The following is a 115,343-nucleotide window of genomic DNA, read 5'->3' on the forward strand; positions in this document are numbered from 1 at the left end:
ACGCTTCGTTGATCCTAATGATGTGCGCCACGATATGCATGTGACCATTGTAACGTTCCAGCCGGGCGGCGTTATTCCCTTCGATGAAACCCACGTGATGGAACATGGCCTTTACGTGCTGGAAGGTAAGGCGGTTTATCACCTTAATCAGCAGTGGGTTGAAGTAGAGGCCGGCGACTTTATGTGGCTGCGCGCATTCTGCCCCCAAGCCTGTTACGCCGGTGGGCCAGGACCGTTCCGCTATCTGCTATATAAAGACGTTAATCGTCATCCCGCCCTTCGTCTGAAATAACGTGTAAGGACAACGCAATGCTTAAACTCACTGCTACACCGCTAACGGCAGAGGCGTTTGCCCCTTTTGGCGATGTGATTGATGCGCGCAACGCCGCGTCGTTCCCTATCAACGCTGGTCGTACCCAGCGCCATCATGACCTCGCTAAGGTGGAAACGCTGGGTGAAAACGGCCACACGCTGATCAACATTTTTATCAGTCAGCCGATCACACTGCCGCTTGAACTGACGTTTTTAGAGCGCCACCCTCAAGGCAGCCAGGCGTTTATGCCGCTGCATGAAGAGCGCTTTATCGTGGTGGTGGCCACTCCCGGCGAGCATATTAACTCAGGTGACGTGCGTGCCTTTGTGACCGACGGCCATCAAGGCGTCAACTACCGTGCAGGCACCTGGCATGCCGTTCAATCGGTGCTGGAACGAGAAGGCGAGTTTTTGGTGGTAGATCGAGGCGGTGACGGCAATAACTGCGAAGAGTTTCCCATGGCGATAACCGTGACCTTGGAATAATCCGTGCCTGTGAGTGGTACCGCTGTCATATAGAGCGCGTTAAACTGATAAGCTAGTGTTATTCAATAGAGTCTCGTTATCCAATAGCGTCACTACAGGCTAATTCGCATGGTGGGAATATTATGAGCGCACTGCACTTTTCTTCGATCCGTCGTACCAAAATTGTCGCCACTCTTGGCCCTGCCAGTGATCGTGAGGGCGTATTGGAGGCCATGCTTGCTGCGGGCGTGGATGTGGTGCGTTTAAATTTCTCTCATGGTACCGCCGATGATCACCGTCGACGCTTAATGCAGGTACGTGAAATCGCCGCGAAGCTAGGCCGTAGCGTTGCCGCTTTGGGCGACCTTCAAGGTCCCAAAATCCGTATTGCCCGTTTTCGTGATGGTGCGGTGGTGCTCAAAGAAGGCCAGCCGTTTATTCTCGATATGGCGCTAGACGGCGATGCAGGTGATATTCACCAGGTGGGCTGCGACTACACAACGCTGTCGCAAGATGTCTCAGCAGGTGATCGCCTGTTGCTGGATGATGGTCGCGTCGTTCTAGACGTTGTTCGCGTCAGCGGCCAGCAGGTGTATACCGTTGTGGTCGTGGGCGGCAAGCTTTCCAACCATAAAGGCATCAACAAGCAGGGCGGTGGGCTTTCTGCCCCAGCGTTGACTGAAAAAGATAAAGAAGATCTGAAAACTGCCGTCGAGATTGGCGTGGACTACTTGGCCATTTCTTTCCCCCGCCACGCCGAAGATATGCTGGAGGCGCGCCGCTTGCTGGGCGAGGCGGGCAAAGATATTGGCTTAGTCGCGAAGGTTGAGCGTGCTGAGGCCGTGGCGGATGACGCCACCCTCGACGGTATTATTGAAGCATCGGAAGCGGTGATGGTGGCGCGGGGTGATCTCGGCGTTGAAATTGGCGATGCGAAGCTAGTCGGCGTTCAAAAACGCATGATCAAGCGTGCTCGCTCACTTAATCGCGCGGTGATCACTGCTACACAGATGATGGAAAGCATGATTTCGGCGCCGCTGCCCACACGGGCAGAAGTGTTCGATGTGGCTAACGCCGTGCTGGATGGCAGCGATGCAGTGATGCTCTCAGCGGAGACCGCCGCAGGCGACTACCCGCTTGAAACCGTAGAAGCCATGGCGCGGGTTTGTTTAGGCGCTGAGCGTGAAAAATCAGCCCAAGAATCCGGCCACCGTATTCATGAAGGTTTTGCTCGCCCTGATGAAACCATTGCGCTTTCAGCGATGTATGCCGCGAATCATATGACTGGCGTTAGCGCGATTGCCTGCATGACGTCTTCTGGCTACACGCCGCTGATTGCATCGCGTATTCGTTCTGGTTTGCCGATCGTGGGTCTGGCACACAACCCTATCGCACAGCGCCGCATGGCACTGTATCGCGGGGTGGTGTCGCTACCTTTTGATACATCTGAAATGTCACCCACCGAGCTAAATGAACGTGCGCTTGAACTGCTGGTGAAAACCGGTATCTCAAAAGCCGGAGATCACGTGATTCTGACCCGCGGCGATCACATGAACGCTCATGGGGGCACTAATACGATGAAAGTGATGGAGATTACCGACCAGCACGCTGAGCATAACGGCTAATAGACGACGTGGCTGGATGCTGGCCTGCTGCTGATAGGTTCCCCATATGTTGGGGAGTTACGCGCATCATAAAAGGAAGTACGCATGAACTCTACGCGTCGCACGCTGCTTAAGGCGTCGTTACTGTTACCGCTGGCGGCACTGTTGCCGATGTCGTTACTTAGTGCTGTGGCGTGGGGGCAGGCGAAGCCAGCCGGCCTGCAAACGCTGGCGCTTGCTATTCATAGCGAGGATGGCCCGCATCGTGTAGACGTTGAAGTGGCGGAAACGATTGCTCAGCGTCAGCGTGGTTTGATGGAGCGTGAGAGCATGCCAGCAAGCAGTGGCATGCTGTTTCGGTTTGAGAGAGAACAGTCGGCTAACAATGCCTTTTGGATGTATCACACGCTAATCCCCCTCGATATTGCCTTTATCGATGGCAATGGGCAGATTGTCGCCATCAATACCATGCCGCCTTGCGAGTCCTCTGAGCCCAGTCGTTGCCCTTCCTATCCGGCCGGTGCCGCGTATTACTCGGCGCTAGAGGTTAACGGCGGATACTTTGCCGAGCGCGGTATTAAAGTGGGCGACTGTGTATCGGTCCCTGATGATGCAGGTTTCTGCCAGCCCGCACCCTAAGCTAGACGGGGTGCGCGGCGGAATTTAATCACAATCAGCGCGATACCTGAGACCACCAATCCTCCACCTATCAGCTTGTGAATGCCTAGGCTGTCGCCCATCAGCAGCGCGCCTAGGCCCACCGCAAATACGGGCGTTAGAAGCGTCATGGGAATGACGCGATTGATCGGATGGCGCCGCAACAGTGTGTACCAAATCCCGTAAGCGACAATCGATGACATGACGGCGGTGTAAATGATTGCTCCCCAGCCCACCCAGCTTGCCTGCTTAATTGCCTGCCATTGACCACTTTCAAATAGCCACGACCCTAGCGCTACCTGAGGTACTGCAAACAGCGCCACCCAGCCTGCGAGTGCCAGTGGGGCAATCGGTGGGCCGCGCTTAATTAACAGCTGCGAGATTGCCCAGCCTAATGCGCTCAGCAGCAAGATAGTTAATGGCAAAGGCGACGGCAGCGTTGGCCCTCCCGCAATGACGGCTATACCGGCAAAGGAGAGCAGCAGCCCGACGATACGCTTAGGCCCCAGCCGTTCCTTAAAAAACACCACGGCCAATAACGTGGCAAACGGTGTACCCATTTGCACGAGCAGCGCGCCGGTACCCGCTTCCGCGTGCTCTAAACCAATGAATAGCAGTGCAAAGTGAAGACTGCCGAACGTCACTGATAGCAGCAGTAAAAACGGCAGCTGCGCGCGTGCGACGGGATAGAAGGGTACTAGCAACGCTGCGACCAGCATAAAGCGAATGGTGGTTATCAATAGCGGCGGTAGTTCTTCCACGCCTACCTTGATAACAATGATGTTTAACGCCCATATAGCGATAACGAAGAGGCCGAGCAGCAGGTCGCGTAGGGGCACGTTGATGTCCATGGCAGGAAGGAAACAGATAGCCATTGTAACAGCTTGAGAGAGCGCCAAAATAATACAGCGATAGAGACTATCTTTGCCATGCCGACCTTAGGCGTCTTTCTTTCGCGCGCTAAGTGAATACAATAAGTGTGGCTTCAACGAAAAGCCTCGCCACGGCTATCCGCACGCATCCTAAATGTACATCATAAAAATAGATAAAAAAGGAATCACCATGACGCTGACACGCTCAATGGCTCGTTTGACTGCCGGCCTGGCCGGTGCGGCACTACTTTCTGCCTCCCTTTCTGCTCAAGCCCGCGAACTTTCGGTTTCTACCGTGTTGTCTGACGCGTTTCCCTGGGGGCAGGCCGCCGAGAAGTGGGCTGAGTTAGTAGAAGAGCGCAGCGACGGTGAGCTGACGCTGCGTGTGTATCCCAACTCCCAGCTGGTTTCTGGCGATCAGACGCGCGAGTTTTCCGCCATGCGCTCGGGTTTAATCGACGCCGCGGTGGGCTCGACGATTAACTGGTCGCCTCAGGTGCCAGAACTTAACCTCTTTTCTTTGCCGTTTTTCATTCCAGATGAAGCCGCGGTCGATGCGGTGACCGGTGGTGAAGCGGGCGACTTGGTGTTTGCAGCGATCGAATCGCGTGGTGTTATTCCATTAGCGTGGGGCGAGAATGGCTTCCGCCAAGTCTCGAACTCACGCGAGGCGATTACTCAGCCCGATGATTTAGACGGCTTGAAGATTCGCGTGGTGGGTTCGCCGCTGTTCCAGGATACGTTCTCGGCACTCGGTGCGGACCCCACGCAAATGAGCTGGACCGACGCGCAGCCGGCGTTAACTACCGGGGCTGTCGACGGTCAAGAAAATCCGCTGTCTGTATTTGACGTGGCGCGTATAGACCAAGTTGGCCAGGCGCATTTAACGCTTTGGAACTATATGAATGATCCGCTGATTTTTGCGGTGAATCAGCAGGTATGGGGGTCGCTGAGCGAAGAGCAGCAAACCATGCTGCGCGAAACTGCGTTAGAAGCCGGTGAGTGGGAAATCGCGATGACCCGTGAAGAAGAGAGCGAACGCTTGGCCGCCATCGAGGAGCGCGGCGTGACGGTAACCGAGCTTACCGATGAGCAGTATCAGGCGTTTGTTGAGGCCACGCAGTCGGTCTATGAGAAATGGGTGCCACGGATTGGTGAAGACGTCGTCAACGCTGCTCAAGCGGCCATTGATGCCCGCTAAGCGATCTCTATGACCGTTTACTACCGGCCCCAACGGCCGGTAGCTTTGTTGCTGTGAGGCTGCCATGAAAGGCTTTCCTGATGCCCGCCTTGAACGCTGGTTGGGCGCGCTGGCATTAAGTATTATCTCTTTGATTAGTCTTGGAAATGTTGTTACTCGCTACTTAACCGGCGGCTCTTTTTCGTTCACCGAAGAGTTTTCCGTTTTTTTGTTAGTGATTCTGACCTTTGCCGGCGCCTCGGTGGCGCTGCGGCGTAATCGGCACATCCGCATTAGCTTTTTAGAGCGCGCATTGCCGCCGAAGTACCGCCGCGGACTGATCGTATTGCAAGCGCTGTGCGTTGCCATTGTGCTGGGTTTGATCTCTTGGTATGGCGGTAAATTAGCCTGGCAAGAGTATCAGTGGGAGTCACTTTCGCCAGGGCTTGGGTTGCCCCAGTGGTGGTATTTAGTATGGCTACCGGTCCTGACAGCCGCCATGCTCTGGCGGTTGGTACAGCAGACGCATGACCGTTTGACGGGGAGACTCTCCGATGAGCCCTGATGTATGGATGATTCTGGCCTTTGCAGGGTTATTGATTGCTGGCGTGCCGGTGGCATTTTCATTGGCGCTTTCCGGCGCGGTGGGCATCGTAATTGGACTGTCGCCGGATATGCTTGCCACGTTAGGCACTAATACCTACAACAGCATCGCTAAATATCCCCTGATTGCGATTCCGCTGTTCATTTTAACCGGGCTTATTTTTGAACGCTCAGGCGTGGCACTGCGGCTTGTGCGCTTTGCTCAGGCGTTGATTGGCCCCCGCCATGGTGGCTTGGCGTTAGTGGCGGTACTGGTATGCATGATTATGGGGGGCATGAGCGGTTCAGGGCCCGCCGATGCGGCGGCTGTCGCGATGGTGATGCTACCCAGTATGACCAAAGCCGGTTATCCCAAACCTTTCTCAGCCACGCTGATCGCAGCATCGGCTTCTACCGCGATTCTTATTCCACCCTCAGTGGCGCTGATTCTTTACTCGATTGTCGTGCCCGGCGTTGATCTACGTGCTCTTTTTGCGGCGGGTTTGTTTCCAGGGATTTTGGCGGGCATCGCGCTGTTAGTCCCTGCGATGATTGTTTCCAAACGCTATGGCTGGGAAGGCGGAACACCGGTGGAAGGCGCTGAGCAGCTCAGCGTGCGCACCACGTTTAAGCAGGCGATACCGGCGCTATTTGCACCGGTGCTGATTCTAGGCGGCCTGCGCTCGGGCCTATTTACACCGACAGAAGCCGCCGTTGTCGCGGTTGCATATGGGGCACTAGTTGGGCTGTTTTTCACCCGCGAGCTATCGCTTCGCGATTTGTGGGAGCTGCTCGGCGAAGCGGCGATTATTTCCGGTGTGGTGATGTTAATTATCGCCCTGGCGGGTATTTTTGCCTGGGCGGGGACAATGCTGGGCACCTTCCGTCATTTAGCGGAATGGGTGATTGGCCTGACCGACAACGGCGTATTACTGCTTGTTTTGGTGATGCTGGCGGTGTTGGTGGCGGGCATGTTGCTGGATGCCATCTCGATTTACTTAATCATGATGCCCATTCTGATTCCCGTGATGCAGCACTTTGAGTGGAATCCGGTATGGTTTGGCATTCTCTTAGCGATGAATATTGCGATCGGGCAGTTTACGCCGCCGGTTGCGGTCAATTTAATGGTGACCACCGAAGTGGCAAAAATTCGCTTGGAACAAACGATTGGGTGGGCGCTGCTGTTTGTGGTCGCGATGGGCTGTGCGCTGGCGCTGGTCGCACTGTTCCCCGCAATCGCGCTGTGGCTACCCACTGTGCTGGGCTATAACGTTTAATAAGCGCTTAGTCCCTGGCACATAAGAACCCTGGAGGTCGAGCAAACTGCGAAAATCATTATTCCCTATGCGAAAACGGTATGGGGTTTAACGCTTACTAAACGTTACCGGCCGTTAAACTACTATCTTCCGCGGTCATATGCGCTTTAAATGGACGATGAGGCGACGACTCATTGCCAAGCGTGCTTTTTCGTTAAGCATTTTGTTTTTCGCCAAACGTTTTGTTTTTCGCTAAAGTAGTAATAACAGGTAGCCATGCCGGTGCCTGTCACAGATTGTCTAAGCAATAGATTATCTGCAGATATAGCACGCCTTTAGAACAGGAGGCCTGCAGAGCAGAATGTCTTGAAATCGTTTTGGGGCACGAACACCTTAGGGAACGGTTCACAGGGTGAAACCAAAACGCGCGATGTTCACAACATAAACTACGCTAATAACATCAAGATAAAGAGGTATGTTCATGAAACGCCATGCATTTTCCACTGCCGCCTTCTCGGGTGCGCTCATTGCTGCAGCGACCTTCGCGTCACCTGCGGTGGCACAAGAACGCTACATCACCATCGGTACAGGCGGCCAAACCGGTGTTTATTACGTCGTCGGCCAGTCGGTTTGCCGTATGGTTAACCGTGGCAGCGATGAGCACAACATTCGCTGTAACGCACCGTCTACCGGTGGTTCGGTTGCTAACGTGAACGGCATGAAGAGCGGCGAGTTGGACATGGGCGTTGTTCAGTCTGATGTTCAATACCGCGCTTACAATGGCGAAGCCAACTTCGAAGAAGAAGGACCTTGGGAAGAGATGCGCTCGGTATTCACCATGCATGGTGAGCCGCTAACCGTGGTTGCTCGTGCTGATTCCGGTATTGAGACCATCAGCGATTTCCCTGGCAAGCGTGTCAACATCGGTAACCCGGGTTCTGGTCAGCGTAATACCATGGATGTGGTCATGGAGGCGTTTGGCTGGGACGAAGACACCTTTGCGCTGGCGTCTCAGCTAGATGCCGCCGAGCAGTCTGCAGCCCTGTCAGATAACAACATCGATGCGATGGTCTATGTTGTTGGTCACCCGAACGGTTCTATCCAAGAAGCCACGACTACCATCGATGCGCGCTTAGTGCCGGTGACCGGTGATGAAATCGACGCGCTGATTGAAGAGTACCCGTACTACACCCGCTCTGTGATTCCGGGTGGCCTGTACCGTGGTAACGACGAAGACGTTGAAACCTTTGGCGTTGCCGCTACCTTCGTTTCTTCAGCCGATGTTGATGAAGACATTGTCTATGAAACAGTGAAAGCAGTATTTGAAAACTTTGATCGCTTCAAGCGTCTGCACCCAGCGTTTGAAAATCTTAACGAAGAAGACATGATCTCTGACGGCTTAACCGCCCCGTTGCATGACGGCGCAGCGCGTTATTACCGTGAGCGTGGCTGGATCGAGTAAGTTTAAGCACCAGCGTAAAGATAGGTCGGTGAGTAGTATTCACCTCGAGTAGTAAAGCGCGGGCACCCTGGGTGTCCGCGCTTCTTGTTGAAAGCGCTGATTGTCAGCGCTGACCATAGGCAGGGCAAGCGTATGCGTGATGACAAACAACCTTCGGCGGTCGCTGAAAGTGACCTAGAGGATATGGTTGCTTCCAGCGACTCGGGGGCAAGAAAGCCCGCAGGCGTGCCGGGGAAACTGTTGGTAAGCATTGCAGCGATATGGTCGCTGTTTCAACTTTGGATAGCTTCACCGCTGCCGTATATGGTGGGGGTCGGTGTATTTAATGCCACTGAATCACGCTCGATTCATTTGGCGTTCGCGCTGTTTCTTGCCTTTATGGCTTACCCCGCATTTAAGCGCTCACCGCGTGACCGCATTCCGCTTCAAGACTGGGCGTTGGCAGCGGTAGCTGCTTTTTGCGGTTTGTACTTATTTATTTTTTATGCCGATTTAGCACAGCGCCCTGGGCGTCCTATCACTCAAGATATCGTGATTGGCGTGCTTGGCATCATTATGTTGTTAGAAGCCACCCGGCGTGCGCTGGGGCCGCCGTTAATGATCGTGGCGGGATTGTTTATTGCCTACTCGCTGTTTGGCCCTTACATGCCGGGCATTTTGGCCCACCGCGGTGTGAGTTTGGGCGGTTTGATTAATCACCAGTGGCTGGGCACCCAGGGGGTGTTTGGTATTGCGCTGGGCGTTTCTACCAGTTTTGTTTTCCTATTTGTTCTGTTTGGCGCACTGCTTGAGAAAGCCGGTGCGGGTAACTATTTCATTAAAGTCGCTTTTTCCATGCTGGGCCATTTGAAAGGCGGGCCAGCCAAAGCCGCCGTCGTGGCGTCAGGGTTGACTGGCTTGATCTCAGGATCGTCGATTGCCAATACGGTAACCACGGGTACGTTTACGATCCCGATGATGAAGCGCGTTGGCTTCAGTGCAGAAAAAGCGGGCGCTGTTGAAGTTGCCTCCTCAGTGAATGGCCAAATCATGCCGCCGGTCATGGGCGCCGCTGCGTTCTTGATGGTGGAGTACGTGGGCATTTCTTACGTCGAAGTTATTAAGCATGCCTTTTTGCCTGCGATCATTTCCTATATTGCCCTTATCTATATTGTTCACCTTGAAGCCTTAAAGGCGGATATGAAGGGGCTGCCTTCAAGCAATCCTAAACGCCCTTTGTTGAACAAGATTCTTGGCTTTATGACCGGCCTGATTTTGTTGATGGCGCTATCGTTTGTCGTTTATTACGGCCTTGGCTGGCTCAAGCCGGTATTAGGTGATGCGGCCCCCTGGGTCGTGTCTGTGGGTTTGGCGGTCATTTATGTCGGGCTATTGAAAGTTAGTTCGAACTACCCAGAACTCGAGATGGATGACCCGAATACTGCGGTGTTAACGCTGCCACAAACGCGGCCGACGGTCATGGTGGGGCTGCATTACATCCTGCCGGTTGTCGTACTGGTGTGGTGTTTGATGGTTGAGCGCATGTCTCCAGGGCTGTCAGCATTTTGGGCAACCATGTTTATGATCTTTATTATGCTCACTCAGCGCCCCGTGATCGCTTTTTTTCGTGGCCACAGCAAGTTCGCGGCGGATGTCAAAGAGGGCTTTAAAGACCTTTGGGACGGTCTTGTGGCCGGTGCGCGCAACATGATTGGTATTGGTATTGCCACCGCTACCGCCGGTATTGTGGTAGGCGCCGTGTCTCAGACCGGCGTGGGCTTAGTGCTAGCAGACGTCGTGGAGATTCTTTCCGGCGGCAACCTGATGATGATTTTGCTGCTTACCGCGCTGTTAAGCCTGATTTTGGGCATGGGCTTACCGACCACGGCCAACTACATTGTAGTTTCCGCGCTCATGGCGCCGGTGATTGTATTGTTGGGTCAGCAGAATGGACTGATTGTACCGCTGATTGCCGTGCATCTATTCGTGTTCTACTTCGGCATCATGGCGGACGTAACGCCCCCGGTGGGGTTAGCCTCATTCGCTGCGGCCGCGGTGTCAGGAGGCGACCCCTTGCGCACCGGTTTCCAGGCGTTTTACTACAGCCTACGCACGGCGGCACTGCCGTTCCTGTTCATCTTCAATACCGATTTGCTGCTGATCGATGTCACGGTGATGCAAGGCATTTTGGTGTTTATTGTCGCGACCAGCGCCATGCTGATATTTGCGGCGGGTACGCAAGGCTACATGCTTGTTCGTAGCCGCTGGTATGAATCGCTGTTACTGTTGCTAGTGGCCTTTACGCTGTTCCGCCCAGGTTTCTGGATGGACAGAATTCACAATCCTTACGAGTCAATTCCGCCAACTCAGTTTGCCGAAGCGCTAGGCAACGTCGAGGATGGCAGTAACCTGCGCGTGCAAATCGCCGGCGTCAATGATTACGGTGATCCAATGACGACCTACGTTCTGGTTCCTGTTCCTAGCGGTGATTCGGGTGAAGAACGTATGGAGGCACTGGGCATGGAGCTCGTCGCGGATGGCGATAAAGCCATGGTCGACTTCATTGAGTTTGGCAGCCAGGCGGCTGAGTTAGGCTTTGATTTTGATCAAGAGATCATTGAAGTGCTGGCGCCCGTGAATCGTTGGACCAAAGAGTGGCTGTGGATTCCGGCGCTCATTATCTTTGGCCTGGTGGTATTGCTTCAGCGCCGTCGGCGAGTAAAACAAACCGACGAGCCTGACAGTAAACCAGCAGCAACGGTCTAAAGGAGGTCATCATGTATCAGAAAATCCTACTGCCTGTGGATCTCAACGAAGAGGCTTCATGGAAGAAAGCATTGCCGACAGCGATTACGTTGTGTGAAACCTTTGGGGCATCGCTACATGTAATAACGGTGCTGCCGGAATTTAAGCTGCCTATGGTTGGTGCTTATTTCCCCAAAGACTTTTCGAAAAAAGCGCATGAAGCCATGACAGAAACCCAGCATGCTTTCATTCAGGCCAATGTTCCTGAGGGTATTAAAACGCAGAGCATCATCGTAGATGGATCTCCCTGGGAGGCCATCATCAAGGTGGGTAAAAAACTCAACGTTGATCTGATTGTGATGGCATCTCACACCAAGCGAAAGTTTGTCGACTATGTGCTAGGTCCTAACGCCGAACATGTTGTCCATCACGCCAAAGTGTCGGTCATGATTGTGCGCTAGAAAGGTGCGGATGAACTGCGCGCCTTGAAGGCACAGATCTGAAGACATTGACCTTGAAGACATAGATAAAGTGGTACATCTTATAAACTCCGGGCGAATAGCTCGGAGTTTTTTTGTCACAAGATAACGCGATGTTACAACGGTATTGAATTCATGTCTCATTGCGCGCTGACGGCTTATTTACACAGTAATCAGATTGAGGTGACGGCGGTGAAAGCATCTTTAATAGGTTGGGCAATACTGATGCTTGGCGTACCTCTTGTGGGGTGGGCTAGCGCGTCAGAGCCGCTGAATTTGTCGAATGCCCCCGTGCTTCTGACGGTGAGTGGCAATATTGCGCTTGAGAACGCGGGGCATGAAGTGCAGCTTGATCTCGCTACGTTAGAGGCACTACCGCAGTATGAGTTTGCAACGAATACGCCATGGACTGCCGAGGTTAATCATTATCGTGGACCGTTAATGCGTGATCTTCTATCACATTTAAACGCCGATACCGATACGGTGCACGTCGCAGCGCTGGATGGCTATGAAGCCGATATACCAGTCAGTGATTTTGAGAAATACGAGGTTATTTTGGCATTAACAAAAGACGGCGCCGCTATTCCGGTTCGCGAGCTCGGCCCGCTGTGGATACTTTATCCTTTTGACCAGGATGATGCGCTGCTAAGCGAAAAAATGCGCTTTAGATCGGTATGGCAGGTTATGCACATCAATGTCCGTTAGCGGTTTAACCACGCAGGTATCAAGCCTACTGCGCTACCCGCGGCGCCTTAAGTTCGCAGCAATCATTGCCGTACTATTATTCGCCGGTGCGTTAGTAGTGGCAACGCTGGCAGCCTGGCGACAGGATAATCTTACCCAAAGTTTGCGCGAAGATACTGCTTGGGTTGTTTATAAGCTGGACCGTGATGCGGTTCAACTGGTCAATCATGTACTGACATTGGATCATCAACCGCTAACGCCAGCGGAGCGCTATGCGCTTACCCTTCGCTTTGAACTGCTGTATAGCCGAATTACGTTACTCAACGAGGGAGACGTCAGCGCGTTATTACAAAATATCACGACTGCACGCGAGCTGTTTAGTCAGATCCAAACGCAGGTAGATGGGCTGGATATGATGTTCAGGGCTTTTGGGGTGCCTGACCACCGAGGCGTGTCACAGCCACTCCCGCTGGCGGCATTGGGAGATAAACTTCAGACACTGACGCGAAGTACTGAGCGTCTTGTTATTGCTATTAACGGCTACTTAGCGGAGTCGGCGACGGCAGAGCGAGAACAGCTCAGCCTGCTCTACAGACTTCTTATGACGTTGATCGTCGCAATGAGTTTAGCGGCCTTTTTGGTGGTCGCTTTTTTAGTGCGTGAAACACGCGAAAGTGCAGCGATAAGGCGCGAGCAGGCACAGCTTGCTCTACAGTTGGAAGTGACCGCTAAACAGGCGCAGGCGGCGAACCAAGCAAAATCGGATTTTTTAGCGATCGTTAGCCATGAAATTCGCACGCCTTTGAACGGTGTCATTGGTATGAGCGAGCTATTGCGTGAATCTGTAAGTCCTGCACAGGTAGAAGACTACGCCTATACGATCCACGATAGCGCTAATCAGCTGCTATCAATGATCAATGAAATTCTCGATTTCTCGAAAATTGAGGCCGGGCACTTAGCCCTTCAAACATCGCCCACGGCTATTCGTTTACTGGTCGACAGCGTGGTGGAACTATTTACGCCGCGGATAAAAATGAAGGAATTAACCTTTAGCGTTGACGTGGACACACGGGTACCCGCTTGGGTGATGGTCGATGCAGGGCGGCTCAGGCAAATATTACTTAATCTTATCGCCAATGCGATTAAATTCACCGACTACGGTGGGATCAGCGTTCAAGTCTCCACTAAGTTCGATCAGCTAGTATTTGAAATTAGCGACACGGGATGTGGGCTGAGTGAACATCAGCAGGCCCGCCTTTTTGAGCCTTTTCAGCAGGCCGATGAGTCCGTGACTCGGCGTTTTGGTGGAACCGGATTGGGCCTGGCGATTTGCAAACGCCTAAGCGAGGCGATGCAAGGACGAATAGTCGTGTCGAGCCATCTTGGCCAAGGCAGTATCTTTCGGTGTGAGCTGCCCTTGGTGGAGGCTGATCCGGTGTCAGTGTCATTGCCCAGCGCACCTCAACAGGACTTTACTGGCATAACGTTGCTGCTAGTCGAAGATAACGCGGTGAATCGCAAAGTGGCGATTGGTTTATTATCCCGTTTAGGTTGCGATGTCGTGTGGGCTGAAAATGGCCAGGATGCCCTTGCCATGGCTCAGTCTCAACAGGTGCATCTTATCTTTATGGATATCCAGCTGCCCGATATGGATGGCCTTACGGTCGCACAGCTTATGCGCGAGCAGGGTGGCTGGCTTGACAGTGTGCCTATCGTCGCTATGACGGCGGGTGGCGCGGAGGATGACCGCCAACGCTGTCTTGCGGCGGGCATGAGCGATTACCTTACCAAACCGCTGTCGCTATCTGCGCTAAGTAGCCTGCTGGCATCGCAGCTTTTTGCCACGCCCGACGCGGCTTCTCTGCCAGCGCTGCCGGTCTTGCAAACGCAGCTCGGCGCGCAGTCATTACTCAATACCGACACGCTGAACATGCTAAAAGCGACCCTAGGCGATGTGAGCTTGACGCAGCTGATCACGCTTTATCACCAGCAAGTAAGTGATTACTGCGAGCAGCTAACGGCCTGCCTAGCGCAGGCCCCTCTCAGCGATGAGCAGCAACAGCAGGTCGTACGTTTGGCGCACCAGCTGCGCGGCGAATCTGTGAGTATGGGAGCCGACAAGCTGGCCGACCAGGCGCAGCAGCTGGAAACATTAATGACAACGGATCCGTTCACTCAAAGCAAACGAGATGAGATATTTAGCGCGTTACGCTTAACGGCGTCGCACACTCATGCAGCGATGGAGAAATGGTGCCGTGAGCACCTATCAGGCTGAGCCTGTAACAGTGAGGGCTAGTACTGCCATTGTTGTATATCGCTACGGGCCATACTGAATAACACTGTAAGCTTGTTTTGAATAATCATAATGCTCAGGAGCCTTTCAATGATCTACGCCAACCCTAGTGACACTGGTTCAGTGGTGTCATTTGAAAAACGCTACGGCAACTATATCGGCGGTGAGTTTGTCGCCCCGGTGAAAGGCCAGTACTTCGATAATATTAGCCCCGTCAACGGCAAGGTGTTTTGCGAAATTCCTCGCTCTACTGCAGAAGATATTGATAAAGCGCTTGATGCGGCCCATAAAGCGGCGCCTGCATGGGGGAAAACGTCCGCCCAAGAGCGCAGTAACATTTTGCTGAAAATCGCCGATCGCATTGAGCAAAATCTTGAAATGCTGGCGGTGGCCGAAACTTGGGATAATGGTAAGGCCGTCCGGGAAACGCTCAATGCCGATATTCCTCTGGCCGTTGATCATTTTCGCTACTTTGCAGGCTGTATTCGCGCCCAGGAAGGCTCGGCAGCAGACATTGATGCCAATACTGTTTCCTATCATTTCCACGAGCCACTAGGCGTTGTAGGGCAAATTATCCCCTGGAACTTCCCAATTCTAATGGCTGTTTGGAAACTGGCGCCCGCACTCGCCGCAGGTAACTGCGTGGTATTGAAGCCCGCGGAGCAAACGCCTGCGTCGATTTTGAAAGTGGCGGAGTTGATTGGCGACCTGCTGCCCGCCGGTGTGTTGAACATTGTTAACGGCTTTGGTGCAGAGGCAGGGCAGGCGCTGGCGAGCAGTAAGCGTATCGCTAAAATTGCCTTTACCGGCTCTACCCCCGTTGGCTCTCATATTCTTAAATGCGCGGCAGAAAATATTATTCCCTCTACCGTAGAGCTGGGCGGCAAGTCACCGAATATTTATTTTGCCGACATCATGAATGCCGAACCGACGTTTATTGATAAGGCGGTAGAAGGTCTAGTGCTGGCATTCTTCAACCAAGGCGAAGTGTGTACCTGTCCGTCACGTGCGCTTATCCAAGAGAGTATGTACGACGAGTTCATGGCCAAGGTGCTGGAACGCACCAAGCTTATTAAGCGCGGCAATCCGCTGGATACCGATGTACAGGTAGGTGCGCAGGCTTCTCAAGAGCAGTTCGACAAGATCATGTCGTACATGGATATTGCTCGCGATGAAGGCGCCGAGTTCCTCACCGGCGGTGAGAAAGAAGTTCTTGATGACAGCATCAACAGCGGTTACTACATTCAGCCCACGTTGTTGAAAGGCAATAACCAGATGCGCGTCTTCCAAGAAGAGATTTTTGGGCCGGTGGTGGCGGTCACCACGTTTAAAGATGAAGCAGAGGCGTTAGCGATTGCCAACGATACCGAGTTTGGTCTGGGCGCGGGCGTGTGGAGCCGCGATATTAACGTTGCCTTTCGTATGGGCCGTGGTATCCAAGCCGGTCGCGTATGGACCAACTGCTACCACCAGTATCCTGCTCACGCGGCTTTCGGTGGCTACAAGAAATCTGGCGTTGGCCGCGAAACGCATAAGGTGGCGCTTGAGCACTATCAGCAAACCAAAAACCTGCTGATTAGCTACGATATAAACCCGTTAGGCTTTTTCTAACGCTTAGATGCTAGCGACGCGCGTATGCGTGCAAAAAATCCCGACCATGTGTGGTCGGGATTTTTGTTTTGGCTGACTTACATCTGAGAGTCTTCAGGCGGCTCGCCTATCGTGCCGGGCATCGGTTGTACGTGGCCCATCTGCTTACCCGTCAGGGTAAGGAAATGCAGGTGACGCTCATACTCTGCTACCAAATCGCCAATCACTTGTCCACGGGTATAGCCGTTAAGGTCTTTATCCTGCCCCCCTTCCGCTAGGTACACGTCCAGGCGAACATAGAAGTCATCATCCGCTTGGATAAAGCTAGGGGTGCGCATGCGGTGAGGGCATACTTGGTAGACAAAGCTAGTGGCGTCGCCAAAGTCGACCTGCAACATCAGGTTGGGAAGCGTTTCCCCCTCAATCGCTTCTTCACTTACGTTGGCAGTTTGGCCACGGCGCTCAAGCTCCTGAGCAAACTGTGTCATCGCTGGGCGAATTGCATGTTCAATGGTGGCGGCTGCACCGGCGCGATTAGAGGTGTCAAGGGCGCGGTCTAAGCGTTCTTTCCAATCGCCGCCAGGCGCACTACCGGCAATCATGCGACGTGCATCTGCCTTGCTACCTTCTAATTTCAAGGCTTTGTACATGCCCACCATCACCGCAAAAATAACCAGTGAGAAGGGCAGTGCGGTGATGACCACGGCGCTTTGCAGTGCATTTAAGCCGCCGGCCATCAGCAGAGCAATGGTGATCAAACCGATCATGGCTGACCAGAAAATACGCAGCTTCACCGGCGCATCGTGGTTCACGTCGCTCAGAATAGACGTGAAGTTGGCCAGCACCAGCGCTCCAGAATCCGCTGAGGTAATAAAGAACACAATACCCAGAACGGTGACGACTGCCGCGGTAATGCCGACATAAGGGAAGTACTCAAGCAGCGTGTAGATCGTGGTTTGCGGGGTGTTGAGCGCCTGCTCACCTAGCTCGACAACGCCTTGATTAGCGACCAGTTCTATACCGCTATTCCCGAATATCGACATCCAAACCATCATAAAGGCGAGGGGGATAAACAGTGCACCGGCGACGAACTCACGAATAGTACGGCCACGGGAAATACGTGCCAGGAATAGGCCCACGAACGGGGTCCAGGCAATCCACCAGCCCCAGAAGAAAATCGTCCACCACATTTTCCACTCTTGAGCCCCCTCGTCGGCGAAGGCGTAAGTGTCAAAGCTGGCACCTACAAAGCCCGATAGATAATCGCCAGCGTTGTTGACCACTTTATCCAGCAACATCAGCGTGTCCCCTGAGAAGAGTACAAACAGCAACAGCGCCAATGCCAGTAACATATTAAACTCTGACAGCCGGCGAATGCCTTTCTCAACGCCTGTAACCACGGAAATCGTCGCTAATATGACCACCAAGACAATCAAGATCACCTGCACGGTGAGGTTTTCCGGCACCCCGAACATGTAGGTGAGGCCGTAGTTAAGCTGTATTACCCCAATCCCGAGGCTCGTAGCAATGCCGAAGACGGTGGAGATCACTGCGGTAATATCCACCGCGTTGCCAATCGGGCCGTGGATACGTTTGCCTAGGATCGGATAGAGCGCACTACGGATCGCCAGCGGCAAGCGATGGCGGTAGCTGAAGTAGGCCAGCGCCATACCCATCAACACGTACAGCCCCCAGCCGGAGAGCCCCCAGTGCAGATAGGTTTGAACGACGGCGTTACGCATCGCTGCTTGGCTTTCCGGGGTTAAATCCGGTGGTGCCAAATAGTGGGCGACAGGCTCGGCAACGCTGAAGAACAGCAGGTCAATGCCGATCCCTGCAGCAAACAGCATGGCCGACCAAGAGAGTAGTGAAAATTCTGGTCGTGAGTGGTCAGGCCCCAGGCGAATACTGCCAAAGCGCGACATACCAATAGCCACCACAAATACCAAATAGGCCACTATGGCCAGCATGTAATACCAGCCAAACGTTTTGCTTACCCAGGCGAGTCCGGCATCAAAGAAGGCGCCAGCTTGCTCGGTGAATAACATGGTAAGCACCAGAAAGATCAGGATGCCAGCCACACTGCCGTGAAAAACGACGGGATTGAGGCGGTCTCGGGAGGGATGAATAGGGTTGTCTTTCGCCATGCAGGCGTACTCCTGTGGTTGAAAGGTGGAGGTAATATTTTATTTTGAATGAACGTTCAAATAAAATACGTGAATAACTGCTACCCTTCAAGTTTACGAGTGCCTGAAACTGCTTGAGTTAGTGCGGATTGGGTAACTTGCAGACGTGAAAACGCCCGGAAAACCGGGCGTTTTCAAGAAAGTAGCTACGCGGCGAATGTTTATTCGCTATCGGCACGTTCGTCGCTATTATCGTGGTGGCCGCGTTTGCCCCGATGTTCTTCATGCGCTTCACGCATGGCGTTGTGAAGTGCTTCTTGCTCTTCTTCGGTGAGAATGCCAGCGACTCGCTCTTTATGCTCTTCACGCAGCGCATGTATTGCTTCGCGATGTTCAGCGTGTGCTTCATTGAGCTCAGCCTGCTTATCAGCTGAGATTTCGGCGCGCTGATACACCTCTTGGCGACGCTCTTCCATACGTTCTTCCATGCGCTGACGATCAGCACCGGAAGCCTCATGGTCACCGTGGCTGTCTGCTTGGGCCGTTAATGTGATCGATGCTAACGCAGCAGCGAGTAAGGCCGGGGCAAACAGTTGGCGAATTGACATTTTCTGAGTACCTGAAATGTTCATAGCATCTCTCCTGGTAAGTTGACGATGTCATTATCGCTAGGTGCAGTGCAAACTGCTTGCAGTTAGTGTGCAACAATCATGGTCTTATTGGCTTGCTGCAGATCGTAGCTAAGGGTAGTTCGTCAATAGTAGACAGGGACGCTATTCATTAAGGAGAAACATAATGTCGCGAATCGAGCTATCTCGCGTGTGGCAGCCGCGCTGCGCGTTCACCACTTTGCGCCGAGTAACCGGATTGGGTGCTCTTGCTTTGATGCTGAGTGGCTGTAGCGCCGCTCAGCATGTGGGCCAAAATGAGTCCGCGGTTAAGAGTGGTACGTTGCATGAACCCCAGCCCTTTACGCGCTTGGCGCCACGGATCTACACGCCTGATGATTGGCCGCAGGCGCTAAAGGCCGATGTCTATTTGCCTGATGGGTCGACTAGCGCCCTACGCCCTGCTGCCTTATTGGTTCACGGTGGAGGCTGGCGAAACCGTACGCCAGAAGACATGCAGAGCATTGCTGAACAGTTGGCAGGGCAAGGCTACGTGGCGGTTAACATTGAGCATCGGTTTGTGCCTGAGTATCGCTTTCCTACCCAGCTGCATGATTTGCAGCAGGCAATGGCGTGGATCCATGCCAATGCTGAAGAGTGGCAGGTAGATACTAATCGCATCGTAGGCGTTGGATATTCATCTGGGGCGCACTTGGTGAGCCTGCTGGCACTGGCTGGCGTCGAAGGGCCGCTGGCCGAGCCTTACGGCGGCGAGCAGAGCCGACTAGCGGCGGTGTTGGCGGGTGGGTTGCCAAGTGATCTGCTTAAATTCGATGACGGGCCCTTAGTGGTCGACTTTATCGGCGGTACGCGAGCCGAAGAAACCGAGGCATATCGCTTGGCGTCGCCCATTTACCATATTACCCCGCAGTCTCCGCCGTTTTTTATATTCCACGGCAAGTGGGATCGCCTCGTGCCGGTAGACCATGCCACAGACTTCTATCAAGCGCTGCAGGATAACAACGTCGAGAGCGAGCTTTATCTGCAAAGCTTTAAAGGCCATATAGCCAGCTTCTTACTGCGTGGTGGCGCTATTGATGCAGGCATTAAGTTTCTTAATCGTCAGGTATTCACTGCGGATTAGACTTTAGTTGCGTTCTTGCTGCATGCAAGGCTGGTGACAGTTTCGTGGGTTAGCGTCTTAGGCTTACAGGTCAATACCTGTTTATACGGTTAAATAATCTTATAAAAAAGAGAGAGCCCGCTATGCCTAACACTTATCGCGCTTCACTATCGCTTACGATGAAATCCTTGCTGGTTGGAGCAACAGCTACCATTGCTGCACTGGCCATTGCACTACCTGCCGCGGCTGAAGACTTTCCCTCTCGCCCGCTCAATATGGTGGTGGGATTCGGTACCGGGGGAAGTGCCGATCGCCTTGCCCGCATTATGTCTGGGCCTCTCTCAGAAGAGATAGGTGTGCCGATACAAGTCACCAATCGTCCTGGTGCGGGAACGCAAGTTGCTTCTAACTACGTTCTGAACGTTCCTGATGACGGTTACACGGTTTACGCCTCAACGTTCGCGCCTTACTTAACTAACTCTATTCTGATCGGAGGCGCTGAATTTAGTGTCGATGATTTCTCTTATATCAACTTTCAGTGGTTCGATTTAGACATTATTGCAGCGAATAAAGACAGTGGTTATGAAGACCTGCCTAGCTTGCTTGAGGCAATCCGAGAGGAAAAAGGACAGGTACGTGGCGCGGTCGTTCAGGGTTCTGCTGGCCACTTGATGGTGCGTTTGTTGCTTGACGAAGCGGGCATACCGCAAGAAAACCTGAACTTAGTGACCTATAACAGCGGTGGTGAAGCACGCTCAGCCGTTGCAGGAGGGCAAGTTGACTTTGTCTCTATTAGCGCTCAGGGCAGTGAGGGTATCCGAGAGTTTCTTACTCCGTTGGCAATTGTGAGTGATGAGCGCATTGATCAGTGGGATGCCCAGCCTATCAATGAAGCATTGGCGCCCATGGATATTGAAGTGCCTATTCTGCAGGGATCTATGCGTGGCTTTGCAGTGACTAGTGAAATGGAACGTCAACACCCTGAACGTTTTGAAAAACTGTCTTCAGCTATTCAAAGTGCTCTGGCTCGTAAAGATGTACAAGAACAGCTTGAGAGCAATGAAATGGGCGGTATTTGGGTTGGCCCAGAGCGTTCCAATGAATTGATGCGCGAAAACTATCAAGTGTTCGAACAATACGCCCACCTGCTTAACTGATTTTTCCAAGCTAATTTTTCTAACTGGCCCTTCCATGATTGCTGGCTCTTCAAGTTAATGAAGAGCCAGCATGGAGTTTTACCATGTCTGAATATAAACGCGACTATGGGGACTTTTTAGTTCTCATGGGCCTGGGTGCTTTTACATTGTGGTATTTATTAGACGCCATTAGTGTATCTGCTACTCCGCAGAATCTGCTGCTGATTCTACCGCTTGCCATTATTGTACTCGTTATAATTGCGCTTGAATTGATCCTCCGGATAAAGCATGGCTCGCTATTCCAGGGCTCTGAAGAAGAGCCACTGCACCGTACATTACCTGTTGTAGGGCTATTTGCCGCTTATGTCCTATCGCTTGAAACCCTAGGCTTTGATATTGCTACGGTGATCTTCCTGGCGCTCTTTTTGATACTTAAAGGTGAACGTAATTGGCTGCTATTAAGTGGTTATAGCGTTGCTTTTGGGCTTAGTGTCGCGTTCTTCTTCTCGCAGATGCTGCCGTATCCCATGACGCTACTACTACTACCGAGCTGAGGAAAAAATATGATTGATTTTGGCGCGATTGGGCAGGGTTTAGATCTGCTTTTTTCCAGCTTTGGCCCTTGGTTGGTGGTAGTGCCTGGGATCGTACTAGGACTGATTTTCGGGGCTACTCCAGGTCTGCAAATTTCTATGGCCATGGCTATTTTCTTGCCCATGACGATGTATATGGATTTTATCCAAGCCATGCTGTTTCTTACCGCTATTTTTACAGGCGGTTCTTTTGGTGCCGGTATCCCTGCGATTTTAATGAATATACCCGGTACATCTTCAGCCATTGCCACTGCTTTTGATGGTTATCCTATGGCGCGGAAGGGGCAGCATAATCAGGCGCTAGGTATCGCATTAGCCTCATCGGTGATTGGCGCCCTGATGGGCTACGTTGTGCTTTTCTTCATGATCCAGCCTCTTTCCTACATGGTGTTGAGACTAGGCCCTGCAGAGATGTTCGTGGTTATCCTTTGGGGCATGACACTCATTGCTAGCTTGAAAGGTGAACAGGTTTTAAAAGGCTTAATAGCCGGATTTATAGGCCTCCTGGTAGGCACTATAGGGTTTAGTGAAATAGGTTTAGCACGTGGCACGATGGGGCAAACTTATCTTTTAGATGGCGTACCGGTTATACCGGCGATGATGGGTATGTTTGCTGCTTCTGAGCTGTTCAAACTAGCCAACAAAGGTTTCATCGTAGAATCTGCTGATGCCCGCAAGGTGAAAATTAGTGAAATCTTCGAAGGTTGCAAGATGGCGATGCGGTATCCGGTGGTTATGATTCGCGGGGGCTTGATTGGTGTGTTAGTGGGTGCAGTGCCTGGCGTCGGTTCATCGGTTTCTAACTTGCTCTCTTACATAGAAACAAAGCGGCGAGATCGTGACCCTGATTCCTTTGGAAAAGGTAACCCAAAGGGCGTCGTAGCGTCAGAAGCGGCAAATAGCAGTTCCGAAGGTGGCTCAATGGCAACGCTGCTAGCGTTAGGCATTCCCGGTGGCGGTGCCACAGCGGTTATGTTGGCGGCATTTGCCATGCATAACATTACCGGTGGTCCGCAGTTTATTCGTCAACAGACGGACGTAGTTTACGCGATCATTTTCGCCAATTTTGCCCAAGTATTTTTATTGGTGATCATCGGGCTGCTGTTTATTCCCTTGCTGGCTAATATCGTCAAAGTTCCCATGCGATTTTTAATTCCATCGGTTTTAGTGCTGGCCGTTATGGGCTCGTTCGGACTAACCGGAAATATGACAGGTCCGGCCACTGTACTTATTTTTGCCGTTATTGGCTGGATCTTCCGTCACTACGGCTACTCGGTACCCGCGGCTGTGATTGGCATGCTACTCGGCTCTTTGGCCGAAAAGTCGCTACTCCACTCCTACCAAATCAGCGGGGGGGACATTATGTATGTGTTTGAGCGTCCGGTGACACTAGCTATCTTTGCATTGCTGCTAGTCTCTTTGTTTAGCCAGCCATTGATGAAAAAGCTTAAAGCTCGCCAAGAGGCTGCCCAACTATGATTCCTGAGTTCAGGATTTGAAATGTTGAAACGCACTGGTATTACCGTTGGCTTGGGATTTTTGGGTGGCTGGCTTGCCACCCTTTTATCGTTGCCTTTGGCATGGATGCTGGGCCCTCTTTTTATGGTGCTGTGCTTATCACTGATGGGCGTGAATACTGGCATCGATAAGCGCTTACACCGCACGGCCATTGCACTGCTAGGGCTTTTTATTGGTAGCCGTATTCAGGCTGACGAATTGTTAGGATTAGTACTTTGGTATCCCAGCGTACTGGCCATGTTGGTATACATGGCGCTGATGTTATTCGGCGGTTACTGGATTTTTAATCACGCCAACGTAGGGCGTATGAACGCCATGTTTTGCGCTTATCCGGGGAGCATGAATTCAGCGTTGGTGCTGGCCGAACGGGCTAACGGTGATTTGCGCTGGATCGCTATCTCGCACTCTCTGCGTCTAGTGACTGTGGTTTCGGGAGCTGCGATAGTGGCAAGTTTTTTTGTCGACGATGTTACGCTACGCAGTTCGACTTCTTCCTTCACCATCATGGATGGTTTGCCGCTGGTGTTGGCAACGCTATGTTGGTGGCTGGGGCGTTTATTGAAGATTCCCTTGCCTGAGTTTCTTGGGCCAATGGCGGCAGGTGCCATTGTTGCAAACCTTGGGTTCGATTACTCGCTACCTACTTGGATCGTGCTAACGGCATTTCTGGTATTAGGAGCGTCGGTGGGTGCGCGCTTTTCGGGAACTCAGTGGTCACAGGTGATCAGCATGGGCCGTTATGGCATTGCGTTTGCCCTATTTGCACTGTTGGTTGCTGCGCTAATGGCATGGCTAGTATCCAGTTTCACGCACCTCTCATTTTTGGCAGTACTGCTTGCGTTGATTCCCGGTGGGGTAGGCGAAATGGCGGTTATAGCAATGGTGTTAGATATAGATCCAGTATATGTAGTTTCTCATCATATACTGCGTCTACTGCTACTAATATTTATGACCCCTCTAATGATACGCATAGCCAATGGGTCGGCTAAGCAATAGGAAAGGCGACGGTTACTTCAAATCCTCCCTGTGGCCTATTGCCAAGATAAAGCCGTGCAGAGTGGGTGGTTGCGATCTGCTCCACAATGGCGAGACCTAGGCCGCTACCTGGGAAGTGCTTATTGTGGCGGAAAAAACGTTCGGTTAGTTTGGGGAGCTGTTCTTCATCGACACCAGTACCGTCATCACTGACCGTTAACGTCACCTTATCGCTGTCTGTGGCTAATGCGACAGTGATAACACCTTCGTAGACCACGCTGCCTCCAGCATGCAGGCTGGCATTTTCGATGAGATTTGTCACGAGCCATCTCAGCATAATGGGATCGCCAAGAATGCTGGGTATCGCTGTATATTGGTCAAAAGCAAGCTCCTGGTTTTTTTGATAAATATTAGGAGCGGTCTGTGCACAGGCATCGTGGCAAATAGCGATTAAATCAACATGTTCTAGGTGCGAGGTGTCTATTAATTCACTGCGTGTTTTGGCGTATTTGAGCAGTTGTTTGACGGTATGGCTGGCATGCTCAGCAATGCGCTGAATTTCCCGCAGGCTAGTATGCGCTGGTGTTTGGGAAGGAGTCTTAAGCGACATTTCAGTTAAAGCGCGAATTTCAGAGATAGGCGTTCTGAGCTGATGGGAGACATCGGCATTCAGTTGCTGTGTGCTTTCAATGCTACGTCGCATGCGCTGCATCAAGTTGTTAATGCTTTGAATAAGAGGCAGAATTTCCTTAGGGGCGTTGTCATCCAGAGCATGCAAATCATTCGGTGAACGTTGACGTAGAGCCTGACTGACTGCATTAAGTGGTGCCAGCCCCCAGTGTATCGCCATTAAGGCAATGGAGATTGCTAATAGCCCGGTAACAACCATTAACCCTGTGAGCGTTATCATAAAATCGTTGGTGAGTGTATAGCGAGCTTCTTTTGACTCGGCAACGATCACTTCAATGTCGGTCTGCGCACGGCCCCGGCTAAAGGGAAGTGTCAGCGCTACCGCTCGTAGCTCATTACCTGCATAGTCCACATCATAAAAAATCGGTTCATAGGAATAGCTTGGAGGGTCGGTTAGGCCGCTAAAGCCTGCGATCATGCGGCCTTGTGTGTATTTAAGCGATAAAAAATTTTGCCTTCACCTCGGCTACCCAGCGTACTAACGCTGAAGTAGTGCATGTTGATACGCAGATCATTATTGACAGTATAAAGGCGACGCTCTAGCCGTTGTGCGGCATTTAAGAGCATATTGTCAAAGGTTTCGTTGATTTGACGTGATAAAAGTAGATGGCTCGAGACCAAAGCAAGCACTGCTAGTGCTGTAAAGGGCACGCCAATCCAAATCAGCAGTCGACTGCGGATCGACTGGCTTTTATTCATGGGGTAAGCCTTTGGTATCTTTAGATTCTAAATAGTAGCCCAGCCCACGTACTGTTTTTAAGCCGAAATCGTAGCCGATTTTTTTGCGAATACGTGAAATGTAGGTTTCCACGGCAGCGTAGCTCACTGAGTCATCAGAGTTAGACAGCCGGTCGATGATTTGATCCTTATTGACCAGCCTGTTCTGATTGATCATGAGGTATTCCATGACCTCAAGCTCTCGTCTATGTAATAGCAGAGGCTTGCCATCTAGACGCAGCTCCATCGCATCGGGCAGAAATTCTAAGCGTCCACATTGGAGTGTTTCACCGCCGAAGTGTTTGGCGCGACGTACTAGCGCCCGCGCCCGCGCCGTGACTTCTTCCAGGGAAAAAGGTTTGCATAGATAATCATCGGCACCTATTTCAAGACCGAGGATGCGCTGATCCAAGCTATCTCTCGCTGAGATAATTAATACCGGAATGGTATTCTGAGCGTGACGCAGCTCTCGTAAAAGTGTGATTCCATCCACTTCAGGCAAGCCAAGATCCAGCACTAGTAGGTCATAATCACCTTGTTCGAGCATGTGCAGCGCTCTTCTGCCATCGTTGGCAACATCAATACTAAAGGCGGCTTCACTAAGTGTAGCTGCAATAGAGCGCGCTAAATTGAGGTTATCTTCTACTACTAGCGCTTTCATAGGTCATCTCGTTGTTAACCTTCTGGCTGATACTTATAGCCGACGCCATAGACTGAACGAATAATTTCTAGCTCTGGCAGCGCTTCGTGGATTTTCTTACGCAGCTTCTTGATGTGGCTGTCCACGGTGCGCTCTGAGACGATGCGGTTATCGCGGTACATGTGATCCATTAACTGCTCGCGGCTGAAAATACGTCCCGGTGCCTGCATCATCACGCGCAGTAATTGAAATTCCACCGCGGTGAGTCCTAGGTCTTTGCCGTAAGCGAGCGCTTGCCAGCCATCTTCATTTAATACGACCGGTGCATGCTGAACGTCGGCAGGGGCGTTTGCTGCTGCCTGGCTACGGCGAAGCACGGCTTTGACACGGGCGACCACTTCACGGGGGCTAAAAGGCTTGCAGATATAGTCGTCAGCGCCTAACTCTAAGCCTAGCAAGCGGTCGACCTCTTCTACCTTGGCGGTCACCATAATGATCGCAATGGTCGGCCAGTGCTGGCGAATCTCACGGCTAAGCGTCAGGCCGTCTTTGCCTGGCAGCATAATGTCGAGCAGCACGAGTGCCGGGGAGTGCTGTGCTAGCCACGGCATAACTTCATCGCCGTGGGCTAATGTCGTGACCGAAAAACCATGCGTGGTTAAGTAATCTGCCATCAGGCGAGCAATTTTTGGTTCATCCTCAACAATCAGCAAAGAGGCTGCGTGAGACGCATCGTGAGACATAAGGAACTCGCTTAGCAGTGAGGGTGAAAGCCTATAAATGAGATGTTAGCAAAGGAAAGCGCAGTGTCCAGCGCAGCCCGCCCAGCGTAGAAGCAGAGGGCGTTAGCGTTGCCCCATGCGCATTGATTAGCGCACTGGCAATTGACAGGCCTAAGCCGCTGCCGCCGCTTGACCGGTTACGTGAGCCCTCTACACGGTACAGCCGCTCGGTTAAGCGCGCCAGTTCTCCCTCGGGCACCCCGGGCGAGCTGTCTTCCCAGGTAACGACTGCAAAGCCCTGCTGCGCGGTAAGCGTAACGCGCAGCTCTCCCGGTGGTTGGGTGTAGGCGCAGCTATTATCCAACAAGTTGTTCCATAGCTGATGCAGGCGCTGGGCATCGCCACGTACCATTATGCCAGGAGCGATCTGCTCCGTCAGCGTTAAGCCGCTGTCCATTAACCAGCGGTCTGCGTCGGCGAGGCGGCTGACAAGACAGTCGCTAAGGTCCATCGGTGCAAGTTGGATATCCAGCGCACCTGCATCGCTTTGTGACAGCAGGCGTAAGTCAGTGACTAGGCGTTCCAACTGGCTAACTTCTTGAGCAAGCGAGCTGAGGTTCTCCTGGTTGAGAGGGCGGATGCCATCTTGCATCGCTTCAATTTCCCCACGTAGAACGGCCAACGGCGTGCGCAGCTCGTGCGCCGTGTCGGACACCCAGCGTGCTCGGGCATCGCGGCTAGCTTCGAGCGTTGCGGCAAGTACGTTGAAATCTCGCGCCAAACGCGACAGCTCGTCGCGGCCACGCTCAGGCAATCGAGTCGTATAGTCACCTTCTGTCAGTCGCAGCGTGGCGCCCGCGAGTGCCCGTGTACGCCGCCCTAACCACCAGGACAAGCCGCCCGCGAGCAGGAGAGAAGCTACACATAGCGATATTACGATCAGGGTAAGATTGCGCTGTTGGCGCTCAAGGAAGCGGCTTTCCATACGCTCCATCATCTCGCGAGGAGGTCGAAAGCCCAGCGAACCGATCGTTTCCTCGGCGCTGTGCAGGTTCAGCCAATGCCAGTTGCCTGAGCCTGCCTGGCTGCCATTGGCAGGCACTAAAAAACGGCCCTCAGCATCACGTAGCGCAAAATCCCGCGCTTCACCTAGTGGAGAGGGGCGGTCTTGATGCTCTTGGCCCAGTTCAAACCGCACAATAGATGCCCAGCGTTCCGGGGATTGCTCCAACCACTCCCAGCTCTCTTGGGTCTCCCAGCGTGTTATGAGGCCATCTGCCAGCAGTGTTGCCCGACGCTCTTGCGCTTGGTTGAGATAATCGTAAAAGCCGCGGTCAATGCTGTAGGAAACCGCCATAAACATGCTTACTGAGATGGCCACATTGACGCTCAGGATAATCGCAAATAGTTTGAGCCCCAGCCGGGAAGGGCGCCATTGACGTAGTGGCCCATGCAACGCCATCACTGTGTGCTTCCTGCTTGGCTAGGCTGACGCGGCGCGCTCAGCCGTTCTCGAACATTTTCCATGCCTAAGTAGAGGCAGGGCACCAGAATTAGCAAAATAGCGGTGGCAAACAGCATGCCAAAGCCTAGTGAAATCGCCATAGGAATCATGAAGCGCGCCTGTCGTGACGTCTCTAGAATCATCGGTGCCAGCCCTAGAAATGTCGTCAGCGTGGTCATCATAATGGGGCGGAGTCGACGCGTGGCTGCGGCCACAATGGCTTCTCTGGCTGCCATTCCCTCGCGGCGTTTGCGGTTGGCGTAGTCGATCAGCACCAGCGCATCGTTGATGACCACGCCGGAAAGCGCGAGCATTCCCAGCAGGCTGATAATGGAAAGCCCAAAACCCATGATCATATGACCGGCCACCGCGCCGACGATACCGAAGGGGATCGCTGCCAGTACCAGCAGCGGCTGCGAATAACTTCTAAACGGGATAGCCAGCAGCGCATAGAGCGCGGCAATCATTAACCACATGGAGGTTTTTAACGTGGCTAAGTTGTCGGCGGTGTCCTGCTGGCGACCGCCCATGCTGACCTCTAGCCCCGGCCAGGTCGCTTCCAGCGTGGGGAACACCTCGTCTTGTAACGTGGCGAGCACCTGGTTAATGGCAAGGTCGTTTTCAGAGTCCGCAGTGACGGTAATAATACGTCGCCCGTTAATGCGCTCAAGACTGCTGGAGGCTTGGCTAATGGTGATATCCGCAACGCGAGACAGGGGCACGCTCAGCCCGTCAGGGGTGCGTACCGGCATGCGGTAGAGGGCGTTCAAACTGTCGCGATTATTGTTAGGTAAGCGTACCTCAACGCTAATTTCGCTACGTCCTACGTATTGCTCTAGAGCGGTCGCGCCCTGTAAGGGGCCGCGCAGCGCCTGTGCTAAGTTGTTGCCGGTTAGGCCCAGCGAGCGTCCTTCTGATGAAAGGCGTATTTCTAACTGGGGCTTACCGTCGCCCAGGCCGCTATCGATATCGGTAAGCCCATAGCCGCTCAGCGTTTCGGCTAACCGTTCAGCGGCGGCTTCAAGCACCTGTGTATTGGGGTGTGAAAGTCGCAGACTCAGTGCCGCACCGCTGCCGGGGCCGCCTACATCGGCTTCAAAGCGCACTGATTGGGCGCCTAATAAATCGCCGGTTAGGTCGCGCCACTCGCGGGCAATTCGCGATGGCGGCCATGCTTCCAGGCTTTCGCTGGCAATGTCGAGGCGAACCTCTAGGCTTTCACCATCCAGGCGGCTGCGCGAGCTGCCAAAACTGAGCGTTTCTTCGCGTTCGCTAAGCTGCTCTGCGGCGTCAAGAAGCTGTTGGCTGAGTTCACGACTGATGCTGATATTGCTACCAATCGGCAGTGTGACCGTCGCCTGCACCTGGTCTGATTCGACGCGGGGCATGAGGGAAAACCCCAAGCGCCCGCTCATTGCCCAGGAAAGGGCGACCAACAGCACCGCAATGCCCAGCGCAATGCTGAGCAAACGCTGGTTAAGGGCACGCTGTAGGAATGGCTCAAACTGATGGTATGTGAAATGGTGTAAACCACCTTGAAGGCGTTGGCGAAGTGCTTCTAATGGGCGCTGCCACGCAGGCGTATTGCGCGGCTTGCGACTATGTGCGAGGTGGGCGGGAAGAATCACCAGTGCCTCCAGCCAGGAAATTAAAAATACCGTGACCACAACGACCGGTACCGTCGCAAAAATAAGCCCCAGAAAGCCGGGTAAAAACAGTAGTGGCAGGAACGCGACGATATTAGAAAGAATGGCGAACGTCAGCGGCGTGGCAATTTCGCTAGCCCCTTTAACCGCTGCATCGCGCAGTGAATAGCCTTCTTCACGGTAGCTATAGATATTCTCGCCGACGATGATGGCGTCATCCACCACAATGCCCAGGGCGATGATAAAGGCAAACATCGACATCATATTCAGCGACACGCCAATCCAGGGCAGAAACAGCATTGCGCCTAGGAACGCTGTTGGGATGCCCAGCGTGACCCAGAATGCCAGACGGGCTTCCAAAAACAGCGCCATGAGTACTAATACCAGCGCTAGCCCCATCCAGGCATTTTTCAACAACAGGCTAAGGCGGGCTTCATATACCTCTGAACTGTCTCGGGAGATATCAAGGCTAACGCCCTCTGGCAGGCCTGAGCGTAACCGCTCAAGCTCACCGTTGACCGCTTCAGAGATGCTGGTCGGGGTTTGGTCGCCAATTTGATAAACATCCACTGAGAGCCCGGGTTGACCGTTATAAAACTCTTCGCGGTCGGTCTCGGCGAAGCCGTCGCTGACTGTCGCGATGTCGCCCAGCATAATGGGCGATCCTTGTGCGCTGGTCAGAATGGGTAGCTCGGCGAAGGCCTCGGCACTGTTACGCCGGCCCTGATAGCGAATAAGCCATTCGCCTTCTGCCGTCGTCAGCTGACCACTGGCAAGGTCAAGCGCCTCTTCGCCAATGCGAGTAGCCAGCTGCTGATGATCCAAGCCATAGCGCTCGATAGCTTCTTCATCCAGATGAACTTGAATCTCTCGTTCGCGGTTACCCGATAGCTCTGCGCGAGATATGCCGTCGGTCGCCTGGAGCTCACCGCGTATTTCTTCAGCGGCGTCGTGTAGCGCCTCTAGGCCTACTTGGCCATATACCTGCAGGCTCAGTACGCTTCGCGAGCGCCCCGCAAGTGTAAAGCGGGGTGGATCGGCGGCACTGGGCAAAGTGGTGATAGCATTTACCGCCTGCTGGATATCCTGATAGGCGCGCATCACGTCAACGCCATCAATCAGCGAGGCGCTGACGTTGGCGCGCCCTTCACTGGCCGTCGCGGTCAGCTCATCAATGCCTTCTACATTGGCAATCGCGGCTTCCATCGGCAGCAGCAGGCTCTGTTCAACGTCTTCAGGCGTCGCCCCCGGGTAGCTGATAGACACTTGCACCACTTCAATATCAAACTCAGGAAAGACTTCTTTCTTAATCGCCAGCGAGGCCATTAAGCCGCCCACAATAAACAGCACCATGAGTAGGTTAGGTGCTACCCCGTGATCGACCATCCATGCCAGTGGGCCACGCGGTGTCTTCATGACCCGTCTCCCTCTTGAGCCGGTGTATCGCTGGGGCGTCGGATGCGCACGAGCTGGCCTTCGCGGGGCTGGGTTAAGCCTGCGGTAACGACCCGCTGACCTGCGGTCAGGCCGCTGCGGATCAAGGCATCATCTTCTCCGCGATAAGCCAGGGTCACCGGCGTACGGCGCAGGCGATTCTCCTCATCTACCTGCCAAACGATGTCGCCTGGGCGCAGCGCGGCAGAGGGTACTGAAATGAGCTGGTGCTGAATGGTTGGTTGGAATGAAACACGCAGAACATCACCCAGGCGCAGGGCAGGGCCATCGCTTTCTAGTGCGAGCGGGTCGCTAACGGCGATTAACAGCTGTGCCTGTAAACCGTTTTCTTCCAGGCTGGGTAACATCGATACCAGCGTGCCTTCACGCGTCGCGTCTTCAGACCAGCCGCGGCTGGTTAAGGTAATCTGGCTGCCCATTTCCAACCACTCGGTCCACTCGCTGGGCAGGGAGGCGCGTACCCAAAATTGCTCAACGCCCACTAAGTGCACTACTTCCGTTCCCTGGCTAAGCAGGCTGCCAGCACCCACTAAGCGCGCTTGTACCATGGCGCGCCATGGAGCCACCAGGGTGGCGCGTTCAACGTTAAGCGCTGCCTGATCTCGGGCCACTCGCGCCTGGGTCACTTGGGCCTGGGCTTGGCGCAACTGCGGTTCTCGCAGAACCAGCGCACGGCGCTCGGCAGAAAGCTGGCGGCCAAAAGACTCGTATTCGCTGCGTGCGCGCTGCTGCTCTGCCTGCTCTAGTGCCAGCAGGGCTTGGGCATTGGCTAGCTGCGCCTGCGCATCCTCAAGAGTAAGCGCGAGATCGGCCTGATCAATATAGGCGACCGGCGCCTGCTGCTCGACGACTTGTCCCGGCACAACGCCTGGTGCAAAGCGCTCAAGCTGGCCCGCCACACGGCTGGCCAGCATAGTTTCTTGCTCTGCCTCGACGCGGCCAAATCCATATAGATGGGGCGCCTGGGTGCTCGCAGAAATGCTCATCACGTCTACCATGCTGGGCAGTGGTTCTGGTGGTGCAGTACGCTCAATGCGGGGTGGCTGAGTCATAATCCACCAGGCGAGCATGCACGTGCCGATAAGAATCAATAACGCAACTACTGCACCCAGACGAATACGGCCTTGCTGATAAGAGGAGTGAGACGACGAGAAGGAGCGTATTGAGGTCATTACCGCGCGTTATCCATGTGCTAAGAGCGAAAATTCCAGAAAAATGAGCGTATGATGCTAGCATCACGCATTGTTACGCAGCGATTAGTCAAGCAATGTGCAAATACCATGCAATTGATATCTAATTCATATTCATTTGGTATCAATAGACTCACTGGTCTACTTTAAACGTATGAAAAATACCGCAACGCGCGACAAGCTGATTGATAGTGGTGCCCAACTGATCAGCCAGCAAGGCTACAACGCAACGGGCATTAATGCTGTTTTAAAAACGTGCGGCGTGCCTAAGGGCTCTTTTTACCATTACTTCTCTAGTAAAGAAGATTTTGGGCTGGCAGTGATTGAACGCTTTGCCACCACGTATGACGCCTCGCTAGTGACGCTGTTGGAAGATAGCAACACGCCGCCTTTAGAGCGCCTGAGGCGCTATTTTGCATCAGGTCGTGACTATATGCATGAGTGTGATCACGCCACTGGCTGTTTGATTGGTAATCTTGGACAAGAGCTTTCAGGCCAAAGCGATACCTTCCGTGATGCGCTAAACCTTGTATTTCAGCGCTGGGAACAGCGGCTGGTGAACTGCTTGCAGGACGCTCAAACGCGGGGTGATATTGCTACTCACACTGCTCCAGAAGCGCTTGCTAGCTTTATTTTAACCGGCTGGGAAGGTGCTATTTTACGCGCCAAAACGTTGAAATCTGTCGAGCCCATGGATCATTTTGAAACTATTTTGTTTAAGCAGGTGCTGGTGCCGTCCTAATGGCGGGCACGAAAGTGGTGCTCATCAGCGGCCACATCGTTTTGAGTCGCGGCTATTAGAGCATCATCAATGGACGGATCATCCAGCGCTATTAAGCCACACTGCGTTAGTGCTTCGCGAAGACTCACCTGTTCATCCAAACGCTGATATACCACCCGCACACAGCAGGGCATACGTTCGCTGTTATCAGCTACGCCCATTTTTAACCCCGTTAAACGCGTCACCTGGCTCTGAAAGCTCGGAAACAGGATGGTCTGTGTGATTTCATGACCGTTAAGCGTTTCATGATCGACCAAGAATAGCCGGTCAGCCAGTTTAACTGCTGTGCCTACATAGCGATTGTGGCATGAGCGGTTGCCGAGCATGGCCTGCATCCGCTCGGTGCGCTGATAGACTACGCCACCCTCCCGTGCTTCTAAGCAAACTAAGGTACGCATTAACTGGCCTGGTCGAGACATTGAATGATAAAGCTCAAAGTAGCGGCCAATGTAGCGTTCCATGGTTTCACTGCCCCGCTGCACCAATGCGTTAGGCCAGGGTAAGGTTGCTGGGCTTGCTTCTGACGTTAGTTGGCCGGTTTGAACCAGTGTACGAAAGTCATGATGGGGAAGGGCGATATCCTCAGTAGTGACGCCGAAAAAGTGGCAAATGCGCTGCAGTGCTGCGTGATTGGGTCGATAACGTCCACTCAGGTAACGATTAAACTGGGCGCGATTGATCGTTAAACGCCGACATATCTCTGCAATAGACGGATAGTAACTGCAGAGCAGGCGCAGGTTGGCCACAAAGTCGTCATGCATGGGCAGCTCGGCTTCCTCTCTTGGTTTCGTGACTGCCTAATGTGATGCCTAACGCGTGATAGTGCAATGGCTTCCTCTCGCCAGGAAGCCTTCAACGTAGCGGCTTTCTGGTGAATAAGGTTATGCTAGCACTATATACAGCCAGCCGACTTTTGCAGTAAATCAGGAGCGTGTTATGTTTCATGGGTTTGAAAAAACGAAGCGTCGCGTTAACGGCATCGAAATGACTTTTCGCATGGGCGGCAGTGGCCCTGCGCTGCTGTTGCTGCACGGTCATCCGCAGACCCACGTGATTTGGCATAAAGTAGCGGCGTCGCTTGCCGAGCATTTTACGGTGATAGCGGCTGATCTGCGTGGTTACGGCGATAGCAGTAAACCTGACGATGATACCGAGCATCTCAACTATGCCAAACGCACCATGGCGAACGACATGGCGGAGCTCATGACGGCATTGGGTTTTGAGCGCTTTAAAGTGCTGGCCCACGATCGAGGCGCCCGCGTTGCTCACCGGCTAGGCGTTGACCATGCTCAGCGAGTAACGCGGATGGTGCTGCTGGATATTGCGCCTACGCTGGCCATGTATCGTGGCACGTCAGAGGCTTTTGCACGCTCTTACTGGCACTGGTTCTTTCTTATTCGCCCGCAGCCGCTGCCAGAAATGCTGATCAGCAGCGATCCTGCCCAGTATCTAAAGAGCGTCATGGGAGCGCGTAGCGCCGGTATGGCGCCTTTTTCAGCCGAAGCGCTGGCGGAATACGAACGCTGTTTGTCACTGCCCGGTACCGCCTCCGGCATTTGCGGCGACTACCGCGCCAGCGCCACGATCGATTTAGTGCACGACCAGGCGGACATTGATTCAGGCATTAAGCTGAGCTGCCCATTGAAAGTGATGTGGGGAGCTGAAGGGGCAATCGAAGCTTGCTTCGATGCCTTGGGCGAATGGCGCAAAGTGGCCTCTCACGTTGAAGGCAAGTCGCTTCCCTGCGGCCATTATATTGCTGAAGAACTTCCCGAGCAGCTGTTAGAAGAAGCATTACCGTTTTTGCTCAAGGCATAGCCCTTCAAAACTGAGCCCTTCAAAACTTAGCGCTTGATCTTGCTGATAATCAGCGCTGCGTTAACGCCTCCAAAGCCAAATCCATTGCATAGCACATGCTGGGTGGAATGATCGCGTGGGCTGGCGGTGACAAAGTTTAAGTCCTGCATCTCGTCGTCGCAGTGCTCAAGGTTAATGGTTGGCGGCATTTGATCAGTCATCGCGGCCATGACAGAAAAAATGCTTTCTATACCTCCGGCTGCCCCTAACAGGTGGCCTGTAGACGACTTAGTGGCTGAAATCGGTATGTTGGGCAGCAGGGAGCCAAACACGTTGCGTAACGAGGCGATTTCAGCGCGGTCGCCAACCGGCGTGGACGTTGCGTGGGCGTTGATATGATTAATGGCATCTTTGGAAAGGCCGGCCATGCCAAGAGCTGCTTGAATTGCTAGGGCTGCACCTCCACCATCTTCTGGCCCGGCGGTAATATGGTGTGCATCCGCGCTAGTGCCGTAGCCGCTAATGACCGCCAGCGGTGTTGCGCCACGAGCAAGGGCATGATCAAGCGTTTCTATCACTATAACGCCCGCGCCTTCACCCATCACAAAGCCGTCACGGTCTTTGTCGAACGGTCTAGAGGCACGCTCAGGCGTGATAGATTCAGTGGAAAGCGCTTTTAACGCGTTGAAGCTGGCCAGCGAGAGCGGGTCAATGCATGCCTCTGCACCGCCGACGAGTGCCACATCGGCTTCACCGCTGCGGATAATGCGCATGCCATCGCCAATGGCTTGCAAGCCTGCCGCACAGGCCGTTACCGGGCAACCTAACGGGCCTTGAAAACCATAGCGAATCGACAGGTTGCCGGCTGCCAGATTGGCTAAAAAAGCGGGTACGGTGAACGGCGATATTTTTCGATAACCGCGTTCTGCGAGTGTTTTTTGCGCTTGAGTTATGGTTGGGAAGCCGCCTATGCCTGAGCCAATAATCGTCGCTGTTCGGCGCTTTTGGGCGTGTTCCGATGGTTGCCAGTTGGCCTGTTGCAACGCTTCCTTAGCGGCGGCTAGCGCATACAGGCTAAACAGATCCAATTTGCGGCGTTCTTTCGGGTCGGCAATACTATCCAGATCAATCCCGCCGGCCGGGTCATGGCGGTGTTCAGGAACGACGCCGGCAATTTTGATGGGAATATCGCTGGTATCGAAGCGGCTGATCGTACTGATGCCGGACTGGCCTTCTAACAGTCGTTCCCAGCTTGTATTAACGTTGTTTCCTAACGGGCTGACCATGCCCATGCCGGTAATAACAATAGGTGATTGCATAGCGATTCCAGAGTTATTGATGTCGCCACCCTAGCACCAGACAAGATATGATCAAGATCATATTTTATTGGTATACGACGAGGTAACTATGCCTTATCCCCAAAGCCATAAATCGAAAACGAAAGCGCGTATTTTGGCCTCTGCTGCGGAGTTATTCAGCCGTAAAGGCTTTCAGAAGGTATCAATTGGCCAGATCATGAAGCTCGCAAAGATGACTCACGGCGCCTTTTATACGCATTTTGCTTCAAAAGAAGCGCTCTACAACGAGTCAGTGCGTCTTACGCTGGATAAAAGCCAAACGGCAAGGTTGGTAAAAGGGCCGCTATCGGTGCAGCACCTGACGGATCTAGTTGCCAATTATTGCAATCTCCAAGAGCTGGTAAATAAGCACGAACCGGGCCCGGAAGCGGTGCTTTTCAATGAGATTGGCAGCGAAAAAGAAGAAATTCGCACCCTGTTTGAAGCCTCTTATTCACGCATGAAAAAGATGCTAGAAACCCGTCTTATGGCGCTAGGGAAGTTGAAGAAACTGCCCTTCGCCAATGACCGTAACGTGATTGCTGATAAGGCTAGGGTCATATTGGCATCGTTGATAGGCGCTGTGGCCATTGCCAAAAGTTTGCCTGGAGAAGCCGAGAGCAAACAGGTGCTGACGGCAACGCAGCGTCAAATTTTACTAATGATGGGCGTTAGTGAAAACGAAGCAGAAAACATGCTGCATGGGTAATAACCCGCCTCGCAGATGATTTTTTAAACGCTTCTTAATATTTTATGGGCAAGCTGAGCGGGAGTTAACGTATACAAGACGAAACAGGGTAAAAACTGGATAATGGCAGCCAATCAGCCTACGGCCCTGTTTATTCAAATGCCTAGCCAAATTCATTACCCCCGGATGCTCGTACATGGAAATTAAAGTTAACTATCTCGATAACCTCCGGCTAGAGGCTAAGTTCGACGACTTTACGGTCATTTCTGACCAGCCTATCCGCTATAAAGGTGATGGTTCGGCGCCGGGTCCTTTCGACTATTTCCTGGCGTCATCCGCCATGTGCGCGGCCTATTTTGTGAAGGTGTACTGCAACGCGCGGGATATTCCTACCGAGAATATTCGCCTCTCGCAGAACAACATCGTCGATCCAGAAGATCGCTATAATCAAATCTTTAAAATTCAAGTCGAACTTCCGGAAAATATTTCTGAGAAAGATCGCCAGGGCATCCTGCGGTCTATTGACCGCTGCACGGTTAAAAAAGTGGTGCAAGCCGGTCCTGATTTTCAAATTGAAACGGTTGCAAACATTGATGAGGATGCCCAGGCGCTACTGATGGGCGCGCCGGAAGGTGGCAGTACTTACATTGAAGGCAAAGACTTACCGCTAGAGCAAACCATCGCCAATATGAGCGCGATGCTGGCGGAACTGGGCATGAAGATTGAAATCGCCTCTTGGCGCAATATCGTGCCTCATGTTTGGTCACTGCATATTCGCGATGCCGCCTCTCCCATGTGTTTTACCAACGGTAAAGGGGCGACCAAAGAGAGCGCCCTATGCTCGGCACTGGGTGAGTTTATTGAGCGCTTAAGCTGTAATTTTTTCTACAACGATCAGTTTTTTGGCGACGAGATTGCCAACAGTGAGTTTGTTCACTACCCCAATGAAAAGTGGTTCCTGCCGGGGCCGGGTGACGAGCTGCCCGCCGAGATTCTCGATGATCACTGCCTAGCTATCTACAATCCCGAAGGCGAGCTGTGCGGTTCCAACCTGATTGATACCAACTCCGGTAACGAGGCGCGGGGCGTTGTTTCGCTGCCCTTTGTCCGCCGCTCTGATGGCGAGACAATCTACTTTCCCTCGAATCTGATCGAAAACCTGTTCCTGAGCAACGGCATGAGTGCCGGTAATACGCTGGTAGAAGCGCAGGTGCAGTGTCTTTCCGAAATTTTCGAGCGAGCGGTAAAGCGTGAAATCCTCGAACAGGAATTAAGCCTGCCGGATGTACCGCAAGACGTGCTGGCGAAATATCCGAGCATTGTGGAAGGCATTAGCGCGCTGGAGGCTCAAGGCTTTCCTGTGCTCGTCAAAGATGCCTCCATGGGCGGGCAGTTCCCGGTGATGTGCGTCACCTTGATGAACCCGCGCACCGGCGGCGTGTTTGCCTCCTTTGGCGCCCATCCAAGCTTTGAAGTGGCGCTGGAGCGCAGCCTGACCGAGCTGTTGCAGGGCCGCAGTTTCGAAGGCCTGAACGATCTGCCGCTACCGACGTTTAATTCGCAGACGGTTTCCGAGCCCAATAACTTCGTTGAGCACTTTATCGACTCGGTAGGTGTGGTGTCCTGGCGCTTCTTTAGCGCCAAGCCCGATTTTGAATTCAGCGAGTGGGACTTCTCCGGCAGCAACGAGGAAGAAGCTGAGACACTGTTTGGTATCTTTGAAGAGCTGGGTGCCGAAGTGTATATGGCGGTACACGAAGACCTGGGCGCGCCGGTGTGCCGAATTCTGGTGCCGGGCTACTCGGAGGTATATCCCATCGAAGATCTGATCTGGGATAACACCAATAAGGCGCTGGATTACCGCGAGGATATTCTTAATCTGCATCGCCTCGACGATGATCAACTGACTGACTTGGTCGAGCGGCTGGAAGAGAGCCAGATGGATGACCACACCGATATCATCACGCTGATCGGTATCGAGTTTGATGAAAACACCGAGTGGGGACAGCTGACGATTCTGGAACTGAAGCTGTTGGTCTACCTGGCGCTTGGCCGTCACGAAGAAGCGCTGGACTGTGTTCAGATGTTCCTGCAGTACAACGACAACACCGTCGAGCGCGGCCTGTTCTACCAGGCGGTGAACGCGGTGCTGGAAATTGTGTTGGATGACGAGCTGGCGCTTGAAGATTATCTGCATAACTTCCAGCGCATGTTCGGCGAAGCCACCATGGTGGCGGTGGTTGGTTCAGTGAGTGGCGAGGTACGTTTCCACGGCCTAACGCCCACTAACATGCAGTTAGAAGGCCTAGAGCGCCACCAGCGCTTGATTGAAAGCTATAAAAAGCTCCACGCTGCTCGGGCGGCGAAAGCGGTTATTTAAGCCCCCCTCAACAGCGAGATAAGCCGATCTGCTGGCGTTACGGCGTCAGGAAAGAAGGTTTAGGGTGCGTTAAATACAATTGAGTTATGCCACTGTTACTTGTTGGTATCAGTGGCGTGACAGTAACTGCTTCTCTACGATATCTACGAACGCACGCGTTCGTGACGAAATGCTTTTCCGATCTGGATGGATCGCGACGATTTCAAGCGGTGCTGGTTTAAGATCTAGCTCCAATTCGATCAGATCACCTGTCTCAATGCTTTCCTTGCAAAACTCATACGGAATGATCGCGAACCCGACTCCAGCGTGGGCACCGGCGATGAGCATCAAACTACTGTCAACGCGATAGCGAGTGGGTACATCCAGAGCGATGGTTCGGCCTTCCTCATCAATGAAATGCCAGGGGTTCGCCTGTAGCGCTGTTAATGTCGAGATGCAGGGTAACTGCCTGAGTTCCTGCACCGAAGCGGGCTGGCCATAGTCGGCAATGAGCGAAGGTGCGGCGACCACGGCACTCCGCATGCTGACCAGTGGGCGAACCACCATGCCGCTATCGGACAGTTTGCCACGGTGGTAGCAGATCGAGACATCCACGTCCCTCCTGATAGGGTCGAGGGGCGCCATGCTGGTGATACAGTCGATGGCGATGTCCGGGTGGTCGATCACAAAATCAGCGATACTTTCATTGAGCCATTTGACACCGAATTCGGAAGGGATGGCGACAGTAATCTTACCGCTCAGGTTGCCATGTCGACCCTTCATCTCATGCTCGACTTCCTCTAAGTCGCTGATGATGTCCTCTGCCAGATGATACAGACGCTGGCCCTCAGCGGTAAGACGTAAGTGTCGCGTATTTCTCAGTACTAGCTGATGGGATAGCTGCCTTTCTAGCTGTTCAAGGTGGCGTGCCACAGTCGATTTGGGAATGTTTAACGCCTTGGAGGCCGCAAGGATAGAGCCTTGCTTAGCGATAACAATAAAGACTTTAAGGTAATCAAGGTTCATAGGCTCAAATCCGGGAAAGTGTTTCCAAGCTTACTGCGTTGTCAGTATCCGGGCAAAACATTACCCTCTTTAAGGGTTAGGCGGCAGGCCGCTTATAAAGTTTGTTTTATTTTATTTTGAATAAAGGCGCGACACTATGAGCGACGTTGTCAGCAACATTGTCGATGCGGACCCCATTGAAACAAATGAGTGGCTGGATGCCTTGTCATCGTTGACTCACTACGAGGGCCTGGATCGGGCGCGTTTCATGATTCACCGGTTACTTGAAGCGGCCGGTAAAAGCGGTGTGTCGTTCGGCGGTGGATTTGCGACGCACCACCGTAACACTATTGCTCACCAGGAAGAGCCAGATTATCCCGGCGACCTGGCACTGGAACGCAAGATACGGTCGGCAGTTCGCTGGAACAGTGTTGCCATGGTGGTGCGCGCCAATGCTAAGGATAAGAGCCTCGGTGGTCATCTGGCTAGTTACATGTCGAGCAGCACGCTCTACGAAGTCGGCTTCAACCACTTCTTCCGTGCGGCATCGAAGGATTTCGCCGGCGATCTTATCTATTTTCAGGGCCACATTGCGCCGGGTATTTATGCACGCTCCTTCCTTGAGGGACGCCTGACCGAGAGCCAACTGGATCGTTTCAGACAAGAGGTTGGGGGCGAAGGGTTGTCGTCTTACCCACACCCCTATCTGATGCCAGACTATTGGCAGTTTTCGACGGTATCGATGGGCTTGGGGCCGATTCAGGCGATCTATCAGGCGCGTTTGATGAAGTACATGGATAATCGCGGACTACAGCCTCTCCAGAACCGTAAAGTCTGGGCGTTTCTCGGCGATGGCGAATGCGACGAGCCGGAAACGTTGGGTGCGCTCAACGTGGCGAGCCGGGAGCGCCTGGATAACCTAATCTTCGTGATCAACTGCAATCTGCAGCGTCTCGACGGACCGGTGCGTGGCAACGGTAGCGTGATGAGTGAGCTGGAGCGGACCTTCCGGGGTGCCGGTTGGAATGTGTTCAAGGTGGTCTGGGGGAGTACCTGGGATCCCTTACTGAATGAAGATCGCACCGGTCTTTTGCAGCGGCGCATGGACGAAGCCGTCGATGGCGAATACCAGAACTTCAAGGCGCAAGGCGGGGCCTACACACGGGAGCATTTCTTCGGCAAGTACGATGAGCTGGCGGAGCAGGTTGCCTCTTTATCGGACGAGGAAATCCAAGGACTCATTCGTGGCGGACACGATCCGGTGAAGGTCCATGCCGCTTATCGTGCCGCCCTGGACGCTGATAATGGCCGTCCTACCGTGATTCTGGCACATACCGTGAAGGGCTATGGCATGGGAAGCGAGCATGGTGAGGCGGACATGGAAGCTCATAACATCAAGACCATGACGGCTGAGGGCTTGAAGAAGCTTCGCGATCGTTTTCAGGTGCCTATTACCGACGAGGAATTGCAAGGCAGCGGCATGCCTTATTATCGCCCGGCGCCGGACTCGCCCGAGATGCGCTATCTACAGGAGTGTCGCGAGCGCCTGCATGGTTTTCAGCCCGCGCGGCGCACTGATCACGAGACATTGACGATTCCCTCGCTTGAGGACAAGCCATTCGTTGCTCAACTAAAAGGCACCGGGGAGCGCGAGGTCTCGACCACGATGGCCTTCGTACGTGTGCTGAGTGGATTGACCAAGTACAAGCCACTACGCGAGCGAATCGTACCGATTGTTCCTGATGAGGCACGGACGTTCGGTATGGAGGGCATGTTCCGCCAATTGGGTATCTATGCGCCGGAAGGCCAGAAATACGAGCCGGCCGATGCTGGGCAGATCATGTTTTATCGCGAGGATCAGGCTGGCCAGATCCTCGAGGAAGGTATCACTGAGTCTGGGGCCATGTCGTCTTGGATCGCGGCGGCGACGGCTCATGCGAACCATGGCACGATGTTGATTCCCTTCTACTTCTTTTACGCGATGTTCGGCTTCCAGCGCATCGGTGATCTCGCCTGGGCTGCTGGCGACATGATGTGCCGGGGGTTCATGGTTGGCGGCACGGCGGGGCGGACCACCATTAATGGCGAGGGGCTGCAGCATCAGGATGGCCACAGCCATCTGTTCGCTTCAGTTATTCCTAATTGCCGTACTTACGACCCTACTTATGCTTATGAAGTCGCGGTCATTGTGCGCTATGGCCTGCAGGAAATGTATGAGCGAGGCAAGGATATTTTTTTCTATCTGACGGTGATGAACGAGAACTACTCGCACCCGCCTATGCCTGATGACTGCGAAGAGGGCATCGTGCGCGGCATGTACCTGCTGCATCCGGGAGAGGCTGATGATGACAAACCACGGGTTCAGTTGCTGGGCAGCGGCGCGATTCTTCGCGAAGTCGAGGCAGCGGCCGAGATACTGCGCGAAACACATGGCGTGACCGCGGACGTATGGAGCGTTACCAGCTTCAACGAGCTTCGTCGCGAGGCGCTCGACTATGATCGCCGTCGCTTCCTTGCCCCGGGTGAGCGCCAGGTGAGGCCTTGGGTAATGCGCCAGTTATTCGATCGTCAAGGCCCGGTGGTCGCGGCCACCGATTCTATTCGTTTGTATGCCGATCAGATCCGTGCCTGGGTGCCGAGTGATTTCCACGTGCTGGGAACCGATGGTTTCGGGCGTTCCGATACACGTGAGGCGCTGCGTCGTTTCTTCGAAGTGGATCGCTATCACGTGGTGACGATGACGCTTTGGGCATTGGCCGAACGTGGTGAGATAGCACCGCACGTCGTTTCCGAAGCGATGACACATTACGGCATCGATCCTGCTGCGCCTAACCCGCTTGATCACTGAAGTGCACCCGAGTATGAGCCCACATGTGGTGGAAGCGAATTAAAGGACGAGGAGCGCTACAGTGCTTAAGGAAATGATACGGGTACCCGACATCGGTGGCAGCGAGAACGTGCCGGTCATCGAATTGGCGATCAGCGAAGGCGACGAGATCGACGCGGAAGATACGTTGATCACACTGGAATCCGACAAGGCTTCCATGGACGTGCCCAGCCCTTACAAGGGCAAGGTGGTCGAGGTTTCGGTCAAGGAGGGCGACAGCGTTTCCGAGGGAGACCTGATTGCTACCTTGGAGATTGCCGGAGAAGGTGACAACGAAGGTAGAGATGCTAGCGAAACGGCGGCGGGAGATACATCCAGCAGCGCCGAAACTAATGCGGAGGCTCAGAAACCGGCGAAACCACCTGCTGGCGAGAAAGCCGACGTCAGTCAGCAAAAGGCGAACGCGTCCCAGTCGGCGTCGGCCAAGACCGTGGCGCAGCCGACGGGCGAGCCGAGCCTTGATGCGTGTCACAAGCACGACAAGAAGACCGCCGGTGCGCACGCCCATGCCGGGCCGGCGGTACGCATGCTGGCGCGTGAACTGGGCGTCAATCTGGCCCAGGTCACGCCCACCGGACCCAAGCGCCGCGTGTTGAAGGAGGACGTTCAGGGATACGTCAAGAACACCCTTCAGCAGCGCTCCAGCGATGCCGGAAGCGCGGCCGCGCCGACGGACGGTGTGGGCATTCCGGTGTTGCCGGACATCGACTTCAGCCAGTTCGGCGAGGTCGAGGAAAAGCCCTTGGGTCGCTTAATGAAAGCGGGCGCAGCCAACCTGCATCGCAGCTGGCGCAACGTGCCGCATGTCACGCAGTTCAACGAGGCGGACATCACCGAGCTCGAAGCCTTCCGCAAGTCGATGAAGGGCGAGGCCGAGGCTCAGGGCGCCAAGCTCACGCCGCTGCCGTTCCTGCTCAAGGCCTGTGCCTACGCGCTGCGCCAGTATCCGCAGTTCAACGTCAGTCTGAAGAGTGACGGCGAGACCCTGGTGTGGAAGAAGTACGTGCATATCGGCATCGCCGTGGACACGCCGGACGGCCTGATGGTGCCGGTGATCCGTGACGTCGATCGGAAATCGCTGATCGAGCTGGCCAAGGAATCCGCCGAGCTGGCCGGCAAGGCGCAGTCGAAAAAGCTCAAGCGCGAGGAGATGCAGGGCGGCTGCTTTACCCTCTCCAGCCTCGGCTCGATCGGCGGCACCGCCTTCACGCCGATCGTCAACGCCCCGGAAGTGGCGATCCTTGGGATCTCCAAGTCGCAGAGGAAGCCGGTCTGGAACGGGGTCGAGTTCGCGCCGCGGGTGATGATGCCGCTGTCGTTGTCTTACGACCACCGTACGGTCAATGGTGCGGATGGGGCCCGCTTCACGGACTTCCTGGCCCAGGCGCTGAGCGATATCAGAACGCTTTTGCTGTGATTTTGCCCAGCTTGCTTTAGGGTTAAATTCGCTAAATTTACTCCAACCCACCTATGAGAAGATCATGAAACTTTATTATGCCACTGGAACCTGCTCACTTGGGCCGCGTATTGTCGCACACGAACTGGGCATCGAGCTGGAATCTCAAAAGGTTGATATCAAAAAACACCATACCGATAACGGCAGCGACTACTGGCATATCAACCCCAAAGGCTATGTGCCTGCTCTTATGACTGATGATGGTTATCTGCTTACAGAAAGCGTGGCCATAATGCAATATTTAGCCGACCGGGGCTCTCCCGCTAATCTGAATGCCGAGCGAGGGTCTTCCTCGTTTTATCAGCTCCAAGAGTGGCTCACATTTATCAGCACGGAATTACATAAGATGTTTAGCCCTTGGCTGTTTCATCCGGAATACGGCTCCGAGGCGCAACAGGTTGCGACGCAGAAAATTTATGAGCGCTTTGACATAATCGATGCGCACCTACAAGATAAGCAGTATCTTCTTGATAACGAATTTTCTCTCGCTGATATTTATTTATTCACGATTGTGCGATGGGCAGGTTTGTTCAATATGGAATTGGTGTCATACCAAAACTTATCAAGCTTCCTGGAACGTATCTCCAATCGTTCTGCCGTTAAAAGTGCGATGCGAGCCGAAGGTATAAACGAATTTTAGCGGCATTGTAGGCTGTTCGCAGGGCTTGCTGAGGTGCCGGTGCCATGACAAATCTGGCTAGCACGAGTCCCAGGTGAGTTCTCAAATATAGTAAAGGAAATGAAATATTATTGGGGAGTATTAGATATAAAATGGTGCCAATTATTGATGCTTCAGTTTTTCTAGGCATGCATCATGAAAGCCTAGAAGTCAGAGAGAAATGTGTAGAGATAATTGTACGTAATTTTGATGGTGGACTAGAAATAAATCTTGAACAAATAGGCTTGTGTGACAACGTTATTTGGCAGCGCTCCAGAGAAGAACAAAACGCCTATTATCCATTTATGAGCTACCTTCATACGGTTATGGAATTTAAACGTATTCCCTATGCGGATGAAGCTTACCAGCTTGCAGCTATTGACTATAGGCTAAAACACCTGCCTATGAAAAAAGCAATTCTTGCGTGCCATGTCCTAGCAGGTGAAAGAGGATTATATACTCTTGACGATGATCTGAAAGATATGGATCTATTGTCCGATTATATCATGCCGATCATTTCTTCGAGTGAAACTGAGTATTTTTTTAGTGAGCCTTTAAATTTATTTTACAAAAAAAGCTTAATGCTGAAGCTGAAGTCGGAGGAGATAAGTATCTAAAACTATATATCGACGAACTCAAGCTATGAGGCCTCAAGTTCTATGCGCAACGCTATTAACGGGGACTGTTATTACTCCAGTTAATAGCAAGTATATTTGCAGGAAAATTGTTAGAAGCTGTTGTGTTTTAAAACTTATCAATATAATCGTTAGTTCTATTCTATATTCCATTTCTGCAGAGGGTTAGCACAATTGTATGTCGATCTCGGCAGTAGCAAAGAGGGTTGGGCTTCTACTGACAGTCTGAACTGCTAGGGAAATCGTTTTGATCTGATGCACTATGGTGCACCCACTGATGCAGCGAGTGCATACAACTGCATCGCTGCGCCAAATTTAATCCTGCCCCACGCTTGGTAAAACGTTCTCCGCGGCGCGAATTCCACAAGTGCGATAACAAACGACGCGAATTCAAACATAACGCTAATACAAAAACGCGGAGAGAATCCCATGCTCGATATGCTCAATGACCTCCTGTGGGGGAAGATTCTACTAGTGCTGCTGGTGGGCGTTGGCGTCGGTTTTACCTTCGCTTCACGCTTTGTGCAGTTTCGCTATTTCGGTGAGATGTTTCGTATCCTAGGTTCGGGGCAAGTCTTTAAACGTAGCCAACACGGCCATTTAAGCTCGTTTCAGGCATTGGTGCTTTCGGTGGCGGGGCGTGTAGGTGGTGGTAATATTGCAGGTGTTGCGGTGGCCATTACTTTAGGTGGCCCAGGCGCGATTTTTTGGATGTGGCTGGTGGGTTTAATGGGCATGGCCACCAGCTTCTTGGAATGCACCCTGGCGCAAACATATAAAGAGGCCGAAGGCGATGGCACATATCGCGGTGGCCCGGCGTATTACATCGTTAAAGGGTTGGGTAAACAGTGGCGTTGGCTGGCAGCGTTTTACTCGGTGCTGTTGCTGTTGACCTTCGGCTTTGCCTTTACTGCACTTCAATCCTACGCAGTAGCGACTTCATTTGGAGACGCTTTCGGTGTGCCTGTGCTGTATACCGGGATTGCTCTGGCGATGCTGGTAGGCCTGATTATCTTCGGTGGCATTAAGCGTATTGCGCGTATTTCCGAGATTTTAGTGCCCTTTATGGCGATCAGTTATATTGCTATCGCACTACTGGTTATCGCCATGAACATTGGGGAAATTCCAGGTGTGATTGCGCTCATTGTAAAGAGTGCTTTCGGCCTTGAACCACTGATCGGTGGTGGAATTGGTGCGGCTATTATGATGGGTTTGAAGCGCGGCCTGTTCTCTAACGAAGCGGGCCTGGGTAGTGCGCCCAATGTGGCGGCAGTCGCCTACGTGCCGCACCCGGCCAACCAAGGTATCGTGCAGGCATTTTCGGTATTTATCGATACCGTCATTATTTGTTCTGCCACGGCGTTCCTGATTCTGCTCAGTGGCGTATACGATCCTGCGGCGGGCGCAGGCGTTGAGGGCATTGCCCTCACCCAGGCAGCGCTGGCCGAACACGTAGGTGAGTGGGGCCGCACTTTTGTTAGCCTGGCGCTATTGCTGTTTGCTTTCAGCACGATTTTGTACAATTACTACCTAGGCGAAAACAGCCTCAATTTTTTCAGTCGTGACAATCAGAACCTATTCAACGCCTTCCGCGTGGCGATCGTGCTTTTAGTGTGTTGGGGCGCGACCACTGATTTGGGCACCGTGTTTGGCTTTGCTGATGTCACTATGGGCCTTCTGGCCGTGGTCAACCTAATTGCGCTGATCCTGTTGTTCAAGTGCGGCTTGCGCATTCTCAAAGACTTCGATAGCCAGCGTCGGCAGGGCATCAAACAGCCGATTTTTGACGCTAATCAGCATCCGGACCTCGACCTGGATCCAAAAGCCTGGGAGCTAGAACCTGAAGAGGCTGAAGCATTAAAGCAGCGTCTAACAAGCGCGTCTGCCGAGTAAGGACTCGCTCAGCACGTATTAACTCAATCAGGAGTGCCCATGCCCCGTGTGCTAATACTCTATACCGGAGGGACTATTGGTATGCAGCCATCACCTCAAGGCTACGTACCCTGCGCGGGGCTGGCGGAACGCCTAGCGGCGCATTTGGCCCTGAGTGACCCTTACCGACTGCCAGCATTTGATGTAATTGAAATGCAGCCTTTGATTGATAGCGCAGAGCTAATGCCCGAGGCCTGGAACCGGCTGATGGCACAGTTGGAATACCACTGGGAGACTTACGACGCTTTTGTAGTGTTGCACGGTACCGATACCATGGCGTATAGCGCCGCAGCACTTTCGTTTATGCTCGATGCGCTGAACAAGCCGGTGGTTTTCACCGGCTCTCAAATTCCGTTGGGTGAGCCCCGCAGTGATGCGCTGAATAATCTCATCAGCGCACTGCAATTGGCGGTGCATCCAGACACGCCCCGTGAGGTTAGTCTGTCTTTTCACGACAGGCTGCTGCGTGGCAACCGTGCCCGCAAAGTACGCAGCCTGGGCCTAGATGCGTTTGATTCACCAAATTTTCCTTGGTTAGGAGCATTAGGCATTGGCATAACGCTGAATGTTGATGCCGCCCTTCCCAGCGGCATGCCTAGTTTTTTACCTATCGACCTTGACCCTGATGCGGTGGCTGTCCTATCGCTGCATCCGGGCATGTCGTTGCGCCGTGCCAAGGCGCTACTGGCCGATGCCTCCTTAAGGGGACTGGTGCTCTACAGCTACGGTGTGGGTAACCCGCCCAGTTTTGAAGGTGAGCTGCTGAGCGCCCTAACGGATGCCAATGAACGAGGTGTAGCATTAATTAACGTGACACAGTGCGATCAAGGTGGGGTAGTGCAGGGAGCTTACGCTACTGGTTCTGAGCTAAATAAATCAGGGGTAATCGCTGGAAGAGATATCACCTTGGAAGCCGCCGTAGCGAAGCTAATCGTACTATTGGGGCGTGGGTTAGCGGGATGCGCCTTGCAGAAAGCGCTGAAGAGCGACTTGCGGGGTGAGTCTCGCACGATACGCTAGATCCGCCTTTATTAATTACCCAAAGAACCAGTAGCACACCGCTATAGCCGTGATAATACCTGCCGCATCGGCCACTAATGCACAGCCTAAGCCGTGGCGGATACGGTGATGCAACGGAGTTAACATCCAGCTCCTAGACGACGCGAAATATCGTTGCCTGCAACAACTAAATTATGCCCTAAATCTTTAATTGCTTCGGTGGTTGCTTCGCTGCGGGTCAGCGATATGGCCATGCCGGCAACTGTATCGCCAGTATGGTTATGCAGCGATGTGCCCAAGCAAATCATACCTTCGCGAACCTGCCCGTCATCAATTGAAAAACCACGTTGACGGGTTTCATCAAGTTCACTGCGTAATTTCGTCAAATTGCGCACACTACGCGAAGTCAGTGGCCCAGGAAATTGATTAGAAAAAAGTTCGTGCAGGGCTGATGTGTCAAGTGCGGCCAGTAAGACTTTACCGGTCGCTGTAAAGGCCGCGGGCAGTCGCATGCCTATCCGAAATGTTGTGCCTAACGGTAAGTGGGCGTTGGAACAGGCAATATAGACAACGTCGCTTCCATCAAGCACCGTCATCGTCATTGTGTATTGGCCAAGGCTGTGGGCATCGGCAAAATAGCTTTTAAAAATGTCTACCAGATCATTTTGGGCCAAAAAACCATTGGCCCAGCGCATAGGGTGTGGCCCGGTACTGAAGGTTCCATCGAAGCCTTTGGTTAAAAGCCCAACTTCGACCATCGTCAGCAGAAGCCCATGAAGAGTGCTTTTCGGTAATGGTAAAGCATGCCCTATTTCAGAAGCCTTGGGCTTCCTTGGTGATGCTGAAACAAAATCCATAATCGCAACCGCGCGGCGCAGAGCGGGCACCTTTGTCGTTCCTGCTTTGGGTGCTTCATCACCTTTCACCTCATTTCTCCTTATTGACTTTACCCGATACTTAGATGCATTGTTGAGTTCACTTTGCTGATTCAAGTTCATTATGATGAACTTTGTAGAAAGAACAAAGATAAATTAACGTCATCCACACCTTTTTAAAACGGCATACTTCATCTTAGATAAATGAGAACTCGCTTCAAAGCTAATCTCTTACGATGCTAACAGCTGTCATGGCGGCAAGACGTTGGTGCCTGTGTTAAGCGCTTTTAGAACGGGCATCGCTATTCGACAATTCCTAAAACGTTCATCCGATACATAAACACAAGATGGAGGAAACGATGACCACAACACCTTTTGGTTTCACCACTGTTGCCGACATTTATGTCGAATGGGACGGTGCTGCTCGCCTAGGTGAATTGCTCGGCGAGCGCTTTAGTGAACGCAAAGCATTGCTTGTCACGGATCGTGGGCTGATTGATGCGGGGCTTATTGCGCCAGTTGAAAAGACATTAAAAACACTGGGCTTTGATGTTTCGATTTTTGACGAAGTCGTTGCCGACCCGCCCGAGGCCGTCGTGCTTGAATGCGCTGAGAAGGCTCGCGCACAAAATATTGATATTGTGATTGGCCTTGGTGGGGGATCATCGCTTGATATTGCCAAGCTTGTGGCGGTTATGGTCGGTAGTGAACAACCGCTGTCTGACATGTATGGAATCGGCAATGTCATCGGTAAACGTTTACCGCTGGCCCTAATCCCTACAACCGCGGGCACAGGCTCCGAAGTTACCAATATTTCCATCATCACTACTGGCGAAACCACTAAAATGGGTGTTGTTTCGCGGCAACTTTTCGCAGATTTTGTCCTTCTCGATGCCGAACTAACGGTTGGCCTGCCGCAAATACATACCGCAGCAACCGGGATTGACGCGATGGTGCATGCCATCGAAGCTTATACATCCAAAATCAAGAAAAACCCATTGTCAGATGCCCTTGCTCGCGAAGCTCTGCGTCTGCTGGGCAGTAACCTGATTGCGGCATGTAAAGATGGTACTAACCGCAAAGCACGTGAAAACATGCTGCTGGGCGCCATGCTGGCGGGGCAGGCCTTTGCCAACTCCCCGGTGGCAGCGGTTCATGCTTTAGCTTATCCGCTGGGCGGACATTACCACCTGCCACATGGCTTGACAAACGCCCTAATGCTAGGGCCGGTCTTGCGTTATAACGCTAAAGTGGCGGCACCACTTTATGCCGAACTGGCTGATGTCATGAGCGTGCCGGGCGAGGGTGGCGATATTAGTACACGTTCAGAAGACTTCGTAAGTCATATGCTGGCTCTGATGGATGAAAGCGGCGCTCCACGCCGTTTGCGCGATGTCAATGTCACTGAAGACAGTTTGGCTATGCTGGCAAAAGATGCCATGAAACAGCTCCGTCTTTTGGTGAACAACCCGGTGGAAGTGACCGAAGAGGACGCATTAGCACTTTATCGCGAAGCCTATTAGGGCTTCATAAATTGACTGTTAAAAAATCTGGTCTCAACCAGCAACACAACAAGAAAGGTGAAAACCATGACTGACATTCGACTTTACATGTTTCAAACCGGCTCGCTGAAATGCAAAGTACACAATATCAAAATGAATGAAGGTGCTGGTGCCGATTATGAAATTCCGGTTCCATTTTTTCTGATCACCCATCCTGAGGGGCATACCATTATTGATGGTGGGAATGCCGTTGAAGTGGCCACTGATCCGGTTGGGCATTGGGGTGGAATTACCGACGTGTATTGGCCTGTGATGGAAGAGTCTGAGGGTTGCGTCGCCCAGCTTAAAAAAATGGGGATCCAACCGGAAGATATTCGCTATGTGGTGCAATCACATTTGCACCTGGACCATACAGGAGCGGTTGGCCGCTTCCCGAATGCGACGCATATCGTGCAACGTGAAGAGTATGAATATGCCTTTACCCCTGATTGGTTCGCAGCAGGTGGGTATATTCGCAAGGATTTCGACAAGCCAGATTTGAAATGGCAGTTCCTCAATGGAACTGAAGATGATCATTACGATATATATGGAGATGGCACACTGATCACCGTCTTCTCGCCTGGTCACGCGCCGGGACATATGTCGTTTAAGGTAAATCTGCCTAATAGCGGCCCCATGATTTTGACAATTGATGCGGCGTACACTACTGATCACTGGGAAGAAAAAGCATTGCCGGGATTTTTGGCATCGACTGTGGATACCGTCCGTTCTGTTCAAAAACTACGTGCACTCGCTGATAAAACCAATGCAACCGTTGTTACCGGTCACGATCCGGATGCCTGGGCTACTTTTAAGCATGCCCCAGAATATTATGATTAATACCAACGGATTATGCCAGCCCGTGCTTTCGGGCTGGCATGTGCACTTCAGGTGATCGGTTTTTATCATGAAAGCTGTGTTCATCGTGGTGGATTTTCTTCTTGAGATGTTCGCGGCTACTGGGCAGGAGAACCTACCCAAAGAACCAGTAGCACACCGCTATCGCCGTGATAATACCTGCCGCATCGGCCACTAATGCACAGCCTAAGCCGTGGCGGATACGGGTAATGCCTATCGCGCCGAAGTAAACTGCCAGTACGTAGAAAGTGGTTTCGGTACTGCCTTGCAGGGTAGCCGCTAAGAGTCCTGCAAAGCTGTCTACGCCAAAGGTGTCCATGGTTTCAATCATCATGGCTCGCGCGCCGCCCCCTGAAAGCGGCTTCACAAAGGCGGTGGGCAGGGCGTCGACAAAGCGGGTGTCCCAGCCAAACCCTTCGACGATCCAGCGTATGCCGCTTAGCCCAGCATCCAATACGCCGCTGGCGCGAAGTACGCCCACGGCTACCAGCATGGCAATCAGGTAGGGCAGCAGCGTAACAGTGAAGCTTAAGCCCTCTTTAGCTCCTTCAATAAAAGCGTCGTAAACCTTCACTCCGCGTAGCGCCCCTACCACTAGGAACATGATTACAATACTAAAGAGCGTAAGGTTGCCCACTAACGTGGAAGCTGCCGCCAGCGCCTGAGCCGACATCCCCGCAAGTGTCGTGAGTAATAAGCCTAAACAGAGCGCTGCCACGACGATATAGCCCAGCACCACCGGCTGCCAAAGCTTTATGCGCTGAACAATGGCCACCGCTAAAAGCCCCGCCAGACTAGAAGCCGTCGTCGCTAGCAGGATAGGAAGAAATACCAGCGTGGGATCAGCGGCGCCTTGCTGGGCGCGGTACATGAAAATGGTGACCGGTAGCAGCGTTAGCGATGAAGTATTAAGCACCAAAAATAGAATTTGCGCGTTGCTGGCGGTTTCAGAGCTGGGGTTCAGGCTTTGCAGCGAGTGCATGGCCTTGATGCCGATAGGCGTAGCGGCGTTATCCAAGCCTAGAATGTTAGCTGCAAAGTTCATGCTGATCAGCCCCATGGCGGGATGCCCGCGAGGAACTTCAGGCATTAAGCGACAGAACAGCGGGTCCAGCACTCGCCCCAGCAGACGAATCAGCCCTGCCTTTTCGGCAATCGAAAGAAATCCCAACCATAGCGTCATCGTGCCGAGCAGCACCAGAATGATGTCGACACTTACCCGGGCCATGTCAAAAAGCGACTGGACTAAGCGGGCGAACACTTCGCCGTCGCCACCCACCAACCACTGCCACATTGACGCTACAAACGCAGCGATAAAGAAGCTTAACCAAATTCCGTTGAGCATGGCGAGCGGGCATCCTGGATTACGGTAAGGAAGATGACGCTAATCCTACCGAATTCAGGGCGCGGCAACACTCTTGTAATCAAAGATCTAGGCGACTCCATCACGAATTGACATGAAATAGTTTTCGCTGCCTATCTGACCGCCTTTCAAGGCAACCTCCAAACCATCGAACGCTGGAAGGTCGCTATGAGCAGTGCAGAGCGGAGACCCCGGCGTTTCTGGTAGAGGCAGCCGGGTGGTCAAAGCATGTACCGCAAGCTGGTTGAGAGCATGACTTGATGTGTCACCGCCTGCGATCACTACGCGCTCAAGCCCGTGCACGTACACCATCTGGCGCAATAGCTGGCCCAGCGAACGGCCAATAAGGTGGCGCGCTCTTTCTCCTCCCTGATGCACGGCCTCTGCATCACTGTTGGGGCCCATTGCGGTATATACAATGACGCTTTTGCCTTGGCTGAGCGCCTCATTAGCGGCTTCCTGAGCCAGGTACATGGCCTCTGCATGGGTACGTTCGTTGATCAGCTGGACGACATCGAGGGCAATTACGCGAAAGCCATTGGCTTCTGCGCTGCGAATTTGCCGTGCCGTCACTTCTGAGCAACTGCCGGATACTACTGCTAACTGCTCAACTGCCCCAGGTGAAGAGAAGCGCGGCGGGTTTTCGGGGATCAACATCTGCCTACGCCAAGTGCTTACTAGAGAGTACTCCACGGCAGAGGAGCCGACCACGAAGCTTTCTTTAGGGGAACACGTTCGCCATAGCTGTGTACCAACCTCAGCCTGTTGGTCGTGGGTCAGCGTATCGAACAATACTACGTCATTTTCTTGCATGAGCTGATCGACGCGAGTGTCGGTATCGGTTGAGTCGAGACAAAGAACATCTGCTAGACCGATGGAGAGCAGGGTCTGTTGCGCCAGATGATGCCTCAAGTCTGCCTCTTTCATAGGTGTTACAGGGTGCCTGCACATCACAGGATGACGATCAATTCGATGTACTTCGCTATCGAAGGCAGCGAAATGTTGCCCGAATACGGTGTAGCGTTTGAGCTGCGGTGCGCCAATCGCCAGAGGCACCGAGCGCTGCTTGAATAGCGATTTTCCTATTTCCAGCGCTTTCCCGATGCTGCCAATCGTCGGGGCGCTGTCGAACGTTGAGCACACCTTATAGTGACAAATCGTTGCACCGAGTGATTTCAACCAGGTGAGCGCACTATGGAGGTGAGACTCCATCCACTCGGGAGATTCACTGCGGCTAGTGCCCGCCAAGCCTACGGCAGTATAGCTGGCGAAAGGAGCCAGCTGCTGCGCCGTGGGAGGTGCCAGAAAAAGCACAGTTTTTACTCCGTGCAGGCTCAGTGCTTCCATCACATCGGTGGAGCCTGTGAGATCATCGCCATAGTAGGAGAGAAGTAGAGAGGTGCTCATTGGCCAAAAGCCTCTATGGCTTGGGCAAGTTCGCGGTGTTCGCGGGCATAGGTCGCCATGGGAATGTCTGTCATGGCCGCTTGCCATGCTTGGCGCAGACTGGCTACTCCGCCTGCAATGCCACCGGGATGAGCCATGATGCCGCCTCCGCAACAGTAAATAAGGTCGCTATTTCCGAGCGCTTGATAAGTATCAGTGACTTGGGCAGCGCTTTGTCCTGAAGAGAACACCGGCATGATCTGATAGCCGGCGTCTGGAGTCTCGAACATGGGGGTTTGGCAGGCACGAGCACTAGTAATGACGCTATCGTCCTCTTCGCTAAACTTGTTGCGCAGGCCATTCACATGGATATGATCGACCCCCGCTAAGCGCCATAATTTATGGTAGGCCGTAAACGCCATTCCTACATGTGGAGATCGGCTGAACATGCCCCAGCCTGCACGATGGCCATGCAGGGCTACTTCGCAATGACGGCGGAGGTATGTCACACCTGCTAAACCGACGCTGTTCACTGCCACCATGACACAGGTGCCACCGGCAGCCACCACATAGTCGTGCTGGGCGCGCATTTCGTCGATATCGCCACTGATATTGAAGGCGTACATGACCTTTTTACCGGTACGCTCCGCATGGGCGTTGATGATTGGCATGACGGCATCGACACGTGCCCGCAGCGGGTTATGGGGTCCGTTGGCCTGTAACTCATCGTCCTTGATGAAATCGATGCCACCCACCACGAGTTGCTCCACCATATTGGCAGTTTCAGCGACGGAGAGGCCCACACTGGGTTTGATTATCGTGCCGATCATAGGGCCGCTGGAAATGCCGGAGAGTTGCCGGGTACCCGTTATTCCGAACTGAGGGCCGGGGTAAACGCTTGCGAAGGAATCGGGCAACTCGATATCGAGTAATTTCAGCGCAGAAAACTCTTTCAGCTCAAACAGGTTGCCGGCCACGGTTGATACTAGGTTCGGCAGTGAAGGCCCCATATTTTCCAGTGGCCATGAGAGCTTTACTCGAGCGCGTTGGAAAAGGGTATGACCTTGAGGCGCTAGGTCAGCACGCATGGGTAGCGAGGGGGCATCGAGCGCGTCCAACATCTCGATACTCTCGACGATTGCACCATGAGCTTCACGTAAGGCATCTGTTTCGTTGGCAAGGCGGGTGAAAGTGCCTGAGGACTGCTCTCCTGCCATCACGTTTGCGGCATGCTCGACGTGATAAGGAGTTTCAATCATGTAGTGGGCGTAAATGCGTGTGCTCATCAATAAGGCTCCGGCAGATCAAAACAGAAGGTCGCGTATAAAGAGCGAAATCATCGGTACATAGGTAATCAGCATCAGGCAGGTGATCATGGTAAATACTGGGGGAAGCAAAAATCGGAACAGTTGCTCAACGGGCAATTTAGCTACCTGGGCAGCGGCAAATAAATTGACCCCCAATGGCGGAGTGAACATTCCCAAGGCCAAATTCACCACGACTACTATCCCAAAGTGCACTGGGTCGATGCCGAAACCAATCGCGATCGGAGCCAATATGGGAGCAAGAATCAGAATGGCCGCAGAGGTCTCGATAAACATGCCAACCAGTAACAGCAGCATGTTGATAGCCAATAGGAAGGTGTAGCGGTTATCAAAGGTGCTCTGTGCCCAGGCACCAATATCACTGGCCAAGCCTGAACGTCCAATCACAAAACTGAGAATGGAAGCCGCGGCGATAATCAGCATGATCGACCCTGCAGAAAGAGCACTCTCGCGAAAAATACGCGGTAGGTCGCCAGGCTTTATAGTTTGGTATACCACCATTCCTAGAAACAGACCGTACAACACTGCAACCGCCGAGGCCTCTGTGGGGGTAAATATGCCACCGTAGATGCCGCCGATAATAATCACCGGCATCAATAGAGCAAGAAAGGCTCTCTTGAAGGCGGGCCAGGCGGGCGAGCGTAAATCGCCATCGTGGGTGCCGTAGCCTTTGATGCGGCACCAAATGATGACCATCATTATCAGAGCAAGGCCGATCAATAGGCCTGGCCCAAAACCAGCAAGAAATAGCTGAGTAATAGAGGTTTCTGTGCTGACACCGTAGAGAATCAATGGCACTGATGGGGGAATGATAATGCCCAGCTCAGCAGAAGAGGCTTGGATAGAGGCAGCCATCGGCGCCGGATAGCCCCAAGCTACCATGGCAGGAATCAAGATGGCTCCAATCGCAAAAGTGGTTGCCACGCTGGAGCCTGAGATAGCTGCAAACATCATGCAGGTCACTACACAGGTACAGGCGAGACCACCTTGAATACCACCAACCAGCGAGCGGGCAAATTCCACCATCCTGGCGGCGATGCCGCCATTGCTCATGATATGGCCGGCCAAGATAAAAAATGGAACTGCCATAAGCGGAAAGCTATCTAATCCCACAAACATACGTTGGGGAACGACCAGGAGGGGAACGCTGCTGAAGAAGTAAAGACCAATCACTGCGGTTAAGGCGATGGCAACCGCAATAGGTATCGACAGCGCAAACAGCGCGATCAACGCTGAGCCGATCGCCAGATTCATGGGGTTTCTCCTGCATCAGAACAGATAGGCTTTGCTTGGTGTTGGCCTAGACGATGCTGATATTCGGCGCAAAGCTGGCTTGTCACCACAGCGACGATGGCGACGGCACAGCCAGTGGGGATCGCGGCATAAAACCATGACATGGGGATTGCAAGCATGGCGATTTGCTGACCAGAAACACGCAGCGTAATCAGATAGCCTTGCCAGACCAGAATCGTCAGCAGCGTTAGGACGGCAGTACATACCAGACGCTGGCCAAAGATACGTAAGCGCGGCGGCAGGCGGTCCAGAAAAAGATCAATAGAGATCATGGCGCCATACCAAAATGCAGCTGCGCTGACCAGAAAAACGCTCCAGATGATGAAACCGCGTGCCAGGATTTCTGACCAGGCGGCCGGATCGCCGAGAATAAAGCGAGTAAACACCTGGTACGCGACTAATGCGACTGCCAGGGCGAGAAGGAGCGCGGCAAGATTATGGGCTAGCTTAATGAGGCCCAGGGTCAAGGTGTTCAGAAACGACAACATAAGCGACAACCTCATCGTTGGAGAAGAGGTGCCTCCCCGTGAGGAGGCACGCAGCAGAGGGCTACTCATTCGGTTGCGCGAATACGCTCTAGAAGCTCACTACCATACTGCTCGGCATAGCGCTCGTAGGCAGGCTCAACAGCCTCCCGGAACTGCGCGTAATCAATCTCGGTGACGACTTCCATGCCATTACTACGCAGCAACTCCACACCTTCCTCCTCAATGCGCTGGACGGCATCGCGTGAGGTTTGGGCAGCTACTTGTGCGGCTTGGCGAAACCAGCCCTGCTGCTCTTCATTGAGATCATCCCAATATATTTTCGACATCACTAATGCTGTGGGGGAGTAAACATGGCCTGTGAGCGTTAGGTAGTCCTGGATCTCCCACATGCTGTTTACCGTTAGAATGGGAATCGGATTTTCCTGGCCGTCGATGGTGCCCTGCTGAAGGGCTGTAATGACTTCTGTCCAGGAGATAGGTGTTGGTGCAGCGCCTAGCGCCTTGAAGGTTTCAAGATGCACCTGATTTTCCATGGTGCGGATCTTCATGCCTTCCATATCTTCAGGTGTTTCAACCGGGCGCCTGCTATTGGTCAAGTGCCGAAAGCCGTTTTCGGCCCATGCCAGGCCAATCAAGCCTTCGTCTTCAAACTCGTCCAACAACGACTGGCCAATCTCGCCATCGAGTACTTTGTGGGCGTGGTCGTAATCGCGAAACAGGAAAGGAAAATCGAGGGCGTAAACAGAGGGTACGAAATTGCCGATAGGACCGGTTGAGGTCAGTGTCAGCTCAACAGAGCCGATTTGCAGCCCTTCCAGGACGTCTCGTTCACCGCCTAAGGCGCTGGCAGGGCGCAGGTTGATTTTAAACTCTCCGTCGCTAAGCCGGTCTACCTCGTCAGCAAACGCTTGACCGGCTTCGCCATAATGGGAGTTAAGCGGGGGTGTGAACGCAAGGTTCATCTCTTGTACCGCAAAAGACGAAGTACTAGCAGCCAGAGCAATGGTGGCGGCGATGGCGGCAGAGACTTGGTTGAGTCGGAAGGTCATCATCTTATACTCCAAATTGTTGTAATTAGTGTTGGTGTGATGTTGCTAAAGCGTTGTTAAGCAAACAGGGTCAGGTGATACGGCGAATGCTTTCGGCAATTTCTTCAGGCTCAAATACGCGCTTCCAGTCATCACGCATCAATTGCGGTTTACCATTCTCAATTGCCTTGTTGCAGGCATCGGAGAAAACGCCTGGCTGCTCATCGAAAATAACGGCAGCCAGAATATTCATGTGGCCTAGCAAGAAGTCGCGTGCGCACTGCTGGTCAACGCCGCGGGCGACGACTTCGTCCATTGCTTCCCGCATGACCACCAGTAGCGTGGCGCATACCGTTTCCGAAAGACCAGGTTCAAGAAGTGCCATCTGTTCGACTGTGACACGGTGAGAGCGAACAACCGGTGCATAGATGGTCTTAGCAATCGCTTCGCCCAGTGGATAGAGTTCTTCAGGTCCTTGCATCAGCGCATTGACAATGTGTTGCTTAGCCTTGGCCCCGCCAAAGTAATCGCGCTTGGCATCTAGATCTGTTTCATCATTGAAGATCGGTGGGTGGCAAGGGTGCGTGACGAAGTAGACCAGATCGTCACGGTTGGGCAGGTGGCCAGCAAAAGGGGCGGCGGCATCGAGTGTAATGACCATAGTGCCGCTGGCCATCAGTGGCGATAGTTCTTCAGCAACGCGCCCCACCAGCGTATCTGGAACCGCTAGTATCACCACCTGAGCATCAGGCACAGCCTGTTGGGCATCTACGCAACTGATACCCAGGCCTTCTGATAGGCGCTGGCGACCAGCGTCACTCAATTCCACATGGCTGACGGTGTAACCTGACTGTTTTAAGTTGCTCGACAGGCGGTAACCCATTTTTCCGCCTGCGCCGATAAGGGCAATGTTGGTCATAGAAGACTCCAGTGAAGGTTTTGTATGGCGTTAGCGATAAGTTCGCTGAGGTTTAAAAGGGTAAGTTTTTTGCTCAGCAACTGGTATGATGACATAATATCTATATCAGTCTGTCAAATGCTGCTTTGGTCGTATTTAAGTAAATTTTGCCAATTTTCAGCACAACAGCGCTAGACTGTTGACGTTCATTGGATAACCAAGTCGCTGTGTGGCTTGTGAGGAGAAATTGCCGTGCAACCAGCCCCTAAAATTACTCGTCGCAAGCTGTCAGATGAGGTGTTTGATCGGCTTTATGAAATGGTAGAGTCGGGCCAATACAAGCCTGGAGATACGCTACCTTCTGAGCGCGAGCTGATGGACCGCTACGGTGTGGGAAGACCGGCAATTCGTGAGGCGATGCAAACGCTTGAACGTATTGGGCTTGTCGAAATTAATCACGGCCAGCGCCCTAAAGTACTGCAGCCGACGGCGATGGGACTGATGTCGCAGATTGATTTAACCGCTCGTCATATGCTCGCTAGCTCGTCTCAGTCGCTTGAACAACTGAAAGAGGCGCGCACATTCTTTGAGCTGGGTATGGTGGAGAAGGCGATAGGACAGGCCTCTGTGGCAGACATTGCTCATTTGAGAGAGTTGTTAGAGCAACAATGCGGGCATTTAAATGGAGATGCTCAAGCCTTTATCGAGATCGATATGGCGTTTCATACCGCCATTGCCGGAATTACTCGTAATCCGATTTTTATAGCAACTAGCCAATCCATGCTGGGTTGGCTAGCGCGCTTTCATGCTAGTTTGCTGCACTGGGAAGGCAACGAGGACATTACCTTGCTTGAGCACGCCAAAATTATTGACTGTATCGAGCAGGGGGATAAGGCGGCTGCCGTAGAGGAAATGCGCAAACACTTAGAACGCGCGCGGCTGCTCTATTGCTTGAATAGCTAACCCGAGAGCGAAAGAAAGAACAGAATAAGCGGTGGGGAGAGCAGCGAGAGGATAAACCCGCTGACCACGGCAATGGGCACGCAGGCTACGCCGCCGTGCTGCTGGATCACGGGCAGCGTGAAGTCCATCGAGGTTGCACCGCCGTAGCCGATAGCAAGTGCGGTGTGGCGATGAATCACCAGCGGAATCAAGATAAAGGCGAGGAGCTCGCGAGTGAGGTCGTTGAAAAACGCCACGCCGCCCATTAGCGGGCCTAGCTGGTCACCGATAAGAATGGCGGAAAGTGAATACCAGCCAAAGCCTGATGCCATGGCAAGGCCTTCATTCCAACTCAGCGACAGCAGCGGGGCGGCGACTAAGCCGGCTAGCAATGAGCTGAGCGCTAGCGTGACGGCAATCGCCAGCCCCATCTTGTTAAGCAGTATCTGTTTTAGCGGCATGCCGGAATTGCGCAGCTGACAGCCAATCAATATCAGCAGCACATAGAGCACCCACTCGGCGAGTAAATCAGCGGTGTTGAACAGCGTTTCGCCAACGTAGGGGCCTGCCAATAGGCCAGCGGTAACGCCACCGGCCACCACCGCGACCAGCCATAGTGAGCCCTGCATCGCCGCTAGCTTGCTGGTGGGGGCATTTTTTACCACCGGTGAATTAGCGGTATGCAGAGGCAAGCGCTGCGATAGCCACCAAAGCGCCGATAGGTTAAATAGCGTGGTAATGCTAAACAGCAGCAGCGCATTGCCGCCTAAGCGAGAAAGCTGGCTGATGAGATTTTCAAGGCCCGCCAAGCTAATACCCATAAACAGCAGAATCAAATAAACCGAGCCGCTAACGGCCTGGTTTATTTGGTTCTGTACGCGGGTAGAACGAACCGGAACCAGGTAGCCCAGTATCAGCGGGAGTAAAACAATCAGTAAACCCGAAAGCATTTAGGGTGCCGTGCCCCCATTTGGATTGAAGTTAGTTAATGTCAGCTGTGTTTCGCGGCTACCCTCTTTTTGGTATACGGCTGAGAGAATCAGGCCGGGCCAGTCGGGGTGAAAGCTGAGTTTTAGAAGGCGATCAGGCTTCTCAATATCAATCAGAGAGACTTCCAGTGCCTCAAACTCACCGGCGGGTAATCCCATGCTTGTCGGGTCGGTAATGAGTTGCTTCTCAACATAGTACTGAAAATGCTCATCGCGCCCTTTGTTATCCACAAACTCAATCTCGCAGGGCGTGCTTTCGGTGCAGTTTTCGTGACCCGCACGTCTTGACAGGTCAAATAGCGCCGTTTGACGGTCCAAGGTGGGTATCTCACTCTCGTTTAGCTGATAGCTATCGCCCATGCCCAGCAGGGAATAGCTGCTGCTATAAAGCAGTGAGTGAGCGGTGTCGTCGCGGAGTGAAAAGCGACTGAGTTCCTGGCCGCGCACGACGGCAATCGAAAAGCGCATATCGCTTAACCAATGACTACCTTCGTTAGACAGCCGATGCGTAATAGTGGCGCCAGGCCAGCCGCGAACTTCAAGCCGGTACTGGGCTTCAAAGGGCTGCGGATCCTTAAATGTTGGCTCGTTTTGCGCTAGCGCCACAGCGCTTGAAAAAAGCCCAATCAGGCTGAGTGTCGCTCCTGCCAACCGTTGGGCAGCGGATCGTGCTAAGACATTGACCAAAGGCCCTTCCTCCAAAAAAACGTACCGTCTTAAGAGCCTTTCGCTAGTACTTGGTTCATCGAGCGCCAGTATATCGGGGCTGGGGGCTTGCGTCAGTAGCCCGCATCAGGATTAACCGTTGTAAGGTGATCGCCCGCTTCAAAGGCATGTAAATAGGAAATCACCTGATCGATAGCATCGTTAAGCGGCGTAGGACCCGCCATATGAGGCGTGATGATAACGTTAGGATGCTGCCAAAGCGGATTAGTGGCGGGCAGCGGTTCTTCGTGGAACACGTCCAGGAGTGCCCCCCGGATGTGGCCCGGCTGGCCAGCGTGTCCCAGCGCTTCGAGCAGTGCCTGTTCATCAATCAAGCTGCCGCGGCCGGGGTTAATAATGCTGGCCCCTTTAGGCAGCAGGGCCAGCCGCTCGGCGTTGAGAATGTTTTTCGTGGCGGCGGTGTCAGGCAAAATAGTGATGAGGCTTTGCACCTGGCCAAGCAGCTCAGTTAGCCCGTCATCGTCGTGAAAACAGTGCACGCCGCTGATTTTTTTGGGCGAACGGCTCCAGCCCAGTACCGGAAAACCTGCCTGCTGTAGCGCGCTGGCGACGAAGCTACCAATCGCGCCGAGACCTAACACCCCCACGGGCCACTGAGATTTTTCCACGACCCCTTGTGGTTGCCACGTGGCGCTTTGCTGCTGCTCTGCGTAGCGGTCCATGCTGCGATAGAAATGTAGCACGCCATACAGCGCATAGTCCGCGATCAGGTCGCCCATGCCTGCATCGCGCAGCTTTACAATCGGTACGTTGCTGGGAAGCCCGGGCGTTTTAAGCAGATGGTCCACTCCCGCGCCTAAATTAATGATGCCTTTGAGCTGGGTCTGCTCCTGCAGTAAATGAGCAGGCGCTTTCCAAATGGCGAGGTAGTCTGCGTGTTTGCGCTCTTCCGCTGGCGCCTCGCTGGTCAGTACGGTGGCCTGGGGTAACGCTTCAGAAAGCGCTGCTTGCCACTGCGCAGCCTCATCAATGTGTACGACAATTTTCATCTCGTCTCCCGTTATCTAAGCATGTGATGACTCAGGCTATCATGGTGAGCGATCAATACCGTTGCAAGCTCGCATAGCCCGAAGAGTGCGCATAGTCCGAAGAGTGCGAATAATGTGATCATATGCACTTTTTGTCATAAAGCCTTTGACCGCCAACCAAGGGTGGGTGCTAGTATCGGGTCAAGACGACATTGGCGGGGCTGCTGCGGCGGTAGTCAGGTCGATCCTGTGGCTCAGCGTTGCATGCCTTTTTAGGCCCAGCGCTGGTTCTTGGTGATCTTTAATGGCGAGTTGCCCGATGACTCAGGTTTCCCTGCCTTTCGCGCGCGAAGAGTACGCTAGTCGCCTGTGGAAAGTGCGCGCCGAAATGGCCAGTCGTGGTATTGACGTATTAATCGTCAGTGACCCTTCTAATATGGCTTGGCTGACCGGCTACGACGGCTGGTCGTTTTATGTGCATCAGTGTGTGCTGGTGGGCCTTGAGGGCGAGCCTGTATGGTTCGGGCGGCGCATGGATGCTAACGGCGCCCTGCGTACCTGCTGGATCGATCCTGACAACATTACTTACTACCCGGATTACTATGTACAAAATCCGGATATGCACCCCATGGAGTATTTGGCGCAGTCGATCATGCCTGATCGCGGCTGGCATCTGGGTGTAGTGGGTATGGAGATGGATAACTACTACTTCTCCGCCAAGGCCTATTTAAGTCTGCTCAAAGAGCTTCCTCACGCGCGCTTTATGGATGCCAATGCGCTGGTGAACTGGTGCCGAGCGATAAAATCGCCCCAGGAAGTGGCTTACATGCGCATTGCCGCCAAGATTGTGGAAGGCATGCACTCACGTATTTTAGAAGTCATCGAGCCTGGCCTGCCGAAAAGCAAACTGGTGTCAGAGATTTATCGCGTCGGCATTGAAGGTTTTGTGGATGAAAACGGCAAAGTATTTGGCGGTGATTATCCCGCCATTGTTCCTATGCTGCCCACCGGCAAGGACGCCGCGGCGCCTCATTTAACCTGGGATGACACACCCTTTCGTAAAGGCGAAGGCACCTTCTTCGAGATTGCCGGGGTGTTTAAACGCTACCACGCGCCTATGTCACGCACGGTATTTCTGGGTACACCGCCCACCGATTTTATCCGCGCTGAATCGGCGCTGTTAGAAGGCATTGAGAAAGGTCTCGCCGTCGCTAAACCGGGTAACCGCACCGCAGATATCGCCATGGCGCTGGGGGCTGCGATGGATAAATACGGCTTTGACCGCGGCGGCGCCCGCTGTGGTTATCCCATCGGCATCTCTTATCCGCCTGATTGGGGCGAGCGCACCATGAGCCTGCGCCCCTCGGATGACACTATCCTGCAGCCCGGCATGACATTTCACTTTATGCCGGGGCTTTGGGTAGAGGACTGGGGTCTAGAAATTACCGAGAGTATTTTAATTACCGACGATGGTTGTGAAACGCTGGCCAATTTTCCGCGCCAGCTATTTGTGAAGTAGCGGTTGAATAAATAGCGGTTGAATAAATAGCGGTTGAATAAATAGCGGTTGAATAAATAGCAGTTTGCCACCTTAAGGAATTTTGCATGACGATGCGACCTAGCCCGATTGCCGCCACCGTTGATTTTGATGCCGATGGCGTACAGCACGGTTTTTTAAAGCTGCCGATTTCCACCGACGAGTCCGCCTGGGGCGCGGTGATGATCCCTATCACGGTGGTGAAAAATGGTGATGGCCCGACGGCGCTGCTGACCGGTGGCAACCACGGCGATGAGTACGAAGGCATTACCTCGCTGCTGAAGCTCTCTTCATCGTTGCAGGCGCAAGACGTAACGGGTCGCGTGATTATCGTTCCGTGCATGAACACGCCCGCGGTCATGGCGGGTAAGCGCACTTCCCCGATGGACAAAGGTAACCTGAATCGCAGCTTTCCCGGCGACCCTAACGGTAGCGTTACGCCGCAAATTGCCGACTACTTCACGCGCGTACTGGTGCCGATGGCGGACGTAGTGCTTGATCTGCACTCCGGCGGCCGCACGCTGGATATTCTACCGTTTGGCGCCTCTCACGTGCTGGATAATAAGGCCCAGCAGCAGTCCGCTTTGGAAGGCGCAAAAGCCTTCGGCGCTCCGTACGCAATGGTGATGTTTGAGCTGGATGCGGAAAAACTTTTCGACACCGCCTGCGAGCGACAAGGCAAAGTGTTTGTGGCCACTGAGCTTGGCGGCGGCGGTACGTCTACGCCCCAAAGCATGGCGATTGCCGAGCGCGGCGTGCGTAATTTCTTAATTCACTATGGCCTGGTAGAGGGCACGGTTGATATGCCGGCAGAAGGGCAGGTCTACCTGGATATGCCCGATGCTAGCTGCTACGTACAGAGTCAGCACTCCGGTGTGTTAGAGCTGTTGGTCGCATTAGGGGATGACGTTAAGAAAGGCCAAACGATTGCGTACGTATACGATATGACCCGCAGCGGCACTGATCCGGTTGCTTATAAAGCAGAGCGCGACGGTATCTTAATGGCGCGTCGTGCGCCTTCGTTAATCAATATGGGGGACACCCTGGCGGTGATTGCCGATGTTGTTGAACGCCTGGAGGCGTAACGCCCGGCATGATGAAACTTGATCGTTTTGACCTGAAAATTCTCGACATTCTCTCCCAAGACGGGCGAATCACTAAGTCGAAGCTGGCCGAGGCGATTAATCTCTCGATCAGCCCCTGCTGGGAACGCGTAAAGCGCCTTGAAAAGGCTGGCATTATTGAAGGCTACAGCGCGCGTATCAATAGCGAGGTGCAGGGGCCTCGCAACCCGGTATGGGTTCAAATCGAACTGAAGCAGCATAACGCTGAAAGCTTTGCTCGCTTTGAAGCGCTGGTAATGGAGACGCCAGACGTAACGGAATGCGTGGCGGTTGGCGGCGGTGTGGATTACCTAGTGAAGTTTGAAGCCCGAACCATCGATAGTTATCAGCGTCTGATGGATAAGTGGCTAGTGTCTGAAGCAGGTATAGAACGCTATTTTACGTATATTGTGACTAAAACCGTCAAGCACGCGCCTATTGGTATCGATACTGACGGTGTCATTTAATAAAGCGCTTACTTTTTATTGCGAACCACCAAAAAAAACCACTGTTAAGCGCCCGCTGACAAAAAAAGTCGCGTGATAAGCCTTGGTTTTCAAAAACACTTCGTGGCTACTCTCCGTTAACCTCTATGCATTCGATGGCAAGGCTGATGAGCGCTTGCTGACAATGCCACACAGCTATTGCAGTGCTCGGTTAGCCAGGCTGCATGAGGAGAGGTTTCCATGACCACACTATCGACCACGCTTGCCAAGCGCCTGGAAGATTCGCGACTGTTTCGGCAGTACGCCTATGTGAACGGTAAATGGACCCACGGCGAAGGCGGTCGAGAAGAAGCGGTTTATGACCCTGCTACCAATGACACTATTGGCCATATCCCACTGCTTGAAGCCGCGCAGATTACGGCCGCTGTTGATGCTGCTGACGCTGCTTTCGTGCAGTGGCGGGCGCTACGAGCCGACGAGCGCTGCGAGCGTTTGCTAGCTTGGTATGACCTGATTCAAGCCAACCGTGAAGACCTCGCTACGATCATGACGCTGGAGCAGGGCAAGCCTTTGCCCGATGCTCGCGGTGAGGTCGAGTACGGCGCAAGCTTTGTGCGCTGGTTTGCTGAAGAGGGCAAGCGCACCTACGGTGAAACCATCCCCAGCCATATTCCGAATGCGTCGTTGGGCACTATTAAAGAGCCTGTCGGCATCGTGGCGATGATTACGCCCTGGAACTTTCCGCTGGCGATGATTACGCGTAAAGCCGCGGCGGCGCTGGCGGCTGGCTGCCCTGTGATCGTCAAGCCTGCCAATGAAACGCCGTTCTCGGCGCTGGCGTTGGCGGAGCTGGCTGAGCGCGCGGGGATTCCGGCCGGCATTTTTAACGTTGTACTGGGTGACCCTGCGGAAGTCTCGAAAATCCTCTGCGCCGAGTCACGTATTCGCGCGCTCTCATTCACCGGTTCCACTCGGGTGGGGCGGCTGTTGATCGAACAGAGTGCGCATACCGTTAAGCGGCTTTCTTTGGAGCTGGGTGGCAACGCACCGTTTATTGTTGGTCCAGATATGGATCCAAAGCAGGCTGCCTACGCGGCGATTGACGCCAAGTTCCAAACGGCAGGGCAAGACTGCCTGGCGGCCAATCGCATTCTGGTACACGAGTCGATCCATGATGAGTTCGTAGAGCAGTTCAGCCAGCGTATGGCGGCACTCACCGTAGGCAATGGCCTGCACGGCGAGATAGATCTTGGCCCACTAATTCACCGTCAGGCGGTGGAAAAAGCCGCTGCGATTGTTGATGACGCTGTTTCTAAAGGCGCCACCATGATTGGCGGTGATCAAAGCAAAGCGCCAGGTGAGAACTTCTTTATGCCGGTACTGCTAACCGGCGTCACGGCGAAGATGAAGGTGTGGCGAGAAGAAAACTTTGCCCCCGTGGCAGGCATTACCGCCTACAGCACGGACGATGAAGTCATTGAAATGGCCAACGACACTGAGTACGGGCTTGCCGCCTATGTCTACACCCATGATATACGCCGTATATGGAAGCTGATGCGGGCGCTGGAGTACGGCATGGTCAGCGTTAATTCAGTAAAAATGACCGGCCCGCCGGTGCCCTTTGGCGGTGTAAAACAGTCAGGCCTAGGGCGCGAAGGCGGCGCCACGGGTATCGATGAATATCTGGAAACGAAATATTACTGCCTAGGCGCGCTGGGTTCAGCGTCTGGCAGCTAGTCGCCAAGTTGAAAACAATTTAAAAATACCTTCCCCGTCATGCGGGGAGGCTTACTGTACAGAGAGAACGCTATGAGCTTGCATCAGGATTTAATCGAACGCGACCGTAAAGTTACCTTCCATGCGTCTACCCACCTGCGTGACTTTGCTCACGGTGATTTGCCGGGCCGTGTGATTACCGGCGGTAAAGGCATCAATATTGTCGATAAAGATGGCCGCGAGTTTATCGACGGCTTTGCGGGCCTCTACTGCGTGAACATTGGCTATGGCCGCACCGAAGTTGCCGAAGCGATCTATAAGCAGGCTTTAGAGCTTTCTTACTATCACACCTACGTGGGCCACTCTAACGAGCCTCAGATCGAGCTTTCCGAGCGCATTATTAAAATCGCGGGCATGAACATGTCCAAGGTTTACTACGGTATGTCCGGAAGCGATGCCAACGAAACCCAGCTTAAAATTGTGCGTTACTACAACAACGTGTTGGGTCGCCCACAGAAGAAAAAAGTCATCTCGCGCATGCGTGGCTACCATGGTTCGGGTATCGCATCGGGTTCGTTGACTGGCCTGAAAGCGTTTCATGATCACTTCGATTTACCGATTGACACGATTCGGCACACCGAAGCGCCGCATTACTATCTGCGCGCCGCCGAACAGCACGGCATGACGGAGCTAGAGTTTTCGGCCTACTGTGCTGACAAACTAGAAACAATGATTCTGGAAGAAGGCCCGAATACCGTCGCTGCCTTTATTGGCGAGCCGGTGCTGGGTACGGGTGGGATCGTGCCGCCGCCGGAAGGTTATTGGGATGCGATTCAAACCGTGCTGAATAAGTACGACGTGCTGTTGATTGCCGATGAAGTGGTATGTGGCTTTGGCCGTACCGGCTCTGACTTTGGCAGCCATCACTATAATATGAAGCCGGATCTAGTCACTATCGCTAAGGGCTTGACTAGCGCCTATCAGCCGCTTTCTGGCGTGATTGTCGGTGAGAAAGTGTGGCAAGTGCTTGAACAGGGCACCGGTGAATACGGCCCGATCGGCCACGGCTGGACCTACTCTGGCCATGCGTTAGGCTGTGCTGCCGCGCTTGCCAATCTGGATATCATCGAGCGTGAGAACTTGGTGGGTAACGCCGCTGAAACTGGCGCTTATTTTCAGCAACAGCTAAAAGCTAACTTCGAAGGCCACCCGTTGCTGGGTGACGTGCGCGGTGTTGGCCTAATGGCCGCGCTAGAGTTCTCGCCTGATGCTAGCCAGCGCCTGCATTTCGAGCCAGCGCTCAAAGTCGGCCCGCGCGTTGCCGCTGCTGCCATGGAAGAGAACCTGATAGCTCGGGCGATGCCGCAAGGGGATATTCTTGGCTTTGCGCCGCCGCTAACCATTAACCGTGGCGAAGTAGACGAGATGATTGGTCGTGCCAAGCGCGCCATCGACCGCGTTACCGATGAGCTTACGCGCTCAGGTGATCTTAAAACCGGCAAACAAGAAGCTGCGTTTACGGTTTGATAACCTGCTTTAGCCGCTTAAACGCCGCAGCCCAGCGCTGCGGCGTTTTTATTTTTGAAGGGGGCGGCTATGCTTAATACTCTTAATGTTGAATTCAGCCGTAAGGTAAGCCATTCGATAGTGAAGGAGTAGCCAACGATGCAACCGGTATTAGCCTTTGATGTATACGGCACGCTGATCGATACCCAGGGAGTCACAGTTGAGCTAGGAAGGCGCTTGAAGGATGCTGCTAAAGTAGATGAGTTTGCCCGCCGTTGGCGCGACAAACAGCTTGAATACAGCTTTCGCCATGGCCTGATGGGGGCCTATGTGCCGTTCTCCGAATGTACGCGCGAAGCGCTAGTGTTCGTTGATCGTGCGCTGCATACTGGTCTTTCTGATAATGACCACGATCACCTAATGGCCGTATATGGAGAGTTGCCCGCTTTCGACGATGTAGTGCCAGCGTTGGATCAACTTCGCAGTGCGGGCATTCGCTGTGTGGCATTTTCGAACGGCACTGCAGACGCCGTATCTAAACTGCTCACCCGCGCAGGCGTTGAGAACCACATGGACGATGTCATTAGTGCCGACGAGGTGAAGCGCTTTAAGCCCGACCCCGCCGTGTATGCGCATTTGCGTAGCCGTTTAGAAACCAGGCCCGAGCAAACGTGGCTGATTTCCAGTAATCCGTTTGACGTGATTGGAGCAACCCATGCGGGGTTGCGCAGTGCCTGGATCCGCCGCCGCTCCGATGCGCCTTTCGACCCATGGGGAATAGAGCCGGATATGACAGTCACTGATTTAGAAACACTGGCTGATCGACTTATTGGTTAGGTTGGTAACCCGCTTCAACAAGTCGCATAATGACGCCCAATTAATGCCTTAGGATACGAACATGTCAGAGAAAATTTACTGCGTTGCTGGCTTTAAGCCTAAGCCGGGCAAAGAAGAAGCGGTATTCAAAGCGCTTCAGTCATTAGAGCCGAATACGCACCGTGAAGACGCCTGCATTCACTACACAGTGACGCGTCAGATCGACAACCCCTTCGCTCAGGGCGCCGGCTACCCGATCGTTTTTCATGAAATTTGGGCCAGCCGTGAAGAGTTTGAAGCCCACTGTCAGCGTAAAGAGATTCAGGATTTCTTTGCTAAGCACGTTGAATCGCCGGATGGTGATATTGAAGATGCCAACGTGTGCGTCTATACCGATGAACCCTTGAATTTTGACGCGCCGAAGGTTTAATTTTAGCGTGTAGATTAGGCCTAACAGCAACGCTGAAAAGGAGCCAAAATGACTGAGAAAAAAATGAACGTCGAGAGCTTTAACCTGGATCATACCAAGGTGAAAGCCCCGTACGTGCGGCTAGCGGATATTAAAGAAGGCCAGAACGGCGACCGTATCCATAAATACGATTTGCGGATCTGCCAGCCTAATAAAGAGCACATGGAGATGCCCGCGCTGCACTCTCTTGAGCATTTAATGGCTGAGTTATCACGCAATCACACGGATAAAGTGGTCGATATCAGCCCGATGGGCTGCCAAACCGGCTTCTATATCGCGATGATTAATCACGATGATTACGACGGCGTACTGGCCATCATCGAACAAACGCTGAACGATGTGCTCGTCGCGACCGACGTACCCGCCTGCAACGAAATGCAGTGCGGCTGGGCCGCTAGCCATAGCTTGGAAGGCGCCCAGGAGCTTGCGCGTAACCTGCTGGCCAAACGCAGCGAATGGACCGAAGTGTTTGCTTAAGCTCTAGCTAACTCCAGAAAAGCAGTAAGCTGAACGCCTTCTGAGCATATAAGCCAGGAGGCGTTTTTATTATCTGTACATTAACGGATACAAAAATGCCCACCCACGGTGACATGCTGGTAGAGGGAACGCATTTTCCCGCGAGAGAGGCTTTAATAAGCTGCTTTTCGCTTGGCTTAAAGCTTGTGTTAATGCGCGTGGCTATTGCTTGCGGCAGGGCCAAACGATGTGTCGGAGCTGACCCAGTGCGCCATACACGTCAGCCGTAAAACGCTGTTTAATATCGCCGGCGCTTACGCAGTTGTGATTTAGCTCTATTCTGGGCCGATCCTAAAATACTTCGAGCGCTGAGGAGTCATTCAACGCGCCACTATTAATGATCTTTCGGCACAGGCTCAGAAACGTTTTTCGTTCTAAGTCTGTTAGCGCGCCAAATACCTCTTCTTGGCGCCGAACCACCTTATTTTTGATCTCTGAAAGCAAGGCGACGCCTTCGGTGGTAGGAAAGAGCTGCTTCGCCCGCGTGTCATTATTATCGACTTCGCGTTTGATCAGGCAACGATTTTCAAGAAGTTTGATAGCTCGGCTGATTGAGTTCTGTGGTCGCGGGAAGAGAATCTGTACGTCTTTTGCCAGAATGCCTGGGAAATAAGTGACTGCATAAAGCGTTGACCACGCATTTACTGGCATATCGTAGTTTTTTTCGATGAAGCGGCTCGTCACTTGGTTATTAGCCAGTACTATGTGACTCATCGCCATCAGGTAGCACAGATCCGAGGAGAAGACCTCCTCAAGCATTGAAAACCCTTTGTCAGTCATCCTTGATACCCCTTTCAACAGTATTAATACCACCTCATACCACCTCATACCACCATACTCTTGCAATATAAATCCATATGGATCTATATTGAGTTTTAGCGCGCAGCATATTACAAGTTGAAGGCTACTCAGCGGGCTGCGTTCAAACCGAGAGGAGGGGTTCTCATGCCACAACTAGCAGCCTTCGCAATACTTGTGTTCATTCTTTACATTGGCGATGTTGTCGCTTTACGTACCAAATCCAAGCTGCCTTCCGTTTTTGTATGCGCCGTCTTATTTTTGATCGGTTATTGGACTTTTTTTCCCGAAAATATAGTTGAGATTGCGGGCATTCCAACACCCGTAGTTTATCTCGCTATATATCTGCTAATTACCAATATGGGAACGTTGCTGTCGATCGATGAATTGAAGCGCCAGTGGCGAACGGTCGTCATTGCGCTTTCCGGTATCGCCGGCATAGCAGCAATTCTATTCACTGTGGGACGGCTTTTCCTTGATTACCAAACAGTAATTGTAGCAACTCCTCCACTAACCGGCGGCATTGTGTCCTCACTGATCATGTCGCAGGCGGCTTCTGAGGCCGGTCTCGAAAGCCTTGCGGTGCTTGCTATCCTGATATACGTGATGCAGGGGTTCATCGGCTATCCTCTAACGTCGATGATGCTACAACGAGAAGGGCGTCGCGTTCTCAGCCTTTATCGCGCCGGTCAATGGACAGTCAATGATGCTGCAACCAGTTCGACATCGAATGAAAATCCGATGCCGCGCCTCTTTCAAAAGCTGCCGCCTGCTTATAACACGGTTTACTTCAAGCTTTTCCGGCTAGGGGTTGTTGCCTTTCTGGCGTGGGGTGTAGCTCAACTGCTTCAACCTTTTTTCGATATCAGCCCCTTTGTACTTTGTCTGATTGGTGGCGTACTCGCATCTTCATTTGGCTTTCTCGAACGCCAGCCTCTGCAGTCGGCAAACTCTTTCGGCTTTATCATCATGGTGTTGATGCTGTTTATTTTCGGTGGCCTTAATCGGGCAACACCTGAAATGTTGCTTGATCTCGCAGGGCCCATGTTTGGGGCGATTATTATCGGCATCGTTGGCATGTATATTTTTTCATACATTGCGGGCAAAATTTTTGGGATGACGCCAGCTATGGCCTTTGCCTGCTCACTGACAGCGCTTTATGGGTTCCCCGCGGACTACGTTATTACTAATGAAGTAGTCAACACACTTACCGACGATGAGAAGGAGCGCGCAGCACTTTCTGCACATATGATGCCTTCTATGCTGGTCGCCGGATTCGTTACGGTGACTATGGTGTCCGTTGTTATAGCAGGTATTTTCACAGGATTGATCTAATGACACAGCAGCACATTAATGAATCCCGAGTCCAGGATATGATCGAATGTATAGCGCAATTCACCTCGACACCTGGTAAGGGAACTACTCGACTTACCTACAGTGCAGAGCATAGGGATGTCCGCGATTATCTACTGAGTAAAATGAAAGAGGCAGGGCTTAAGACGAGAGAAGATGCCGTTGGAAATATTTTTGGACGGATTGAAGGTAAAAAACCAGATCTTCCGCCTGTGTTAGTGGGGTCGCACTTCGATTCTGTTCCGAACGGCGGGAACTTTGATGGTCCGGCTGGGGTGGTCGCCGGACTTGAGACCGCTTTTGTTTTTCATGAACTTGGCATAAAACCTGAACGGCCTATCGAAATTATTGCGATGATTGAGGAGGAGGGTGGCCGTTTCGGTAGCGGACTGTTGGGTTCTCGGCTTCTGACGGGTCAGGTCAAACAGCAAGAACTGCATGAACTGAAAGATCAAAATGGAATATCCGTCGCGCAGGCGATGTCGGACTTTGGGTTAGACCCTTCAAGGTCTGGCGAAGTGGTGCTTTCCGCAGGTTCCCTTCACGCCTTTCTGGAGCTGCATATCGAGCAGGGGCCGATTCTTGAGCAAAATCAGGAAGACATCGGCATCGTCACAGAGGTTGTCTCGCTGTCGCAGATAGAGGTGACCGTGACCGGCGCGGCGGGTCATGCGGGAACGACACCCATGAATGCCCGAAAAGATGCAATGGTCGGGTCAGCTGCTGTTATCGCGCGGATTCCTGGTATCGTTGCAGAGGTTGATAAAGCCGCTGTCGGCACTGTCGGGCGTATAGTGGCTCAACCAGGTGGTGCGAATGTCATTCCTAACAGTGTCACTTTCAGCGTCGATATACGGTCTCCGCAGGCGGAAAACGTTGCCGAGATCAAGGACAAGCTTCGCACAGAGTTGAAGCAACTTTCTGATAGTGGTCTTACATTCGAGATCAACGAGAAGATAACCATTCCGTCCACGCCAATGGCCGAAGGTATTCAGAAACAGTTCGCTAAAGATGCCGATGCTAGTGGAGTAAAGTGGCGTTGGATGCCCAGTGGTGCAGGGCATGACGCTATGATCTTGTCGAAGATAACGCAGACGGGATTGATCTTCGTCCCGAGCCGCGATGGCATCTCTCATGCGCCTGAGGAATGGACCGACTACGATAAGCTTGCGAAGGGGATTGAGGTGATTTTTCGAACCGCCAAAGCTCTTTCTGAGTGAAAAATATGCATCACTTTAAATTGCGAGATAGTAGAAATATGTTGGCTATCTAGGCGGGGCGGCCTTCTTTAGCGGGTAGGGCGCGCACGTACTGGTCGGCTTGGTTGTAGGCCGCCTGCATGGCTTTATCCCACCCTTTGGTTTCAAGCCCTTTGCCGGTTTGCTTGGCTTCCAGCACAAAGGCGCCGCGTTTATATAAATCAATAATACCGCGGTTTTCGCTGCCATCGGGGTTTTGAATATCCACCCGGCGCTCAAAGGTGTAGGCGTTCTCACTGTTGTCTTTGCAGGCGGGCTCGGGCGTGGGCAGCTCAAGCAGTGTGCAAAGCTGTGCAAGAAATAGCTGATAGTTAGCTTTTCGGTCCCGATGGTGTGCTGCCAGCGCTCAATAAACACATTAACGACATCATTGCTGGCAATGGGGCTGGCGCTTCAAGCATCAACGGGGTTCCTTTGAGGCAGGGGTATGGGGCCGAGTTAAGCAGGGTTAGATGTTAGCATGTTTAATGAAAATGACGGGATGGCCTGAGCATTTCAGAGCCTCGCTAAATAATCGTTGACTTCCTAATATGTTGGTCTTATAAACGCCAGACAACCCCTTGCTTTAGGCCCCCATGTTCCTCCTGATCTCGATTGCCACGCTTTCGATTGCCCTCTCTTTTCTATGCTCCATCCTTGAAGCAGCGCTACTCTCTATTACGCCTAGCCATATCGCTAAGCTAAAAGAAGATAATCCGAAATTACACGCCTCGCTGACGAAGCTAAAAACGAATATTGACCGGCCACTGGCGGCTATTTTGACGCTCAACACGATTGCCCATACCGTGGGCGCAACGGCGGTGGGTGCCCAGGCCGCGGTGGTGTTCGGTGAAGCCTCAATCGCCCTGGTGTCTGCGGTGATGACGATGCTGATTCTGGTGCTTTCGGAGATCATTCCGAAGACTATTGGCGCGACTTACTGGCGTGGTTTATCGCCTTTTCTGCCGCGCTTTTTGAAGCCGATGATTCTCTGCTTGCTACCCTTTATATGGATGTCGGAGCAGATTACGCGCCGGCTAGGTAAGTCAGAGCACGACGTTGATCTGCGCGATGAAATTAAAGTGCTGGCTCGGGTAGGTCTTGAAGAAAATGTTCTGGATGCGGACGAGTCGCGCACCATTATTAATGTGCTTAACTTGCACGATATTGTTGTAAACAACGCCATGACCCCGCGCACGGTGTGTCAAACGGTGCTGCCGAACATGACGGTTGAAGTGTTTGACGAGCAGTATGGTAAAGCGCCGTTTACCCGCTTCCCGGTGATGGATAACGGCGAGCAGGCCTTTGGCTATGTGCATAAATCAGACATGTACCATGCCGATGACACTAAAACCATGCGCGAACTGATGCACCCGATTGGCAGCGTGGATGTATCGCAGAATGTAGAGCAAGTATTTACATCGATGTTGAAAGATCACCTGCACATGCGCGTGGTTTACGATGAGCACGGCACCTTTGTCGGTTTGATTACCTTAGAGGATATTATTGAAACGATCCTCGGCCGGGACATTGTGGATGAGACCGACCACGTCGATAACCTGCGCCAGTATGCCAAACAGCGCTGGCTAAAGCGCATTAAAACTGAAGATAAAAGTAAAAAATAACCAAATAAACAGACGGTTACATGTGTGGTGTTTGTAATGACGGTGCTTTCGAGCACCGTTTTTCTATGCTGGATACGGTGATTGAGAGCCGAGGTATGCGCGCTAGTCGAAAACATCAGGAACCCTGTAAAGATATTGACTGTCTTAGCGCTAAATGTTCTATATTAGGTGTGTTGAAAGATCTATAAAGAATTAAGGTGCTAAATACCCCTAAGCTAAATGTCTACTAAGGAGTAGCGCATGTCATTACGTATCAATGCAGTTGTCCCGGATTTTAAAGCGGACTCTAGCCAAGGCCCGATCAGCTTCCATGAGTGGATTGGCGACAGCTGGGCGATCTTGTTTTCACACCCTAAAGATTTTACGCCAGTGTGCACCACCGAGTTTGGCGCCGTTGCGCAGCTAAGCGCTGAGTGGGAAAAGCGCGGTACGAAAGTAATCGGTGTCTCGGTGGATGGCGTTGAAGATCATAAGCGTTGGGCGACAGATATTGAGACCTACAGCGGCAGTAAAGTCGGTTTTCCGATCATCGCTGACGACAGCCTGAATGTTTCCAAACTGTTCGATATGCTGCCCGCAGAAGCCTATTTGCCCGATGGCCGTACGCCAGCAGATAGCGCCACGGTGCGCTCAGTATTTATCATTGGTCCGGATAAGCAGCTAAAGCTGTCAATGACTTATCCGATGTCAGTGGGGCGTAACTTCGCAGAAATTCTGCGTGCGCTAGATGCATTGCAGGCCACAGCTAAACACGGTGTTGCTACGCCAGCCGATTGGACCGTGGGCCAAGATGTCATTATTCCGCCGAGCGTTTCGGATGAAGATGCCAAGCAGAAGTTTGGTGAGTTTAGTGCCGTGCTGCCGTATTTGCGTAAGACTACTACTCTGCGCTAACGAGTTGTGGCGCTGTGTTAACTATAACGGTGGTACTGCGTTAAACGACAACGTATTGTGCGCGTCTACTTCTTTATTGATCGCTCACCGGGCTTGTGCTGTCCATGGAAAATACGTTGTTAGGATTTTTAGGTAGTTTAGTCGCCGGCCTTTTAACCGCCGTAGGGGCACTACCGGTGTTGCTTGGCAAAACGCCTAGTCGCGGCTTTCGTGACCTGGCGTTGGGCTTTGCCGCCGGGGTTATGCTGGCGGCGTCGTTCTTTTCGCTGATTATTCCCGCACTGGATGCTGCCGAGATCTACTACTCCGGCGGCCCGGTGCCGGCGGCGATTGTCTGTATTGCTATCTTGCTCGGTATGGGCGCTATCGCGCTGCTGAACGAGCATTTACCTCACGAGCATTTTGCCCAAGGTCGAGAAGGGCCAGAAGCTGCATCGCTGCGCCGGGTCTGGCTGTTTGTATTCGCTATTACTATCCACAACTTGCCAGAAGGTATGGCGGTAGGGGTTGGTTTTGGTGCTAATGGGCTCGAAGGCGGTATGCCGCTGGCCATCGGTATTGGGCTCCAAAATATGCCGGAAGGCCTTGCCGTCGCGGTTGCCTTAATGGGGGAGGGTTACTCGAAGTGGCGCTCCTGGTCGATTGCCGCGCTGACCGGTCTAATCGAGCCCATTGGCGGCCTTTTCGGCGCGAGTATCATCAGCGTTTCTCAAATTCTGCTGCCCTGGGGCCTAGCGTTTGCCGCCGGCGCTATGCTGTACGTCATCAGCCATGAAATCATTCCTGAAACGCACCGTTGCGGCCATCAGAAAAAAGCCACCTTTGGATTGGCAATGGGCCTCGTCATTATGCTGTTTTTGGATGTATGGCTGGGCTAGTTAAGCGTTAGCGTAAAACATCGGCACCGCCGTGTGGTCCCGCTTGGTGGCATAGGCGGTGGTCGCTGAGTACATCAATAATATGGCAATGGCCAATATTGCCTCCTTCGCACTGATGAATCATGCGAGTGAGCTCATCGCGTACCGCGGTCAGCCTCGCGAGCCGCGCCTCAACCTCGGCTAAGTGGCGCTTTGCCAGGGTGTCCACTTCTTCGCATGGCATCGTGGGGTGGTCTGCCATTTGTAATAACTCGCGTACCGCCTCAACTGAAAAACCAAAGTCACGGGCGTGACGAATGAACGTCAGCCGGCGGATGGCGGTGGCTGTATAGCGGCGCTGATTGCCTTCATTACGAGGCGCTGAAGGCAGCAGCCCGATACCTTCGTAATAGCGCACCGTTTCGGGCTTACAGCCTGACTGGCGTGCCAGCTCACCAATACCAATATATTGCTCTGCATTCGCTGGTGGTGGATTTTGATCTGCCATTGCTTGACCCTCTAGTCGCTATAGGTATTAAGCTCTTAAGATAGACGAATCTGGAGTACCATGCGATGAGCGACATTCCACTAGCTAAAAATCAACCGTTCACCTTACGCGTGCAAGGCATGGACTGCGGTGGCTGCGAGCGTAAAGTGGAGTCAGCGTTAAAGCGCTTACGTTACGTTGAGTCGGTCTCAGCGAGCGCCGTGGCGGGATCGGTTCAGTTGACCGCTCAAGACGGCGACGTTTTATTGCGCCAAGAGATTGAGTCTACGATTACGGCCTTGGGCTACCGCATTATTGACGAAACGAGTGCGGCTCATGACGCTGGGGAAGCTACTCCTTGGTGGCAGTCGCCCAAAGGGCGTTTAGTGATCGTTAGTGGTGCCTTGCTGACGCTGGCTTGGGTGCTGAAGTTTGTGTGGCCTGATTTAGGCACATGGCCCTTTGTCGCCGCGACCGTTGTTGGCCTTGTGCCGATTGTGCAGCGCGCGTGGCAAGCGCTCAGATTAGGCAATCCTTTCACTATTGAAATGCTAATGAGCATTGCCGCGCTGGGGGCATTGGCGATCAACGCCGCCGCCGAAGCCGCAGTAGTGGTGTTTTTGTTTGCGGTGGGCGAGATGCTGGAGGGTGTTGCCGCTGCCCAGGCGCGGCGCAGTATTTCTGCGCTCTCAAAGCTGACCCCTTCTACCGCGCGCCTATTAGAGCAAGGTGAAGCGCGTGAGGTCTCCGCTGCCTCTCTTGTGCCCGGCCAGCGGGTGCAAGTCCGCCCTGGCGACCGGCTGCCCTGCGATGGAACAATTGTCGATGGCCGTTCGCATATCGATGAGTCGCCGGTGAATGGAGAGTCGATGCCGCGAGAGCGGGAGCAGGGTGAGTCAGTGTTTGCCGGCACCGTAAACCTTGATGGCGTGCTAGAAGTTGAGGTAACCCGCAGCGCTGAAAATAACACTATCGCCCGCGTGATTAAGCTAGTGGAAGAAGCTCAGGCGGCTAAAGCGCCGGTCGCGCGCTTTATTGATCGCTTTGCCTTTTTCTATATGCCCGCTGTCGTTGCCGTGGCGCTGCTGGTTGCGATTGTGCCGCCGCTTGTCTCGTCGATGCTCTGGTCAGAGTCTATTTATCGTGCGCTAGCCCTGCTGCTAATAGCTTGCCCGTGCGCGCTGGTGATTTCGACGCCTGCGGCGATTGCTGCGGGGCTGTCGGTGGGCGCAAGAAACGGCCTACTAATGAAAGGCGGCGCGGTACTGGAACAGCTAGGCAAGCTCAAGCGGGTGGCGTTGGATAAAACCGGCACGCTTACCGCAGGAATGCCCACTGTCACTGATGTGGAAGGGCTTGAGGCTGACAGTAGTGGTGCCGATGTTCTACGCCTAGCCGCCGCGCTTGAGCAAGGGTCGAGCCATCCGCTCGCCGTTGCGATTGGTAACTATGCTCGGCATCAAGGTGTACAGGTGCCCGCGGTTCAGGCGGGGCATGCCCTATCAGGGCAGGGCGTTGCCGGGCAGGTAGAAGGGCGAGAATTAATGCTGGTTAGCCCGCGCTATCTGCAGCGTTTTGCTGCCCGCCCCAGTGGTTGGGATGCGCGTATTGAGGCGCTGGAAACCCAGGGCAAAAGTCTTGCCGTACTGCTGGAGAATGAGCAGCCCTTAGGCTTAATCGCCTTGCGTGACGAGCCTCGCGAAGATGCACGCAGCGGCCTTCAAGCGTTAGAGCGCCTGGGCGTGTCTGTCGTTATGCTCAGTGGTGACAATGCCCGCACGGTGGCCGCCATCGGTGAGCAGCTGGGAATTGAGGCCGAAGGCGAGCTGATGCCTGAAGATAAGGCTCAGCGAGTGCGTCAGTGGCAGGCCCAAGGGCTGGGGCCGGTCGGTAAAGTAGGCGATGGTATTAACGATGCGCCGGCGCTCGCCGCGGCTGAGGTGGGCATTGCCATGGGCAGTGGCACCGACGTGGCGCTTGAAACCGCCGATGCGGCGCTGCTTAAAAATCGTGTAAGAGGGATTGCCGAAATGATCTCACTCTCACGCGCGACCATGCGTAACGTCAAAACCAATGTGGTGCTGGCACTGGGTTTTAAAGCATTTTTTCTAGTCTCTACCGCGCTGGGTATTACCGGGATGTGGGTAGCCGTTATGGCTGACACCGGGGCAACCGTTCTGGTTACCCTCAATGCGCTGTACTTATTGCGTTATCGTTTTAACGACATTAGCTAGCGCTAACGTACTCCACTAGCGCTTGGGCGAGGAAGTCGGTGGCGCTGCGTTCTCGCCCATGTTTGCCTTGGGTGCAGTGAGTGGGAATTGCTGGTAAGATTTCGCGGTCTATCCATAGGTACCCACAAGTACCATGGACAGGGGATAGGCGTTTTCTTAGCAGCCAGGCATAATGGTAATGACCCGCTCAAACATGACCCGCCTAAAGATAGTATTGGCGCTACCTACATCAGGGCTGATGACTCCGCCCTAGGTTTCCCTCCCCATGCGATACGCCCCGGCAAATCTTGCTGTTACGGCGTTGCGGCAAGCTATTGTTTTTTTTCCGCCTAATGGGCGGGTTTCAGTATTCGATTCCGTCGTTAATGACGTTGTAACCCCAGCGAGCGACGTTTGTTGTGCGCATATTGCGGCGTCACTTCGGCCAGCGGATCGGCTTATCTAGTATTTCAACGGTGGACTCCCATGGCTCTTTTTCGTAAGCAAGAATGGTTTTCCAATATCAAAGGCGACACGCTTTCGGGCATCGTGGTCGCTCTCGCGCTTATTCCTGAGGCAATTGCTTTTTCCATTATTGCCGGCGTCGATCCTAAAGTGGGTCTTTACGCTTCTTTCTGTATCGCGGTGGTGATTGCATTTGCCGGCGGTCGGCCGGGGATGATTTCAGCGGCTACCGGCGCCATGGCGCTTTTAATGGTAACGCTGGTGAAAGAGCATGGGCTTGAATATCTGCTGGCGGCAACGCTGCTAACCGGCGTGCTGCAAATTGTGGCAGGCTACCTAAAGCTTGCCGATCTAATGCGCTTTGTATCGCGCTCGGTGGTCACCGGGTTCGTCAACGCGCTGGCCATTCTCATTTTTATGGCGCAGCTGCCTGAGCTGACTAACGTGACGTGGCATGTCTACGTCATGACTGCCGCGGGCTTGGGCATTATCTATCTGTTCCCTTACTTGCCGATGATCGGCAAAGCAATCCCGTCTCCGCTGGTATGTATTGTGGTACTTACCATCGTTTATATGCTGACTGGCATGGATATTCGCAGCGTTGGTGATATGGGTGAACTGCCGGACACCTTGCCCATATTCCTGTGGCCAGACGTGCCGCTAACGCTAGACACGCTGTGGATTATTTTACCTTACGCACTAATGCTGAGCGTGGTGGGCTTATTGGAGTCGATGATGACCGCCACTATTGTCGATGATTTGACCGATACGCCAAGTAATAAAAATCGCGAGTGTAAGGGGCAAGGGCTAGCCAATATTGGTGCCGGCTTGATGGGCGGAATGGCCGGCTGTGCGATGATTGGTCAGTCGGTGATTAACATTAAATCCGGCGGTCGGACTCGGCTGTCTACGCTGATTGCTGGCGTTGTGCTGTTAATGATGGTGGTATTTCTAGCCGACTGGGTCTCGCAAATTCCCATGGCCGCGTTAGTCGCGGTCATGATTATGGTCTCTATCGGAACCTTTAGCTGGGAATCGATTCGCGATCTTAGCAAGAATCCGATAAGCACCAATATCGTTATGCTGGCGACCGTTGCCGTTACGGTCAGTACGCATAATCTAGCTATCGGCGTATTTGTGGGCGTACTGCTGGCTGCGCTGTTCTTTGCTAATAAAGTCGGCAATATTCTGTATGTCGGTTCCAAAGAAACGAAGGTCGGCAGGTCGCGCGAGTATCAGGTCGTGGGCCAGGTGTTCTTTGCTTCTTCAGAGCGCTTTACAAATGCATTCGATCTCAAGGAAAGCATTGATAGCGTTACGATTGATCTTTCTAGAGCGCATTTTTGGGATGTGACCGCTGTGCAGGCGCTTGATCGGGTTGTCATTAAGTTTCGCCGAGAGGGTACAGACGTCGCGCTTGTTGGGTTGTCTGAAGCAAGTGCAACCGTCGTTGACCGCTATGCTATTCACAACGATCCGGTAGCCGTTGAGAAGCTGATGGGCGGCCACTAAGCCAACAGGGAGAACACAATGACTGATCAAGTAATGGCCGCCATTGACGGCTCGTCGTTTTCCGAGGGCGTTTGCGACTATGCCGTTTGGGCGAGCCAAGCGCTGGCATCGCCTTTGAACCTGCTACACGTAGTCGACAATCATTCCCCGGTGACCGGCAGCAAGGATTTCTCAGGTAATTTACATCTTGGCGACCGCGAGCGATTGCTGGAAGAGCTTTCGGCGGTTGATGAGCAGCGCGCTAAAGTGAATCGTGAGCTGGGTCAACAAATGTTAGCGAGCGCCAAAGCGCGGGCGATTGACGGTGGCGCGGCGGAGCCCGTTACTCGGCAGTTGAACGGTACGCTGGTCGACACTCTCGTCGGCCTGGAACAAGAGATGCGCCTACTCGTGATAGGTAAATGCGGCGCAGCGGGCCATTCTGCGAGCGGGCACTTAGGCGCTAATCTGGAGCAAGTAGTGCGTGAAATGCACCGACCAATTCTGATGGTGCCGAAAACCTATCAGCGGCCCGAAAAGATATTGATGGCGTTTGACGGCAGCAAAACGGCTCGTAAGGGTATCGAGATGCTGGCGAAAAGTCCGCTATTTAACGGCATTGCCTGCCATATTTTGATTGTTGGCGCAGACACCGCAGAAAATCGCGCTCAGTTAACCTGGGCGCAGGCTACGCTGCGTGACGCGGGCCGTGAAGCGCAAGGGGCGATCCGCCCGGGTGAAGTGAATAAAACCCTGCAGGGCTATGAAAAAGAGCACGGCATTGATCTGCTCGTCATGGGCGCCTACGGCCATTCACGCCTTCGACATTTGTTGATAGGCAGCACCACAACGGCCATGCTGCGTGGCAGCCGCATTCCCATTTTAATACTGCGTTAAAGCATTCTTTTTAAGCCGGCCTTCGTATGCGTTGGCTGGTTTTTTTATGCCCGCTATTTGGTGTCCGGCAACAGTTTACTAGGCACCCAGCGTAGGTAGGCCACCATGCCAAACAGTTCTACCAACGATTGAAATACAATTACTACGACCGCGGCCTGCCAAGCATTAGGCAGCGACAGCGCGATAGGTAGCATGACAAAAGAGTTGCGCGTACCGAAGCTAAAGACCAGCGTTCTGGCGCTCGCGATTGGCAGTCTAAATAGGCGGCCAAGCCCTTTACCCAGCAGTGCCGCAAAGGTTAAAAAGCCTATAAAAATAAACACAACCTGCAATAGCACTGAGCTTAGTCCAATCACCGTATTAATCTGCGAGGCCGCGATAATAAACACCACGAGCGCCAGAAGCGGCACCGGCAGCAGCCCAAGATATTGAACGGCACGTTTGGCGATAGGGTGGCGCTGGGCGATATGCCCGGTTAGCCAGGCTAGCACTAACGGTAGGAGGATAAGACCGAAAAAGGCACTGAGCAGCGGTTTAGAAAGTGCTAGCTGGAACCACTCACGGCCTAAAAAAAGCCACAGATACGCAGGCAATGCGATCATTTGCACCAGCAGCAACAGCGGCGTGGCGGCGACCGCTTTAGCGGTATCGCCCTTGCCTATATGTGTGAAGGTAATAAACCAATCGGTGCAGGGCACCAGTAGCACCAGCAGCATGCCCGCCAGCACGGCGGGAGAGAGCGGAATCCACATCACGATAAGGGCTAAAAAAGCGGGAATAGCAACAAAATTACCGATCATCAGCGCTGTCATAAAGCGCTTATCTTTTATACTGCGGGAAATGTGCAGCAGCGGGATTTGCGTGAAGGTGGCGTAAAGCAGTGTTCCCAGCAAGGGCCACAGCAGTGGCTCAAGGGGCCTGGCCGTGTTTGGCGTGGCGATGCCAAGTGCTAATCCTAAGCCAATAAATAACAGATATAGCCAGGACTGGTGCCTTTCCATCTGGTCGCGCATTACGAGCGGCGCCCTTGTGATGCCATACGCTCGCCCAGTAGCGCCGCCCCGAGCCAAAGCGGAACGCTCACCGCTACATAAAGCAAGGCCAACGTAACATGGTGTGTTTGGATAAGATGAAGGGTTTCCAAACTGAACAGTGAAAAGGTTGTGAATCCGCCGCAAAAACCCGCAATAAGAAAGGGTTGCCAGCGTGCAATACGTCCATGTGAACGCCGAGTAGCGGTCGCTGCCAGCCAGCCGATTAACCAAGAACCCGCAACATTAACCACCAGTGTACCCAGCGGAAAGTAACTGCCCAAGGTGGCCAGCGCGCTGAGTGAAACAGCGTAGCGCAACGCACAGCCAAGGCCACAGCCTAGCCCAACCGCTAAATAGCACATCAGCATGGCATTCATATGCTGCCTCCGGCTAGCTGCCAGCCGACGTACACCCCGACTAACCCCAGTAGCACTGTAGCCACAATATTAACGGCGGCTTGAGCTACGTTGCCGCGCTGCCAAAGCTCAAGCGTTTGCAGACTAAAAGAGGATACCGTGGTATAGCCGCCCAGTACGCCGACCACTACGACCAGCCATAGCGAGTTGTCGGCTGCAGCGTCCGGCAAGCCAAGCGTGCCGAGTAGCCAGCCAGCGGCGATTGAGCCACTCAGATTGACGGCCAGTGTGCCCCATGGAAAAGCGCTGCCTAAATGCTTAGCGAGAAAGCTGGAAATAGCAAAACGCCCCATGCCGCCAACGGCACCGCCCAGTGCCACCAGCAGCATGTTTACGATTGCCTGCCCCATACTGCCTCCTTAGCCACCTAAACTGTTAGATGGCTAAGTTTAGCATGCGCATACCGCTATATATGCAACGGCTGATATAGAGCATGGCGCTAACGCCTGCAGGTGAAAAATAACTAAGCCAATTCACGCTCAGCTTTATGAGAGGCGGCCGTATTGGCTGGATTAGCTGCTAGATTGATACCTGAAATCAGTGCTTTCAGCGAGGCGCTGACCGTATCGCTATCTTCGGCAACGGCGCAGACCCGCTGACCATCGATATTCAGTTGTACAAAGGCAATGGCGTTAGCCTCACTGCTGGCGCCCAGCGAGTGTTCGCTGTAATCAAGAATACTCACGCTGCTACCCGAGTGGGTTTGCCACGCATCGGTGAAGGCCGACATGGCACCATTGCCTTTGCCAGAAAGGCGTAGCGGCTTGTCACCCTCGCGCAGCGTGACTTCAATGCCTTCTTGTTGGCCTTTAGAAAGGCGATAATCGCCCAGCGAGAGCGGCGCTTCCTGGGTGAATTGATTGAACATTACTTGGCGAATCATGGCGCTTGATAGCTCACTGGCGCGCTGTTCACTTTCCTGCTGCACATAGGGAGCCAAGGCCAACATCATCCAGCGTGGCAGGTTAATGCCATAATCGCGCTCAAGCAGGAACGCCATGCCGCCTTTACCTGACTGGCTGTTGACGCGAATGACCGCCTGATAATCGCGGCCAATGTCGTGAGGGTCGATGGGCAGGTAGGCCACTTGCCACGGCTCGTCGGGCTTTTGGTGCTTTAAGGATTTGCGGATCGCATCCTGATGACTGCCTGAAAAGGCGGTGTAAACCATCTCACCCACCCAGGGGTGGCGTGGGTGTATCGCAATGCCCGTACATTCGTTGACTACCTGAATGATTTCATCAGGGTTAGACAAGTCAAGCTCGGGGTCAATGCCCTGGCTGTAAAGGTTCATCGCCAGCGTGACGATATCCATGTTGCCCGTGCGCTCGCCGTTACCCAACAGCGTGCCTTCTACACGTTCAGCACCGGCTAGCAGGGCGAGCTCGGCGGAGGCCGCTGCACCGCCGCGGTCATTGTGGGTATGTACAGATATGATCACGCTGTCGCGACGACTGATGTTCTGGCAGAAATACTCAATCTGATCGGCATGGTGATGAGGGCCCGCCACCTCCACCGTGGTGGGAAGATTGAGAATGCACTTGTTATCAGGCGTTGGCTGCCATACATCCATTACCGCTTCGCAGATCGCCAGCGAGAAATCGATCTCAGTGCTGGAGAAGCTTTCTGGGGTATATTCAAAACACCACTGAATATCAGGGTAGCGATCGGCATAGGTTTTAACCCACGTAGCTCCCTGAACGGCGATATCGACAATGCCCGCGCGATCCATTTCAAATACGCGTTCGCGCTGAATAGTCGAGGTCGAATTATACAGGTGAACAATGGCGCGTTTTGCGCCCACCAGTGAAGCAAACGTCTTTTCAATTAAGTGTTCACGACACTGAACCAGTACCGCAATAGTGACATCGTCAGGAATTTGGTCTTCATCGATTAGCCAGCGCACGAAGTCGTAGTCGGGCTGGCTAGCCGAAGGAAAACCTACCATGACCTCTTTGATGCCTACTTTTACGATCTGGTGCCAGAGGCGTTGCTTCTGCTCAACGGTCATCGGTTCAAGCAGCGCCTGGTTCCCGTCGCGTAGATCTTCACTCACCCAAATCGGCGCATGGTCAAGATCACGATCTGGCCATTGGCGATTGAAGGCGGGAACGCGGGGGGCAGGGCGATATTTGCGATGATCGAAAGCAGACATAGTGATCTTCCTGAAAGTAACCGTTAAATGGATATCGGCTGCGGGTAACGTAAGCCGTTGTTCATCAGTGCTAAGCATCACGGGGGTACTGAAAAGCCGCACTGACGTCGTGACTGCTTTTGGCAGCATACACAGTGTAAATGATCTGCGCCGATAGTTTGTTGCGAAGATGTGTACGTAGAGAGGATAATTGGCAGCTTATATCTTTAAATAATGCTTATTTGGCAGGAGATGCTGGTTATGGCCGTGACGCCGCTTGCTCTGGATCGTTTTGACCGACATATATTAAATATTGTTCAGCAGGAGGGGCGTATCAGTAATCAGGAATTAGCCGATCGTATCGGACTTTCGCCCTCGCCCTGTTTACGCCGGGTGCGTGCGCTGGAAGAAAACGGTTTGATACGCCAGTATCGCGCAGAAGTCGATGCGCGTCAGCTTGGCTACCAGCTAATGGCGCTCTTACATATTTCCATGGACCAACACACGCCTGAACGCTTTGATAACTTCGAACGCCACATCCGTGAGGTTCCTAACGTCATTGAATGTTTGATCATTACCGGTCAAGCCGCTGACTTTCAGCTCAAGTTATTAGTGCGCGATATGGACGATTATCAGCACCTGCTGCTGCACGTGATTAACCGTATTGAGGGCGTGACGGGCGCGCATACCAGCTTTGTGTTGCGACGTGTCTTTGAGCATCGGCCGGTGCCGACGGACCATCTTGGGTAATAAACCATGGTCAATGACAAGCGCATCGGTTTAAACTGCTTTTTTTCAACCGGTTAGGAGTTTGCACTATGACTATTCAACGTCACGATACAAAAGCCCGCATGAGCCGTGCCGTTATTCACCAGGGTGTTGCATATCTGTGTGGCCAAGTATGTGGCCCCGAGGTTCGCAATGGCGATATTACGGCCCAAACAGAAAGCATGCTGGCGCGTGTAGACGCACTGTTGAAAGAGATTAAGAGCAGTCGTGAGCAGCTGCTGAGCGCCACCATTTATCTAAAAGAGGGCAGTGACTTTTCCGCCATGAACGACGTGTGGGATGCCTGGGTGCCAGAAGGTTACGCACCGGCCCGCACTTGCGTGTGCGCACCGATGCCGGCCGATGAACTGAAAGTTGAAATTACCGTTACCGTCGCTGTGAGCTGATAACGGCCACCGCTCACTTTTATTTGGCCGCTTTTTCGATTGGAAAGCGGGTGTCTCGCAGGCTGTCTTTGATTTTTTTGAGATGTGGCAAAAAGTCTTCCCCACGCCTTAACGTCACGCCGGTGGCTAGTGCGTCAATCAGCGTTAATTGAATAACCCGCGAGGTCATCGGCATGTAGTGGTCGGTGTCCTCTGGGGTAGCGACGTCCAGTGTGGCCGTGCATTCTTGAGCCAGCGGCGATTTGGGGGCCGTAATGCCAAGAACGACTGCCCCTGCTTCGCGGGCCAGGCGAGCAATGTCGACCAGTTCCCGAGTGCGTCCGGTGTAGGAAATAATCACCACCACGTCACCAGTATGGCAGGCAGCAGCCACCATGCGCTGCATGAGCACGTCTATGTAGGCCATTACCGGCAGGTTAAAGCGGAAGAACTTGTGCTGCGCATCTTGGGCAACTGCGCCAGAAGCACCTAAACCAAAAAAATGAATTTGCTTAGCCTGGGTGAGATAGTCAACCATGCGCTCAACGGCGGTGATGTCGATCTCGCGCTGGGCTTCATCGAGCGCTGCAATCGTGGCGCCAAAAATCTTATGCGTGTACTGGGTCGCAGAGTCGCCGGGCTCGACTGCACGGGTGACATAAGGTGTACCGCCTGCAAGGCTCTGAGCGAGCTTGATTTTGAAATCGGGATAGCCTTTGGCACCAAAGTTGCGGCAAAAACGATTAACCGTAGGCTCACTGACGCTGGCTGACTGAGCTAAGCTTGCGATGCTAAGACTGGTCGCTAGCGTAGGATCTTCAAGAATGACATTCGCGACTTTGCGCTCCGAGCGGTTGAGTTCTTCCAGTCGTTCGCGTAGGCGGTCCAGCAAGTCATGAGCCATTAACGGTCTCCGTGTCAGTAGTGGAAAAAGGCGGCTTCCATTCGGAACACCAGGTGACAAATTCTTTAGCAGGTAGCGGGCGGGCGTAAAAGTAACCCTGTGCGGCTTCACAGCCCATAGCACGCAAATACGCCGCTTGATCTGCCGTTTCAATGCCTTCTGCTACCACGTCGCAGCCCACGCTGTGGGCAAGCTGCGTGATAGTGCGCGCTAATAGGCGATCCTTCTCACTGGTGGCCAAGTCCATCACAAAAGCGCGATCAATTTTTAATGTTGAGAAGGGCAAGGTCTTAATGTAGGCCAGCGATGAATATCCCGTACCAAAGTCGTCGATAGCAACGGCAATATTGACCTCTGAGAGTTTCGAAAGCTGCGCTTTGGCGTTGTGTATGTCACTCATTAAGCCTGATTCGGTCACCTCCAGCGCGATAAAACGCTCGGGGATATCGTGTTTGGCCAGCTGCGCTAGCAGGCGCTCGGTAAAATCTTTGCGCGCCAGCTGCCTAGCCGCCACATTGACCGCAATATGAAAATCGTCGCTTAACAGGTCGCGTGCGCGCCATGCCACTATGTACTGCATGGTTTCTTCAAGTACCCACTCGCCAATCGCGAGGATATCACCGCTGGCTTCAGCGAGCGGAATAAAGTCTGCCGGTGAAATATGACCTAGTTCAGGATGGTGCCAGCGCAATAGAGCTTCAGCCCCGATAATTTGCTGGGTGGCTAATGCAATTTTCGGCTGAAAGAGCAGTGACATCTCGCCGCGCTGAGGGGCGCCGCGCAGCGCTTGCTGCAGGTACAAGCGGTGGCGTTGCTGGGCTTCCAGCGCTTCGCAGTAATGCTGGATAGGAGGGCAGTCTATCTGGGGTAGCGCCAGTGCGGCCATGCGTACAAGCCGCTCCGTTTTAAAGCGGGCCTGCGAACAGCTAATGCCAATACGCGCATTCAGCGGTATTAATAAGTGGTTGAAAGACTGATCATACTCAAAGCAACCCAATAGGCGTTCTGCAAGCTGTTGAAGGCACGCCGGTTCGCTACTGTTCACGATCACCAGTAGCTCGCTGCCACCCCATAAGCCTAGCTCGCTGCCTTGCTCGAGGCAGTCGGCAAGCTGGTGGCTAATATGCATCATTAGCTGGTCAGCAACACTGTAACCATGCAGCCGTACAACGTCGTCAAGCTGGTCAACGGCTACAAATAATAGCCCCGTATCGCCCCCGCCCATTGATGCTTCTCTGAGTCGCTGAGTTAGGGCGCGGCGATTAGGGAGCTGAGTAGTAGGGTCGGTAAGCGATTGGCGGTTGAGTTCTTTGGTGCGCTTTGCGACCATCCGCTCAAGCGTTTCCGCCTGCTGGTCGCGTACTTGGTAGCGCTGTTCAAGGCTGAGCGTGTTGCGGATCCGCTGCAGTACCTCGTCGTGCTTAAGCGGCTTGGTAATAAAGTCTCGCACGCCTAGGTTTAATGCGCGATGACGCGTTTGATCGTCAATTTGAGCAGTTAACACGATTACCGGCGGCATGCGGTGGGCAAAGTGCTCGTGCAATTGATTAATCACTGCATAGCCATCCAAATGCGGCATGCGGATATCAAGTAAAATGAGATCAGGAAGCTGTTGCTGACAGTGCGCCAGTACTAGGCGTGGGTCACTGATACCATGCGTATTTTCAAAGCCATGCTCATCCAGCAGGTCAAGCAGTAGCTCAACATTAACGCTGCTGTCATCTACGATGAGTAGATGCTTATGAACGAGTGTCATGGTGCCTTCCAGGGCTTAGTAGCGGCAGTATAAAGAAAATGATTAAGTGTGAGCGTCAGTTTTTCTATATCAATCGGTTTGGTTAAATAGTCGTTGAAGCCTGCGGCTAGGCCATAACTACGGTCGCGCTCCATGGCATTAGCGGATAATGCAATAACTTTAATATGCTTAAGCTGCGGATCTTTCTGCATGATATCTAGCGCTTGAAAGCCGTTCATGCCGGGTAAATGGATATCCATTAGCACTAAATCGGGCGGAGCGTGGCGCATTATTTCAAGCCCTAGCTCAGCGCTGACAACGGTTTGAAGGCGTATATGGCTGAACTCTTCAATAATGTCGTCCATCAGCCGCTGGTTAGCCGGGTTGTCTTCAATATAAAGCAGCTGAAATTGATGCTGGTGGCTGGCGTTGGCGCCTGCATTCTGAAAGGCAGAGGGCTGTTCTTCTGAGGCGTCTCGTTCGGTTATCGGCAGTGTAAACCAGAACGTTGAGCCGACGTCGGAATGGCTAGTCATACCAATGCGCCCTTGCATACGTTCTACCAGCTCGCGCGTAATAGCGAGGCCGATGCCGGTGCCCTCGATAGAACCATGTTCTGCATCTAAGCGATTGAATGGTTCAAAAAGCTCGTGTTGACGCTCGATGGCTATGCCAGTGCCCGAATCGATAATGCTGATGCGCAGCTCATCATCAAGCGGTTCGGCTGCAATCCTGATCGTGCCGTGCTGGTGGTTGTATTTGATGGCATTAGAAAGCAGGTTGAGTAGTACCTGCTTCGTGCGCGTGTAGTCAGCGGCTACGTACCACGGTTCTGAGAACGGCATGGAGGTGAGCGTAATCCCCGCTGCTTCGATTGTCGCTTCAAGCGTACTGCACACGTCATCAAGCACGTTCTGCATCAATATAGGCTCAATTGAAAACTGTACATGACCCGCTTCAATTCGAGCTAAATCCAGCACTTCATTGATTAAACTGAGCAGGTGCTGGCCGCTTTTTTCTATTTGGCCCACTTGGCGCTGCTGCTTGTCGCTGAGAGGATCGCGGCGCGCCTTACCGAGCAGTTGGGAAAAACCAATAATGGCATTGAGCGGGGTGCGTAGCTCGTGGCTCATCGATGACAGAAATTCGCTTTTAGCTTGATTGGCTTTTTCAGCAAGATCGCGGGCGCTGGCTAGGTCGCTCGTTACCTGTTCGCGTTCGGCCATTTGCCGGTAGAGATTGATCAATAGCGCGCAGGTGTCGGTAAACGGTTGAAGCCAGTCGAGCAACGCCTGATTAAGTGGCTGCTTACTGTTGGCAATGGCGAACATGCCAATCAATTGATCGCCGCTAACAATAGGTACGCCTAAGTAATTGTTAATACGCGGGTGTCCGGCAGGAAAACCGCCGCGTTTGGTATGACGATAAACGTCGTTGGTCATAATCACCTCGCCCGAGGCAAATACCCTGCCTAATAGTGAGTTAGGGTTGGTCAGCGTCATATCGCCGCTGCGCAACTTCTCCATTAGATGCTTAGACTCTTCACTCCATGAAAGGTCGGTCATCGCGTGAATTTTGAGGGCATTAGTGGTGTCGGTGGGCATCACTTCGCCAATCAATGCGTAGTCACTGTCGGTAAGCTCGCGCAGCGCTTCCATGAGAAATGTCCACAGACGCTCGCCCGACATGAGGGCTTGATAATCGGTAATGCCCTGATGGAGTATCTTGAGCAGATTTTCCTCTTTACGAATTCTACGATTAGCGTCGTAAATTTCAGTGAGGTCTGTCAATACGCCCAGGAATTCAACGACACGGCCTTGATCGTTGTGAATAGCGTTAATCGCAAGGTGGACGGGGATGCGGCGGCCGTCTTTGTGCAGCGCTTCGACTTCACGCCCTCGACCAATAACTTTGGGCTCGCCACCGGCAAGGTAGTCAGCAATAAACCTGTCATGATGGATCGAAATGTCAGGCGGTGTGAGCACTGCAATGTTTTGCCCGATTAGCTCATTTTCTGTATAGCCAAGCAGGTTTAGCGCAAAAGGATTAATCGCCGCAATATGGCCAGAGCGATCAATCCGTATTTTGGCCGTCGCGCTTTTAGTAAAAAGCGCTTCAAAACTACGCGCTATACGAGTGAGTTCCACCTGTCGCTTGTGTTGACGAAGTAGCTCTTCTACCTGTGCTGCCAAGCTGCCAAGCAGCATTAAATCACGTTCGCTGAAAGGGCGAGGCTGACTGTCGATGAGGCACAGCGTGCCTGCTGCCATGCCGTTTAACGGCCGTAACGGATAGCCTGCGTAAAATCGGATATGAGGGGCGTCGTTGACCAGAGGATTATCGAAAAAGCGCTTATCTTTAAGCGTGTCTTCAATTACCAGCGGCGTTTCATGATAAATCGCGTGCGCACAGAAAGACAGTTCACGGCTGGTTTCACAGGCGTCGAGCCCCTGATGCGATTTAAACCATTGGCGCTCTTTATCGACTAACGAGACCAGCGCGATAGGAACGTCAAACAGGTCGCGGGCCAGTTGTGTCATGCGCTCAAATGCTTGGTCTTTAGGCGTGTCGAGTACATGAAGAGCATGCAAAGCCGCCAAACGCTGTGTTTCATTATGAGGGGTGTCGGGGGCTTGCATGATGATTCCGCGGCAGTGAATGAGTAAAAATACCACAAGGTCGCTATACCAATAGCCTATTACCTATCGGTCATTAACGCATAAGCTTTAGCCTAGCCCAATGAGTTTCATGAGCCAGCGCCGATACGGCGGATAGAGCATGTGACTAGGTGTGCGTTTAGCTTGATAAAATACGCCGCGTAAATGACTAAAGCGCTCAAAGCCGTGACGGCCATGATAAGCACCCATACCGCTTTCGCCTACGCCGCCAAACGGCAGGGAAGGCACCGCGTGATGAAGGAGCGTTGCGTTAAACACCAGAGCACCGGAATGAGTGGTGCGCAATAGCTGCTGTTGCAAGCCCTTATCGTGTGTGAATGCATACAGCGCCAGCGGGTGTGGGCGAGCATTCACGTAGCTTACTGCCGCGGCCATATCGCTAACGCCAATGATGGGTAGGCAGCGGCCAAAAATTTCTTCGCGCATGACCTGCAGTTCTTGGTGAGGATCAATAATCAGTGCAGGTGCATGGGCGCCATGATCAATGATCCTACAGCCGTGGTCGCGGGCTTCTTGCAGCATATGGTCGAGGCGGTCTTGGTGAGTCGTATTGATCGCATGCGTGACGGCATGATCATTAGGGCGCTGCTGCACAATCGCATTGCTTAACGCCGTCACCAAGGCGCTAAGGTGGCGGCTTTCAACCAGCACGTAATCAGGGGCGATACAGGTTTGCCCAGCATTCATACCTTTGCCGAAGATAATCGCGGCGGCGGCTTGGTCCAGATCCACATCGCTGGCCACCATTGCTGGCGATTTACCGCCTAGCTCCAGCGTCGTTGGAGTTAAATTTCGCGCGGCCGCTTGGGCTACCTGGCGCCCAACGGCGCCGGAGCCGGTAAACACCAGGTGGTCAAACGGCAGTTCGCTAAAGCGACGCGCCATCTCGACGCCGCCTTCTACCACGCACAGCTCTTCGGGTGTGAAGTATTGCGGGACTAAGCGCTTGAGCAGAGCGCTGGTGTTGGCAGTGTGCTCGCTGGGCTTGAGCATGGCGACGTTGCCAGCGGCAAACGCATCCACGATGGGCATTAACGCTAAGCTCCAAGGATAGTTCCAGGGCGACATCACGCCAATCACGCCCAGCGGCTGAGGCGCAATGCGTGCGCGAGCGGGTAGCAGTCGCAATGGCATGCTTGCCATGCCTGGCCGCATCCAGCGCCATAAGTGGCGCCTGGCATAGCGAATCGCATGCAGCACCGCGCTGATTTCAGCTATACGTATTTCAACGTCACTGCGTTGGCCGAAATCCGTTTGAATTGCTCGTATAATGTCTAGCTGATGGTGCTTAGTCATACGGGCTAAGCGCGCTAGCCGGTCACGCCGAATCTTTAGAATCGGGTAGGGCTGTTGGTCCGCAGCTTGGCGCTGCGTTTGAAAATCTCCCGTTAGATCGCGCGTCATGGCCCCTCCTTGTGCGCCGTTTTCGGCGTAGGGTGATTAAACCGTTCATATAAAGCGTCTATCTAAACAGTTAGTGTAAAGTGGCACAGGCAAGGGCTTGCAGAGTGGACTGTGCGCTAGCCCTGTGCGCTCTGTAAGCCCTGCACTCACCGGAGATGCTATGTCGTCACGTCCACTTTCGCTCACCATTCTACCCACTATGGCGGCCGTAACGGCAAGCCAATGGGATTCACTGGTAGACGACGACCAGCCATTTTTACGCCACGCTTTTTTGCATGCTTTAGAGGCCAGTGGCTCCGTCAGCATGGCGACTGGTTGGGAGCCTTGCCATCTGAGTGTCTGGCAAGATGAGCAGCTAGTTGCGGCGATGCCGATGTACCGTAAACATCATTCCTACGGTGAGTATGTATTTGATTGGGGCTGGGCGGAAGCCTTAGAGCGTGCCGGTGGCCGCTACTATCCTAAAGCACTCAGTGCCGTGCCGTTCACGCCAGTGCCGGGAGTGCGCACGCTGATCGCAAAGCGGGCCGATACCGGGGCCGTGCGTGATTGTTTGGCGCAGGCGTGGCGGGAGCAGTGCGAGAGTCAGGCGCTTTCCAGCTGGCATTTGTTATTCGCCAACGAGGCTGACGTCGCTGCCTGGCAGGCGCAGTGTCCTGATCTCATCACCCGTGAAGGCGTGCAGTTTCAGTGGCGTGACCGCGGTTTTGGTGACTTTGATGGCTTTCTTGCGACGCTAACCTCTAAGCGTCGCAAGATGATCAAGCGTGAGCGCCGCCTGGTCGCAGACCAGGGCTTAAGCGTGTTACGGCTAGAGGGTGATGCCATTACGTCAGCGGCGATGGCGCATTTCTTTCGCTGCTATACGATGACCTACCATGAGCGTGGACGCGCGCCGTATCTCAACCATGATTTTTTTGAGCGCCTGCGCCAAAGCATGCCGGAGGCGTTGGTATTGGTTCAAGCGCACAGTGAGGGGCGCCCGGTCGCAGCGGCGCTCTATTTTCGTGGCACCGATTCGCTTTACGGGCGCTACTGGGGAAGCGAAGTCGTCGCTGACTGCCTGCATTTTGAAGCCTGTTATTACCAGGGCATCGAGTACTGTTTGCAGCATGGCCTGACGCTGTTTGATCCCGGTACGCAGGGTGAGCACAAATTGGTGCGCGGCTTTACACCGCAGCGAGTGCGCTCACTGCATTACATCAGCCACCCTGGGCTTGCCGCCGGCGTTGGGCAGTTTTGCCACGAAGAGAGTGAGCACGTGCGAGCCTATCGCGCGTCGGCGCATGATGCGCTTCCCTTTAAATAAACGGCGGCTCGCTGGTGTTGCGCCTTAATGGCATAATGCGTTTTTAAATTTAGCGGACCTACAGGAGAGAGCAGCGATGCGTAAATGGCTAGTGATGGCGCTGCTCGCGGTGGTCGCACTGCTTCAGTATGAGCTATGGTTGGGCAACGGCGGCTGGCGAGATTTGCAGAATGTAGAGCACCGAGTCGCGGTTCAGGAAGCGAACAATCTGCCTATGCGTGAGCGCAACGCGCGGCTTGCGGCTGAGGTGATGGATTTGAAAACCGGTCTGGATGCGATCGAAGAGCGGGCGCGCAGCGATATGGGAATGGTGCGTACCGACGAGCAGTTTTTCTGGGTGCCCGGTGTGGCGATCAAAAATGAGCTGATCGGCATTAATGCTGGCTTAATCGCTCCGCAAGAGCCGCCGCCGTGAGTCAGACGTGGCTGATAGTGCCTGCCGCGGGTCAGGGTCGCCGCATGGGCGCCAGTAAACCCAAGCAGTATTTAACCCTGTCCGGCCAGCCGATACTGGCTCATACGTTAAAGCGCCTACATGGCGCGTTTCCAAGCGCTCGGCTGGTGCTGTGCCTGGATAATGACGACCATTGGTTTGCCCCTGACTGGGTGCCGTTTGCCCATTGGCAGCGGGTGTCGGGTGGCAGTGAGCGGATGGACAGCGTACTGAATGCGCTGCATGCCATGGAAGCTCAGGATGACGATATCGTGATGGTGCACGACGTGGCGCGGCCCTGCATCACGCACGGTGACTTACTGGCACTTTATCGTGCCGCGGCCAATCACCCCGGCGGTGCGCTGCTAGCAATGCCCGTTGCCGACACTATGAAGCGTGGTAATGATCAAGGCCTGAGCGTGCGCACGGAGTCTCGCGATGGGCTGTGGCATGCGCTAACGCCTCAAGGGTTTCGCTATGCCTTGCTGCGTCGTGCCTTGGAAACGGCTCGCCGCCAGAACACGGTAGTGACCGATGAAGCCTCGGCGGTTGAAGCGCTGGGTGAAAGCCCTCAATTAGTCAGCGGCCGGCGTGATAATTTGAAAATAACGCATCCAGATGATTTAGCCCTGGCTACCGCGATTATTGCGTCCCAGGCGCTTGTCTCCCAAATCGATGAAACGTCAGAAAGGTGCCTGTAATGCGTATTGGCCATGGATTTGATGTACACCGCTTCGGCCCCGGCGACCACCTAATGATAGGCGGCGTCAAACTGCCGTTTGAGCAGGGTTTTGTTGCCCACTCAGATGGCGACGTGCTGCTGCACGCCATTAGCGATGCACTTCTAGGCGCGTGCGCACTGGGTGATATTGGTCGCCACTTTCCAGATACCGACCCCGCCTGGGCGGGGGCTGATAGTCGTGACTTGCTGCGTCATGTGGTGAGCCTTGTGAGAGGGCAGGGCTATGACGTGGTTAACCTTGATGCCACGCTGATGGCGCAGGCGCCCAAAATGGCGCCGCATATCGAAGCAATGCGCGCCGTTATCGCTAACGATATTAATATTGCGCTTGGCCAGGTTAACGTTAAAGCCACCACCACCGAACGGCTGGGTTTTACCGGGCGCGGCGAAGGCATCGCTGCGGAAGCCGTGGTGCTGCTAAACCGAATAGAGACGCTTAATGATTAATATGCCGACATGGCAGCGCTATCTTGATGCTCAGTTCGGCCCTCCACAGCCAGGTCAGTACCGCGCTCAGCCAGAAGATTTCTGGGTGGATGAGCAGCTTGATTTTATTCCAGAAGCCCATGGCGAGCATCTGTGGCTGAGAGTAGAAAAGCGTAATCAAACGACATTAGACGTCGTCAATACGCTGAGTCGGCTGTGCGGCGTTACGCCCCGCGATATTGGTTATTCCGGTATGAAAGACCGCATCGCCGTGACGCGCCAGTGGCTAAGCGTGCATCTGCCGGGTCGCGATGCGCCGGCGGATCTGGAGCAATCGCTTAAATCGCTGGGCGTTACGGTCGTCGAGCAGGTGCGCCATCCGCGTAAACTCAAACGTGGCGTTCACCGCACCAATAGATTCGTGCTGCGGATCAGCGGTGAGGCGATTCATCAAGAGGGCTTTATCCGTCGCTGGGAAACGCTTTGCCAGCATGGCGTGCCTAACTATTTTGGCCCCCAGCGCTTTGGCCCCGATGGGCGCAACCTTCAGCGCGCCGAAGCGTTACTTAATCGAGGTTGGCGAAAGCGCGACGACCGGCAGGGTATGATGCTGTCTACCGCGCGCAGCTTCTTATTTAATGAGCTGCTCAGCGAACGCTTGGCGGATGGCACCTGGTGTCAGCCCCTTGCAGGCGACACCCTGATGCTGGACGGTACGCAAAGCGTGTTTAACATTGAGCAAGCCGATGACACGTTGAGTGCCCGTGCTGCCGCGTTAGATATTCATCCCACTGGGATTTTGTGGGGCGTTGGCGAGCCGAGTCAGGGCGAGATCGCCGGCTACGAGTCACGGCTGTTGCAACAATATGCGGCGCTGTGTGAAGGGTTGGAGCGCAGTGGCGTAAAGCAAGCTCGCCGTGCGCTGCGTATGCGTTTATTAGAGCCGCAGCTTACGTGGGAAGCCGAAGCCGTTCGGCTTTCCTTTGCCTTGCCGCGGGGTAGTTTTGCTACTGCCGTCCTGAGTGAACTGATCGCGGTCAGCTGACGGCGATGACTGAACGGCGGCCATTGCCGGTATATCGAGGAGAGCTACAATGCGGCGACTGCTGCTTTCAAATGATGACGGTGTCCATGCCCCCGGTCTGCGTGCGTTGTATGATGCGCTGTTGGCTCACGCTAATATTCGCGTCGTGGCACCTGATCGCGACCGAAGTGGCGCTAGTAATTCGCTTACGCTGTCGCGGCCGCTCTCATTGACGGCGCTGGATAATGGCTTTTATAGCGTCGATGGCACCCCCGCAGACTGTGTTTATTTAGGTGTTCACGGCGTATGGGAGCAAAAGCCTGATTTAGTGATTGCAGGGATTAATCACGGTAGTAATCTTGGCGACGACGTGCTTTATTCAGGAACGGTCGCGGCCGCCATGGAAGGGCGTAACTTGGGTATGACGGCGTTTGCGATATCGCTATGCGGCGAACGCCATTTCGCCACGGCCGCAAGAGTCGCCTCCACGCTGATAGGCGCGGCGGAGCAGCTTTCGCTGCCACCCCGTACGCTGCTCAACGTTAATGTGCCCGACATACCCTGGGAAGATATTAAAGGCGTGAAGGTGACGCGCCTTGGGTATCGCGGGCCGGCAGATAAGCCGTTAGAAGTAAAGGATCCGCGTGGGCGGACGCGTTACTGGATCGCACCCGTGGCGGCGAATGCGGATGACGGTGAAGATACCGACTTTGCTGCAATCGAGGCGGGCTATGTGTCGATTACGCCGCTGCAAACCGATCTTACGCGTCATCCTGCGTTAAACGATGTTCAAAATTGGTTGAATGTTTTTGCCTAACTTATTGCCCGATGAGCTGCGCGGTCGTGGAATGACTTCTCAGCGCACGCGTGACCGCATGGTTGAGCGCCTCATGCAGCAGGGGATCAATGATGCCCGGGTGCTGGATGTGATGGCGAATGAACCGCGTCATTTGTTTGTTGATGAGGCGCTGGCTCACCGCGCTTATGAAGACACTGCCCTGCCTATTGGCTACGGGCAAACGTTGTCGCAGCCATGGATTGTGGCGCGCATGACGGAGCTTGTGCTGCGTACAGCACCGCGCCGCGTATTGGAACTGGGCACTGGCTCTGGCTACCAAACATTAATCTTATCGCGCTTAGTGGAGCAGCTGTATTCCATCGAGCGGATTAATGCACTGCATGAACGTGCCGTGGAGCGTTTGCGTCGGCTAGCAGCACCGGCAATATTAGCGGTTGCCGACGGTGGTTACGGCTGGCCTGAGGTTGCGCCATTTGACGTTATTTTGCTCACCGCCTGCGCGCAAACGTTGCCCGCTTCATTGTTAGAACAGTTGACTCACGACGGCGTACTGATTGCGCCGTTGGAAGAACCCGATGGCAGCCAGTGGCTTACCCAGGTAAAGCGAATTGGTGGTGCCTTTGAAAAACGTCGGCTTGAACCCGTTCGTTTTGTACCTTTACTGCAAGGAGTAGTGGATTGAAGCGGCGACCCTTGGGGATATTTTTGCGTGGTGCTGGAATGGGCGCCGCCGACGCGGTTCCCGGCGTATCGGGAGGCACGATTGCCTTTATTAGCGGAATTTATGAAGAGCTGATTGAAACGATTAAGCGGTTTAGCCCAAGCGCTATCGGCGTGTGGCGGCGAGGGGGCTGGCGAGCCCTAAGTGTGCATTTGAATCTGGCCTTTCTAGTGCCACTCTTGGCCGGCGTTGGGATCAGCCTGTTTAGCGTCGCACATTTAGCGCTATGGTTGATGGAAGCGCACCCACTGCTATTAGACGGCTTCTTTTTTGGCTTAGTGGCGGCATCGGCGTTAGTGGTGGGGCAAGCGAGCCGTGGCTGGAAGCTATGGTACGTATTGCCACTATTGGTTGGCCTATTGTTGGCCCAGGCCTTGCCAGGCATGATGCCGCTGGTCTTGCTTATTGGCAATGAGGCAGTGGTAGTAATGGTCGCAGGCTGCATCGCCATCAGCGCTATGCTGTTGCCGGGCGTGTCAGGTAGCTTTCTATTGCTGACAATGGGACTCTACGGCACCATCATGGGGGCGATACGTAGCCTGGATCTCGGTATTATTGTGCTGTTTGGAATGGGATGTGTGGTCGGGCTGGCGCTTTTTTCGCGGCTGTTATCATGGCTTCTGCGGCGCCATCACACCTCAACCATGCAGCTGCTACTGGGCTTTATAGTCGGCTCGTTACCGGTGCTTTGGCCATGGCGCGAACTGCTGCGCTATCAAATAGGTCCTGAAGGACAAATGATCCCTCTTGAACACCGCTATTTATTACCCGCTGACTATGCCGTATTGACCGGTGCTTCGGCACAAGTAGTTGGCGTTGTCGCGTTAATGGCTTTTGGTGCACTGATCGTGGTGTTACTCAACCGACATGCAGACCGCCAGCCAATCGATAACAAGCCTGGCGCTGAAAAGGAGTAAGACCTACATGCGTAAAGATTATATACATAAAGTGCTTATGCTATCGGCGCTGACCCTGGCCATTGCCGGTTGCGCTAGCCAGCAGGGTGGTTCGCCTCAAGTGCGTGATTTGAGCGACGCGCGTAATGCAGTAGAAAGTTCGCCTCAATACACGGTGAAGGCGGGCGATACGCTGTACGGCATTGCATGGCAACATAATTTAGACTATCGCCAGCTGGCGGCGATGAATAATATCGCCGCGCCCTACCAAATTCGCCCAGGGCAAACAATTGCTCTGCGTGAAGGGGCTGCTCAGTCAGCATCCGTGGCCAGCAGCCAGCCAGCGGCGACGTCCTCAAGTGGCGGCGGTGCTGTCGCGACCGGCTTGAGCCCACAGACTGCCTCCGTCGCTCGCGATGACCAGGAGCTAGATTGGCTGCTGCCCGATGAGTCTGCGATTCAGCGCAATCAGCGACTGACCGCTGAGCGCAATGCCGTAGACGCGGCAGAGCAAGTCGCTGAAGGATCGACAGGCACCTCGCCAGCAGTTGCCTCTACACCTGAACCGGAAGTCGTCGCCGCTGTTGCTGTTGCTGAGCCGGAGCCATCACCTGCACCCGCTGAACAGCCGGCACCTCAACCTGAGGCTAAGCCAGAGCCCAAGCCAGAGCCCAAGCCAGAAGCTGCGCCGGCCACGCAAGCCGCGAGTGTCGATCGTTCCTCACGGACCTATACGCCTGCCGAAAACATAGCATGGCAATGGCCCACGAATGGCAATGTGGTAGGAGAGTTTGGGCAGGGCGATAGCATCACCGCCGGGATTGATATCCGAGGCGAAAAGGGGCAACCTGTCAAAGCAGCGGGTCCCGGCATTGTGGTCTATGCGGGCAGTGGCGTCAGGGGCTACGGTAACCTCATTCTTCTCAAGCATAACGATCAGTTCCTAAGCGCCTATGCGCATAACGATAGTCTACGCGTCAGCGAAAACGACGTCGTGGAAGCCGGTGAGGTGATCGCCGCCATGGGGGATAGCGACGCCGAAAATGTCAGGCTGCATTTCGAAGTGCGCCGTGACGGGCAACCGCAAAATCCTTTGGACTTTTTACCTTCTCGCTAACCCTCTCGCGGGCAACGTGAGACACAAGTGTTTTGCTTGAAAGTTACCCGAATGACTGTATTCGAGCGTCATATAACAATTGTCACATAACAATATAGTGAGCGCATTCGTGCGTTCACCTTTGGTCTTCTAAATGGCGGGTAGGCGACATCAGGGGGTAGGGCCATGAGTGTGTTGGAGAAAGATCTACAGGAGGTTGACCTGGATGCTGCGGAAGAAGCGCTTGACGATACCGATAATGAGATTGCGGTAGAAGAAGATGCTTTTGAAAAAGCGCTAGGGCGTGAGGATCGTCAATCGACCCAAAGCTTGGATGCTACGCAAATCTATCTCAACGAAATCGGTTTTTCGCCATTATTGACGCCTGAAGAAGAAGTTTATTATGGCCGCTTAGCGCGTAAGGATGACCCGATGGGGCGCTCACGAATGATTGAGTCCAATCTGCGGCTGGTGGTCAAAATCGCACGTCGCTATCTCAATCGTGGCCTAACGTTGCTGGATCTGATTGAAGAGGGCAACTTAGGCCTGATTCGCGCGGTAGAAAAGTTTGACCCTGAGCGCGGCTTTCGGTTTTCGACCTATGCCACCTGGTGGATTCGTCAAACCATCGAGCGTGCGCTGATGAACCAGACGCGCACGATTCGCTTGCCGATTCATGTCGTCAAAGAACTGAATATTTACCTGCGGGCGGCGCGTGAGTTAACGCAGAAATTTGACCATGAAGCCACTGCGGAAGAAATCGCCGACCATCTTGATAAGCCTGTCGAGGCGGTGAAGAAAATGCTCGGCCTCAATGAGCGCGTGTCATCGGTTGATTACCCAATGGGCGGTGAAAGCGATAAACCTCTTATTGATACGTTGGCCGATGATGAGGTGCAAGGGCCGGAAGCCTGCCTAGTTGACGGCGATGTTAAAGAGCATGTCGATCTTTGGCTGGATGAGCTTAGCGAAAAGCAGCGTGAAGTGGTCGTGCGTCGCTTTGGGCTGCGTGGTCATGAGTCGGCAACCCTTGAAGAGGTGGGGGCTGAAATTGGCCTAACCCGCGAACGCGTGCGCCAGATTCAAGTGGAGGCGCTCAAGAAGCTGCGCCGTTCGCTAGAAAAACAAGGTCTTTCTCTGGAAGCTCTGTTCGAGACTTAAGCCGGCTAACCACAGACTAATAATGTTATTTCGCTAAGCCGGGCAAGTGCCATTAGGTGCTTGCTCGGCTTTTTAGTGCTGAATTTTTTACAATGAAGTCACGTCAGAGAGAAAACACATGCGCCCACTCGTCGCTGAGATTGATCTGGATGCATTACGCCATAACTATCAGCTGGCATGTCGCTGTGCGCCTCACAGTCGCTCAGTGGCAGTTATTAAAGCCGATGCCTACGGTCATGGCGCATTAGAGTGCGCCCGTGCACTGGAGAGCCTTGCTCCTGCATTTGCGGTCGCCTGCATCGAAGAAGCCTTGACGCTGCGCGAAGGCGGTATTACGCAGCCGATCGTGCTACTTGAAGGAATATTCACTGCTAATGAGCTGGCCCTGGTGGACGCTCATGGCTTTTGGGTTGCTGTTCACAGTCAATGGCAGGTCGATGCGCTGCTAGCGGCTCGCCCCGATCAGCCGATTCCTGTGTGGTTGAAAGTTGACTCAGGTATGCACCGTTTGGGCTTTGCGCCGCATGAAGCCGAGAATATTTGGCGTCAACTTAAGGCCGCACCTAGCGTAGCGGCGCTGCATTTGATGAGCCATTTCGCCAGCGCGGATGCCCTCGATAATCGCTGCTTCAACCAGCAGATGGAGCAGATACAGGCGCTAGCCAGTGCGCTGGATGCGCCACTGTGTTTAGCCAACTCACCGGCCACGTTGGCCTGGCCGGTTGCGCATGGTGACTGGAACCGGCCTGGCGTGATGCTTTACGGCAGCGATCCCTTAGAAGTCGCCAATGAGGTCACCCAGCAGCTGCAGCCGGTAATGACCCTGCGTTCAAAAATCATTGCCCTGCGGGAGCTTGAAGAGGGTGAGCCGGTAGGCTATGGCGGTAGATGGCGGGCGCAGCGGCGCTCGCGAATTGCCGTTGTCGCCTGCGGCTATGGCGATGGCTACGACCGCCATGCGGTAGACGGTACGCCGGTGTTGGTGAACGGTCAGCGCTGCCCCATTGCCGGAAAAGTCTCTATGGATATGCTCACCGTTGATGTCACCGACGTTCCGGATGCGGCGATTGGCAGTGACGTGGTGCTGTGGGGCCGCGCCCAAAATGGTGAAGTGCTGCGGGTTGATGAAGTTGCCCGCTACTGCGATACGATTAGCTATACGTTGCTAACGGGCGTGCTGCCCCGAGCGCCGCGACGTTATCATGAGTGCTCTGTTTAAACGGTTATTTCTATGTCCCAAACACGTTATCCGCGCTCTTTCGCGCACCCCTATTACTGGCCCACCTGGTTGGCCATTGGCGCTATGTACTTTGTCTCCTGGCTTCCATGGCGGCTAAAAATGGCGATTGGCAAAGCGCTTGGGCTTATCGTATGGCGCGTTGCTAAGCGGCGAAGACATATTACCCGTACCAATATCAAACTGTGTTTTCCTGAAAAAAGTGCTGACGAGCAGCACCAGCTGGTTAAAGACACGTTTATCGCGAACGGTGTGGGTCTGATTGAAACGGCGACCGGCTGGTGTCGCGATGCAGAAGGCTTGCGGCACCGTGTGGCCTATATCGGCCAAGAGAATCTTGCGCGCGCTCAATCTCAAGGGAAAGGGGTGCTGGTCATCGGTATTCATTTCTCGACGCTGGATTTAGGCGGTGCGCTGCACTCGCTATTTTTCCCCGCTGACGTGGTGTATCGCCCGCATAACAATCCGCTTTTTGAGCGGTTTATGACGCGTGCTCGCTCGCGTATTTTTGGCCAGGCGATTGATCGTCATGACCTGCGAGGCGTGGTAAGGCGTATTAGGGCCGGGCACACTGTATGGTATTCGCCGGACCAAGATTTTGGCCGTGATGTCAGCGTATTTGCGCCATTATTTGGGCAGCAGGCATCGACCATTCGTCTTACTGCAAAAATTGCGCGCATGACCGGTGCGCCCGTGGTACCGCTGATGTTTCACCGTAATCCGGATAACCGGACCTACACTATTGAGTGCCTGCCCGCCTTTGATGGTTTTCCAAGCGGCGATGAGCAAGTAGATGCAGCAAGGGTTAATCAGTTTATCGAGCTTGCTATCCGCAAGCATCCGGAGCAGTACCTTTGGTTGCATCGGCGGTTTAAGACGCGCCCTGAGGGCGAGCCCAGCCTTTACTAATCAGCAAGTCACGCGAAAAAAGCCGGCGAAAGCCGGCTTTTGACGTTTGGTCGCCGCGTTTAATCCAGATTGCGGGAGTAAAAGATTTCCAGCATTTCTTTACGCAGGCGGCTCTCAATATCACGCGCTTCTTCAAACGTGATATCACGGCGCGAGGTGCCGAACAGGTAATTGTCCAGCTCAAAGTCTTTGAGCAGCATTTTGGTATGGAACATATTTTCTTGATACACATTAACGTCCATCATCTGATACGCATGCTTCGTGTCTTCAGCAAGGTAGTCTTGAATGGAAGTAATCGCATGATCAATAAACAATTTTTTGCCATCTACGTCGCGCGTAAAGCCACGTACACGGTAGTCCATAGTAACAATATCTGAATCAAAGCTATGGATTAGGTAGTTAAGCGCCTTTAGCGGGCTGATATGGCCACAGGTGGAAACATCGATATCTAGGCGAAAGGTGCTGATGCCGTTATCAGGATGCGACTCAGGGTAGCTGTGAACCGTGACGTGGCTCTTGTCCAGATGGCCGACCACTGTTTCTGGCAGCGGGCCAGGGCCGGGCTTGATCTGATCCGGAGCGGCTTCGTCTAGCTCATGCTCGGCAATCAGAATCGTCACGCTAGCGCCGTGAGGCTCATAGTCTTGGCGGGCAATATTCAGCACGTGAGCGCCGATAATATTGGTGACATCCTTGAGAATCTGCGTCAAACGTTCAGCGTTATAGAGCTCATCGATATAGTCGATGTAGGCTTCTCGCTGCTCTTCAGTTTTGGCATAGCAGATGTCATAAATGTTGAAGCTCAGCGAACTGGTCAGGTTGTTAAACCCGTGGAGTCGGAGACTGTCGGTCATGCCCGAACCTCCTCAATAATCTCAAAAGAGTGAGTGATGTCGACGCCGCCATTGCTCAACATGATCGACGCGCTGCAGTATTTTTCAGCGGAGAGCCCAACAGCACGCTCAACTTGTTTCTCTTTCAGGCCGCGCCCGGTCACCACAAAATGCACGTGGATCTTGGTAAATACGGCGGGCACGTCATCCGCGCGTTCAGCGTCAAGTTCCGCTACGCAGTCAGTGACATCAGCACGTGCCTTATCAAGAATATTAAGCACATCAAAGGCAGTGCAACTGCCCATGCCCATTAGCAACATTTCCATGGGGCGAGGGCCGGTGTCGCGGCCGCCGTGATCCGGCGGGCCGTCGATCACAACGCTATGGCCACTGCCGGATTCCGCCACAAATTGTCGCCCGTCGGTCCATTTTACCCGTGCTTTCACGTGGCTCTCCTCATCTAGGCGCGAAAGGTAAGTCGCGCAGCATAACATTTCTTGGCCTGCGCGCCTCTCTTCACCGTTTCTCTGAATTATTGCCTTCGCGATAGCCGTTTAACGATAGTCGCTTCACGACGTTGGGATATGGCGGCTAGCAGCGTGTAATTGATTTTCCAGCGCTGCAAGTCGCTCCGGTGTTCCTACATCGACCCAATGGCCTGTGTAATGCTCACCGCTCACGCGCCCGCCATTGATAGCGTCTTTAAGCAGCGGGGCTAAAGCAAAGGCGCCCGGTACGTGCCCGGCCAGCAGCGCTGGATGAATCACGCTAATGCCGGCGAAGGTTAAGCGCGGGTGGCTGGTTTGATTGACGCGCCCGGCCAAAATCCCAAAATCCCCATCAATGTGATGAGTAGGATTGTCCACGAGCACTAGGTGCGCCAAGTCGTTGCCCTTTAGCGCTTGCGGGCGAGGAAGTGCTTCACACCATACGTCGCCATTGACCAGCAGAAAAGGCGCCTCGCCAAGCAGCGGCAGGGCCTGCTGGATACCGCCACCGGTTTCTAAGGGCGACGTTTCGCGGCTCCAATGAATGCGCAGTCCATAAGAGTCACCGTCGCCCAGTGCCGCAATGATTTGCTCGGCACGATAGCTCACATTGATAACAACGTCTTGAATGCCAGCGCTACGAAGACGCTCAAGATGATAAGCAATCAGCGGTTTGCCTGCGATCGGCAGCAGCGGCTTGGGGCAGTGATCGGTCAGTGGGCGCATGCGCTTACCGAGCCCTGCGGCTAAAATCATTGCTTTCATGCGGCTATTTTCATCTGTATTTGCATCCATTGCTATTAATGAGCTTCCGCTAGCCGCTGAATAATCGCAGGGCGCAGGGTGGTATTTACCCAGTGAGCAAAGGCCGCCTGCTCCGGCAGAGCTAAAAGGCTATCTTCAAGATGATCCAAAAAGTGAGGTAGGCGCTCAAGGTAGCCACTTTTTTGATCGCGTAGCGTTAACCGGCAAAAAATGCCCAGTACTTTCAGTGAGCGCTGGGCAGCCATCGCGTGGCACTGGGTCAAAAACAAGGCCGAGTCTACGCTGCTTGAAAGCCTGCCGTCGCGACGCGCTTGGTGATAAAATTCATCTACGAAGCTTGCAAACTGCTCGCCCGTGAAGCGGCAATAGCGTCCTCTAAGGAGAGAAATAAGATCGTAGCTGAGCGGGCCAGCCACAGCGTCCTGAAAATCGATCATATAAAGACGCTGCTGGTGTACCATCAGGTTCATCGCGTCAAAGTCACGGTGTACGCTTACCACTGGCTGCGCCAGAGCATGCTGTATAAGCTGCTCACGAACTGCCTGCCAGCTTTCTGGCGGTGGTATCGCTAGCCAGGTGCTGAGACACCATTGCGGAAACAAATCGAGCTCGCGGGCGAGTAGCGCCGTATCATAGGCGGGTAATAACGCTGAGTTAGCGCGATTTTGCAGCTTGGCGATGAGCAGCAGGGCCTGCGAATGGTAAGCCTGTGTAGTCGCATCGTCGGTAAACAAGTCTTGTAGCGGCGTGTTGCCCAAGTCGTCTAGCAGCAGAAAGCCCTCGGCTAGATTAGCCGCGTGTACTTGGGGCACCGGCAGCCCGGCGCTGTGCCAGCGCTTAGCAATGCTGACAAAAGGCTGCGAGTCTTCTTGCTCAGGAGGGGCATCCATAAGCACTTGGGTGCTGCCGTCGGGTAGCGTTAGGCGGAAATAGCGCCTAAAACTCGCATCTCCTACGGCAGAAGAGAGAGAAATATCGGCCTTAGAAAGGCCGTTTTGTTGGGCAGCCCACGTGGTGAGGGCGTTAATCCGATATGAGGACATGCAAGCTCCTTGCTGGTCGGGCATCATGCGGGCTGTATAATACCGATTCTGGATGCCAAGGATAACGAACATGGGCAAGCGATTTTCGCGCACGTTGCCGGTTGCGCATACTTTAGTGGGCAGTTTGCTCGCTGGCGCCTCGTTTACGGCGGTGGCTCAAGGTCAAACCATGCCCGCTGAAGCGCTGGATTGGCAAGCCTGGGGAGACGCTGAAGCGTCTACCCAGCTTTGCCGTGGGCGTTACGTGATGCCAGATTACCGCTTGCCAGCCGACGATAACCCCGAAGCACTGTCTCTTGAAGCCAGTGATGTCGATTACGCCGCCAACGGCGAATCGCTGCTGCGCGGTGACGTGGTTTTACGGCGCGGTAATGAAGAACTACAGGCCGAGCAAATCTTTTTGCCTGCCGACCGTCAACAGGTCGATGCTGAGGGCAATATTGCGCTGCGCGACGGGCAAGCCCTGATACGCGGCGAAAAGGCCATGTTAAGGCTAAATGAAGATCGGGCGACGCTGAATAACAGCCAATATGTGCTCTATGATCAGCACTTACGTGGAGAAGCTAGCCAGCTGGAGCAGACGGGCGAGGGGCTGTATCGCTTGCAAGACGCAAGCTTTACGACCTGCGACCCGGGTGAAAATAGCTGGCAACTGGTGAGTAGCAATATTGTTCTTGATCAAGCCCAAGGCTTTGGCACCGCGCGCAATGCGCGTTTAGAAGTTAAAGATATTCCTATCTTTTATTGGCCCTGGCTGCGCTTTCCTATCGATGACCGCCGTCATACCGGGCTGCTGTCGCCCTCCATTGGTTTTTCAGCGGACGGTTTTGACTACGCTCAGCCATTTTATTGGAACATTGCACCTAATCATGATGCCACCATCACGCCGCGCTGGATGACCGATCGCGGACTGCTGATGAATGGCGAATATCGCTACCTGTTTTCTGAAAGCGCAGGCACCGTGGAAGGCGGCTACTTAAACAGTGATAACGGCGGCTCGGGTGGTGACGCTAACCGCTTTGAAGGTGATGACCGCTGGTATATTGATGCGCGTCATGCTGGGCGGGTTAACGAACGTAGTAATTATCAGTTACGCTACGGTGCGGCCAGCGACGGGCGCTATTTTGATGACTTTGGCGGTGAGTTTGGTAACAGTGATCGCGTGAGCATGGAGCGATTAGCCCAGGTAGATTACCGCGGCCAGCGCTGGCAGTTAGACGCTCGTGCACAAGGGTTTCAGCGCTTGGAAGACCCGCTTAGCGATAGTGACAAGCCGTTTTATCGGTTGCCTAGCTTAAGCGCTAACGCTGATTGGCAGTTTAACAGCGGGCTGTATACGGAATGGCGCTCTAACGCGACGTATTTCTGGCGTGATGTAGATGAGCGTCGCGTGCCCGAACGCGAAGCGGCAATTGGTAGCCGACTGCATCTAACCCCAGCAGTAGGCTGGCGGTTTGAGCAGCCGTGGGGCTATGTCGAGCCGCGTACAGAGTTTTGGAACACGGCCTACGAGTTGGACTACGGCGAGCGCGAAACGGATCGTGGTACAACGCCTACGCGCAGCATCGCGCTGACGTCTATCGACAGCGGGCTGGTTTTTGAACGTGAGCTTGCCCTCGGTGGACGAGAGTATCGTCAAACGCTAGAGCCACGGCTCAACTATGCCTATGTGCCGCGTACCGATCAGGCCGAACTGCCAGACTTTGATAGTCGTGAGCGTGCATTCTCTTGGGATCAACTGTGGTCAGCGAAGCGCTTTTCCGGCGCCGACCGCGTAGGCGACTTGAATCGGCTGTCTTATGGGGTTCAGTCGCGGCTGCTGGAAGATGCCTCCGGGCGTGACCGGCTCTCGTTTGGCATAGGGCAAAGCGCTTATTTTGATGAGCGCCGTATCGACAGCGACGGCGATCCCAATTCGCTGCCGGATCGGCCTGAAGATAATCCCAACGTTAACCCTGAAAGCCGCTATCAGGCCACGCGGGATCGCTCGCCGGTGGTCTCTCGGCTAGATTGGCAAATCAATGATCGCTGGAGCAGTGGCTATGAATGGCTCTACGATGATCATCGTGAACGTACCGAACGCTCAAGTGTGGATGTGCGTTATCGCCATCCTGAAGGGCACGTAGTGAACCTTGGCTACCGTTGGGAGATCGAAGGGTTCGACCCCGGCGTTTTGCCTGATGATGACGGCTTTCGCGACTACAGTCGTGAAGAGTGGGATTTGTCGTTTGCCTGGAAAGCCAGCCCTAGCATTGATTTGATTGGCAGCTACCTGCACGATCAGACCAATAATCGCCCGCTTGAGCAATTGGCAGGCGTCCAGTGGAATAATTGCTGCTATGGCCTTCAGGTCGTCTGGCGCGAATGGATAGACGACGATGACACCGCCCGCATTGACGACGATTTTAAAGATCGCGGCTTGTTTTTACGCTTCGTATTCCGTGGTTTAGGCGGCGTTGGACAGGACGCAGATAGCTATTTTGAACAGACCATTCCTGGCTACCGTCCGACTGCACTATAACGACATCCATCGATTGGCTAATGAAAGAGACGTTTGTTATGAAAATGAAAAAGCCCCTGCTAGGCCGTATGAAACAGCTCTCTGCCGGCAGCGTACTGGCGCTGTGTGTGGGTGCAGGCGTTGCGCTCGCTCCGCTTACAGTGAATGCGCAAAATTTCCAGTCTACTCAGCGGCAAGCGTTAGATAGCGTGGTCGCGGTGGTAAATAATGACGTCATTATGCGCAGCAATTTAAATGGACGGATGGCGCAAGTTGAGCAGCAGGCCCAGGCTCGCGGTGGCAATCTTCCTCCGCGTTCTCAGTTAGAGAGGCAGGTGCTTGAGCGCATGGTGATGGAAGAAATTCAGATGCAGATGGCGGAAGATGCCAATCTCAGCATTAACGATACCGAGCTAAATGCGCAGGTACGTTCGATTGCTGAATCTAACGACATGACGCTAGATGAGTTTGCCGATGCGGTAGAGGCCGATGGCATCACATTAGCTAGCGTGCGCGATGAGGTGCGCCGTGAAATGCTTATGCGCCAAGTGCAGCAGCGTCAAATCAGCAATCGCGTAACGGTAAGCGATCGCGACGTTGACCGCTTCTTAAGCCAGCAGCCTAGCCAGCCGGGCAGCCAGAACTTTATTGAGGAAAGTCGTGCTCGCCATGTGCTGGTTGCACTGACCCCAACGCGCGATGAAAACCAGGCGCGCGCACGGGCTGAAGACGTTCGCGAGCGCTTATCAGGCGGTGCTGATTTTGCTTCATTAGCGCGCGAATATAGTGACGACAGCGGCAGCGCGCTTAATGGCGGTGAGCTTGGCTGGGTTCGCCCCGGTCAGACTGTACCCGCGTTTGAAGAAGCCATGCGCGGTCTTGATATTAATCAAGTATCTGCGCCTGTGCGCTCGCAGTTTGGTTATCACGTGATCCAGGTTGAGGAGCGCCGCCGTCAGGACGTTACCCAAGAAAGCCAGCGTGAGCAGGTGCGCCAAGCGATTTTCCAACGCCGTGCTAATGAAGAGCTGGAAACGTGGCAGCAGGAAATTCGCTCTCAGGCCTTTGTCGATATTCGCCTCTGATGCCTGCTAGTGCATTGACGAAAGCTAGCGCTGCGCCGGTGGTCATCACCACCGGCGAACCGGCGGGCATTGGTCCCGAGCTAACGCTAATGCTGGCGGCGCAGGGCCTGCTGCCCGCCAATGCTGTGGCCATTGGCGACCCGGAGATGCTGCGCCAGCGTGCCGCCTCGCTGGGGTTGGACATCCCGATTGTTGAATGTTCGCCCGGTGAATGCCCGTTGGGCAATCATCGCTTGCCCGTTTGGCCGGTGGCGCTTAGCGCGCCTGTAACGCCTGGCGTGCTCAACCCTGCCAATGCTGACTACGTGTTAGCCACCTTGGCGCTTGCAGTCGATGCCTGCCAGCAAGGCCAGGCGTCGGCAATGGTAACGGCGCCGCTGCACAAAGGCGTGATCATTGAAGGCGGGCACGTTGGTTTTACCGGCCATACCGAATGGCTGCGCGATGCCTGCGGTGTTGATGAGGTAGTCATGATGCTCGCTACTGACGCGGCGCTGCATGCAACGTCGCCAAGCTGGCAGGGCAGTGGTGATCTACGCGTTGCGTTAGTGACCACGCATTTGCCTTTACGCAACGTTGCCGATGCCATCACCTATGAGCGAGTTATTCGCATTAGCCATTTGCTCGCGGCGGATTTGCAGCGTCAGTTTAACATTGCTAAACCGCGTATCGCGGTGTGTGGCTTAAATCCCCATGCCGGTGAGGATGGACACTTAGGGCGCGAAGAGCTCGATATTATTATTCCGGCGCTTGATGCGCTGCGCGCAGAGGGAATGGATATTCACGGCCCGCTGCCTGCCGATACGCTATTTACGCCTAGGCATTTGGCGGGTGTTGACGCCGTGCTGGCGATGTATCATGACCAAGGGTTGGCCGTGCTCAAATACGCAGGCTTTGGCCAAGCTGCCAACATTACCCTGGGTTTGCCGCTAGTGCGCACCTCTGTTGATCATGGCACTGCGTTAGGGTTGGCAGGCAAAGGCTTGGCAGACCCCAGTAGCTTAAAGGTGGCGATTACGCTGGCGCGCCGTTTAGCCGCGCAGCGCGGTGGGGCCAGATAGTTAAGATCGTGCCTCGGCTGCCACCCATACTCCTGATTGAAACTGCTTTCCAAGGAACACCGCTTGATGTCTCATGTGCCCCAGCACCGCGCTCGTAAACGCTTTGGTCAAAATTTTTTACGTGATCTTGGTATTATTTCGCGGATTGTACGCGCCGTTGGCCCTCGCTCAACGGACCGTTTAGTTGAAATTGGCCCAGGGCAGGGCGCGCTGACCGAACCGCTGCTTGAAGCCGCCGGGCACCTGGAGGTCATTGAGCTTGACCGTGATCTAATTCCCGGTTTGCGCGTACAGTTTTTTAATTATCCCGATTTTGTTATCCATGAAGGCGATGCGCTCAAGTTTGATTTTGCGGCGCTAAAAGGCGATGGGCCTGCGCTGCGGGTAGTGGGTAATCTTCCTTACAATATTTCCACACCGTTGATTGTGCACTTGCTAGCGGCTGGCGATGCCATTGCCGATATGCACTTTATGCTACAAAAAGAGGTGGTTGAGCGTTTAGCGGCAGAGCCAGGCGGCACCGATTGGGGGCGCCTTTCGGTTATGGCGCAATACTATTGCCACGTTGAACAGCTATTTATTGTTCCGCCTGAAGCATTTGTTCCGCAGCCTAAGGTTGATTCGGCGATTGTGCGCTTAACGCCTCACGAGGCGCTTCCTCACACCGCCGATGATCCGGCGCTATTATTTGAGTTGGTCAAGCTTGCTTTCGGCCAGCGGCGCAAAACGCTGCGCAATAACTTCAAAGGGCGCGTCAGCCCCGCGACACTGGAAGATCTTGGTATTGATCCGGTGCGCCGGCCGCAGACCTTAACGGTGGTCGAGTACGTTGCCATTGCCAATCGTGTGGCTGCGGATGAGCACGCGAGCGGCGACCAGGGCAGCGAAGGGTGAGTGGTCTAGCGATTGAGG

103 protein-coding genes and 2 pseudogenes (2 of these 105 only partly in view) are annotated in these 115,343 nt (G+C 53.6%); 66 read left to right on the forward strand and 39 right to left on the reverse strand.

The genetic code is table 11. The annotated features are described in order from the left end of the window. The 4 genes from CIK78_RS06425 to CIK78_RS06440 form a co-directional block, all read left to right on the forward strand. On the forward strand, positions 1-292 hold the end of the coding sequence (locus CIK78_RS06425; protein ID WP_096278317.1) for a bifunctional allantoicase/(S)-ureidoglycine aminohydrolase. It extends 533 nt beyond the left edge of the window; the window shows 292 of its 825 coding nt (coding positions 534-825); its start codon lies off the left edge, out of view; the stop codon is at positions 290-292. Between the two features lie 17 nt (positions 293-309). Beyond that, entirely contained in the window at positions 310-798 is a 489-nt protein-coding gene (locus tag CIK78_RS06430; RefSeq protein ID WP_096278320.1) for an ureidoglycolate lyase, read from the forward strand. Positions 799-920: 122 nt separating this feature from the next. After that, entirely contained in the window at positions 921-2,402 is a 1,482-nt protein-coding gene (pyk, locus tag CIK78_RS06435) for a pyruvate kinase (RefSeq protein ID WP_096278322.1), read from the forward strand. Between the two features lie 84 nt (positions 2,403-2,486). After that, positions 2,487-3,020: a DUF192 domain-containing protein gene (locus CIK78_RS06440; RefSeq protein ID WP_096278324.1), complete on the forward strand. Its 534-nt coding sequence runs from the start codon at positions 2,487-2,489 to the stop codon at positions 3,018-3,020. On the opposite strand, the gene CIK78_RS06445 is transcribed toward CIK78_RS06440, so the two are convergent. Next, positions 3,017-3,877: an EamA family transporter gene (locus CIK78_RS06445; protein WP_096282295.1), complete on the reverse strand. Its 861-nt coding sequence runs from the start codon at positions 3,875-3,877 to the stop codon at positions 3,017-3,019. The two genes, CIK78_RS06440 and CIK78_RS06445, sit on opposite strands and share 4 nt — an antisense overlap. 223 nt (positions 3,878-4,100) lie before the next feature. On the opposite strand from CIK78_RS06445, the gene CIK78_RS06450 reads away from it, so the two are divergent. The 9 genes from CIK78_RS06450 (at position 4,101) to CIK78_RS06490 (ending at position 16,181) form a co-directional block, all read left to right on the forward strand. Beyond that, the gene (locus CIK78_RS06450; RefSeq protein ID WP_096278326.1) at positions 4,101-5,111 is read left to right on the forward strand and encodes a DctP family TRAP transporter solute-binding subunit; all 1,011 of its coding nucleotides are present in this window, start codon (positions 4,101-4,103) and stop codon (positions 5,109-5,111) included. 64 nt (positions 5,112-5,175) lie between these two features. Beyond that, entirely contained in the window at positions 5,176-5,655 is a 480-nt protein-coding gene (locus CIK78_RS06455) for a TRAP transporter small permease (RefSeq protein WP_096278328.1), read from the forward strand. Then, positions 5,645-6,949 carry a TRAP transporter large permease gene (locus CIK78_RS06460; RefSeq protein WP_096278330.1) on the forward strand — a complete coding sequence of 435 codons (1,305 nt, stop codon included), beginning with the start codon at positions 5,645-5,647 and terminating at the stop codon, positions 6,947-6,949. Before CIK78_RS06455 ends, CIK78_RS06460 begins: the two co-directional genes overlap by 11 nt. Positions 6,950-7,409: 460 nt before the next feature. Next, positions 7,410-8,390: a TAXI family TRAP transporter solute-binding subunit gene (locus CIK78_RS06465; RefSeq protein ID WP_096278333.1), complete on the forward strand. Its 981-nt coding sequence runs from the start codon at positions 7,410-7,412 to the stop codon at positions 8,388-8,390. Positions 8,391-8,522: 132 nt separating this feature from the next. Continuing rightward, the gene (locus CIK78_RS06470; RefSeq protein WP_096282296.1) at positions 8,523-11,135 is read left to right on the forward strand and encodes a TRAP transporter permease; all 2,613 of its coding nucleotides are present in this window, start codon (positions 8,523-8,525) and stop codon (positions 11,133-11,135) included. A gap of 11 nt (positions 11,136-11,146) precedes the next feature. Next, positions 11,147-11,575, forward strand: a complete 429-nt coding sequence (locus CIK78_RS06475) for a universal stress protein (protein WP_096278335.1) — start codon at positions 11,147-11,149, stop codon at positions 11,573-11,575. A gap of 210 nt (positions 11,576-11,785) precedes the next feature. Beyond that, a complete protein-coding gene (locus tag CIK78_RS06480; protein WP_255249091.1) occupies positions 11,786-12,298 on the forward strand; it encodes a molybdopterin-dependent oxidoreductase in 513 nt (170 codons plus the stop codon). Further along, positions 12,288-14,552 carry an ATP-binding protein gene (locus tag CIK78_RS06485; protein WP_096278339.1) on the forward strand — a complete coding sequence of 755 codons (2,265 nt, stop codon included), beginning with the start codon at positions 12,288-12,290 and terminating at the stop codon, positions 14,550-14,552. Before CIK78_RS06480 ends, CIK78_RS06485 begins: the two co-directional genes overlap by 11 nt. A gap of 108 nt (positions 14,553-14,660) precedes the next feature. Next, positions 14,661-16,181, forward strand: a complete 1,521-nt coding sequence (locus CIK78_RS06490; protein ID WP_096278342.1) for an aldehyde dehydrogenase family protein — start codon at positions 14,661-14,663, stop codon at positions 16,179-16,181. 77 nt (positions 16,182-16,258) lie between these two features. Here the strand turns inward: CIK78_RS06490 and betT are convergent, their stop codons facing one another. Both betT and CIK78_RS06500 read right to left on the reverse strand, forming a co-directional pair. Continuing rightward, positions 16,259-18,307, reverse strand: a complete 2,049-nt coding sequence (gene betT, locus CIK78_RS06495) for a choline BCCT transporter BetT (RefSeq protein ID WP_096278344.1) — start codon at positions 18,305-18,307, stop codon at positions 16,259-16,261. 200 nt (positions 18,308-18,507) lie between these two features. Further along, positions 18,508-18,918, reverse strand: a complete 411-nt coding sequence (locus CIK78_RS06500) for a hypothetical protein (RefSeq protein WP_096278346.1) — start codon at positions 18,916-18,918, stop codon at positions 18,508-18,510. Positions 18,919-19,081: 163 nt separating this feature from the next. On the opposite strand from CIK78_RS06500, the gene CIK78_RS06505 reads away from it, so the two are divergent. From CIK78_RS06505 to CIK78_RS06525, 5 genes are all read left to right on the forward strand, one after another. Then, a complete protein-coding gene (locus tag CIK78_RS06505) occupies positions 19,082-20,038 on the forward strand; it encodes an alpha/beta hydrolase (RefSeq protein WP_096278348.1) in 957 nt (318 codons plus the stop codon). Positions 20,039-20,160: 122 nt separating this feature from the next. After that, positions 20,161-21,174: a tripartite tricarboxylate transporter substrate binding protein gene (locus CIK78_RS06510; protein WP_096278351.1), complete on the forward strand. Its 1,014-nt coding sequence runs from the start codon at positions 20,161-20,163 to the stop codon at positions 21,172-21,174. 83 nt (positions 21,175-21,257) lie between these two features. After that, entirely contained in the window at positions 21,258-21,707 is a 450-nt protein-coding gene (locus CIK78_RS06515) for a tripartite tricarboxylate transporter TctB family protein (protein ID WP_096278353.1), read from the forward strand. A 9-nt stretch (positions 21,708-21,716) separates the two neighbouring features. Next, a complete protein-coding gene (locus CIK78_RS06520; protein WP_096278355.1) occupies positions 21,717-23,225 on the forward strand; it encodes a tripartite tricarboxylate transporter permease in 1,509 nt (502 codons plus the stop codon). A gap of 21 nt (positions 23,226-23,246) precedes the next feature. Beyond that, on the forward strand, positions 23,247-24,260 hold the full coding sequence (locus tag CIK78_RS06525; protein ID WP_096278357.1) for an AbrB family transcriptional regulator: 1,014 nt from the start codon (positions 23,247-23,249) through the stop codon (positions 24,258-24,260). On the opposite strand, the gene CIK78_RS18025 is transcribed toward CIK78_RS06525, so the two are convergent. From CIK78_RS18025 to CIK78_RS06555, 7 genes and pseudogenes are all read right to left on the reverse strand, one after another. After that, positions 24,250-25,149, reverse strand: coding sequence for a HAMP domain-containing sensor histidine kinase (locus tag CIK78_RS18025; RefSeq protein WP_318781521.1), 900 nt, complete (start codon positions 25,147-25,149; stop codon positions 24,250-24,252). The two genes, CIK78_RS06525 and CIK78_RS18025, sit on opposite strands and share 11 nt — an antisense overlap. A gap of 63 nt (positions 25,150-25,212) precedes the next feature. After that, a pseudogene (locus tag CIK78_RS18030) lies at positions 25,213-25,628 on the reverse strand (sensor histidine kinase N-terminal domain-containing protein); the annotation flags it as partial. Beyond that, positions 25,621-26,307 carry a response regulator transcription factor gene (locus CIK78_RS06535; protein WP_096278359.1) on the reverse strand — a complete coding sequence of 229 codons (687 nt, stop codon included), beginning with the start codon at positions 26,305-26,307 and terminating at the stop codon, positions 25,621-25,623. The pseudogene CIK78_RS18030 and the gene CIK78_RS06535, both read right to left, overlap by 8 nt. 14 nt (positions 26,308-26,321) lie before the next feature. Continuing rightward, entirely contained in the window at positions 26,322-27,029 is a 708-nt protein-coding gene (locus CIK78_RS06540) for a response regulator (protein WP_096278361.1), read from the reverse strand. Between the two features lie 31 nt (positions 27,030-27,060). Further along, complete coding sequence (locus tag CIK78_RS06545) at positions 27,061-28,470, reverse strand: ATP-binding protein (RefSeq protein ID WP_096278363.1); 1,410 nt, start codon at positions 28,468-28,470, stop codon at positions 27,061-27,063. After that, entirely contained in the window at positions 28,470-31,574 is a 3,105-nt protein-coding gene (locus tag CIK78_RS06550) for an efflux RND transporter permease subunit (protein ID WP_096278365.1), read from the reverse strand. Before CIK78_RS06550 ends, CIK78_RS06545 begins: the two co-directional genes overlap by 1 nt. After that, positions 31,571-32,785, reverse strand: a complete 1,215-nt coding sequence (locus CIK78_RS06555) for an efflux RND transporter periplasmic adaptor subunit (RefSeq protein ID WP_096278367.1) — start codon at positions 32,783-32,785, stop codon at positions 31,571-31,573. Before CIK78_RS06555 ends, CIK78_RS06550 begins: the two co-directional genes overlap by 4 nt. Before the next feature lie 172 nt (positions 32,786-32,957). Here CIK78_RS06555 and CIK78_RS06560 point away from each other — a divergent pair, with 172 nt between their 5' ends. Beyond that, positions 32,958-33,545 (forward strand): TetR/AcrR family transcriptional regulator, encoded by a 588-nt coding sequence (locus tag CIK78_RS06560; RefSeq protein WP_096278369.1) that lies wholly within the window; start codon positions 32,958-32,960, stop codon positions 33,543-33,545. Here the strand turns inward: CIK78_RS06560 and CIK78_RS06565 are convergent. Then, positions 33,542-34,345: a helix-turn-helix transcriptional regulator gene (locus tag CIK78_RS06565; protein WP_096278371.1), complete on the reverse strand. Its 804-nt coding sequence runs from the start codon at positions 34,343-34,345 to the stop codon at positions 33,542-33,544. The two genes, CIK78_RS06560 and CIK78_RS06565, sit on opposite strands and share 4 nt — an antisense overlap. A 175-nt stretch (positions 34,346-34,520) precedes the next feature. On the opposite strand from CIK78_RS06565, the gene CIK78_RS06570 reads away from it, so the two are divergent. Next, entirely contained in the window at positions 34,521-35,402 is an 882-nt protein-coding gene (locus CIK78_RS06570; protein ID WP_096278374.1) for an alpha/beta hydrolase, read from the forward strand. A gap of 26 nt (positions 35,403-35,428) precedes the next feature. Here CIK78_RS06570 and fabF read toward each other — a convergent pair whose 3' ends face one another. After that, positions 35,429-36,700 (reverse strand): beta-ketoacyl-ACP synthase II, encoded by a 1,272-nt coding sequence (fabF, locus tag CIK78_RS06575; RefSeq protein WP_096278376.1) that lies wholly within the window; start codon positions 36,698-36,700, stop codon positions 35,429-35,431. Between the two features lie 88 nt (positions 36,701-36,788). Between fabF and CIK78_RS06580 the strand changes: the two genes are divergently transcribed. Further along, the gene (locus CIK78_RS06580; RefSeq protein ID WP_096278378.1) at positions 36,789-37,427 is read left to right on the forward strand and encodes a TetR/AcrR family transcriptional regulator; all 639 of its coding nucleotides are present in this window, start codon (positions 36,789-36,791) and stop codon (positions 37,425-37,427) included. Positions 37,428-37,602: 175 nt separating this feature from the next. Beyond that, positions 37,603-39,786 (forward strand): OsmC domain/YcaO domain-containing protein, encoded by a 2,184-nt coding sequence (locus CIK78_RS06585; RefSeq protein WP_096278380.1) that lies wholly within the window; start codon positions 37,603-37,605, stop codon positions 39,784-39,786. Positions 39,787-39,894: 108 nt separating this feature from the next. Here CIK78_RS06585 and CIK78_RS06590 read toward each other — a convergent pair whose 3' ends face one another. Next, on the reverse strand, positions 39,895-40,791 hold the full coding sequence (locus tag CIK78_RS06590) for a LysR family transcriptional regulator (RefSeq protein ID WP_096278382.1): 897 nt from the start codon (positions 40,789-40,791) through the stop codon (positions 39,895-39,897). A 136-nt stretch (positions 40,792-40,927) separates the two neighbouring features. Here CIK78_RS06590 and aceE point away from each other — a divergent pair, with 136 nt between their 5' ends. From aceE to CIK78_RS06620, 6 genes and pseudogenes are all read left to right on the forward strand, one after another. Next, the gene (aceE, locus tag CIK78_RS06595; RefSeq protein ID WP_096278384.1) at positions 40,928-43,618 is read left to right on the forward strand and encodes a pyruvate dehydrogenase (acetyl-transferring), homodimeric type; all 2,691 of its coding nucleotides are present in this window, start codon (positions 40,928-40,930) and stop codon (positions 43,616-43,618) included. Positions 43,619-43,685: 67 nt separating this feature from the next. After that, positions 43,686-45,074: pseudogene (gene aceF, locus CIK78_RS06600) on the forward strand (dihydrolipoyllysine-residue acetyltransferase); the annotation flags it as partial. Between the two features lie 64 nt (positions 45,075-45,138). Beyond that, the gene (gene gstA, locus CIK78_RS06605; protein WP_096278386.1) at positions 45,139-45,753 is read left to right on the forward strand and encodes a glutathione transferase GstA; all 615 of its coding nucleotides are present in this window, start codon (positions 45,139-45,141) and stop codon (positions 45,751-45,753) included. A 131-nt stretch (positions 45,754-45,884) separates the two neighbouring features. Further along, positions 45,885-46,388, forward strand: coding sequence for a DUF6190 family protein (locus CIK78_RS06610; RefSeq protein ID WP_096278388.1), 504 nt, complete (start codon positions 45,885-45,887; stop codon positions 46,386-46,388). Positions 46,389-46,835: 447 nt separating this feature from the next. Next, positions 46,836-48,299: an alanine/glycine:cation symporter family protein gene (locus CIK78_RS06615; protein ID WP_096278390.1), complete on the forward strand. Its 1,464-nt coding sequence runs from the start codon at positions 46,836-46,838 to the stop codon at positions 48,297-48,299. A gap of 39 nt (positions 48,300-48,338) precedes the next feature. Further along, positions 48,339-49,358: an asparaginase gene (locus CIK78_RS06620; RefSeq protein WP_096278392.1), complete on the forward strand. Its 1,020-nt coding sequence runs from the start codon at positions 48,339-48,341 to the stop codon at positions 49,356-49,358. A 119-nt stretch (positions 49,359-49,477) separates the two neighbouring features. Here CIK78_RS06620 and CIK78_RS06625 read toward each other — a convergent pair whose 3' ends face one another. Then, positions 49,478-50,263: an IclR family transcriptional regulator gene (locus tag CIK78_RS06625; protein WP_217990274.1), complete on the reverse strand. Its 786-nt coding sequence runs from the start codon at positions 50,261-50,263 to the stop codon at positions 49,478-49,480. Positions 50,264-50,559: 296 nt separating this feature from the next. On the opposite strand from CIK78_RS06625, the gene CIK78_RS06630 reads away from it, so the two are divergent. After that, on the forward strand, positions 50,560-51,735 hold the full coding sequence (locus CIK78_RS06630) for an iron-containing alcohol dehydrogenase (protein ID WP_225734288.1): 1,176 nt from the start codon (positions 50,560-50,562) through the stop codon (positions 51,733-51,735). Between the two features lie 66 nt (positions 51,736-51,801). Then, a complete protein-coding gene (gene attM, locus CIK78_RS06635; protein WP_176483374.1) occupies positions 51,802-52,593 on the forward strand; it encodes an N-acyl homoserine lactonase AttM in 792 nt (263 codons plus the stop codon). A 133-nt stretch (positions 52,594-52,726) separates the two neighbouring features. On the opposite strand, the gene CIK78_RS06640 is transcribed toward attM, so the two are convergent. The 7 genes from CIK78_RS06640 to CIK78_RS06670 all read right to left on the reverse strand — a co-directional run bounded on the left by CIK78_RS06640 (position 52,727) and on the right by CIK78_RS06670 (position 60,425). Then, positions 52,727-53,956, reverse strand: coding sequence for a spore maturation protein (locus CIK78_RS06640; RefSeq protein ID WP_096278396.1), 1,230 nt, complete (start codon positions 53,954-53,956; stop codon positions 52,727-52,729). 87 nt (positions 53,957-54,043) lie between these two features. Further along, positions 54,044-55,381, reverse strand: a complete 1,338-nt coding sequence (locus CIK78_RS06645; protein ID WP_096278398.1) for a four-carbon acid sugar kinase family protein — start codon at positions 55,379-55,381, stop codon at positions 54,044-54,046. Continuing rightward, positions 55,378-56,646 carry a ribulose-bisphosphate carboxylase large subunit family protein gene (locus CIK78_RS06650; protein ID WP_096278400.1) on the reverse strand — a complete coding sequence of 423 codons (1,269 nt, stop codon included), beginning with the start codon at positions 56,644-56,646 and terminating at the stop codon, positions 55,378-55,380. Before CIK78_RS06650 ends, CIK78_RS06645 begins: the two co-directional genes overlap by 4 nt. Positions 56,647-56,664: 18 nt before the next feature. Then, a complete protein-coding gene (locus CIK78_RS06655; RefSeq protein ID WP_096278402.1) occupies positions 56,665-57,939 on the reverse strand; it encodes a TRAP transporter large permease in 1,275 nt (424 codons plus the stop codon). Continuing rightward, positions 57,936-58,466 (reverse strand): TRAP transporter small permease, encoded by a 531-nt coding sequence (locus CIK78_RS06660; protein ID WP_096278404.1) that lies wholly within the window; start codon positions 58,464-58,466, stop codon positions 57,936-57,938. The genes CIK78_RS06655 and CIK78_RS06660 overlap by 4 nt, the downstream gene beginning before the upstream one ends. Positions 58,467-58,531: 65 nt before the next feature. Then, positions 58,532-59,518, reverse strand: a complete 987-nt coding sequence (locus tag CIK78_RS06665) for a TRAP transporter substrate-binding protein (RefSeq protein ID WP_096278406.1) — start codon at positions 59,516-59,518, stop codon at positions 58,532-58,534. A 67-nt stretch (positions 59,519-59,585) separates the two neighbouring features. Next, the gene (locus tag CIK78_RS06670; protein ID WP_096278408.1) at positions 59,586-60,425 is read right to left on the reverse strand and encodes a phosphogluconate dehydrogenase C-terminal domain-containing protein; all 840 of its coding nucleotides are present in this window, start codon (positions 60,423-60,425) and stop codon (positions 59,586-59,588) included. 219 nt (positions 60,426-60,644) lie between these two features. Between CIK78_RS06670 and nanR the strand changes: the two genes are divergently transcribed. After that, entirely contained in the window at positions 60,645-61,355 is a 711-nt protein-coding gene (gene nanR, locus CIK78_RS06675) for a transcriptional regulator NanR (protein WP_096278410.1), read from the forward strand. On the opposite strand, the gene CIK78_RS06680 is transcribed toward nanR, so the two are convergent. The 3 genes from CIK78_RS06680 to CIK78_RS06690 form a co-directional block, all read right to left on the reverse strand. Next, positions 61,352-62,284 carry a lysine exporter LysO family protein gene (locus CIK78_RS06680; protein WP_096278412.1) on the reverse strand — a complete coding sequence of 311 codons (933 nt, stop codon included), beginning with the start codon at positions 62,282-62,284 and terminating at the stop codon, positions 61,352-61,354. The genes nanR and CIK78_RS06680 overlap by 4 nt on opposite strands. Continuing rightward, positions 62,285-63,010 (reverse strand): hypothetical protein, encoded by a 726-nt coding sequence (locus CIK78_RS06685; RefSeq protein ID WP_225734289.1) that lies wholly within the window; start codon positions 63,008-63,010, stop codon positions 62,285-62,287. It lies immediately after the preceding gene. 92 nt (positions 63,011-63,102) lie between these two features. Further along, the gene (locus CIK78_RS06690) at positions 63,103-64,038 is read right to left on the reverse strand and encodes a glyoxylate/hydroxypyruvate reductase A (RefSeq protein ID WP_096278414.1); all 936 of its coding nucleotides are present in this window, start codon (positions 64,036-64,038) and stop codon (positions 63,103-63,105) included. Between the two features lie 298 nt (positions 64,039-64,336). On the opposite strand from CIK78_RS06690, the gene doeA reads away from it, so the two are divergent. From doeA to CIK78_RS06730, 8 genes are all read left to right on the forward strand, one after another. After that, positions 64,337-65,536 carry an ectoine hydrolase DoeA gene (gene doeA, locus CIK78_RS06695; RefSeq protein ID WP_096278416.1) on the forward strand — a complete coding sequence of 400 codons (1,200 nt, stop codon included), beginning with the start codon at positions 64,337-64,339 and terminating at the stop codon, positions 65,534-65,536. An 86-nt stretch (positions 65,537-65,622) separates the two neighbouring features. Beyond that, complete coding sequence (gene doeB / locus CIK78_RS06700; RefSeq protein ID WP_096278418.1) at positions 65,623-66,639, forward strand: N(2)-acetyl-L-2,4-diaminobutanoate deacetylase DoeB; 1,017 nt, start codon at positions 65,623-65,625, stop codon at positions 66,637-66,639. An 8-nt stretch (positions 66,640-66,647) separates the two neighbouring features. Further along, positions 66,648-67,124, forward strand: coding sequence for an Lrp/AsnC family transcriptional regulator (locus CIK78_RS06705; RefSeq protein ID WP_096278420.1), 477 nt, complete (start codon positions 66,648-66,650; stop codon positions 67,122-67,124). Positions 67,125-67,343: 219 nt separating this feature from the next. Continuing rightward, positions 67,344-68,840, forward strand: a complete 1,497-nt coding sequence (locus CIK78_RS06710) for an NAD-dependent succinate-semialdehyde dehydrogenase (RefSeq protein ID WP_096278422.1) — start codon at positions 67,344-67,346, stop codon at positions 68,838-68,840. A 72-nt stretch (positions 68,841-68,912) separates the two neighbouring features. Then, entirely contained in the window at positions 68,913-70,346 is a 1,434-nt protein-coding gene (locus CIK78_RS06715; protein ID WP_096278424.1) for an aspartate aminotransferase family protein, read from the forward strand. 138 nt (positions 70,347-70,484) lie between these two features. Further along, positions 70,485-71,162, forward strand: a complete 678-nt coding sequence (locus CIK78_RS06720; protein ID WP_096278426.1) for a haloacid dehalogenase type II — start codon at positions 70,485-70,487, stop codon at positions 71,160-71,162. A gap of 61 nt (positions 71,163-71,223) precedes the next feature. Then, positions 71,224-71,571 carry an antibiotic biosynthesis monooxygenase gene (locus CIK78_RS06725; RefSeq protein ID WP_096278429.1) on the forward strand — a complete coding sequence of 116 codons (348 nt, stop codon included), beginning with the start codon at positions 71,224-71,226 and terminating at the stop codon, positions 71,569-71,571. Between the two features lie 48 nt (positions 71,572-71,619). Beyond that, complete coding sequence (locus CIK78_RS06730) at positions 71,620-72,087, forward strand: S-ribosylhomocysteine lyase (RefSeq protein WP_096278431.1); 468 nt, start codon at positions 71,620-71,622, stop codon at positions 72,085-72,087. A 330-nt stretch (positions 72,088-72,417) separates the two neighbouring features. On the opposite strand, the gene CIK78_RS06735 is transcribed toward CIK78_RS06730, so the two are convergent. Next, a complete protein-coding gene (locus CIK78_RS06735) occupies positions 72,418-72,906 on the reverse strand; it encodes a MarR family winged helix-turn-helix transcriptional regulator (protein WP_096278433.1) in 489 nt (162 codons plus the stop codon). A gap of 165 nt (positions 72,907-73,071) precedes the next feature. On the opposite strand from CIK78_RS06735, the gene CIK78_RS06740 reads away from it, so the two are divergent. Both CIK78_RS06740 and CIK78_RS06745 read left to right on the forward strand, forming a co-directional pair. Beyond that, positions 73,072-74,259, forward strand: a complete 1,188-nt coding sequence (locus tag CIK78_RS06740; protein ID WP_096278435.1) for a hypothetical protein — start codon at positions 73,072-73,074, stop codon at positions 74,257-74,259. Beyond that, on the forward strand, positions 74,259-75,497 hold the full coding sequence (locus tag CIK78_RS06745; protein ID WP_096278437.1) for a Zn-dependent hydrolase: 1,239 nt from the start codon (positions 74,259-74,261) through the stop codon (positions 75,495-75,497). Before CIK78_RS06740 ends, CIK78_RS06745 begins: the two co-directional genes overlap by 1 nt. A gap of 49 nt (positions 75,498-75,546) precedes the next feature. On the opposite strand, the gene CIK78_RS18150 is transcribed toward CIK78_RS06745, so the two are convergent. Further along, positions 75,547-75,879, reverse strand: coding sequence for a type IIL restriction-modification enzyme MmeI (locus tag CIK78_RS18150; protein ID WP_318781522.1), 333 nt, complete (start codon positions 75,877-75,879; stop codon positions 75,547-75,549). A gap of 232 nt (positions 75,880-76,111) precedes the next feature. Between CIK78_RS18150 and CIK78_RS06755 the strand changes: the two genes are divergently transcribed. From CIK78_RS06755 to CIK78_RS06765, 3 genes are all read left to right on the forward strand, one after another. After that, positions 76,112-77,140 (forward strand): CNNM domain-containing protein, encoded by a 1,029-nt coding sequence (locus tag CIK78_RS06755; RefSeq protein ID WP_096278439.1) that lies wholly within the window; start codon positions 76,112-76,114, stop codon positions 77,138-77,140. 240 nt (positions 77,141-77,380) lie between these two features. Further along, entirely contained in the window at positions 77,381-78,034 is a 654-nt protein-coding gene (locus tag CIK78_RS06760; protein WP_096278441.1) for a peroxiredoxin, read from the forward strand. Positions 78,035-78,138: 104 nt separating this feature from the next. Beyond that, positions 78,139-78,912 (forward strand): ZIP family metal transporter, encoded by a 774-nt coding sequence (locus CIK78_RS06765; protein ID WP_096278443.1) that lies wholly within the window; start codon positions 78,139-78,141, stop codon positions 78,910-78,912. Between the two features lie 7 nt (positions 78,913-78,919). Here CIK78_RS06765 and CIK78_RS06770 read toward each other — a convergent pair whose 3' ends face one another. Beyond that, on the reverse strand, positions 78,920-79,399 hold the full coding sequence (locus CIK78_RS06770; RefSeq protein WP_096278445.1) for a helix-turn-helix domain-containing protein: 480 nt from the start codon (positions 79,397-79,399) through the stop codon (positions 78,920-78,922). Between the two features lie 65 nt (positions 79,400-79,464). Between CIK78_RS06770 and CIK78_RS06775 the strand changes: the two genes are divergently transcribed. From CIK78_RS06775 to CIK78_RS06785, 3 genes are all read left to right on the forward strand, one after another. Next, a complete protein-coding gene (locus tag CIK78_RS06775; protein WP_096278447.1) occupies positions 79,465-81,612 on the forward strand; it encodes a heavy metal translocating P-type ATPase in 2,148 nt (715 codons plus the stop codon). A 465-nt stretch (positions 81,613-82,077) separates the two neighbouring features. Continuing rightward, a complete protein-coding gene (locus CIK78_RS06780; protein ID WP_096278449.1) occupies positions 82,078-83,568 on the forward strand; it encodes a SulP family inorganic anion transporter in 1,491 nt (496 codons plus the stop codon). Between the two features lie 18 nt (positions 83,569-83,586). Further along, a complete protein-coding gene (locus tag CIK78_RS06785) occupies positions 83,587-84,444 on the forward strand; it encodes a universal stress protein (protein ID WP_096278451.1) in 858 nt (285 codons plus the stop codon). A gap of 53 nt (positions 84,445-84,497) precedes the next feature. On the opposite strand, the gene CIK78_RS06790 is transcribed toward CIK78_RS06785, so the two are convergent. From CIK78_RS06790 to CIK78_RS06805, 4 genes are all read right to left on the reverse strand, one after another. Then, a complete protein-coding gene (locus tag CIK78_RS06790) occupies positions 84,498-85,457 on the reverse strand; it encodes an arsenic resistance protein (RefSeq protein WP_096278453.1) in 960 nt (319 codons plus the stop codon). Beyond that, positions 85,457-85,855: a CrcB family protein gene (locus CIK78_RS06795; protein ID WP_096278456.1), complete on the reverse strand. Its 399-nt coding sequence runs from the start codon at positions 85,853-85,855 to the stop codon at positions 85,457-85,459. Before CIK78_RS06795 ends, CIK78_RS06790 begins: the two co-directional genes overlap by 1 nt. Then, complete coding sequence (crcB, locus tag CIK78_RS06800; protein ID WP_096278458.1) at positions 85,852-86,244, reverse strand: fluoride efflux transporter CrcB; 393 nt, start codon at positions 86,242-86,244, stop codon at positions 85,852-85,854. The genes CIK78_RS06795 and crcB overlap by 4 nt, the downstream gene beginning before the upstream one ends. 113 nt (positions 86,245-86,357) lie before the next feature. Next, complete coding sequence (locus CIK78_RS06805; RefSeq protein ID WP_096278461.1) at positions 86,358-88,049, reverse strand: 2-isopropylmalate synthase; 1,692 nt, start codon at positions 88,047-88,049, stop codon at positions 86,358-86,360. 240 nt (positions 88,050-88,289) lie between these two features. On the opposite strand from CIK78_RS06805, the gene CIK78_RS06810 reads away from it, so the two are divergent. Further along, on the forward strand, positions 88,290-88,778 hold the full coding sequence (locus CIK78_RS06810; RefSeq protein ID WP_096282301.1) for an Lrp/AsnC family transcriptional regulator: 489 nt from the start codon (positions 88,290-88,292) through the stop codon (positions 88,776-88,778). Positions 88,779-88,846: 68 nt separating this feature from the next. Further along, complete coding sequence (locus CIK78_RS06815) at positions 88,847-89,203, forward strand: RidA family protein (RefSeq protein WP_096278463.1); 357 nt, start codon at positions 88,847-88,849, stop codon at positions 89,201-89,203. 19 nt (positions 89,204-89,222) lie between these two features. Here CIK78_RS06815 and CIK78_RS06820 read toward each other — a convergent pair whose 3' ends face one another. From CIK78_RS06820 to CIK78_RS06835, 4 genes are all read right to left on the reverse strand, one after another. Beyond that, the gene (locus CIK78_RS06820) at positions 89,223-90,086 is read right to left on the reverse strand and encodes a MurR/RpiR family transcriptional regulator (RefSeq protein ID WP_096278465.1); all 864 of its coding nucleotides are present in this window, start codon (positions 90,084-90,086) and stop codon (positions 89,223-89,225) included. After that, positions 90,076-91,842, reverse strand: a complete 1,767-nt coding sequence (locus CIK78_RS06825) for an EAL domain-containing protein (protein WP_096278467.1) — start codon at positions 91,840-91,842, stop codon at positions 90,076-90,078. The genes CIK78_RS06820 and CIK78_RS06825 overlap by 11 nt, the downstream gene beginning before the upstream one ends. Next, positions 91,839-94,460 (reverse strand): GAF domain-containing protein, encoded by a 2,622-nt coding sequence (locus CIK78_RS06830; protein ID WP_096278469.1) that lies wholly within the window; start codon positions 94,458-94,460, stop codon positions 91,839-91,841. Before CIK78_RS06830 ends, CIK78_RS06825 begins: the two co-directional genes overlap by 4 nt. Positions 94,461-94,547: 87 nt before the next feature. Beyond that, a complete protein-coding gene (locus CIK78_RS06835; RefSeq protein ID WP_096278471.1) occupies positions 94,548-95,903 on the reverse strand; it encodes an aldehyde dehydrogenase family protein in 1,356 nt (451 codons plus the stop codon). Between the two features lie 160 nt (positions 95,904-96,063). Between CIK78_RS06835 and CIK78_RS06840 the strand changes: the two genes are divergently transcribed. The 12 genes from CIK78_RS06840 to lpxL all read left to right on the forward strand — a co-directional run bounded on the left by CIK78_RS06840 (position 96,064) and on the right by lpxL (position 106,656). Beyond that, on the forward strand, positions 96,064-97,212 hold the full coding sequence (locus tag CIK78_RS06840; RefSeq protein ID WP_096278473.1) for a GNAT family N-acetyltransferase: 1,149 nt from the start codon (positions 96,064-96,066) through the stop codon (positions 97,210-97,212). A 76-nt stretch (positions 97,213-97,288) separates the two neighbouring features. Then, entirely contained in the window at positions 97,289-97,627 is a 339-nt protein-coding gene (gene ftsB, locus CIK78_RS06845; protein ID WP_096278475.1) for a cell division protein FtsB, read from the forward strand. Beyond that, positions 97,624-98,346, forward strand: a complete 723-nt coding sequence (ispD, locus tag CIK78_RS06850) for a 2-C-methyl-D-erythritol 4-phosphate cytidylyltransferase (RefSeq protein ID WP_096278477.1) — start codon at positions 97,624-97,626, stop codon at positions 98,344-98,346. Before ftsB ends, ispD begins: the two co-directional genes overlap by 4 nt. Then, positions 98,346-98,834 carry a 2-C-methyl-D-erythritol 2,4-cyclodiphosphate synthase gene (gene ispF / locus CIK78_RS06855; protein ID WP_096278479.1) on the forward strand — a complete coding sequence of 163 codons (489 nt, stop codon included), beginning with the start codon at positions 98,346-98,348 and terminating at the stop codon, positions 98,832-98,834. The genes ispD and ispF overlap by 1 nt, the downstream gene beginning before the upstream one ends. Continuing rightward, positions 98,827-99,858, forward strand: a complete 1,032-nt coding sequence (locus tag CIK78_RS06860) for a tRNA pseudouridine(13) synthase TruD (RefSeq protein WP_096278481.1) — start codon at positions 98,827-98,829, stop codon at positions 99,856-99,858. The genes ispF and CIK78_RS06860 overlap by 8 nt, the downstream gene beginning before the upstream one ends. Positions 99,859-99,907: 49 nt before the next feature. Next, positions 99,908-100,654 carry a 5'/3'-nucleotidase SurE gene (gene surE / locus CIK78_RS06865; protein WP_096278483.1) on the forward strand — a complete coding sequence of 249 codons (747 nt, stop codon included), beginning with the start codon at positions 99,908-99,910 and terminating at the stop codon, positions 100,652-100,654. Further along, positions 100,641-101,318 carry a protein-L-isoaspartate(D-aspartate) O-methyltransferase gene (locus CIK78_RS06870; RefSeq protein WP_096278485.1) on the forward strand — a complete coding sequence of 226 codons (678 nt, stop codon included), beginning with the start codon at positions 100,641-100,643 and terminating at the stop codon, positions 101,316-101,318. Before surE ends, CIK78_RS06870 begins: the two co-directional genes overlap by 14 nt. After that, a complete protein-coding gene (locus CIK78_RS06875; protein WP_096278487.1) occupies positions 101,315-102,274 on the forward strand; it encodes a DUF368 domain-containing protein in 960 nt (319 codons plus the stop codon). The genes CIK78_RS06870 and CIK78_RS06875 overlap by 4 nt, the downstream gene beginning before the upstream one ends. Positions 102,275-102,281: 7 nt before the next feature. Then, a complete protein-coding gene (locus tag CIK78_RS06880) occupies positions 102,282-103,370 on the forward strand; it encodes a peptidoglycan DD-metalloendopeptidase family protein (RefSeq protein WP_096278489.1) in 1,089 nt (362 codons plus the stop codon). A gap of 165 nt (positions 103,371-103,535) precedes the next feature. After that, positions 103,536-104,510, forward strand: a complete 975-nt coding sequence (gene rpoS / locus CIK78_RS06885; protein ID WP_096278491.1) for an RNA polymerase sigma factor RpoS — start codon at positions 103,536-103,538, stop codon at positions 104,508-104,510. 118 nt (positions 104,511-104,628) lie between these two features. Beyond that, a complete protein-coding gene (alr, locus tag CIK78_RS06890) occupies positions 104,629-105,729 on the forward strand; it encodes an alanine racemase (RefSeq protein ID WP_096278493.1) in 1,101 nt (366 codons plus the stop codon). Between the two features lie 12 nt (positions 105,730-105,741). Next, positions 105,742-106,656 (forward strand): LpxL/LpxP family Kdo(2)-lipid IV(A) lauroyl/palmitoleoyl acyltransferase, encoded by a 915-nt coding sequence (lpxL, locus tag CIK78_RS06895; protein ID WP_096278495.1) that lies wholly within the window; start codon positions 105,742-105,744, stop codon positions 106,654-106,656. A gap of 59 nt (positions 106,657-106,715) precedes the next feature. Here lpxL and speD read toward each other — a convergent pair whose 3' ends face one another. The 4 genes from speD to CIK78_RS06915 form a co-directional block, all read right to left on the reverse strand. Beyond that, complete coding sequence (speD, locus tag CIK78_RS06900) at positions 106,716-107,510, reverse strand: adenosylmethionine decarboxylase (protein ID WP_096278497.1); 795 nt, start codon at positions 107,508-107,510, stop codon at positions 106,716-106,718. After that, the gene (locus CIK78_RS06905; RefSeq protein ID WP_096278500.1) at positions 107,507-107,935 is read right to left on the reverse strand and encodes an OsmC family protein; all 429 of its coding nucleotides are present in this window, start codon (positions 107,933-107,935) and stop codon (positions 107,507-107,509) included. The genes speD and CIK78_RS06905 overlap by 4 nt, the downstream gene beginning before the upstream one ends. Positions 107,936-108,058: 123 nt before the next feature. Further along, positions 108,059-108,742: an N-acetylmuramate alpha-1-phosphate uridylyltransferase MurU gene (murU, locus tag CIK78_RS06910; protein ID WP_096282302.1), complete on the reverse strand. Its 684-nt coding sequence runs from the start codon at positions 108,740-108,742 to the stop codon at positions 108,059-108,061. A gap of 35 nt (positions 108,743-108,777) precedes the next feature. After that, the gene (locus tag CIK78_RS06915) at positions 108,778-109,785 is read right to left on the reverse strand and encodes a phosphotransferase (RefSeq protein WP_096278502.1); all 1,008 of its coding nucleotides are present in this window, start codon (positions 109,783-109,785) and stop codon (positions 108,778-108,780) included. Between the two features lie 70 nt (positions 109,786-109,855). On the opposite strand from CIK78_RS06915, the gene CIK78_RS06920 reads away from it, so the two are divergent. The 5 genes from CIK78_RS06920 to apaG form a co-directional block, all read left to right on the forward strand. Then, entirely contained in the window at positions 109,856-112,306 is a 2,451-nt protein-coding gene (locus CIK78_RS06920; protein WP_096278504.1) for an LPS-assembly protein LptD, read from the forward strand. Between the two features lie 38 nt (positions 112,307-112,344). Beyond that, positions 112,345-113,370 (forward strand): peptidylprolyl isomerase, encoded by a 1,026-nt coding sequence (locus tag CIK78_RS06925; protein WP_096278506.1) that lies wholly within the window; start codon positions 112,345-112,347, stop codon positions 113,368-113,370. Beyond that, positions 113,370-114,431 carry a 4-hydroxythreonine-4-phosphate dehydrogenase PdxA gene (pdxA, locus tag CIK78_RS06930; RefSeq protein WP_096278508.1) on the forward strand — a complete coding sequence of 354 codons (1,062 nt, stop codon included), beginning with the start codon at positions 113,370-113,372 and terminating at the stop codon, positions 114,429-114,431. The genes CIK78_RS06925 and pdxA overlap by 1 nt, the downstream gene beginning before the upstream one ends. A gap of 66 nt (positions 114,432-114,497) precedes the next feature. Next, complete coding sequence (rsmA, locus tag CIK78_RS06935) at positions 114,498-115,325, forward strand: 16S rRNA (adenine(1518)-N(6)/adenine(1519)-N(6))-dimethyltransferase RsmA (RefSeq protein ID WP_096278510.1); 828 nt, start codon at positions 114,498-114,500, stop codon at positions 115,323-115,325. Continuing rightward, on the forward strand, positions 115,322-115,343 hold the 5' portion of the coding sequence (gene apaG / locus CIK78_RS06940; RefSeq protein ID WP_096278512.1) for a Co2+/Mg2+ efflux protein ApaG. Its footprint extends 356 nt past the window's final position; only the first 22 of its 378 coding nucleotides appear in the window; the start codon lies at positions 115,322-115,324; the stop codon falls past the right edge of the window. Before rsmA ends, apaG begins: the two co-directional genes overlap by 4 nt.

It is taken from the genome of Halomonas sp. JB37 (genome assembly GCF_002332255.1).
Lineage (GTDB): Bacteria > Pseudomonadota > Gammaproteobacteria > Pseudomonadales > Halomonadaceae > Vreelandella > Vreelandella casei.

Coding starts and splice junctions, on each gene's coding strand:
- CIK78_RS06770 (WP_096278445.1), bottom strand. CDS start 79,399: ATGGCAGATCAAAATCCACCACCAGCGAATGCAGAGCAATATATTGGT.
- CIK78_RS06620 (WP_096278392.1), top strand. CDS start 48,339: ATGCCCCGTGTGCTAATACTCTATACCGGAGGGACTATTGGTATGCAG.
- pyk (WP_096278322.1), top strand. CDS start 921: ATGAGCGCACTGCACTTTTCTTCGATCCGTCGTACCAAAATTGTCGCC.
- CIK78_RS06510 (WP_096278351.1), top strand. CDS start 20,161: ATGCCTAACACTTATCGCGCTTCACTATCGCTTACGATGAAATCCTTG.
- CIK78_RS06660 (WP_096278404.1), bottom strand. CDS start 58,466: ATGTTGTCGTTTCTGAACACCTTGACCCTGGGCCTCATTAAGCTAGCC.
- crcB (WP_096278458.1), bottom strand. CDS start 86,244: ATGGGGCAGGCAATCGTAAACATGCTGCTGGTGGCACTGGGCGGTGCC.
- CIK78_RS06485 (WP_096278339.1), top strand. CDS start 12,288: ATGTCCGTTAGCGGTTTAACCACGCAGGTATCAAGCCTACTGCGCTAC.
- CIK78_RS06720 (WP_096278426.1), top strand. CDS start 70,485: ATGCAACCGGTATTAGCCTTTGATGTATACGGCACGCTGATCGATACC.
- CIK78_RS06580 (WP_096278378.1), top strand. CDS start 36,789: ATGCCTTATCCCCAAAGCCATAAATCGAAAACGAAAGCGCGTATTTTG.
- CIK78_RS06470 (WP_096282296.1), top strand. CDS start 8,523: ATGCGTGATGACAAACAACCTTCGGCGGTCGCTGAAAGTGACCTAGAG.
- CIK78_RS06640 (WP_096278396.1), bottom strand. CDS start 53,956: ATGCTCAACGGAATTTGGTTAAGCTTCTTTATCGCTGCGTTTGTAGCG.
- CIK78_RS06610 (WP_096278388.1), top strand. CDS start 45,885: ATGGTGCCAATTATTGATGCTTCAGTTTTTCTAGGCATGCATCATGAA.
- lpxL (WP_096278495.1), top strand. CDS start 105,742: ATGTCCCAAACACGTTATCCGCGCTCTTTCGCGCACCCCTATTACTGG.
- CIK78_RS06790 (WP_096278453.1), bottom strand. CDS start 85,457: ATGCGCGACCAGATGGAAAGGCACCAGTCCTGGCTATATCTGTTATTT.
- CIK78_RS06560 (WP_096278369.1), top strand. CDS start 32,958: ATGAAAAATACCGCAACGCGCGACAAGCTGATTGATAGTGGTGCCCAA.
- CIK78_RS06515 (WP_096278353.1), top strand. CDS start 21,258: ATGTCTGAATATAAACGCGACTATGGGGACTTTTTAGTTCTCATGGGC.
- CIK78_RS06535 (WP_096278359.1), bottom strand. CDS start 26,307: ATGAAAGCGCTAGTAGTAGAAGATAACCTCAATTTAGCGCGCTCTATT.
- aceE (WP_096278384.1), top strand. CDS start 40,928: ATGAGCGACGTTGTCAGCAACATTGTCGATGCGGACCCCATTGAAACA.
- CIK78_RS06570 (WP_096278374.1), top strand. CDS start 34,521: ATGTTTCATGGGTTTGAAAAAACGAAGCGTCGCGTTAACGGCATCGAA.
- CIK78_RS06760 (WP_096278441.1), top strand. CDS start 77,381: ATGTCATTACGTATCAATGCAGTTGTCCCGGATTTTAAAGCGGACTCT.
- rsmA (WP_096278510.1), top strand. CDS start 114,498: ATGTCTCATGTGCCCCAGCACCGCGCTCGTAAACGCTTTGGTCAAAAT.
- CIK78_RS06440 (WP_096278324.1), top strand. CDS start 2,487: ATGAACTCTACGCGTCGCACGCTGCTTAAGGCGTCGTTACTGTTACCG.
- CIK78_RS06585 (WP_096278380.1), top strand. CDS start 37,603: ATGGAAATTAAAGTTAACTATCTCGATAACCTCCGGCTAGAGGCTAAG.
- CIK78_RS06870 (WP_096278485.1), top strand. CDS start 100,641: ATGTTTTTGCCTAACTTATTGCCCGATGAGCTGCGCGGTCGTGGAATG.
- CIK78_RS06880 (WP_096278489.1), top strand. CDS start 102,282: ATGCGTAAAGATTATATACATAAAGTGCTTATGCTATCGGCGCTGACC.
- CIK78_RS06520 (WP_096278355.1), top strand. CDS start 21,717: ATGATTGATTTTGGCGCGATTGGGCAGGGTTTAGATCTGCTTTTTTCC.
- CIK78_RS06690 (WP_096278414.1), bottom strand. CDS start 64,038: ATGAAAATTGTCGTACACATTGATGAGGCTGCGCAGTGGCAAGCAGCG.
- CIK78_RS06765 (WP_096278443.1), top strand. CDS start 78,139: ATGGAAAATACGTTGTTAGGATTTTTAGGTAGTTTAGTCGCCGGCCTT.
- CIK78_RS06645 (WP_096278398.1), bottom strand. CDS start 55,381: ATGAGCACCTCTCTACTTCTCTCCTACTATGGCGATGATCTCACAGGC.
- CIK78_RS06540 (WP_096278361.1), bottom strand. CDS start 27,029: ATGTCTCACGATGCGTCTCACGCAGCCTCTTTGCTGATTGTTGAGGAT.
- attM (WP_176483374.1), top strand. CDS start 51,802: ATGACTGACATTCGACTTTACATGTTTCAAACCGGCTCGCTGAAATGC.
- CIK78_RS06745 (WP_096278437.1), top strand. CDS start 74,259: ATGACACAGCAGCACATTAATGAATCCCGAGTCCAGGATATGATCGAA.
- CIK78_RS06920 (WP_096278504.1), top strand. CDS start 109,856: ATGGGCAAGCGATTTTCGCGCACGTTGCCGGTTGCGCATACTTTAGTG.
- CIK78_RS06780 (WP_096278449.1), top strand. CDS start 82,078: ATGGCTCTTTTTCGTAAGCAAGAATGGTTTTCCAATATCAAAGGCGAC.
- CIK78_RS06665 (WP_096278406.1), bottom strand. CDS start 59,518: ATGATGACCTTCCGACTCAACCAAGTCTCTGCCGCCATCGCCGCCACC.
- CIK78_RS06915 (WP_096278502.1), bottom strand. CDS start 109,785: ATGTCCTCATATCGGATTAACGCCCTCACCACGTGGGCTGCCCAACAA.
- gstA (WP_096278386.1), top strand. CDS start 45,139: ATGAAACTTTATTATGCCACTGGAACCTGCTCACTTGGGCCGCGTATT.
- surE (WP_096278483.1), top strand. CDS start 99,908: ATGCGGCGACTGCTGCTTTCAAATGATGACGGTGTCCATGCCCCCGGT.
- CIK78_RS06815 (WP_096278463.1), top strand. CDS start 88,847: ATGACTATTCAACGTCACGATACAAAAGCCCGCATGAGCCGTGCCGTT.
- CIK78_RS06680 (WP_096278412.1), bottom strand. CDS start 62,284: ATGCTTTCGGGTTTACTGATTGTTTTACTCCCGCTGATACTGGGCTAC.
- CIK78_RS06590 (WP_096278382.1), bottom strand. CDS start 40,791: ATGAACCTTGATTACCTTAAAGTCTTTATTGTTATCGCTAAGCAAGGC.
- CIK78_RS06655 (WP_096278402.1), bottom strand. CDS start 57,939: ATGAATCTGGCGATCGGCTCAGCGTTGATCGCGCTGTTTGCGCTGTCG.
- CIK78_RS06740 (WP_096278435.1), top strand. CDS start 73,072: ATGCCACAACTAGCAGCCTTCGCAATACTTGTGTTCATTCTTTACATT.
- CIK78_RS06775 (WP_096278447.1), top strand. CDS start 79,465: ATGAGCGACATTCCACTAGCTAAAAATCAACCGTTCACCTTACGCGTG.
- CIK78_RS06755 (WP_096278439.1), top strand. CDS start 76,112: ATGTTCCTCCTGATCTCGATTGCCACGCTTTCGATTGCCCTCTCTTTT.
- CIK78_RS18025 (WP_318781521.1), bottom strand. CDS start 25,149: ATGATAACGCTCACAGGGTTAATGGTTGTTACCGGGCTATTAGCAATC.
- CIK78_RS06840 (WP_096278473.1), top strand. CDS start 96,064: ATGTCGTCACGTCCACTTTCGCTCACCATTCTACCCACTATGGCGGCC.
- CIK78_RS06460 (WP_096278330.1), top strand. CDS start 5,645: ATGAGCCCTGATGTATGGATGATTCTGGCCTTTGCAGGGTTATTGATT.
- CIK78_RS06565 (WP_096278371.1), bottom strand. CDS start 34,345: ATGCATGACGACTTTGTGGCCAACCTGCGCCTGCTCTGCAGTTACTAT.
- betT (WP_096278344.1), bottom strand. CDS start 18,307: ATGGCGAAAGACAACCCTATTCATCCCTCCCGAGACCGCCTCAATCCC.
- CIK78_RS06650 (WP_096278400.1), bottom strand. CDS start 56,646: ATGAGCACACGCATTTACGCCCACTACATGATTGAAACTCCTTATCAC.
- ispF (WP_096278479.1), top strand. CDS start 98,346: ATGCGTATTGGCCATGGATTTGATGTACACCGCTTCGGCCCCGGCGAC.
- CIK78_RS06525 (WP_096278357.1), top strand. CDS start 23,247: ATGTTGAAACGCACTGGTATTACCGTTGGCTTGGGATTTTTGGGTGGC.
- CIK78_RS06795 (WP_096278456.1), bottom strand. CDS start 85,855: ATGAATGCCATGCTGATGTGCTATTTAGCGGTTGGGCTAGGCTGTGGC.
- speD (WP_096278497.1), bottom strand. CDS start 107,510: ATGACCGACAGTCTCCGACTCCACGGGTTTAACAACCTGACCAGTTCG.
- CIK78_RS06450 (WP_096278326.1), top strand. CDS start 4,101: ATGACGCTGACACGCTCAATGGCTCGTTTGACTGCCGGCCTGGCCGGT.
- CIK78_RS06490 (WP_096278342.1), top strand. CDS start 14,661: ATGATCTACGCCAACCCTAGTGACACTGGTTCAGTGGTGTCATTTGAA.
- CIK78_RS06810 (WP_096282301.1), top strand. CDS start 88,290: ATGGCCGTGACGCCGCTTGCTCTGGATCGTTTTGACCGACATATATTA.
- CIK78_RS06860 (WP_096278481.1), top strand. CDS start 98,827: ATGATTAATATGCCGACATGGCAGCGCTATCTTGATGCTCAGTTCGGC.
- fabF (WP_096278376.1), bottom strand. CDS start 36,700: ATGCAATCACCTATTGTTATTACCGGCATGGGCATGGTCAGCCCGTTA.
- CIK78_RS06835 (WP_096278471.1), bottom strand. CDS start 95,903: ATGACGCGCGATCTAACGGGAGATTTTCAAACGCAGCGCCAAGCTGCG.
- CIK78_RS06825 (WP_096278467.1), bottom strand. CDS start 91,842: ATGACACTCGTTCATAAGCATCTACTCATCGTAGATGACAGCAGCGTT.
- CIK78_RS06455 (WP_096278328.1), top strand. CDS start 5,176: ATGAAAGGCTTTCCTGATGCCCGCCTTGAACGCTGGTTGGGCGCGCTG.
- ftsB (WP_096278475.1), top strand. CDS start 97,289: ATGCGTAAATGGCTAGTGATGGCGCTGCTCGCGGTGGTCGCACTGCTT.
- rpoS (WP_096278491.1), top strand. CDS start 103,536: ATGAGTGTGTTGGAGAAAGATCTACAGGAGGTTGACCTGGATGCTGCG.
- alr (WP_096278493.1), top strand. CDS start 104,629: ATGCGCCCACTCGTCGCTGAGATTGATCTGGATGCATTACGCCATAAC.
- CIK78_RS06550 (WP_096278365.1), bottom strand. CDS start 31,574: ATGAAGACACCGCGTGGCCCACTGGCATGGATGGTCGATCACGGGGTA.
- pdxA (WP_096278508.1), top strand. CDS start 113,370: ATGCCTGCTAGTGCATTGACGAAAGCTAGCGCTGCGCCGGTGGTCATC.
- CIK78_RS06500 (WP_096278346.1), bottom strand. CDS start 18,918: ATGAACATTTCAGGTACTCAGAAAATGTCAATTCGCCAACTGTTTGCC.
- murU (WP_096282302.1), bottom strand. CDS start 108,742: ATGAAAGCAATGATTTTAGCCGCAGGGCTCGGTAAGCGCATGCGCCCA.
- CIK78_RS06805 (WP_096278461.1), bottom strand. CDS start 88,049: ATGTCTGCTTTCGATCATCGCAAATATCGCCCTGCCCCCCGCGTTCCC.
- doeA (WP_096278416.1), top strand. CDS start 64,337: ATGACTCAGGTTTCCCTGCCTTTCGCGCGCGAAGAGTACGCTAGTCGC.
- CIK78_RS06555 (WP_096278367.1), bottom strand. CDS start 32,785: ATGACCTCAATACGCTCCTTCTCGTCGTCTCACTCCTCTTATCAGCAA.
- CIK78_RS06715 (WP_096278424.1), top strand. CDS start 68,913: ATGAGCTTGCATCAGGATTTAATCGAACGCGACCGTAAAGTTACCTTC.
- CIK78_RS06925 (WP_096278506.1), top strand. CDS start 112,345: ATGAAAATGAAAAAGCCCCTGCTAGGCCGTATGAAACAGCTCTCTGCC.
- CIK78_RS06725 (WP_096278429.1), top strand. CDS start 71,224: ATGTCAGAGAAAATTTACTGCGTTGCTGGCTTTAAGCCTAAGCCGGGC.
- CIK78_RS06615 (WP_096278390.1), top strand. CDS start 46,836: ATGCTCGATATGCTCAATGACCTCCTGTGGGGGAAGATTCTACTAGTG.
- CIK78_RS06505 (WP_096278348.1), top strand. CDS start 19,082: ATGTCGCGAATCGAGCTATCTCGCGTGTGGCAGCCGCGCTGCGCGTTC.
- CIK78_RS06545 (WP_096278363.1), bottom strand. CDS start 28,470: ATGGCGTTGCATGGGCCACTACGTCAATGGCGCCCTTCCCGGCTGGGG.
- CIK78_RS06465 (WP_096278333.1), top strand. CDS start 7,410: ATGAAACGCCATGCATTTTCCACTGCCGCCTTCTCGGGTGCGCTCATT.
- CIK78_RS06820 (WP_096278465.1), bottom strand. CDS start 90,086: ATGGCTCATGACTTGCTGGACCGCCTACGCGAACGACTGGAAGAACTC.
- CIK78_RS06785 (WP_096278451.1), top strand. CDS start 83,587: ATGACTGATCAAGTAATGGCCGCCATTGACGGCTCGTCGTTTTCCGAG.
- doeB (WP_096278418.1), top strand. CDS start 65,623: ATGACGATGCGACCTAGCCCGATTGCCGCCACCGTTGATTTTGATGCC.
- CIK78_RS06710 (WP_096278422.1), top strand. CDS start 67,344: ATGACCACACTATCGACCACGCTTGCCAAGCGCCTGGAAGATTCGCGA.
- CIK78_RS06705 (WP_096278420.1), top strand. CDS start 66,648: ATGATGAAACTTGATCGTTTTGACCTGAAAATTCTCGACATTCTCTCC.
- CIK78_RS06735 (WP_096278433.1), bottom strand. CDS start 72,906: ATGACTGACAAAGGGTTTTCAATGCTTGAGGAGGTCTTCTCCTCGGAT.
- CIK78_RS06730 (WP_096278431.1), top strand. CDS start 71,620: ATGACTGAGAAAAAAATGAACGTCGAGAGCTTTAACCTGGATCATACC.
- CIK78_RS06630 (WP_225734288.1), top strand. CDS start 50,560: ATGGAGGAAACGATGACCACAACACCTTTTGGTTTCACCACTGTTGCC.
- CIK78_RS06475 (WP_096278335.1), top strand. CDS start 11,147: ATGTATCAGAAAATCCTACTGCCTGTGGATCTCAACGAAGAGGCTTCA.
- CIK78_RS06430 (WP_096278320.1), top strand. CDS start 310: ATGCTTAAACTCACTGCTACACCGCTAACGGCAGAGGCGTTTGCCCCT.
- CIK78_RS06830 (WP_096278469.1), bottom strand. CDS start 94,460: ATGCAAGCCCCCGACACCCCTCATAATGAAACACAGCGTTTGGCGGCT.